The sequence below is a fragment of the Bacillus sp. ok061 genome, assembly GCF_900108285.1.
Lineage (GTDB): Bacteria > Bacillota > Bacilli > Bacillales > Bacillaceae_G > Bacillus_A > Bacillus_A thuringiensis_S.
Genome location: NZ_FNUW01000009.1, coordinates 1 through 115,343, shown reverse-complemented (window position 1 = coordinate 115,343; position 115,343 = coordinate 1). Strand labels below are relative to the sequence as shown.

Here is a 115,343-nt window from a genome sequence, read left to right as displayed (position 1 = left end):
GTTATTTTCATCATTAACACAAGGATTACTTGTGTTAAATGAAAAAGCACTTGAAGAGGTATTATTTTGGCTTGCTGGATCTGTGCAAGGGAGAAAGTTAGAAATTTTACAATCTGTATTCCCATATTTATTAATAGGATGGATTGCATCTCTTATGATGGCAGGGAAAGTAAATACATTGATGATGGGAGAAGACGTCGCGAAAGGACTTGGACAACGAACAATTTTAATGAAATCATTCGTGTTACTTATTATTGTACTGTTGTCTGGTGGTTCAGTTGCGGTTGCTGGTCCAATTGGATTTATTGGAATTATTACTCCGCATTTTGCTAGATTTCTTGTTGGAGTTGACCACAGATGGAGAGTACCTTATAGCGGATTGTTAGGGGCAATACTACTAATATTGGCTGATATAGCAGCAAGATATGTCATTATGCCACAAGAAGTACCAGTAGGAGTTATGACAGCATTTATTGGAGCACCGTTCTTTATTTATATTGCACGTAAGAGAGGGCTTAGCAAATGAAGAAATATATTCCGTTTCGTATAGGAAAAGGCGAGCTCTCGTTTTTAATGTATAAACGAGCTTGTCTCGTCTTGTTAAGTTTACTAGTTGTTTTAATAGGATTATTCTTTGCGAGCGCAGGTATGGGAGACATGAAAATTGCTCCTTATGACGTATGGCAAGCAATTACCGGAAATGGCGATGCAATGTCAAATATGGTTGTAAATAAGTTTCGTATGCCACGTATTTTAATTGCTATCCTCGTAGGAATTGCGCTTGCGGTAGCGGGCTGTATTTTACAAGGGCTCGTTCGAAATCCACTTGCTTCTCCTGATATCATCGGGATTACGGGCGGGGCAAGTGTCGCAGTTGTATTATTTTTAGCGCTATTTAGTGATAAAAATAATGCACTAACGGTAAGTATTCATTATATGCCGCTCGCAGCTTTTGCAGGAGCAACGATTGTAGCGGTTTTTGTATACTTATTTGCATGGCAAAATGATGGATTATCACCAATTAGTCTCGTTTTAATTGGTGTTGGATTTTGGGCATTAACGAAGGCTGCGACAACATTATTTATGTTGCTAGCACCAATTTATCAAGCGAGCCAAGCAAATGTATGGATTACGGGTACCGTTTACGGCTCTTCTTGGCAAAACGTTATGGTACTTGCGCCTTGGGTTCTCATTTTAACAGTAATATCATTTATCGCAGCTAGGCATTTAAATGCACAAGAGCTAGGGGATGATATTGCGGTAGGACTTGGTGTTCCTTTAACGAAGTCACGCGTATTCATGTTATTACTTAGTACGGCTTTAATTGGGGGAGCAGTTGCCTTCGCCGGAGGAATTGGATTTGTCGGTTTAATGGCGCCTCATATTTCACGAAGGCTAGTTGGTTCTTTATACGGTGCATTACTCCCAGTTGCAGCTATTGTTGGTGTAATTCTAGTACTTGCTGCAGATTTAATTGGGCGTACAGTTTTCACACCACTTGAAATTCCAGCAGGGGTATTTACATCAGCAATTGGTGCACCTTATTTTATTTATTTACTTTATAAAAGTCGGAATTCATAAAGGGAGATGAATATGCAAAAAGCATTGGAGACGAAACGCTTGACGTTGTCTTATGGTGAAACAAGTATTATTGATGAGTTGAATTTAGAAATTCCAAAAGGCGAAATTACAATCTTTATCGGCTCTAACGGTTGCGGGAAATCAACTTTATTACGTTCACTAGCTAGATTATTAAAACCAACAACTGGTGATATTTTGTTAGATAATCAAGCCATTCAAAGTATGCAAACGAAGCAAATTGCTCGTCAAATGGCGATTTTACCGCAAGGACCACAAGCACCAGAAGGACTTACAGTATTACAACTTGTAAAGCAAGGGCGTTATCCATACCAAACATGGCTGAAGCAATGGTCAGAAAAAGACGAGGAAATGGTACAGAAAGCACTTGCAGCAACAGGTATGACAGAATTTGCTGAGCGTGATGTGCATGCTCTTTCAGGTGGACAACGACAACGTGCTTGGATTGCAATGACGCTTGCACAAGATACAGATATTATTTTACTGGATGAGCCTACTACATATTTAGATATGACTCACCAAATTGAGGTGCTAGATTTATTATTCGAATTAAATGAAACAGAACAAAGAACAATTGTCATGGTATTACACGATTTAAATTTAGCATGTCGCTATGCAGATAACATTGTAGCCATTCAAGATAAACAAATATATGCACAAGGTAAACCTGAAGAAGTGGTAGATGAGAAACTAGTACGTGATGTATTCCGAATGGAGTGTCAAATTAGTACGGATCCGTTGTTTGGAACACCGCTTTGTATACCTCACGGAAGAGGAAGACGTGTAGTTAAAGAAGTTGCTCAGGTAATGAGATAAAAAAACGATGAGTGATTCATCGTTTTTTTTATTTGGTACAAGAAAATAAGAGGAAGAGAGGAATACGTAAGCGACGTTTATACTCTTCTTCCTCTTGAAAATAGGTTGGATTTGGTGTAGCTTCTTTTAATGATGTAATGGTAAATCCGGCTTGCTGTAATAATGTGAAATACTCTTCCGTTGTACGATGATATTTAATAACTTCTTGGTCAATCCATGGTTCAACCCGTTTGCCTAGTTTAAAGTAATCATCGACGAGCCAACTCGTTCTTTTACCACTTGTTTGTAAGCTTTCAAATGAAGAAGTAATAACGGGATGTTGAACGCTAAAGGTAAAGGTGCCATTTGTTTTTAAAGTTTGAAACACATTTTGAAAAATGGTATCAAGATGTTCAATATAATGTAAGGCGAGTCTAGATGTTACTAAATCAAAAGTGGAAGAGGGGTAGGTATAATCTTTGAGGTTTAAAAAATGAACAGATCCATTTTTATTTTCTAGTTGTTTTTTAGCTTTTTCATACATAAGTTCGGAGCCTTCAATGCCGGTGTAAGAGTAGCATCCCTTTTCTAATAATTCCGCGCCAAACTTAGCATCACCACAGCCTAAATCGAGAATTTGTTTTCCTCGTACATGACCAATGAGCTGAAAGAATACTGGTTTTTCAATGGATTCATTTGGGCTATTTTCTCGGTATCTTCGTTTCATATATTGTTCGAAAAATGCTGTGTTATTGTATACATCAGATTCTGTAAATGCCATGTTTGAAGCCTCCCAAAATATTTTTTTATTCTATCAAATATGAAAAGTAAATGATAGATTTATTGTAATGAATCATATATAATCTAAAAATGTAAGCGGTTACTTTAAACTATTTTTCTATAATAAATTCTGAAAACATGTTAAGCTAGTAGAGGGATTATTAGAACTATTAAGATAATAATCCGCTTACATGAACGATGGGAGGCTTCACGATGTCTAGTAAAACACTTGCGAAATTTTTAGAAGAAAATTTAGAGGATTTAAAATCAAAGGGGCTTTATAACGTAATTGATCCGCTTGAGAGTTCAAATGGACCGATTATTACAATTGGCGGAAAAGAATATATTAACTTATCTTCAAACAACTATCTTGGATTAGCAACAGATAGTCGTTTGCAAGAAGCAGCAATTGGTGCTATTCATAAGTACGGTGTTGGAGCAGGGGCTGTTCGTACAATTAACGGTACTTTAGATTTGCATATTAAGTTAGAAGAAACAATTGCAAAGTTTAAACATACAGAAGCAGCAATTGCTTATCAATCAGGATTTAACTGTAATATGGCAGCGATTTCAGCCGTTATGGATAAAAATGATGCAATTCTTTCAGACGAATTAAACCATGCTTCTATTATTGATGGTAGTCGTCTATCAAAAGCAAAAATTATTGTTTATAAACATTCGGATATGGAAGATTTACGCCAAAAAGCAATTGCGGCGAAAGAATCAGGTCTTTACAATAAATTAATGGTAATTACAGACGGTGTCTTTTCAATGGATGGAGATGTTGCAAAACTACCAGAAATTGTTGAGATTGCAGAAGAGTTAGATTTAATGACATACGTAGATGATGCACACGGTTCAGGTGTACTTGGAAAAGGTGCAGGAACTGTAAAGCACTTCGGTCTTTCTAATAAAGTTGATTTCCAAATTGGTACATTATCAAAAGCAATTGGGGTAATTGGTGGATATGTAGCAGGGAAACAAAATTTAATTGACTGGTTAAAAGTTCGTTCACGTCCATTCTTATTCTCTACAGCATTAACACCAGCTGATGCAGCAGCTTGCATGAGATCAATTGAAATCTTAATGGAAAGCACAGAGTTACACGATCGCTTATGGGAAAATGGTCGCTACTTAAAACAAGGATTAAAAGAACTTGGCTTTAACATTGGAGAAAGTGAAACGCCAATTACACCTTGTATCATTGGGGACGAAGTATTAACACAAGAATTTAGTAAACGTCTAAATGAAGAAGGTGTATACGCAAAATCTATCGTGTTCCCAACTGTAGCAAAAGGAACAGGGCGCGTTCGTAATATGCCTACAGCAGCTCATACGAAAGAAATGTTAGATGAAGCAATTCTTAAGTATGAAAAAGTAGGAAAAGAAATGGGCATCATTTAAGTAACGACATCTTTTGAATAGCTTGCAAATGAGGAGTGGGGAAAATGAAAAAAATTCTAGTAACCGGTTCTTTAGGGCAAATTGGTTCTGAACTAGTAATGAAACTTCGTGATGTATACGGCGCATCAAATGTTATTGCAACAGATATTCGTGAAACAGATAGTGAAGTAGTAACGTCTGGTCCATTTGAAACGTTAGATGTAACAGATGGACAAAAACTACATGATATCGCAAAGCGTAATGAAGTAGATACAATTATTCATTTAGCAGCTTTACTTTCAGCAACAGCAGAAAAAAATCCGTTATTCGCATGGAACTTAAATATGGGCGGACTTGTAAATGCATTAGAAGCAGCTCGTGAATTAAACTGTAAGTTCTTCACGCCAAGTTCTATCGGTGCATTCGGTCCATCGACGCCAAAAGATAATACACCGCAAGATACAATTCAGCGTCCTACTACGATGTATGGGGTAAACAAAGTAGCAGGAGAATTACTATGTGATTATTATCATCAAAAGTTTGGCGTAGATACGCGCGGTGTCCGTTTCCCAGGTTTAATTTCTTACGTAGCTCCTCCAGGAGGCGGAACGACTGATTATGCAGTTGAAATTTATTATGAGGCGATTAAAAAAGGTGTATACACCTCATACATTGCTGAAGGAACGTACATGGACATGATGTATATGCCTGATGCTTTACAAGCGATCATTTCATTAATGGAAGCTGATCCAAGTAAGCTAGTGCATAGAAATGCATTTAACATTACGGCAATGAGTTTCGAGCCAGAGCAAATTGCAGCATCAATTCGTAAACACATTCCGACGTTTACAATGGATTATGCAGTAGATTCAGCTCGTCAAACAATCGCTGATAGCTGGCCAAACTCTATTGACGCAACTGCAGCAATGAAAGAGTGGGGCTTTAAAGCAGAATACGATTTAGACAAAATGACAACGGACATGTTGGCTAAGTTAAAAAAAAAGCACACAGCTGAGTTAGTGATGAATTAATAGGAAGAGCTGATTCTTAGGAATTGGCTCTTCCTTATTTTTGAGGGAGAGAAGTCTTATGCAAAGAGTTGACGTCGTATACGCACTAATACATAACGAAGAAACAGATAAAATATTAATGGTACATAATGTAGAACAAAACGTTTGGTCATTGCCAGGCGGGGCTGTGGAAAAAGGTGAAATATTAGAGGAAGCACTAATAAGAGAAGTGAAAGAAGAGACAGGTTTAATTGCTACGTTAGGTGGGCTTGTTGCGATCAATGAAAAATTCTTTGAAGAATCAGGGAATCATGCACTATTTTTTACATTCCGAGCGAATGTAGTAAAAGGTGAACTTATTGCGGAAGATGAAGGTGAAATTTCTGCAATAGAGTGGATAGATCGAACAATTGCGAATGAGCGCTTCCCATACTATGACGAAGGATTTGAATCGTTATTAGAAGTAGGCATTCCATACAAGTTTCAACCAGAAACAAAGTAATTGAACGGAAAAAGAGGAGCCACAAGGCTCCTCTTTTCTATTCAATCGTCTTCAGTAATAATTTTTTCAGTAATGGTTTAATCTTCAATCGTAAATCTTCAGCATGATTTGCAACTAAGAAGTGATGGTTATAAATGTTCTTCATTAATTGATAAGTTGCTTCTTTCGCTTCACCTTCTTCGATGAAGATTCCGATTACTTCCATACCACTTTTACGAGCAAGTTTGACAGCTTCATGCGTATCTAAAATACCGTCTTGTTGATAATCTAGCGCAGAAGGCTCACCATCTGTGAAGACTAGTAAGAATTTATGTTTCTCAGGTCTTTTTGCAAGCTTTTCAGAAACGATACGAATAATATATCCGTCGCGGTTATCTTCTTCTTCACGAAGTTGCATAATTTCCGGACCAATGTTTGGTAACGTTGAGTTTTTATAATTTACAACTTCATGGATAACGTTCGGCTTATCTTCAGGTTTAGCGCTAGAGGCATCTTCCCAAAATCCGCTAATAGCGTGCGGGATTTTTAAAGATTTTAAAGCTTCATGGAATAGTACAACACTCTTCTTCGTTTCTTCCATTTTGTTATACATAGAACCAGAACAGTCAACTAACAGTTGGAATGCAACATCGAGTTCTTGTGACTCTTGTCCTTTTTTATAAAACATACGCGGCTGTTTTTCGGTATAAATACGAAGGAATTTTTTGCGAAGTCTTCCATAATATTTATCACTATTCGCATTCGTTTTATTTTCAATCGTTTTTTCGATAATTTTCTTTAATTCTTTTACATCTTTATTGACGACTGATTTGATAGCTTGGTAATCTTTTTTCTCATCGATATTTGCTTTGCGAGCTTCTTTAAATGTATGAGAAGCACCTACATTATACTTACCGTATGCACCGTCGTGCTGGCTAGAAGCGTGTGAAGCCCTTGCTTCTTCTGTATCAGCGCCATCAAAGTTGGATTGTGTACTTTTTTGAGAGGTACCTTGTACAGAACCAAGTGCTTGGTCGCCATCTTCTGATTCACGAGCAGTATCGCCCATCATGTTTGTTTTTGTTCCGCTTTCTAATTCAAAGCGTAAAAAGTTCTCGTTTTCGTTATTTTTATTTTCACGATGCCATGTGGAGAAACTTTCATCCATTTTGTTTTTATTTTCATCGTCATCTATAAGCTGCGTATCATCATTTGCTAAATCTTCGACGCGACAGTTCTTTTCATCTGCAAGGACAGATAAGTAAAGTGGAGCATGCCCGAAATAGTTGTTAAGCATATCACTTTCAAGAAGCGCCTCTAAGCGATAGCGAATTTTCTCAACGATATACATAATATCTTCTGTATTACGTGCTTGGAATGTTTCATGTAAAATTGCTTCAATTTTCTCGAAATATTCATTATTGAACATTTCATATTTATCGCTCGTTAATGAAAGATAGCATAGGCAAAATAGACGATCACCGTGATAATTACGAACGCGGTTTATTTCATTTTGAGAGCCGAAATAATTGCGGTACATTTCTTTTCGGCGTTTAAAAATATGCTTCGTGCCAGGACGTAAGTTCTTTACGATTTCCTCAACGCGTAAATCTTCTAATAGAACAAATAATTGTGTTAAAAACTTTTTTAGGGGCGATTCTTGCAATTCAATCGCATAAGAACGAATTAAAGTCATGTCCGAGTAATGTTTATTACCAAGTGCTTTTAAGAACACTTCGCTTTTTAATCCGATTACTGTATCTTCTTCTTTTCGATCATCCCAAAAGTGACTAATGACAACTTTCTTTTCAATTTCGTCGTAGTATGCTTTATAGCCATATTCAAGATAGGCATCGTCTTCTTTTAGAAGGGCATACATTAAGTTTTCCATTTGTAGAAACAGCGACGCATCAATTTTTTTGTCACTAAAAATTTGTCTCATAAATTATCCCTCAAAGAAATAACTTTCTGCTAATTCACGGACAGTCATTTGTTCTGTTTCATCATTAAGTTTTGCAATTATGCTTCGTTCAATAGCTCGCATAACAGGAATATATACACCTAAATCACATGCGTCGATAATACCACGAATACTTGCTGCTTCTTCACTTACACGTCCATCGCGAGCTAAAGGCATAAGGTCGCTTGCAAATGCAACAAACTTTTCAATTGTTGCAACATCATTTAATTTTGATTCTGCTAATAATAGTTCTTTTAATGTGTCACCTTGAATATAAGGAACTTCAATAATAACGAAACGGTTTTTTAATGCTTCATTTAGTTCACTTGTTCCAACGTAACCTTCGTTAATCGCAGCAATTACACGGTATTCGTCATCACCGTATACAACCTCTTGTGTAAATGGGTTTGTGATCATTTTACGGTAATCTAATGCACCGTGAAGTAGCGGTAAAGTTTCAGGTTTTGCCATATTGATTTCGTCAATATATAGGAAGTGACCGTTCTCCATTGCTTTCATAAGAGGACCGTTCACGAATGAAACTTCAGATGCACCATCTTTCGTTTGTAGTGTGTTGTATCCTAAAATACCTTCTACATCTAAGTCGACAGAGCAGTTAATGCTATGCATTGGTTTTTGAAATAAAGAAGAAAGAGTTTCCGCGAGTACTGTTTTACCACTACCAGTCGGTCCTTTTAATAGAATGTTCTTGCCAAGAAGAAGTGCTGTAATCGCATCTTCGATAATGCTGTTATCAGATGCTTTATATATTTTAGTACCGATTAAATGAGCATTTTCACCAGCTTCTTGTTTATTCTTTTCATGAATCGTAGAAAGCTGCTGTTTTAAATCAGAATGTATATGAAATTGTTCTAACATGTATTTCCCACCTAACATTATTTTCATAAAGTAATACATCTTATGATAACTTGTTTTAATATGGTATGCAAAGAAAAGGAAGGAGGATAAAGGGAAAAGAAAAAGCAATCAAGATGAAGTTGATTGCTTACAGTAAAGGAGAAATGAGCCTCATGAAAGACTCCAATATGCGTTTTTTTATACTTCTTTTTTGGAAAGAGTTCCATTTAATTTCAGTTGAATGTTTAAAATCTTCTTCAAAATCACGTTTAATATCTTGAACTGTTTTTGATTCATAAAGTACGCTAATAATTTCGTAATTCAATTCAAAGCTACGTACATCCATGTTCGCTGTACCGATAGTTGCAATTGTATCATCAACGAGTACAATTTTTGCATGCATAAAACCATCTTTATAACTGTAAATAGAAGCACCAGCTTTTAAAAGCGGAGTGAAATAGGATTGAGATGCTTGATCACTAATGATGCTATCACTTTTACCTGGATATAAAATCCGTACATCTATTCCGGCAATTGCACTTAAGCGTAATAATGTTAAAGTTTCTTGATCTGGAATAAAGTAAGGTGTAGCGATCCAAATAGATTTTTTTGCAGAGCCCATAACAGCTAATAATGTATTACGAATACTTTTATCATCGGAGCTTGGTCCGCTTGCTACGATTTGAACAGCACCTTCTGCATTTGAAATCTCTTTACCTGGGAAGTATTGTCTATTCATGAATTGATCCCAGGAATAAGTATTTAAACCACTAGAGGCATAGAGCCAGTCTTCTAGAAAGATTGCTTGTAATTTATATAATGCTTTTCCCTCTATTTTTAAATGACTATCACGCCAAACGGGGAATTTCTTTGAACGGCCAAGATATTCATCACCGACATTGAGTCCTCCGGTAAAACCAATTTCTCCATCTACAATAACGATTTTTCGATGGTTACGATAATTGACAGTTTCAAGTAACCAAGCTGAAAAAATAGGGTCAAATTCTACAATTTCAATCCCAGCTTCTTTCATAGGTTGCAAAAATCTTCTTCTTAACGTATTACTTCCAAGGCCATCATAAAGGAAGCGTACAATAACACCATCTTTTGCTTTTTGTATTAAAGCATCTCGAACTTTTGTACCAATTTCATCAGATTTATAAATGTAGTATTGAATATGTATATGATGTTTTGCCTGTTCTATAGCTTGCAAAATCTCTGAAAATGTTTGATCTCCGTTTGTTAAAAGTTTTGTAGTTGTTCTATCTGCGGCAGGACCGCCTCCAAATTTTTGTATGACTTCTGTTAAATGCATGGAACGTTCATTTAGTGGGACTGTGAGTAATAACTCTAGTCTTCTTCCTTCTAATATTTCACGGAATAATTTTCTTTGTTCTTCTGAACGATGGAGATGTTTTTTTCTTCTCCAGCGGCTGCGCCCGAAAATAGCGTATAAAAGCACACCTATAATAGGAAGAAGTGCTAATACTAAAAACCACGCTAATGTACTTTGTGGAGATCTATTTTCTATAAAAATAACGAATGAAATTCCTACGATTGTAATGGACCATAGAGCACCGACAAATGTATATAACGAAATATACGATGTATTTAATAGGAACAGAACGATAGATACAATTGTAAATATTAATAGTAATTGAACGATAGGCTTCTTCATTTCTATATAATTCCCCTAATCTTTTTTCAATATAGACTTCTTAAATAGAAGATGTAATATGACATCTTTATTATAAGGTGTTTTGCTTTTTTTACAAAATATAGACATATCACCTATACTTTCCGCATTTGTCCTACATACAGTGTACTATCCCATTTTTTATCTCACTCTTAACGCATATGAAAATGAAAAAATCGAAAAGGAGCGGAGAAACATGCATTATATAGAAAACAATGGATTGTACTATCGGAATCATCATCATGGAGGACACAATCATGGTGGGCACAATCATAACGGCGGACATCATCACCATGGAGGACACAATTACCATGATCACCATCATCATCACGGAGGCGGATGGGGCTGGGGTGGTGGTAGTTCATGGGGAGGCGGATTTTTCCCTGGAAGCTTTGCGGGAGGAGTGTTAGGTGGACTGACAGCTGGCGCATTAACGGGTACAGCAAGTGGAGGGTATTATCCAGCTCCATATCCAGTAACTTATCCATCACCATACCCTGTAACGTATCCAATGCCATACCCAGGTTATCAGCAAATACCATATTCGTATTAAACTAAAAAAGAGGCTACCCTCTTTTTTAGTTTAATACGGTATTTATTTATAAAATACTTCCAAAATTAAGGTGAAAATATGTTAATATTTTGTTATTGTAATTCAAAAACATATACATTAATGTAGATTTTCATATTATTATTCGTGAATAATTATGTAGTATGGTCTAATTTCTATTTTGTTATTAAAGAGTAAAGAGATCTGATGTGAATGGTATTAGTTAGAAACAGGGCTTGGATAGAGCCACTTAAAAGGATTGCAGTATAATAAGGTGCGAAATAATTAGGGAGATGAGAAGCTACTAGTTATAATTGAAACGGTATAATATTGCTTTTTATTACAAATAATATTATGTTATTTTAATCGGTCTATTTAAAAAGATAATTTATGTAATGGGCTAGTATTAGAAAATGAAATATCTCTATTTCTATGAAGAGAAACAGGTTGTGTTTTAGTCAGATAGGAAGCAAGGAGAGATGCGCATGCTAGAACAGAGAGGTCATGCATTATATGACTCTTCATTGCGAGATTTAAAGTTAGCATTAGATGAGTCTTCAATTGTTGCAATTACAGATCGAAAAGGTCTTATTACATATGTAAATGATAAATTTTGTGAAATCTCTAAATACAAAAGAGAAGAATTAATTGGAAAAGATCACCGTATTTTAAATTCAGGACATCATCCGAAAACCTTTTTTCAAAACTTATGGAAACGTATTTTGAATGGGAAAGTATGGACAGGTGAGATTCGGAATCGAGCAAAAGATGGTACATATTATTGGGTCAAAACAACAATTGTTCCATTTTTAAATGAAAAAGGAGAGCCATACCAGTTTATCGCAATTCGAAATGATATTAGTAGTAGAAAAGAAGCGGAACATAGATTGCGGCTAAGTGAAAGTCGTTATAGGGAACTTGCCTATCATGATGCTTTAACGAGTTTGCCGAACCGTTTGCAATTAATAACGACCGTTAATAAATTGATTGCAGATAAAAAAGAATTTGGTATGATTTACTTTGATTTGGACCGTTTTAAATTAGTAAATGATACGTTAGGTCATATGATAGGGGACTTACTTTTAAGCGAAGTCGCTTCACGGTTGCATTATGTACTAGGAGAGAAAGATGTTCTGGCTAGGCTAGGTGGCGACGAATTTGTGCTGTTAACAAAAAATCATAGGCAAGATGATATGAGTCAGTTAGCGACATCTGTGTTGTCATGTTTTCAGGCACCATTTATATTGGAAGGCCATGAAGTATACATTTCAGCTAGTCTAGGACTTTGTTCTTATCCACAAGACGGACAAGACGTGGAAACGTTATTGAAAAACTCTGACTTAGCTATGTATAGTGCAAAAGAACAAGGTAGAAACGCTGCATGTTTCTTTACAGATGAGCTACGCGCGAAAATAAATCGTAGAATGAAAGTTGAGTTTGCTTTGCAAAAGGCAATTCGTGATGAAGAGTTAGATGTAGCATTGCAGCCTATTATTGATTTGAAAACGAAGAGATATTCTGGTATAGAAGCTTTAGTACGCTGTATGACAGAAGACGGACCCATTGCACCAAGCGAATTTATCCCGGTAGCTGAAGAGTCTGGACTTATTATAAAGCTAGGAGACTGGGTATTAGAAAAATCGTGCCGATTGTTTAAAACATTGCCAAATTATCAAGAAGGGCTAAAGTTATCTGTGAATTTATCTATACAACAATTAATGCAGAAACGTTTTATTTTGTCTGTACGTAGCATTTTAAAGAGAACTGGTTTTCCTCCGAACCGTTTAATATTAGAAATAACGGAAAGCATTGCAGTCCGCCATTTTGATTATATTATTGCTACATTACAAGAATTAAGAAATATGGGTGTTTTAATTGCTTTGGATGATTTCGGAACTGGCTATTCTTCCTTATATTATTTAAAACAACTACCACTGGATATTGTAAAAATTGATCGTAATTTTATTCGTGAATTTCATTATGATCACGCGCAACCAGAACGAACAATTGTAAAATCTGTTATTGAAATTGCTCATAGTTTAAATTTAGCAGTAGTTGCTGAAGGGGTAGAAACAGTAGAGCAAGAGAGTTTGTTACAATCAATGAGCTGTGATTATGTACAGGGATTTTATTATGCGAAACCTTTATCTGTAGGAGAGTTAAAAGAAAAGTTAATTACAGATTTTTAATAAAAAAGAGAAGCCAGCAGCTTCTCTTTATTTAATCCGTTTTTTGTGAGTCTTTCATTAGTACTGGATAAAGAATAAGACCTAATACGAACAATCCAATTCCTAAGAAGAACGTTTTTAAATCAGCAGTTCCCGTTTTGATAACCCAAATTGAGTATACAAATGCTAATGTAGTGATGATCCCGTCCTTTATTCGAGAACCAGGCATTATATCATACGTTTCTCCTGTAATAACCAGTTTGAATTGGTACAGAGTAGAAACTAGGTATGGAATTAAATAGGCTAATGTTGCTACGACAATAGCGAAACTATAAGCTTCTGAAACAGTACCAGAAATCGTTGAAAATAAGAAAATTTGCGTCATTACATTTGTAATCAATAATGATTTTGAAGGACTACCTTTTTTATTTGTTTTCCCGAAAAACTTAGGGAAAAGTCCATTCTTTGCTGCCTGGTAAGGTACTTCTGAACTAACAACAATCCAGCCAACTGTAGATCCAAATAAAGATATAAGAGCGAGTAAAGCCATTATATATGCGCCTTTATTTCCAATTGCTAAATTTAATGCGTCTACTAATGGTTTTTGAGACTCTTTTAAAGCATCTTGCGGAAGAGCTCCCATTGTAAGTAAAGTAATTGACATGTAAATAAGAAGAGCGATAATTAATCCGAAAATCGTAGCTTTTTTTACATCGCGCTGTGATTTTGCACGATTAGAAAGCATAACTGCTGATTCAATACCGATAAATGCCCAGAGTGTTGCAATAGCAGCTGAATTGATTTGTCCGCCTAACGAGATGGATTGTCCTGCTTCATTCATAAAGGTTTGACCGTCTCCGAAATTAGAGGCATTGAAAATGAATAATGTAATTACAATAAACATTGTAAATCCGATAATTTTTGCAATGGTAGCAAGTAGATTCATATTTCCAGCTCGATCAATATTTTGAGAAAGAATATATTGAATTCCCCACAGCATAAGGCTACATACGAGGAAAGTTAATCCTTTTCCGAGTTCTAGTGAAAATCCGTTTATTGAAAAAAGAATTTGCTTACTTTGTAAAACTGGAAAGAATGTTGATAAATATCCAGCAAAGGAAATAATAACAGATGCTGTTGCAGCCCAGTTAGCAGCCCAATATCCCCATGCCATACTATATCCTGCAACTTTACCAGCTTTTTTTGAAGGAAACATCGCTTGAGCGTAGCTTTGTGGTCCAGCTTTTAATTCTGGTTTCCGAATCGCTAAATTTCCAAATACAAGTGCAATCATAAATACGCCAAGGCCTGTAATACTCCATGCGAGTGTAGAACCCATTGGACCTGATACTTGTGCTAAATTTGCTGGAAGCATAAATACGCCACCGCCAACCATATTCCCGATAACAAATGCTGTTAAAACCCATAATCCCCATTTTTTCGTTTCCATTTTTGTTAACTCCTTTGTAGTAAGTTTTGCTTAAACATCATTTTTTACTAGCTTTTTGACAATAAAAAAAGAGCCATGTAGATAAAAAAATACCTACATGGCTCTTTCGCCAAAGCGTAGGTACAACGGGAATAACCCTTGTACCTACGCGTAATTTTTCCGCTAGGTTTCAAGGGTTACGTATGATGATGATGTTTTTGTGCAAATGTAACTACATTTGTTGTATAAGTAAGCATAGTTCTTTGCTCCCTTTCTCCTCTGATTTTGAAGTTAGTATACTACATGTTTTTTTGAATGAAAAGAAAAATATAAAAATTTTTATAAAAATACGTTTTAAAGATTAAATATTTACCTATATTTTTCTTGTACTGGAAAATAAGTGAGAGATTGGCAGAAGAGTGAAGCATGTTATAATACATATAGAATTAGAAGGTGACAAGGGGCTATTGTAGATGATGAGTAAGTATGAACAAATTTATACAGAAATCAGTAAATCTATTGATAATAAACAATTAAAAGAGGGATGCAAAATCCCATCAGAAACAGAATTAATGAAGCAGTATGAGGCAAGCCGAGGGACGGTAAGAAAAGCTGTAGATTTACTGCAAGAGCGTGGATATGTGCAAAAAATTCATGGAAAAGGTGTTTTTGTTTTAAAGCGAAAAAATATTGAATTTAATTTTGGCGGTATTGTAAGTTTCCAAGAAGAAAATGAACGTTTAGGACGTCATTGTATTACGGAAGTTGTGGAAATGGACAAAGAAAAAGCCACAAAAGAAATTGCGAAATTATTAAATGTAAAAGAAAAAACAGAGATTGACCATATTAAACGTGTACGAAATATTGATGGAGAAAAAGTAATTTTAGATATAAATCATTTTGTATCTGAGTTTATTCCAGGGTTAACGAAAGAAATTGCAACGGCGTCAATTTATAAATACATCGAGAAAGAATTAGGGCTACATATTAGCTATTCACAGAGGGTAATCGAAGTACAGTCATGTACAGAGGATGACAGAAAGTATTTAGATTTAAATGGAACAGACTATGTTGTCGTTGTGAAAAATTTTACACATTTGTATGATGGAAGTCAGTTTGAATATACAGAATCACGCCACCGTTTAGATATTTTTCACTTTTCGGATGTGGCACGCAGGAAGTAAAGAGGTGGAACAAAATATTGTTTCATCTCTTTTTTTTTATAAAAAAAACACAAACTCGTATATACGAGTGTTGACTAACTTATATATACGAGTTAATATGTAATTGTAAACGGTATCAAAAAAAGAAAAGAGGGACGGGAATATGGGGAAAGACTATCGTAAAACAGCAGAGGAAGTGTTGCAGTATATTGGAGGGAAAGACAATATTGAACAAGCTGCACATTGTGTGACGAGGCTCCGTATCGCTTTAAAAGATGAAAGTAAAATAGATAATGATAAATTACAGTCTGTTTCATTAGTGAAAGGGGCGTTTCATAACGCTGGGATATTTCAAATTGTAATTGGTCCAGGGGATGTAGATCGTGTTTATGCGGAATTGATAACGCTTGCAGGTATGAAAGAATCGACTGTAGCTGACGTAAAAGATTCCGGGAATCAGAAGTTAAATCCAGCTCAAAAGTTTGTAAAAATATTTTCGGATGTATTTATGCCAATATTACCAGCGATCGTAACAGCTGGTTTGCTAATGGGTATTAACAACCTATTAGGCGCAAAGGACTTATTTTTTGATGGGAAAAATTTATTAGATGTTTATCCGAACTTAGGCGGGCTTTGGGATTTAATTAATATGATGGCGAATACAGCATTCGTATTCTTACCAGCACTTGTCGGTTGGTCAGCAACGAAGCGTTTTGGTGGTAGTCCGATACTAGGGATTGTTATGGGATTAATGCTTGTGCATCCAGCCTTATTAAACGCGTGGGACTATGGAAAAGCAGCGACTGGTTTAGACGGACAAAAGATTGAGTACTTCGATATTTTAGGACTGTTCCAAATTGAGAAGGTAGGATATCAAGGTCAAATTTTACCTATTTTAGTAGCTGCATTTGTGTTAAGTAAAGTAGAAGTTTTCTTAAAGAAACATGTACCAAATGCAATTCAATTATTAGTTGTACCAATTACAACAATCGTTGTGACAGGTGTGTTAGCATTAGGAATTATCGGTCCGGTTACACGTCATATTGGAGATTTATTAACAGTAGGATTAGTAGGTGTATATGAAACAGTACCAGTAGTTGGAGCAGTATTGTTTGGAGCATTATATGCACCGCTTGTAATTACAGGTATGCATCATATGTTTATTGCAATTGATTTACAATTGATTGCACAGCACGGTGGCACATTTATTTGGCCGATGATCGCTCTTTCTAACATTGCGCAAGGTAGTGCGGCACTTGCGATGTTCTGGATTTCTAAAAATCAAAATGATAAAAGTATGGCATCTACATCAGCAATCTCGGCATATTTCGGTATTACAGAGCCAGCTATGTTTGGTGTAAACTTACGAAATAAATTCCCGTTCTATGCAGCGATTATTGGCTCGGCTATTGCAGCTATATTTATTACGTTAAATGGTGTATTAGCACCTGCTATCGGAATTGGCGGATTACCAGCATTTATTTCTATCATTCCGAAATCGATTCCAATGTTTATTGTCGGAATGATTATCGCAGTTGTAATTCCATTTACGTTAACGTGGTTATTTGCAAAACGAGTAAAACAGAAGTAGGAGGAAGTTAAACATGAAGGATTGGCATAAAAGTGTAGTCTATCAAATTTATCCGAAGAGCTTTAATAGTTATTACAATAGAGAAACCGGGGATATAAAAGGTGTTACAGAGAAACTAGATTATTTAAAAGAACTCGGAGTGGATTATATATGGTTAACACCGATATACCAATCACCACAAAATGATAATGGATATGATGTAAGTGATTACTACAGCATTGATCCATCTTACGGAACGATGGAAGAGTTTGAAGAACTTTTAGCAGAAGCGAAAGTACGTAACATTGAGATTATGTTTGATATTGTTGTAAATCATAGTTCGACTGAACATAAGTGGTTTAAAGAATCGAAGGAAGATAAAAATAGTCCATATCGTAATTACTATATTTGGCGTGATGAAAAAAATAATTGGCAGTCTAAGTTTGGTGGATCTGCTTGGAAATATGATGAGAAGACGGAGCAATATTATTTACATTTATTTGATGAAACACAAGCTGATTTAAATTGGGAAAATGAAAAACTTCGTGAAGAAGTATATGATATGATGCGTTTTTGGCTGGATAAAGGGGTAACGGGATTCCGATTAGATGTCATTAACTTAATTTCAAAAGACCAATACTTCTTAAACGATGAAGGTAATACTGCGACAAGTGATGGACGCAAGTATTATACAGATGGTCCGCGTGTTCATGAATATTTACAAGAGATGAACCGAAATGTTTTTGCAGGAACAGATGTAATTACAGTTGGAGAAATGTCATCTACGACAATTGATAATTGTATTAAATATTCTAACCCTGAGCGCAATGAATTAAGCATGACGTTTAGTTTCCATCATTTAAAAGTAGATTATCCGAATGGTGATAAGTGGACGAAAGCAGAGTTTGATTTTATTAAATTAAAAGAGATTATGTCTAACTGGCAAATTGAAATGCAAAAGGGCGGAGGATGGAATGCGTTATTTTGGTGTAACCATGACCAGCCTCGCATCGTGTCACGCTTTGGTGATGATGGAAAGTACCGAAACGAATCTGCAAAAATGTTAGCGACAGCCATGCACATGCTGCAAGGAACGCCTTATATTTATCAAGGGGAAGAAATCGGTATGACGAATCCTAAATTTGAGTCCATCGAGCAATATCGTGATGTGGAATCGTTAAATATATATGATATAAAGCTAAAAGAAGGGCTATCAAAAGAAGAGATTATAGGGATTTTAAAGCAGAAATCTCGTGACAACTCTCGCACTCCGATGCAGTGGAATGAAGAAATAAATAGCGGGTTTACAACAAGCACACCTTGGATTTCGGTCGCTGAAAACTTTAAAGAAATAAACGTAGAGAAGGCATTAGAAGATAATGAGTCTGTATTTTATCATTATAAAAAACTAATTGAACTAAGAAAAACATATGATGTTATTACAGATGGAGAGTATGCTATTTTAGATGTAAATCATCCTAAGATTTGGGCATATACACGTGCTGTAGAGAATGAAGTATTACTTGTTGTAAATAACTTTTATGGAGAAGACATCACATATTCCGTACCAGTGAATATTCAATTGGATGGAATGGAACAAGAGATAGTATTATCAAATTATAAAGATTCAAGTGTGGATGTTAATAATCTTAACTTAAGGCCATATGAATCAATTGTATATAGATATACGAAATAAAAGGTTGTATGCCGAGGAGGCATACAACCTTTTATTTTAAGACACCACTATACAAAATGCTTACTTCTACTTCAGGTTTAAACTTTACTTTTGCATAATCTTTATCCCAATTTTTTTTCTTCCATAAATCAGGGTGATAAGCGATAAGGTGTCTGCCGATACCGAAAGCATCACAGTTTGCTTTTTGTAGCTTTTTTGTTATTTGTTTCGCTTCTTTCGTAAGTTGCTTTGATAATTCTTTATTTAGTTTTTTTCGTTCCCACATTTTATAAAAATCATCTCTTGGAGCCTCAAGCGCTATAACTTTTAGTTGAAGCTTAATGTGAGCATAAACATTTCCTTTTTTATCTGTTGTTATTTTTAAGTCTCGTTTTAATTTCCGATTGCTAATTTCCATCGTTAAATAATCAGATGTCGTCTCTGATTCATCGCTAGTAAGTTTTTGGGTGATACGGGCACTTGTTCCCATTTTTCCAGTTAATAACACGAATAAAACAGATTGTTTCAAAGGTAAATGTCCAGTTAATTTATCTTTATTAAATAAAGATAACCCGTTTGTGATAACTTCTTTTCCTTTTATTTTTATAGAAGGGAGGGTGAAATCTTTACCCGGATCTAACATTTTTGTAGCAGCTGTTTCTAAAGTTTCCTTTGGGAACACACTCATATCTTCTAAACTTTTCACTTTTTTCTTTAGGAAATCTCCAATTAGTAAATTTCCTACTTTCTTTTTTTTTAGTATTTCAGCTGTTTCACCATCTACTGAAATAAGTTTTACCAGAGCAGTAGGGTTTGTGGGGTCTCGAAAACTAATATCTAAAAAAGGAAATATTCCTTTTTTTTGAATTTTTGTTCCCAAAAGTTGCAAACCGTATTTGAAATATCGAATGTTTCCAGTCACATTTTCTTTCAAAGTATCGCTAGTGTCTCGTATGTTATGGCCAGTTGCTGAATGTATTTCATTTTCAAATGAAGATTGTTCGCTTCCTGAACTTCTTACAAGTTCAACCGTTTGCTGAAGTTGATTTTCTTCTGTAATATCAAATCCAATACTATAAGCTAATCTAGCCTCCCTTAAAGGCTCTTGATCCCAGCAACCAGAAAGAAGTGAGCTAGCACATAAGATACTACATAATTTAACTGTTTTTTTGTGCATATGGAGCTCCTTTCTTATTTCTTAATAAGGAATAAAGAAGAAATAAAAAAGGAAGAAAGACAATGAAAATATAAGTGAATTTATCAGTGAAATTTGCAATCGACTTTAATTCTTCAGGTGTATCTATAAATAAGGCGATACTAAAAGAGATAAGTCCAACAATTGGAACAGATTTTTTATGATTAGTAAGGTTGAATATATGCCCAATGCCTATAGAAGCAACGTAGTAACAACTAGCGATAGAAGCTACGACAGTTATCATCCAAATTGGTATGAATATTAAATCAGTACGGTCTATAATCCCAATATGTAAGGATCGCAATAAGTAGGCGACTGGATCTGGAATAAGCTCAATTTGCTTTGGGCTAAATACGATAAAGCAAATCCAAACGGTAAAAGTGTAAAAAAGAGTTACAAATCCATTAGCGATAGAAATGGCCTTTAGCCGTGCAATCGGATTCCCATTTACTTTTGGAAAAGCAATAAGAATAATTTCAAAACCATACATGGCTGTAATTGTTTCCTTAGATGCTTGAATAATATTCAACCATCCAGCCTCTGTAATGGGGAAAATATAAGAAAAATCAGCTCGCGTGAGCCCAAGGGCAATTAAAAGGGCCATTGGTAAAATGAGAATAGAGGCCATAACATAAAATCGTACAATGACTTTAAACGTATTATAAGCTACATAACAACAAGCTATTGTAAATAATATGAGAATTGCGTACCAAGGAGTTGCTTGCAAAACCCATACTTTAATGACATTACAAGCATTTAACATAACGGTCATACCTATAAGGGTAAAATAAAAAACATAAGAGAATCCTAATAGTTTTCCAAGTTTATTACCAAACATCATACAAACAATTTCATATATATTTGTATTAGGAAACCTTCTTAATAAGAACCACATAAGGAAAATGATAAGTTGAATCGCGAGCCCAGCGATGAGAACAGAAATCCATCCGCCACCTTTCGCTATCGGGTGAAGACGGTTTGGTAAAGAAAGTATACCAACTCCGATTTGACATTGAATAACGAAAAAGGTAAATTGCACTAGCGAAATTTTACTTTGCGTGTTTGTCACTGTTCTCATCCTCCCTCGTTACAAGTTGTCTTTGCATTTTTTTCGGCTTTGAATCATGTGGTCGTTCCCCAAATGACCAAATTGGAAGTCTGACAAAAGCATCTTTCATATCTTTTATATTCATTGGTGCAAGAGGAGAAAGATATGGTGTATGAAAAGAATGAAGCTGACATAAGTGAACGAAAATTATAATTAAGCCAAATGAAATTCCAACATATCCGAATATAGCAGCAAGGATCATTAGTGGAAAACGAAGAATACGAACTGCTGAACTCATGTCGTTGGATGGAACGAGAAAAGACGCAATTGCAGTTAAAGCTACAACAATAATCATTGTGTAAGAAACGAGTCCGGCTTTTACAATCGCATCACCAATTACTAAACCGCCTACAATACCGATTGTTTGTCCAACTCGGCTTGGCAAGCGAATACCAGCTTCCCGTAATAATTCAAAGATTAATTCCATTAAGAGAGCTTCAAAAATAGGAGGAAGCGGCACTTTTTCTAAAGAAGCTTTAATTGTATAAACGAGTTCAAGTGGCAGCACATCAGGATGAAAAGCGACGGTTGCGATATATATAGCTGGTAAGAGAAAGGCAATCAAGAAGCTCACTAGGCGAATCATTCGGACGAAAGAACCAACAATCCAGCGGTTATTATAGTCGTCTGGTGATTGATAGAAAGCAAATAACGTAACAGGAACGATAAGTGCTGTTGGATCTCCATCAGATAATATAGCAACTCGACCTTCCATTAAATTAGCGACAGTTCTATCTGGTCGCTCTGTATTTAATTGTTGTGGAAATGGCGAGAAAGAATTATCTTCTATAAATTCTTGTATATAACCTGGTGCCATAAGGGAATCGGTTTTTATAGTTTCTAACCTTCTTTTTACTTCTGTAACTAAATCGTCATTAGCTATGTTTTGCATATAAGCAATAGCTACTTTCGTGTGCATTTCTTCACCGAGTGTAAAATATTTAACAACTACATTTGGACTCTTAATGAGTTTACGAATAGAGGCTAAATTCGTTGCTAAATCTTCTACAAAACCAGTATGTGGTCCGCGTACAATCCCTTCATTATCAGGCTCTGTTATAGCTCTCTTTAAAGATAAAGCTGTTTCGAAAATGCAAAAACTGTCGACATGTTCATGAAAATATAATGATTTACCTTGTAATAAGAGCTGTACCCCATAATTTAAATTCGTTTCTTTTTTCATATTTAATGTGGAAAAGGCTTTATCTAAGGACAAATCAGAACGCGTTAATAATGGTTCAAGAGCAAATTGATGAATTAGATTTGGATCTGCTAAAGATTCGATATATAAGATTGTTCCTTTTCCATTTTGAAAAGGGAGATCTAATTTTTTTATATCATCAGAATGGGAAAGTTTATTTTCAATGTAATTAATGTTCTCCGGAAGTGATGGAAACATATGCTTTTGGTTTTTACTCTCTTGTTGTTCTTTTTTCTCGGTCATAATTTCCACCTCTTTTAAAGTGCAATTGTTTCTGTTAATTTTTGTCTTTTGTGAGAAATTTATGCTTGAATTATTTTTTTAAAAAAGAGGATTGAAAGTTACGTTACATTGTCTTTTGTGCATTATTCAATTTCATAGCAGTACTTCTAACATTTGTGTCGAATTAAGAAGATATATAGGAGGGATACATATGGAAATAGCTGTAGAACGTGTTTTTACAAAGGAAATTTTAGCAAGAGCGGCAAGAGAATTTCATGTAACAGTAGAAGAAAAGCCACTTGGAGATTTTGAGAATTATATTTTTAAGGCGAAGGGTGATAATGATGAAGATTACGTATTACGTTTAACACATTCTTCTCATCGCTCTAAACAAGAGGTAGAGGCTGAACTAGACTTTTTACGATATGTTGCGGAGAACGGAGCAAAGGTAGCGGGACCTCTTTATTCAAAGTCTCAAAATCTCGTAGAAGAAATCGTAGCAGAGGATGGGACGCTCTTTTTCGCTTCCTTATTTACATATGCAAAAGGCGAGCAAGTAAAAGGAGAGGAATCACCTTATTGGGGAGAGGCTTACTTTGAAGCGTGGGGAAAAGCAATTGGACAACTACATCGCCTTACAATGGATTATCCTGAAACAGACTACCGTGATACGTGGGAAGAAGACGAAAGTGGAATTGTTAATGAATTAGAAGATGATCAAGTGAAAAAGATTGCAGCGGTATTAATGGATGAAATTAAGGCCCTTCCAGTTGAAAGAGAAACGTTTGGTCTTATGCACGGTGATATCCATCAAGGTAATTTTCATTATGATGGTAAAGAGCTAACAATCTTTGATTTTGATGATGCGGCTTATAATTACTTTATACATGATTTAGCGATGGTTCTATACTACTCTGTTCTATTTACACCGTGGACAGTGGAAGAGAAGACAGATTTTGCTCGTAAACAGCTACAAGTGTTAAGAAAAGGATACGAATATGAACATAAGCTTGCGAATAGTTGGTATGAATCGTTACCACTATTTTTACGTTTACGTGATATAGGTTTATATGGAACGCTTCAAAAGAAGTTTAAGGGGAAAGATATGCCAGATAACTTCTTGAAATTATCAGAAGAGCTATACGAAAGAATTATTAAAAGAGAAGCAATTGTGAATATATAATACATTTAGTTCAAAACAAAGTATATAAAACAAATATATACTTTGTTTTTTTATACAAAAATATGTTTATTTTATTAAAATAATATTGTCCTAGATTCGGTATACACTTATAATTTTATATATATTCTGAATATTCTTTATAAAGAAGGAGGGGGAATGTTGGAAGCTTTCGTAAATTGGTTAAATAATATTGTTTGGAGTCCAGCACTTGTTTATTTATGTTTAGGAGTAGGTTTATATTTTTCCATTCGAACGAAGTTTTTACAAGTAAGGCACGTAGGAGAAATGGTGAAGCTGACATTTCAAGGAGAAAAATCAGAGGCTGGTGTTTCTTCATTTCAGGCGTTAGCACTTTCATTATCAGGACGCGTTGGAACAGGAAATATCGCTGGGGTAGCAACAGCGGTTGCATTTGGTGGACCAGGAGCTGTATTTTGGATGTGGGCAGTAGCCTTTTTAGGGGCAGGTTCTGCTTATGTAGAATCGACATTAGCACAAATATATAAGACGAAACATCAAGGGCAGTTCCGAGGTGGTCCTGCTTATTACATCGAAAAAGGTCTAGGAGTTAAATGGTATGCTTTAGTATTCGTTGCAGCGACAATTCTTGCAACAGGGCTGTTATTACCAGGTGTGCAAGCAAATAGTATTGCTGTAAGTTTAGAAACTGCTTTTGGTATTAATACTACCGTATCAGGGGCTATATTAGTTGTCGTATTAGCTCTTATCATTTTCGGTGGAGTAAAGCGAATTGTTAACGTAGCGCAAGTTGTCGTACCCTTTATGGCAATAGGCTATATTTTAGTAGCCTGCGTCATTGTTGCTATGAATATTGAAAAATTGCCAGAAGCATTTATGTTAATTATAAGAAGTGCATTTGCATTAGAAGCTGCTTTCGGTGGTATTATCGGTTTAGCAATCTCTTGGGGAGTAAAACGTGGTATTTATTCCAATGAAGCAGGACAAGGGACTGGACCACACGCAGCAGCTGCAGCCGAAGTATCACATCCAGCTAAGCAAGGTTTAGTACAAGCATTTTCCGTTTACATTGATACATTATTTGTTTGTTCAGCAACAGCATTTATGATGATTATTACAGGCATGTATAACGTATTTGATGCAAGCGGAAAAAACTTTATCGTTAATAAATTAAATGGTGCTCAGCCAGGACCAGGATATACACAGGCGGCGGTAGAATCTGTTTTCCCTGGATTTGGAAATGGTTTCGTTGCAATCTCGTTATTATTCTTCGCGTTTACAACAATTATGGCGTATTACTACATTGCAGAAACGAATATCGCGTACTTAAATCGAGATAAAGACCGTCCTTGGTTGTCTATGGTACTAAAATTTGTTTTTTTAGGAGCTGTATTCTACGGCTGTATTAAAACAGCAGCAACGGCGTGGGCTTTAGGTGATATCGGTGTAGGAATTATGGCATGGGTAAATATCATTGCGATTTTACTATTACAAAAACCTGCATTAGTCGCATTAAAGGATTATGAAGAGCAGAAAAAAGAAGGAAAAGATCCAGTATTTGACCCAGGACCATTAGGTATTAAAAATGCTGATTTCTGGGAGCATGAATACGGAAAAGATAAGAAAGAGGAAGTATCTTAATAGAATAGGAACGAAGGAGCAAAGGGAAGATCCCTTTGCTTTTTTTATGGACAAAATGAAGCTGGAAGTTATTTTTTTGCCTATTTTTGAATATAAAAAGAATGTACATGCTTTGTTAGTGGAAGGGGGGAGTATGTTGATAGAGTTTCGTAATGTAAATAAATATTATGGTAACTTTCAAGTTTTGAAAAATATTAATGTGCAAGTGAAAAAAGGAGAAGTGGTAGTAGTTGTCGGGCCTTCAGGATCAGGAAAAAGTACATTGCTTCGATGTATAAATCAATTAGAGGCAATTACAGATGGAGAATTAATTGTACAAAATACAGAGGTACACAATAAAAAAACGGACATGAATGAATTGCGGCGAAATATTGGGATGGTCTTTCAACATTTTTATTTATACCCACATAAAACAGTTCTGCAAAATATTACATTAGCACCGATTAAAGTAAATAAAGTTTCCAAAGAAGAAGCAGAGAAAACAGCAATGTTTTATTTAGAGAAAGTAGGAATCCCGGAGAAGGCTAATGTATATCCGCATCAATTATCCGGAGGACAACAGCAAAGGGTAGCAATTGCTAGAGGACTTGCGATGCAGCCGGAAATTATGCTGTTCGATGAGCCTACGTCTGCTCTTGATCCAGAGATGATTGGAGAGGTACTTGATGTTAAGCGCTGGCTAAAGAAGGGATGACAATGGTCGTTGTCACTCATGAAATGGGATTTGCGCGAGAAGTAGCAGATCGGATTTTATTTATGGATGATGGTCAAATTATTGAAGATACAACACCGGCGCAATTTTTTGTACATCCTGAACAAGAAAGAGCTCGTTTATTTTTAAGTCGGGTGCTAAATCATTAGAGGAGGAATTTCATGCTTAAAATGAAAAAATTATTTACTTTAATCGTATTTTCATGTTTATTCGTGCTTGTTGTTGCTGGATGCGGAAGTAAGAAAGATGAGGCAAAGGAAACAAATACGAAGCAAGGCGGGGCTGTTGAGCAAATTAAGAAACGAGGGAAATTAGTAGTTGGGGTGAAGAATGATACGAATTTATTTGGATTAAAAAATCCTTCAACAGGGCAGGTAGAAGGATTCGATGTTGATGTCGCGAAGGCACTTGCGAAAAAGATTCTTGGAGATGAAAAGAAGCTAGAGCTGAAAGAAGTAACGTCTAAAACACGTATTCCAATGCTGAAAAATGGTGATATTGATGCAATTATTGCAACAATGACAATTACGGAAGAACGCAAAAAAGAAGTGGATTTTTCAGATGTATATTTTAAAGCAGGACAATCGTTACTTGTGAAAAAAGGAAGCAATATTAAGAGTGTCGATGATATAAAACAAGGCGTTAAAGTATTAGCTGTAAAAGGATCAACATCTACAAATAACATTCGTCAAAAGTCACCAGAAGCGACTGTATTAGAATTTGAAAATTATAGTGAAGCATTTACAGCGTTAAAGGCAGGTAAAGGTGATGTGTTAACGACAGATAATGCGATCCTTTACGGAATGGCAAAACAAGATTCTAATTATGAAGTAGTAGGAAAAATTTTCACAGATGAACCGTACGGAATTGCAGTGCAAAAAGGGGCAGATGATTTAACGAAAGAGATTAATACTTTAATTAAAGACATGAAAGCAAGCGGGGAGTATGACAAATTATATGAGAAATGGATTGGACAAAAACCAGAAAAATAGATAGTAAAAGTGGGAGGATGAGAGTACTCATCCTCTTCTTGTAAAGAAAGAGGGGAGAATATGTGCCTGATTTTTCTATATTAACGAATAACATTGATATGTATTTAGAAGGATTTAAATATACAGTTATGTCTAGTGTAATTGCATTGATAGGCAGTTTTATTTTAGGAGTAATTTTGGCAGTAATGCGTATTGCACCTATTCGTATTTTAAATTGGATAGGATCTGCTTTTGTGGAGTTTGTAAGAAATATTCCACTCGTATTAATTGCATTTATATTCTATTTTGCTTTACCTGTAATAGGAATTACTTTAAATGGTTTTGTAGCAGGAACAGTTACGCTTACGGTATATACGGCAGCTTTTATTGCAGAAGTAATTCGTGCTGGTATTTTATCAGTTGCGAAAGGGCAAATGGAAGCAGCTCGCTCTTCAGGGCTAACGTATGTGCAGGCGATGTATTATGTTGTCTTACCCCAAGCTGTGAAAATTGTAATTCCCCCTTTAGGAAACCAATTTCTCAATTTAGTTAAAAACTCCTCAATACTTGGAATTATTGCTGGTGCTGATTTAATGTATCAAGGCGATTTAATTTCAACGAAGACGTTTGTTACGTTTGATGTTTATATATTTGTCGGGATGTTTTATTTAATATTAACAATTCCGCTCAGTATGCTAGTGCGTTATTTAGAAAAACGCTTGGCAAAGGGGGCGGTGTAAATGGATTTCAAGGGAGCAATTACAGGAGATCATATTCTATTTTTATTAAAAGGATTACTTATAACATTAGAGGTAGCGCTTGTAGCAATTGTACTTAGCTTTATTATTGGTAGTGTAATAGGGATATTGCGCTACATGAAAATACCTGTCGTCTCACAAGTATTAGGAATTATCGTTGAAGTAATTCGAAATTTACCACTACTTTTAATTATATTTTTCACGTATTTTGCACTTCCAGAAGCAGGCTTGAAATTAGAAATTATAACAGCAACAATTGTTGCTTTAACAATATTTGAAGCAGCAATGATATCTGAAATTGTTAGAAGTGGTCTATTGTCTATTGAAAAAGGGCAGGTTGAAGCCGCAAGATCTTCGGGATTAACGTATGTTCAAGCGCTTTGGCATATTATTTTGCCACAAGCATTAAGGAGAATGGTTCCGCCGCTTGTCAGTCAATTTATTTCATTGCTGAAGGATACGTCGCTAGCGGTTGTTATATCACTCCCTGAGCTTATGCATAATGCTCAAATTATTAGCGGGCAAAATGTGAATTACATGATTCCAACATTTATATTAGTAGCTTGTATGTACTTTATCGTAAATTATAGTTTATCAATTTTATCCAGAAGATTAGAACTCAGTTAACCCTTACAATATATGTGAGGGTTTTTTCCTTGATTATCCTTATTTTCCTCTAAATAGAATCTAAATCTTGCGATAATTAGATTTTTTACATTATTTTATCAGAAAAGTTTTAATTTTATATAGAAATTGTAATCGCTTTCGTGTATATTTTTATTATCAGAAAATTTTAACAAGATATAGGGGTATGGTAGGGGGAGGATTTAGATGCAGCAACCAACGAATGAGAAATTACATCGCACGATGAAGAGTAGACATTTATTTATGATCGCACTTGGTGGTGTAATCGGAACTGGTTTTTTCTTAGGTTCAGGTTACACTATTAATCAGGCTGGACCAGGGGGAGCCATCCTTTCATATTTAGTAGGCGGATTTATTATGTATTTAACAATGCTTTGTCTTGGAGAGTTAACGGTAGCGATGCCGGTTTCAGGATCTTTCCAAAAGTATGCAACGAAGTTTATTGGACCAGGAACGGGCTTTATGATTGGCTGGTTATACTGGCTCGGCTGGGCAGTAACAGTGGGTCTAGAATTAACGTCAATCGGTTTAATGATGAAAAGATGGTTTCCAAATGTTGATGTTTGGGTATGGTGTCTCGTATTCGGCGTTATTTTATATGCTTCAAACGCAATTTCGGCGAAAAGTTATGCTGAATTAGAATTTTGGTTCTCTAGTATTAAAGTAGTGACAATTCTTGCGTTTGTTGTTCTTGGTGGTGGTGCATTATTAGGGTTTATATCATATGACGGAAAAGAAGCAGCACCTCTTTTCTCTAACTTTGTAAGCGATGGTGGACTTTTCCCGAATGGACTAGCTGCCGTATTACTTACAATGATTACAGTTAACTTCTCGTTCCAAGGAACAGAGTTAATCGGAATTGCAGCGGGAGAAAGTGAAAATCCAGAAAAAACAATTCCACGTGCAATTCGTAATACAGTATGGCGCATTATGTTATTCTTCATTTTAACAATGACAATTTTAGTAGGGTTAATTTCTTGGAAAGAAGCAGGGGTAATTGAAAGTCCATTCGTAGTCGTATTTGATAAAATCGGTATTCCATACGCAGCTGATATTATGAACTTCGTTATTATTACAGCGTTACTATCTGTAGCGAATTCAGGATTATATGCGGCAACTCGTATATTATGGTCACTTGCAAATGAAGGAATGGCACCAACTTCTTTCAAGAAAGTAAATAAACGTGGTATTCCAATTACAGCGTTAGTTGTAACGATTGCGGTAGCTGGATTATCCCTATTCACAAGTTTCCTTGCTGAAGATACAGTATACATGTACTTATTATCGATAGCTGGTTTATCGGCTGTTTCAAGTTGGATCATTATTGCTCTATCGCAACTTCGCTTTAGAAGTCAGTATATAAAAGGCGGAGGAAAGTTAGAGGACTTAAAGTATAGAACACCACTATACCCGATTGTTCCAATTTTAGCTTTAATTACAAATAGCATCGTTGTTATTAGTTTAGCGTTTATTCCTGAACAAAGAATGGCATTATACTGCGGTATTCCATTTATCACTTTCTGCTATATATATTATTATTATATTAGTAAGAAACGGCAGAAACCGATGAAAGTGGAGATGGACAAAACAAATGAAACTAACAATCAAACACGATGATATAGAAGCAGATTTATCGTATGGTCAATTAGCGATTGGAAAAGAAAATGGATATTCACCGTTACAATTACTCATTTCTTCTATCGCAGGATGTAGTGCAATTGTCTTTCGAACAATTTTAGAAAAGAAACGTATTACATACGATACGTTTACGATTGAAACTGAAATTGGTAGAAGTGAAGCTTTATCAAAACCAGTTGAAAGTGTTCATTTGCACTATAAAATTAAAGCACAAAACATTACAGAAGAGCAGTTGGACAAGGCGCTGCAACTTGCAGTGAAAAATTGTACGATTGTTCAATCGGTAAAAGATAGTATAAAAGTTACGGAAACAATTGAACTAATAAAGTGAAACATAAAAACGTGAGATCCGTATTCTCACGTTTTTATGTTTTAGAAAGAGGGGAAAGTGTAATGGACTGTTTGGGTTGTAAATTAGCAAACGAAGAGGAAAAAATATATAAAGTATATGAAGATGACTATGTAACGTGCTTTTTAGATCATGCACCTTTCTATCCGGGGCATACTTTAATTGTGCCGAAGCAGCATGTGTTAGAAGTAGACGAATTAGATGATGTTGTAGCAAAATCAATTATGGATGCTTCTAAGATTATTACAAAAGCGATTAAGTCAGTATATGAACCGGACGGAATTACAATTTGTCAGAATGGTGGAATATTTAACGAACTCACGCACTATCATATGCATGTTGTCCCGAGATATAAAGAGCGCTCATTTGCTGAGTTTTATACGGTACAACCGGGAGAAAAGAAGAGTTATAACTTTGAAGAGACAAAGAATTTGTTAAAAGAAGCGATAGAACAAATACTGCTTACTGAAAAGGTGTAAGTGTGATGTTCTTAATGGAATAGGCAGGAAAATTCTAATAAACAAAAGCTCAATTTCTCAGTTAAAATAGAGAAATTGAGCTTTTGTTTATTCTATTATTAAATTTTATCTATAAAAAGATTTTTCAGTGTCACAAAGTATATTGCTCATTCGTTATATAGAATGAGAGGAGGAATTATATGAAAGGTACAAACAATGATTACGAAAAGATGGAAGAGCTATACGAGTTGTATGAACAAAAAATTTATTATGTAGCTTATTCTATTTTAAATAATATTCAGCAGGCAGAAGATGCAGTTCAAGAGACGTTTATTACTCTTTATAAGAACTTGGAAAAGCTCCATATCTTGAACACGCAAGAGCTTAAATGCTACATTTTGAGGGTTGCGAAAAACAAGGCGATTGATAGTTACCGGAAAAACAAACGACATGAAACATTTTTAGAAGAATATGAAAGAGAATCTGTAGAAGCAGTAGATGAAAATATTGAAGAGTGGGAAAAACGTAAAATGTCTGAGGTTCAAATTGATGCATTGCTAAAAGAGTTAAACGAATCTAATAGACAGGTGTTTAAGTACAAAGTCTTCTATAACTTAACGTATCAAGAAATTTCAAGTGTCATGGGGATTACGGAGGCTAATGTCCGCAAGCAGTTTGAACGCGCTCGAAAACGAGTCCAAAATATGATAGGAGGTATACAACATGACGAATTCAAAGAACTCCAAAGAAATATATGAACTTGCTGAAAAAATTGCTTTAGATGATTTTGATAAATCCGAAGAACAACATGAATTTTCACATACATATACGCGCAAAAAGAAACTGTTTATGGAGGAAATGAAGCTGAAGGGCGAGCGACCACAGAAAAAGAGTAAAAGACATCGTATGTTAATCGCTGCTGCCTGCTTATTGATTGGTATGCCGACAACCGTTTTTGGTGCAGTAAAAGTCTATAATATGATTGTTCAAAAACAAAATTATGAAGTAAATGTGTCGGTAACAAATAAGGACACGAAAAAGGCTGATAAGTGGTATAAGCTGAAAATTGATAAATTACCAGAAAATATGGAAGCAATTGATGACTCTGCTATGAAATATTCATTTAAAGATAACGACGCAAATGGAGGCTTTTCATTTAGTCTTTGGAGAGTAGGGGAAAATGCGGACTTTCAAACTTTATATTCAAAAAGCTACGAAGAAAAAGAGATAGGTGGCAAGAAAGCAGTAATTGTTCATAAAGAAACTGGAAACAACAATGTAATGTTTGATAGGAAGGTCTTTCTCTTTTTTGAGAAAGAAGGGATTATGTTAGAAAGTTTTATTGGATCAGTTATAAATGAAGAACAAATGATAGATGTCTTAGGGAATATTTCACTTGAGCCCACGTCAAAAGAAAAGGCATCACATATATCAAATTATGATAAAAAGTATTTTAGCCAAGCGGATGAACCTAAAAAATCTAAAGTGATTCCTTTGAAAAAAGATAGCAAACGACTATTTCATATAGGGCAAAAGGTTCCAGTAACGATATCTATGGATAACAGCCAAATTGAATATGTGATAGAAAAAGTTGAAGTTTTTGATTCGATTAAAGATTTTAAAAAAGAGAACTTTAATGAACTTGGCCTAGGGATATTAAGCAAGAAGAAGGCTTTAGATCAGACGGGAAAACTGCTATCGTACAGACGGGATGTATATAAATTAGGGAATGGTAAAGATTCAATTGATACATTAGTAGATTCGCAATTAGTTAATGTTAAATTTGTCTACTTGACAACAACAGTGAGAAATATTGGTAAACAGGAGACAGAAGAAATCTATATGCATCCATCCATAAAGCAGCTTAAATTTGAAGGGAATGCATGGAAATACGCTAAAGAAGAGGGAATGGATGCAACGCGTATTATGACGGGAGAAGTTGATTATTTAGAGCCTCACGGAGATGGGAAAAGCTTCTACAATATTGGCAGTATCCGACCAGGAGAAACGGTAAAAGTTAACTTAGGTTACTTTGTAGATGAAGATAAACTAGATTCAATCTTTTTGGATGCTTTCCATTACAGAGGGAATGGAAGTACTGAAAATATGAATGCGTCATATCGTTGGTGGATTGATATTCGTCAACAGTCAAAACAATAGGAACAAATACACAAAAAGCTGCTTATATTTAGCAGCTTTTTTCGTCTTCATACATATGTAAAATTTCTTTCGCACGTATACGTAAACCATCTATCAATTCTTTCGGTTCTAAAACTTTTGCATCTTTTCCAAGTCTATAAAATAAAGGAGTAATAAAGTTAATCTCACCTTTATCAATTGTTGAATTTATATATCCTGTCCCATCCTCGTTTACTATAACGAATTCCTCAAGATAAGGAACGCTTTTACATTGGCGTACGCCTTCTGTTGTCAGTAAAACATGTAACTGAGTAGGACTGTGTACTACGTTAGAGTTAGAGGCAAACCACTCTTCTAAATTCATGAATGTATCCTCATTTTCTTCCGTTGATAATATAGAAAGAATACGATCGATACGATACAGTAATACTTTTTTCCTATCATAGTCATAGGACGGTAAGTACCATAGCCCGTCATGAGCATATACACCGATAGGATGAACATGTTTTGTTTTTACCCCGGATTTAGATTCGTATTGAAAGTGTAAATTTTTATTTTCAATCGCCGCTGTTAACACTTCGTTTAAAAGTGGTGTATCAATTGTTCTCTTCGGATTCCAAAAGGCGATATAAGAACGTATTTTATCAACTTTCGCTTTCGCATCATGTTGTAGGGAGCTATATAGTTTATGTGTAACGGAATTTATTTCTGTGTTAAAAGGTAAGTCTCTGTAGTAGCTTAAAGATTGAAAGGCAAAAAAGATGGAGACTGCTTCTTCTTCGGTAAATAAAATAGGCGGAATTACTCTATTCGTTAATACTTTATATCCTCCGTTGCGACCTTGTTCAGCGTAAATGGGTAATCCCATATCACTTAAATCTAAAATATATCTATGGACAGTACGAACGGAAATATTAAATTCATCGGCTATTTCTTGAGCTGTAAATGCTTTTTTTGCAGAAGCAAATATAAGAATATCTAATAAGCGTTTAGCTTTTGACAAATGTATCACCTTTTTTCTTTTTAAACATGACATAAATTGTCGTGTTTTATTGTTAGTATATTGTTTACAGCATAATGTTATCAAGATGAGATGTAAGGAGGAAAAAATATGTCACGTGAAATAGTTTTATTTATAGCCGCTAGCTTGGATGGATATATTGCGAAAGAAGATGATGATTTACAGTGGTTAATGGAAACCGAAGGAGAGGGAGATAACGGTTATACAGAAATGTATGAAACAATTGATACAATAATAATGGGAAAGAGAACGTATGATTATGTAGTAGAGCATACAGAGACATTCCCGTATTTAGATAAAAAATGTTATGTGTTTTCTAATTCAGAAAAAGGCACGAACGGACATGTAGAGTTTGTAAATGAAGATGTAGTGGAGTTTACAAAAAGGTTAAAAGCACAAGATGGATCTAAAATATGGATGGTTGGTGGAGGAGAGCTACTGAGAGAATTCTTTAAAAATAATCTAATTGATGAATATATTGTTACGATTACACCGCATATATTAGGCTCAGGTGTCCCATTATTTAAAGAAAAGAATCCAGAAATTAATTTAACTTTAACGGATACGAAACGTTTTGGGCAATTTGTAAATTTATATTATAAAGTAAAATGATAAAGAAACACGACTACTGATGATAGTCGTGTTTCTTTATAGATGGTAATGAAATTATAAAGCAAGACCCGTGATTGACTTCACTCGTTACTGTAATATTCCCGCCGTGTAGCTCTACAATTTCCTTCACGATAGATAGTCCTAAACCAGTTCCACCTGTAGCTCGTGATCTAGCTTTATCAACACGATAAAAGCGGTCGAAAATGTGAGGGAGGTCTTCAGGAGGAATGCCTTCGCCTTCATCTTCAATTGTAATGGAGATACGTTTATGTTCTTCTGTAATAGAAATGTTTATATGAGAATGTTCTTTTGAATGTCTATAAGCGTTATTTAAAATGTTTACTATAACTTGTTCAAATCGCTGTTCATCTAAGTTTACTAGCAGTGTAGGAGAACAAGAGAAAGAAACTTTAATGTATCTTTCTTTATACATGGCGTTTACTTTTTCAGCTATGCGAGTAAGGAAGGTGTGTAAATGCACTTCCTTTACTTGAATAGAAAAGTTATGTTGCTCCATTTGTGCAAGTGAAAATAAATCTTGAACTAAGTTTGTAATGTAATCAGACTCATCTTTTATAATTGATAAATATCGCAAACGTTGCTCAGGAGAGGTGCTTTCTTTTAAAGCAATGTCAGCATAGCCTCGTACGTATGTTAAAGGTGTTCGTAATTCGTGAGCAACACTTGCTAGAAATTCACTTCGCTCTGTTTTCATATAATGTAAATCATTTGCGAGCGTTTGAATAGATGATGCTAGTTCACCAATTTCATCATTTCGAGTAGTCGTTAACGAAACGGACAAATCGCCTTTACTCATTTTTTCAGTGGCATGTTTCATGTGTAACAATGGTTTTGTTAATAAACGTGATAATAGGAAAATTGTGATGACTGTGAGTAGAAACGTGATGATACCAGCAATAATGAATTGTTTCGTTAATCCATTAACCAACTTTTCAATTGATTCTGTTCCAAGAAACATGTACACATAGCCTTTATGTTTTCCATCTACCACAATGGGGCTAACTGTACATATATAATTAGATGTTTTCCAATGATTTTCTATAATCGCTCCATTATGGTCTGTTCGAGTTTGCATTTTACTAATATGATCGTTTATAGTCGTGTTTATTTCGTTAGATTTAGCTAGTATTTTTTTATTTGTATTTGTAATAACGACAGTTGTTTCAGCTTCAGATTCCATTAATGCTACGTGAGAGATGGTTTGTTCATCATAATATTTTTCAAGTACATCCCGGTGACTATTTCCTCGCTTCAATAAAGCCGTCATTTCTTCATTTACTCTAGTGTTTACGAGGCTATAATAAAGCAAAATAAAGAGAACACTTTCAATTAAAATTGTAACAATTAAAAAATAAAATCCGAATTGAATAGAAATTCGCTTCATTGTTTCGCTCCTAAATATTCGGTATCAACCCACCTATAACCTACCCCATACACAGTTTTTAAATGATGATCAATAGGGAAATTTGCTTTTCGCAATTTATCACGCAAATTACGAATATGTGAATCGATTGTGCGATCTTCTGTATTTGTGTTTAATCCCCAAATTCGTTCAATGAGCTGATCACGGCTTAATACATAATTCACATGGCGTAAAAATAACCCGAGTAAAGAGAATTCGATCGGTGTGAGAAGAAGTTCTTCATTATGTACAGAAGCGAAGTGTTTTGTTTCATCCCATACAATACCGTGATATTGGATTTGTTTATGTTCATTTGTACGTCTTAAAACGGCTTCAATTCTTGCGAAAAGTTCTTCTTCATGGAAAGGTTTCGTTACGTAATCATCCGCTCCGAGTTTTAATCCTTGGATGACATCTACTGTTTGATCACGAGCGGTAACCATAATAATAGGAACGTTACTAAATGAACGGATTCTTTTGCACGTTTCCCATCCGTCCATCTTTGGCATCATAATATCGAGTAAAACAAATTTAAAGTTTCGATTTTCTATATGTAAAATAGCTTCTTCTCCGGAAGTCGCACATACGCAGTTATATCCAATTGGAGTAAGATAAAGCGTTAATAATTCAAGCATTCTCGGTTCATCGTCTACGAGCAGTATATCAATCATAGAGAGCCCTCCATATTTATAATCGTTACTTAAAGTGTAATGCAAAATCATGAAGAAATGGTGCAGATTATGATGTGTCTGCATAATTTCTTCAGAATTGCTTGTTATTGTGGAGTTGAAATGACATTTTGGGTAATCATATTGGCTCAAAAATGATTAATACGGAGGCGGTATAGTGAAAAAAATGACCCGAATTTTTGGGATAACAATAATTACAGCAGTTGGTCTTGCTGCATGTGGGCAAACGAATACAGACCATAAAAATCATGAATCTACAAAAGAGAAGAAAACAGAGCAAAAGGAAATGAAAATGAATCAGGAAGTAACCGCGCCAAAAGAAATGAACCAAGGGGCATCGAATGATTTATTAACGACAAGTCTAAAAAATGTAACGAGGTTAAATACAAATGACCCCCTAAAAATGGCAGTGTTAACTTCGCAAACGATATGGCCAGCAACCCATAAAGAGAACCAGCCAGGTGCTGTTATTTTAGTACCAGTGAGCGAGTGGCAATTAGGTATTGCGAGTGCAGACCTTATTCATCATCCGAATAACGGACCGATTTTATTTATAGAAAAAGAAAAGATACCAGAAATGACGTTAAAAGAAATAAAACGATTAAATCCAATCGGAACGAGAGATGGAACACAAATTATGGTGATGGGGGATGTAGGTACTAGCGCGCTTGAACAATTAAAAGGTTATAAAGTAAAACAAATAAAAGAAACGAACCCAGCTATATTTGCGAAAGATGTTGATAAGGAGTATGCCGATATAACAGGAAGCTACCCAAATAGTGTTATTATCGGTTCGTCTGAAGAAGAAGGACGTTTATATACAACCCCCGCTGTAAACTGGATTTCTCATATGCCGGAACCACTACTCTATACAGAAAAGAATAAAGTGCCAGAAGCGACAATAGAGGCATTAAAGATGAGAAAAGATAAAGCAAATATATATTTACTAGGACCAGAAAAAATTGTTTCAAAAGAAGTAGAAAAAGAGTTAAGCAAATACGGGAAAGTAACGCGTATTTGCGGTGAGAATCCAACAGAAAATTCTATCGCATTTGCGAAGTTTAAAGATGAAAAAACAAAATTTGGCTGGGGATTCACAAAACCTGGTCACGGTTTATCATTTGTTTCAAGCAAAACACCAGATTTAGCAGTTGCTGGGGCACCTTTTTCACATATGGGTAAACACGCACCTGTTGTCTTGTTAGAAGAAGGGAAAGCTTCACAACCAGTGTATGACTTCCTTGCTACTATTCAGCCGAAGTTTAAAGATGATCCAACACTTGGACCATATAATCATGGCTTCTTATTAGGAAGTACGAGTGATATTTCATTTGAAACACAAGGAATACTAGATGAGAGGTTAGAAATTGTTCAGGAAAGTGGTCAAGGACACGGTGGACATTAATGAAATGAGAAAAGACGCTACTGATAGCGTCTTTTTTTATTTTCCTCGACAAAATATGACAAAAAAGTTGTAACTGTTTCTGTTATGATAGTTTCGGAAATCTTACATTTTACATAATCGGAGGAAAAGAAATGTATAAAAAATTGGGTACTATTGCTTTAACAGGTGCACTTGCTTTTAGTTTAGCTGCTTGTGGTGAAACTGAAGTTAAAGAAGTGAGTAAAAACGATGCTCTTAAACAGGCTGAAAAGAAAGATAAAAAGGAAAAAGCTGAAAGCAAGATTTATAAAATTGGAGATACGGTAGAAGTTAATGGCCTACAACTTACTTTCAGTTCAGCTAAATTCGTTGAGCCTAACGAATACGTAAAAGCTGAAAAAGGGAAAGTACTAGAAATCGCTTTTAATGCTAAAAATAATGGCAAAAAAGATATATATTTTGGAACTTCTGAATTAAAAATTGCTGATACTAACGGCAACCAATTCAAAGAGTACTTTGGTGGGGAAAATACGTTTATAAACGAAAATATTGCGCCAGGTAACCAAATTACAAACAAAATGTTATTTGATGTACCAGAAGGCGATAAGTTTGTTGGTACATTTAAACCTACATTTACATTTGACGAGAAATCAGTGAAATTTGAATTTGAAGTTGCTAAATAAGGAGAGATTAAGATGAAAAGAACAGCTGAATTTGTATTAGGTCTTATTGGAGGTATTTTTGGTATTATTTGTGCATTTGTTGCTTTATTAATCGGCGGTATGGGAGCTGCTTTTGAAGCTGATGGAGCAAATACTGTTATTGGCTTAGGTTGGGGGGCTGTGGCTCTATCAATCTTAGGAATTGTTGGATCTGTTATGGTAAGAAGTAAAGCGAAGGTTGGCGGTATTATGATGACTGTGGCTGCTATCGGTGGATTTATTTGTATTTCTATAATTTACTTATTACCAGGCGTATTATTATTAATCGGTGGATTAATGGGCATATTCCGTAAGGATAAAGCAACTGTATCTGCATAAAATGAGCACTCGAAAGAGTGCTTTTACTAATTTCATTAAATTAGCATAAACTCCTCTAATCCTAAACCCTCCAAACTAAACCTCATATATGAAGTGGAAATATCCATAGAAATGTAAATGAATTCCTTGAGTAGCTAATATCTTGATCCTTGGACTACTCAATTAAATGAGCTGAATTACATGTGCATTTTTCATCCATCCAAACAAAGTTCTCTTCATTTGACATACGGTAGAATCCGAAATCGTTGTACGTTAAATCAACAATAGGTGATAGTATATTTAAAGTCTTCCTGATATTCTAGGAAAAGAAGCTACGAAGGTAACATCTTTTTTAGGAAACTTTTACATAGCAAAAAATCTTCTACTCGTTATATAATAGCTTTCGTGCAGTCGGCTAGATTTTCTTATGGAGAAAATCAAATTATAAAGGAGTAGAGGAGTGGTATTTTGTTTCAAACGATAAAAAATGACTGGTTTTCTAATGTGAGAGGGGACGTGTTATCAGGAATTGTCGTTGCTTTAGCATTAATCCCTGAAGCGATAGCCTTCTCTGTTATTGCAGGCGTGGATCCGACAGTTGGACTATACGCAGCCTTTTGTATTGCGGTTACTATTTCATTTGTTGGCGGAAGAACTGGAATGATTTCAGCTGCAACAGGTGCAATGGCATTATTAATGGTAACGCTTGTTAAAGATCATGGTTTGCAATATTTATTTGCTACAACAATATTAACAGGTATCGTCCAAATTATTTTTGGCGTGTTCAAACTGAGCTCATTTATGAAGTTTGTTCCGAAATCTGTTATGAGTGGTTTTTTAAATTCACTTGGAATTTTAGTTTTTACAGCGCAATTACCGCATTTTAAAAATGCAACTTGGCAAATGTATGCACTCGTTGTATTAGGACTTGCAATTATATATTTATTTCCACGTATTACAACGGCTGTACCTTCTACGCTTATTTCAATTATTATTGTGACGAGTATTGCACTTATGAGCGGATTACAGTTGAAAACAGTAGGGGATATGGGAAGCCTACCGAAAGAATTACCGTTCTTTAGTATTCCTGATGTGCCATTTACATTAGAAACATTAGGGATTATTTTACCTTATGCAGTTATGCTTGCAATCATTGGTTTACTAGAGTCTTTATTAACAGCTTCAGTTTTAGATGATATGACGCATACAGAAAGTAATAAGCATAAAGAGGCACGCGGACAAGGGATCGCAAACATCGTTGCTGGATTTTTCGGAGGAATGGCAGGATGTGCAATGATCGGTCAATCTGTTATTAATATTAAATCAGGTGGACGAGGTCGCCTATCAACATTTGTAGCGGGCGGATTTTTAATCGTATTACTATTCGTTTTAGGAGATTATGTCGTTCATATTCCGATGGCAGCTTTAGTTGCGGTTATGATTATGGTTTCAATCGGAACGTTTGATTGGAACTCTGTAACAACGATTCATAAAGTACCAAAAGGAAACGCATTTGTTATGATTGTAACAGTTGTGATTGTCTTAATTACACATAATTTAGCATTAGGTGTAATTATCGGAACAGTAATTAGTGCGGTGTTATTTGCATTCAATATGGCAAAGATTCACGTGAAACATTTATATATTGAAAATAAGAAAATATACGAAATTCACGGTCAACTTTTCTTTGCATCTACAGCCGATTTCATAAATAATTTTTCATTTAATGAAGATGTAAAAGAAATTGAAATGAATTTTACTCATGCGCACGTATGGGATGATTCAGCAGTGGCATCAATTGATAAAGTTATCATGAAGTATGAACAAAGTGGTGTGAAAGTAAGTATAACAGGATTAAATGAACGTAGCTCAAAACTTGTTGCAAATTTAGCTACTTATAATAAAAGAATTGCTAGTTAAAAGCCTCCTTTTTAGGGGGCTTTATTATATAATACGAGTAGGATAACGAAAAGGGGATTCAGCATATGTACAAACAAATTATATTAGCATGTGACGGTTCTGAACATGCACTTCGAGCAGCGGAACATGCAACATATATTGCGAAATATAGCAAAGAAACAAATGTTGAAGTTGTGTACGTAGTAGATAATAGAACGGCAAAATCAGATATTATACAAGGTCAAACAGATTTAGAAACAATATCGGCTAGTCGAAAAGATAAATTAAAAGAGATTGAAGTTTTATTAAAGAAAGAGAACATTTCTTATAAAATTACGATATTACATGGTGATCCTGGAGATACAATTGTTCAATATGTAAATACAGGAGATATAGATCTTGTTATTGCTGGAAGCAGAGGGCTAAATACATTGCAAGAGATGGTGCTTGGTAGTGTAAGTCATAAAATAGCAAAACGAGTGAAATGTCCGGTGATGATTATAAAATGAAATAGAATGTAACGAAGACCTTAGGATAACTGAGGTCTTTTTTATGTATAAATGACTCTTATTTGTGGAAATAATAGATATATAAGTTGAAAAGATGTTAACTTACAAATTTGTAAGTTAGTTGTTAGAGAAATCGATGTTATGAAATTTTTCCCATTGGTAAAATAAAAGTATCACAGGGGAGATAGGGAGGATGGAAGCAATGAAATCATTTCAAAATTTGTCATATAGTCAAGGGGTAAGCTTAATTTGTCTAGGGGGATTTGCTGCATCTGTTACGTTAGCTGTTTTAATAAAGGTGTTTCATCAAATTTTTTAATATTAGAGTAGGGAAGGAATTGGTTGTTATCATTAGTAGGAACAGCAATGAAAATAAAAAATAGCTCTTAGCATGTATGTAGATGCTAAGAGCTATTTTTATGATTATTTTTCTACTTCTGGCTTCTCACTTGTTACAGTAACGTCTTTCCAATGTGAAGTTATTTGATTCACTTCAGTGTTGACATCATAATTTTTTACGCGCTTATTAACACCTGTTAAATCAAATGTGTAATGAATTGGAATCATCGGTGCTTCGTCATGAATTAATTTTTGCCATTTATCGTATACTTCTTTACGATATTTTTCATCAGTAGCTTTTTCTGATAATCCTGCGTCTAATAACTTCGTATTTTCATCATTTACCCAGCGCTGGTAGTTGAATCCGGCATTTTTTCCCCATAGGCCAGAAAGGTCAGGGTCAGAGCCAGTGTTCCAAGCACCGGCAAAAATATCAACCTTCGGATCATCTTTTTTAATCATGTCACGCATAGCATTAAATTCGTGTAAGCGTCCATCAACAAGTTCTACTTTTAAGCCGATATCTTTCCAAGATTGAATGTAGAATTTAGCCAGCGGTTCACTTGTTTCACTACCACTACTAGTTAAGAAGTTAATCTTCAATTCATTACCTTTTGGATCTTCACGGAATCCATCACCATTTTTATCTTTATACCCAGCTTCATCTAATAGTTTTTTCGCTTTATTTACATCGAAATTATACGCACCAACATCATTATTATGGTACTTTGGCATAGATGGTGGAATTGGAGAGTTAGCTGGAACGCGAAGTCCGTGATATACTTTCTCTCCTAATTTTTCTCTATCAATTGCATGTGCCATCGCTTGACGTAAACGAACGTCTTTGAACTTATCGTTATCCATTACAGCTTCATTCTTTGCTTTGTCCATATGTCCGAACTTAAATCCGATATAAGTGTAAGCAAGGTCAGTTTTACCAATTAGTTGTGTGTTTTTTAATTTACTTACGTTCGGATATTGATCAGCAGTAATTGCTGCAATATCAATATCACCTTTTTTCAGAGATGCACTAACAATAGATGGATTTACAACTTTTAATGTTACATTTTTCAGCTTAGGTTTGCCGCCCCAGTAATCATCAAAACGCTCATACTCAACTGATTCACCAGGAACGATTTTCTTCACTTTAAATGGACCGAATCCAATTGGATTTTGACGGATTTTATCTGATTCAGCTAGTTTTTCAATTGGTACATCCCCTAAATATTTTTTAGGTGTAGGATATGTCCAAATACCAGTTTTTAGTGAAGGGTTTACTTCTTTATAAGTAATGGAAATTGTTTTTGGATCGACTACTTTAATACCAGAAATTTTGTCAGCTTTTCCAGTGTGATATTCTTCCATACCTTCAATCATTTGCATTTGTGTATCGTAACGGATACCTGTATATTTACTATTACCAATAATTAAGTAAGAATATTCTAAATCCTCAGCTGTTACAGGGTTACCATCGTGCCATTTTACATTATCTTTAATCTTAATTGTAATTGTTTTTTTATCTTCAGAGATTGTATAAGTTGCAGCACCGTCATTTGTAATTTCCCAGTTTTTATCTGTAGCTAATAATTGTTCATCAAAGAAATCCATAATCTCTGAATCTGGAGCAACTTCATACAATACTCTACTTAAAACACCAGCGAAAGGTGAATTTGAAACGAGTCCATAAGTTAATGATCCGTCTTTAATTTCTTTACCGTCATTTTTTACAGCAGCACTAAATTTATTTGTTTCTACTTTTTTTGTGTTTGCCTTTTTACTACCGCTATCAGCACCACCACATGCAGATAGTAATAATGTTGAAGCAGCAAGTGTACTTAATACTTTGTACAGTTTCGGTTTGTTCATAACTTCTCCACCCTTATCCTTTTCTTTGTCTCGCATCAGCCGCACGCTTTAACGCTTGACCAATAAAATTTATACACAGCATCAACACTAAAATCATGATTGATGCGGGTAACCAAATCCACCATTTTTCTTGCAATACATCTGGGTTTGTTGCGTAACTTACAAGTGTACCAAGACTCGGTGTACTTTCTGGTAGACCAAATCCTAAGTAAGTCAAACTAGATTCAATCCCGATGTTACCAGCAAGATTTAATGTAATATTTACGATAATAATAGAACTTAAATTAGGTAATATTTGCTGGAAGATAATCTTCCAATTTGGTGTTCCTAACGTTTTGGATGCAGATACGTAATCAAGTTCTTTCTCAGTTAATACTTTAGAGCGTATAAGCCTTGCTTTTCCGACCCATAAGAAAGCCGTCATTATGAGAATAAATGTAGTAATATTGAAAGTTGGAACAAGTGAAATAAATACGATAACAATCATTAAGAATGGTAAAATCATCATAAAGTCGATAAAACGCATGATGATGTTATCGACAACTCCTCCAAAATAGCCAGCAATTAGTCCCATCGTAAGACCGATAAGGGTTGATAAAAGAGTGATAGCTAAACCAACTGTAAAGGAGTTACGTGTACCAATAATTAGTTGTCCGAAAATATCGCGACCTCCATAATCAGTTCCTAACCAATGTTCAGCGGTAGGAGGATCATAAATGGCGAACAGATCGACTCGGACGATATCTTCTTGCTTCATAATAAATGAAGTTGTGTAAACGGCTATTAATATTAAAGCTAAAAAGAATAGAGAAAACATTGCTAGTTTATCTTTACGAAATTCTCGCCACATAATGGAGAAACCAGAAGGGCTCTTTTCGTAATGAATGACTTCAGTTTGTTTTTCAGGATTTGCTAACATAACGTTTCTTCACCTCCATTAATCAATACGAATACGTGGATCAACGATGCTTAGAATAATATCGGAAAGAAGAGTCCCGAGTAGCGTTGCGAATCCAGTAAATAATACAAGAGCAGTTACGACACTGAAATCACGTTGAGTGATAGATTGGAAAAAGAGTTGTCCAATTCCTGGATAGCCGAAAATATTTTCTAGAATAATAGAGCCCCCGACTAAACCTGTAATTTCATATCCTAAAAATGCTGCGATTGGTAAAAATGAATTTCGTAAAATATGTCTGGAATATACTTTAGATTCTGGTACACCTTTTGCTTTTACCGTGCGTACAAAATCTTTATGTTTCGTATCGATAATTTCACTTCGTAAATATTGTACGGTTCCTACTGTGCCAATTAATGCCCCAGATAAAGCTGGTAAAATCATATGATTTAATTTACTTAAATAATAATCAAATGATCCGGCCGCCACTTGTGGATCAACGCTACCACTTGTAGGGAAGATTGGGTATAAAAAGCCGAATAAGAATAACATTACTAATCCAAAAATAAATAGGGGTGTACCAAATCCTAAAAAGTTATAGAGTGTAATGAGTCGATCAGCCCACGTATCATTCCAACGTCCACTTATAACGCCAAGTGGAATGGCGATTAAATAAGTAAGAATAAGAATTAGAAGAGCTAACAGCACTGTATTACCAAGGCGTTCCCCAATAATATCTGTTACTTGTATTTTATGTGCGTAAGAAATACCGAAATCTCCTTGTACGGCATTTGAAATCCACCTTACATATTGTGTGGGAATAGGATCATTTAACCCAAGTTTCTCACGTTGTTCTTCAATTACTTTTGGATCGGCTTTTGGGTTTGCTAGTTCAGCGCCACTTAATGCATCACCTGGCATTGCTTTAGCAAGTGTAAAGACGAGTACGCTTAATATGAATAATTGTGGTATCATAACTAAAATCCGGCGTAATATAAATTTCCACATGTTTTATCACTCCCTTATGGTAATGCCACCCGGTGAGTTGGCGAGATTGGTTTTAAATCGTAAGCACGTCCATTTTCATTGAAATAATTTTCATATGATTTTTCGTACTCAGCGCTTACTTCACGACGCAATTTACGTTGTTGCTCGCGGTTTTCTGGACGAATATCAGGAATAGCTGATATTAGACGCTTCGTATAGATGTGCTGTGGATTATTATAAATTTCAGCACTAGTTGCTTCTTCCACAATGCGCCCGCGATACATAACACCGATACGGTCACACATATGGCGAATTACGCCTAAATCATGACTAATAAATAAGTATGTTAGTCCGAGTTCAGATTGTAAATCTTGTAAGAAGTTTAAAACTTGAGCTTGTACCGACACGTCAAGTGCAGATACAGGTTCATCTGCGATAATAAGCTTCGGTTTTAGTGTAAGTGCGCGTGCAATACCAATCCGCTGTCTTTGTCCACCGGAAAATTCATGTGGATATTTATAAATAGACTCCGGATTTAAGCCAACTTTATCAAGGTAATCTTGAACAGCTCTACGCTCTTCATCAGGTGAGAGTTTCTCAAAATTCCGAAGTGGTTCAGCGATAATATCCATAACACGTTTCTTCGGGTTTAAGGATGAATAAGGATCTTGAAAAATCATCTGAATATCTTTTCTTTGTTCTCTTAGTTCTGAGCGACTTAATTTTGTTAAATCTTTATTATTAAAATGAATGCTACCGCCAGTTGCTTTTGTTAAGTGCATAATTGCTTTTCCAGTTGTTGATTTGCCACTCCCAGATTCCCCAACGATTCCGTACGTTTCGCCAGGTTGTAGTTCGAAGCTTACGCCATCAACAGCGCGAACGTAATCTAATGTACGACCGAAAACACCACCTTTAATTGGAAAGTGTACTTTTAAATCTTCTACTTTAAGCAGTGCCATGAGTTACGTCATCTCCTTTCTTATGTTGGAAGTTGAAATGTTTGTAGCAAGTGCAACGTACCCAATGGTCTGGATTTACTTCATGTAAAACGGGATTTTCTTCATGTTGATCAGGTCTAATCCATGGAATCCGTGCTTGGAATCGACAACCTGTGCGAGGTAACTTAGCTAATGTCGGTACAACGCCTTGAATAACATGTAATTTTTCTTTTTCAGCAGATGTAGACGGGATTGAATTTAATAAGGAACGAGTATATGGATGAAGAGGGTTATTAAAGATCTCTTCGACTGTTCCTGTTTCTACAACTTGTCCTGCATACATAACGACAATACGATCAGCGGTTTCGGCAACGACGCTTAAATCGTGTGTAATTAAGATGATGCCCATTTTCGTTTGTTCTTGAATGGAACGTAATAAATCTAAAATTTGCGCTTGAATTGTTACATCTAGAGCGGTTGTAGGCTCATCTGCAATAATGAGTCCGGGCTTACAAGCAATTGCAATTGCGATAACAATTCTTTGTCTCATTCCGCCAGATAATTCGTGTGGGTATTGTTTATATGTAAGTTCTGGTTTTGGAATACCAACTTGATGGAGTAGTTCTAAGGTGCGTTCTTTTTTTTCTACTTTTGAAAGACTTGTATGGTAGTCTAAGTTTTCTTCGATTTGTTTTCCAACTGTCATAAGAGGATCGAGTGCTGTAAGGGGTTCTTGGAAAATCATACCGATATTTGAACCGCGTATTTTATTTATTTCGGCGGTTGACATGCTTAGTAAGTCCTTATCTCTATAGTGAATCTGCCCTTGTAATTTTGTATTTGCCTCATTATGCAGTCGCATAATAGAAAGGGCAAGTGCACTTTTTCCGCATCCTGACTCACCAACGATAGCAACAATTTCATTTTCATGAACAGTTAAGGATACATTATCAACTGCTGCATGATACTGATCTTGTATACGAAAGGAAGTTTGCAAGTTTTCAATACGAAGAAGTGGATTCTTCATGGCTATCCCTCCATCTTTTCTGAAAAGACTAAATATTTTGTATGTTGTTATTTTAATATAAAATGACAATGTTTGACAAGTGTGAGTTGAGAAAATATTCAAAAATCTTTTTATATAAAAGTAGAATGCAGTTTTATTAGGTGTTGAAGTGCTTTGGAAGCGCTAACACATATGTAAGAGAGAAATGAATCTTTTGTAAGAAAAAAGTATTATATGTAGAAAAAAGAGAGACATTCTGGAAAGAATGGCCTCTCTTTTTTGATAAGTATAATATTTGTACCTAAGCTTGCTTTTGTTTTGTTGACCCTGTATTTAAAGTAAGGGCAAGGAAGAACATTGCAAGTATGCAAGATGCAAGTAATAAGATGAATCCGCCATCCCATCCGAATGCATCTACGATAAAGCCCATAGCGGCACTAGCGAAAGCAGCTCCGCCTAAGTAACCGAAGAATCCAGTTAAGCCTGCTGCAGTTCCAGCAGCTTTCTTTGGTGCTAAATCTAGAGCGTGTAGACCAATTAACATAACCGGTCCGTAAATTAAAAATCCAATTGCGACAAGTGCGATACTATCAACCATTGGATTACCAGGAGGATTTAACCAGTAAACAAGAACTGCGATAAATACACCAACCATAAATAAAATACCAGCAGGTGCACGACGTCCTTTAAATAGTTTATCACTCATCCATCCGCAAAGAAGTGTACCTGGAATACCAGCCCATTCATATAGAGCGTAAGCAGTACGTGAGCTACTATGAGTAAAGCTTTTTTCTTCTACTAAATAAGTAGGGGCCCAGTCTACAACGCCGTAACGTACGAAATACACGAAAACGTTCGCAATAGCGATGTACCATAAAAATTTATTGTTTAGTACGTATTTAAATAAAATTTCTTTTGCCGAAAGTTCGCGTTCGCGATCTTTTATTTTCTCATCTGGTGGATATTCTCCAGTATGCTCTTCAATAGAAGGTAGTCCACAAGATTGAGGCGTATCTTTCATCGTAATTAATACATAAATACCAACTAAAATTGAAAGAATACCTGGGAAGTAAAAAATACTTTTCCAGTCATTTGCAAAGAAGTATAAGCCTAATGTTACAAGAGAAGGCATAAGCGCGCCGCCGACATTATGAGCGACGTTCCAAATAGACATTTTTGTACCACGTTCGCTAATAGAGAACCAGTGAACCATCGTACGACCACAAGGAGGCCAGCCCATACCTTGTACCCATCCATTTAAAAACTGAAGTACAAACATAAGTATAATGCTCGTTGTAATGAAAGAAAATGAGCCGAAAATAATATTAATGATACCTGATAAAAATAGCCCAGCTGCTAAAAAGTAGCGAGGATTACAACGATCGGATACGATACCCATCAAGAATTTACTTAATCCGTAAGCGATAGATACTGCCGAAAGGATAACCCCAAGTTCCCCTTTACTAAAGCCTTGTTCGATTAAGTATGGCATTGCTAGTGAAAAGTTTTTTCGAACAAAGTAGTAACCTGCATAACCGATGAAGATACCTAAGAATACTTGTAAACGTAATTTACGGTATTCGCTATCAACGCGATCAGCTGGTAAGCGTTCCGCGTGGGGCGCAGGTTTAAATAATTGTGTGAAAAACATAAAATGAAAATCCTCCCCTAATTAATTCGAAGCGTTTTAAGACAGAGAATACAAAAAGGCCATGAAATATAAAAAAGTTTCCTTTTTTATGATTCATAGCCGTGTACTCCGTTTCTCCGTGACTGTCAATATTAACTTCGTCGAAAATTATACAACTTTGTGACAAAAATGTAAACGTTTTTATGAATAAAAGTATTGACGAATTTTGTTCGTGGGATTAATATTTAAATACGTTAAATATTTTATTGTTTAAATAAGAGGTGGATAACATGCCAAATGATATGACGCATATCGATAAAATTCAAGCTCTTGCCTTTTCGATTGGAAAGAAAATGCAGACGGAGTTATTAGAACAAATGCAAGCAACAGGACTTACACCACCGCAGTTTTATATTTTAAAGATTTTAGATCATTATGGGGCTTCAAGAGCGACAACATTAGCAAAAAAGATGTATGTGAAGCCTAGCGCGATTACAGTGATGATTGATCGTCTAATCGATCAAGAACTTGTAGAACGCTATCACGACAAAGATGACCGTCGTGTTGTCATCATCGAGTTAACGAAAAAGGGGAAAGCTAGAGTAGAAGAGGCAATGACAGCTCGCAACGAGCATATTGCAAAATACTTTTCACATTTAGAGTTGCAAGAAAGAGAAGATTTATTACGTCTCTTTGAGAAGTTAGAAACCATTATTTGCGGGACACAAGAGAAAAAAGAGAATAACTAAGAGGAATTGAGGAGATTACATGGAGCAACAAGAAAATCAAAATAGAAAGTTGTTGTTAATCGGTTTAGTAATCGCGATGCTATTTGCTGCATTAGATGGAACAATTGTTGGTACAGCAATGCCACGTATCGTCGGTGACCTAGGCGGATTAAGTTTAATGACATGGTTAACGACAGCTTATATGTTAACATCAACGACAGTTGTACCAATTGCAGGTAAATTAGCGGATTTACTTGGTCGTCGTAACGTATATATAACAGGGCTAGTTATTTTCATGATTGGTTCGGCGTTATGTGGTATGGCGAATGGTATGACGGAATTAATTATTTTCCGTGGTATTCAAGGTCTTGGTGGCGGTATTATGATGCCAATGGCTATGATTATTATTGGAGATATGTTCACGGGAAAAGAACGTGCGAAATGGCAAGGTATTTTTGGTGCGTTATACGGTCTTGCTTCTGTAATTGGACCGCAAGTTGGTGGTTGGATTGTAGATGCAGTGAACTGGAGATGGGTATTCTACATTAACTTACCGGTTGGTATTTTAGCAACAATCTTTATTGCAATGGGATTAAAATCACATAAACAAACAGGACCAATTAAAATTGATATCGCTGGAATCTTTACGATGATTCTAGGTGTTGTAAGTTTATTACTTGCGCTAACGTTTGGCGGAAAAGATTATGCATGGGATTCTTGGCAAATTATCGGTTTATTCGCACTAGCTGTAATTGGTATCGTTAGCTTTGTTATTGTTGAAACGAAAGCTGAAGAGCCGATTTTACCAATGCATTTCTTTAAAAATCGCACATTTACAATACTGAATGCGATTGGATTCTTTATGAGTATTGGAATGTTCGGCGCGATTATGTTCGTACCATTCTTCATGCAAGGTATTGTAGGAGTAAGTGCTGCTGAATCAGGAACAATTATGACTCCAATGATGATTACAATGATTGTAATGAGTATTATCGGTGGGCAACTTGTATTAAAAGTTGGTGTAAAACCACAAATTATCGCAGGTATGCTTATTATGGCCGGTGGTTTCTGGTTATTAACAACGATGGATATGCACACAACGAAGCTTACAGCTACTTCTTATATGATGGTTATCGGTTTAGGAATGGGTCTTGTAATGCCGACATTAACATTAGCGTTACAAGAAAGCTTCCCGAAAAAAGACCTTGGTGTCGTAACGTCATCAAGTCAGTTCTTCCGTCAAATTGGTGGAACATTTGGTATTACAATTTTAGGATCAATTATGAATAACACTTCAGGTACAACGTTAACAAATAAATTAGTACCTGTATTAGATACATTCCCGAAAGAAGCGGGACAAATGGTAACGAAATTTAAAGATATGATTCACACAGATCCACAAGGTTTATATTCGATGCTATTTAGCCCAGAGGCATTAAAACAAATGCCAGAAGCATTCGCTAACAGCATTGTACCTATTTTGAAAAACTCTTTAGTAGACTCGCTTCATACTGTATTCTTAACAGGATTAGTATTTATCGTAGTAGGTGCCATCTTTACGATTTTCTTACAAAAAATTAAACTATCAGATCGTAAAAAAGATGCTGAAGAGCCTGCTGTAGAAGAAAAAGAAAAAACTGTATCATACTCGTAATGAAGAAGCATCGCCTTATGGCGGTGCTTTTTTGAGTATAACCTTAAAAGCTTTTTAGTGAGAAATGATTGACGTATTTTTAGAAATACGTTATATTATTTTCTGTAAACGGTTACATGAAATGAGGAGAAAAGAGAATGAGTACGATTAAAGACGTTGCGAAATTAGCGGGAGTATCTGTTGCGACCGTTTCCAGAGTTCTAAATAAAAATGGATATGTTCACGAAGATACATTAAAAAGGGTAGAGCGTGCAATTGAGATGTTAGATTATAAGCCTAGTACAGTAGCGCGTTCACTGTATAATAAAAAGTCTCGTTTAATTGGCTTAGTTGTTCCAAATATCGTGAATCCGTTCTTTCCAGAAGTTGCACGTGCCGTAGAAGATGTAGCACATAAACAAGGTTACACAGTTGTCCTTTGTAACTCTGATGAAAGTTTAGAAAAAGAGAAACAATACATTGATGTACTTAGACAAAATAATGTAGATGGATTTATTGTAGCAACGAATCCACAAAATAGTGTTAATTACATGAATTTATCTGTTCCGGTTGTTGCGATTGACCGTATGTTTAATGAGCGTATTCCTACTGTATATGCAGATAACTATGCAGGAAGTCAGGCTGCGACAAAGTTGTTACTAGATAAAGGATGTAAACATATTGCACATATTCGCGGTCCACGTGATGTGAGTACTGCAAATGAACGTTTTGAAGGTTTTGTAGACGTTATTACGCAAAATAATCTTTCGTATATGATTGCGGAGAGTACGTTTGATCCAGCAAATAGTGAGCGTGTAGCGATGGAATTATTAGAAGGATACCCGCATATTGATGGTATTGTTGCTGGGAATGATTTAATTGCCATTGGTATTGTAAAGGCTGCACTTCAAAAGGGGATTGCCATTCCAGATGATTTACAAATTATCGGATTTGATGGAATTTCTTTAACAGAAATGATGTATCCATCTATTACAACAGTTGCACAACCGATATATGAAATGGGGAAAATTGCAACAGAGTTGTTGTTAGAGCAAATGGAAGGAAATACATTAGAAGAGAAACACTATCGTTTGCCGATTGAAATTATAGAACGAAATACAACGAAGTAAGGAGATGAAACAGATGCCAAATATTGCAGTAGTAGGAAGCATTTCAATGGACTTAGTGGCTGTTTCAAAAAAACGGCCGAAAGCAGGAGAAACAGTAATTGGTGAAGCGTTTCATACAATCCCAGGAGGGAAAGGGGCAAACCAAGCAGTTGCTGCAGCTAGGTTAGGAGCAAATGTAGCAATGGTTGGAGCTGTAGGAAATGATGATTATGGAACAGTAGTTAGAAAAAATTTAGAGAACGAACGCATTTTTATCGATTATGTGGTACCGGTTACAGATAGAACGACAGGAATTGCTCATATCGTTTTAGCAGAAGAAGATAACAGTATTGTTGTCGTACAAGGGGCAAATGCTCTTGTAAATAAATCAGTTGTAGATCGCTCCAAAGACCTTCTTGTAAAAGCGGATATGGTTGTTCTTCAACTAGAAATTCCACTTGAAACAGTAAAATATGTATTGGCTATTTGTGAGGAACATAATATTCCTGTTATGTTGAATCCAGCGCCAGCACAAGTTTTATCAGAAGAAATTTTAGAAAAAGCAACTTATATTACGCCAAATGAACATGAGTGCCGCATCGTATTAGATGATTTTACATCACCAATTGAAGATTTATTGGCGAAGTATCCAAATAAATTATTGATGACAGAAGGTTCTAACGGTGTCCGCTTCCATAATGGAACGGAGATTGTACATGTTCCTAGCATTGCTGTTGATGTAGTGGATACAACTGGAGCTGGTGATACATTTAATGGTGCGTTAGCAGTTGCACTTTCTGAAGGAGAGACACTTCAAAAAGCAATTCGTTTTGCGAATATTGCTGGTGGTCTTTCTGTAACGAAACTTGGAGCACAGGGCGGTATGCCAACGAGAGATCGAGTACGTGAAGTGCAGGTGATTGTTGGATGAAAAAGCACGGTGTATTAAACAGTGAAATAGCGGCAGTCCTTGCTTCACTTGGGCATACAGATACGGTTGTAATTGCTGATTGCGGGTTACCGATTCCGGATGGAGTAAAACGAATTGATTTAGCTGTTGAGATTGGAAAACCGAGTTTTTTAGAGGTGTTACAAGTTGTAGCTGATGATATGGCAATCGAAAAAGTGACGTTAGCAGAAGAAGTCATTATAAATAATGCGGCAGTAAATAAAGAGATCGAGCAGAAATTAATAGAGCCAGCATTTGAGTATGTATCTCATGAGCAATTTAAAGAGCATACAAAGAAAGCGAAGGCAATTATTCGTACAGGCGAGGCTACGCCTTATGCAAATATAATTTTACATGCAGGCGTGATTTTTTAATAAAGGGAAGTGATGAGAATGCATATTGAAATGAAAAACATTTCAAAGGCGTTCAATGGCAATCCTGTTTTAAAGAATGCACAGTTTATGATTGAAACAGGGGAAGTCCACGCATTGATGGGGGAAAATGGAGCGGGTAAATCAACGCTCATGAAGATTTTAACAGGTGTATACAAAAAAGATGGTGGGACAATCACGATTGATGGGCAAGAGCGCACCTTTAAAAATGCGAAAGAAGCTGAAGAGTACGGCATCGCATTTATACATCAAGAACTAAACATATTGCCGAATTTAACAGTAGCTGAAAATATGTTTCTCGGTAAAGAGTTAATGTATGGGAAAACAGGTATTTTACGCACTCGACAAATGAACGCGATTGCGCAGCAGCAACTAGCAGAGCTAGGATTGCATGTAAGAGGCGCTATGTTAGCAGAGGAATTATCGGTTGGACAACAGCAAATTATCGAAATTGCGAAAGCGTTAATGACACACGCGAGCGTTATTATTATGGATGAACCTACGGCGGCACTGACGGATCGTGAAATCGAAACGCTCTTTACAGTAATCAATAAGTTACGTAAAGAAGGTGTTTCATTCGTGTACATTTCGCATCGTATGGAAGAGATTTTCTCGATATGTGATGCCATTACGATTTTGCGTGATGGAGAATACGTCGGAAAGAGATTAATTCCAGAAACATCATTTGATGAAGTAGTGAGTATGATGGTGGGGCGCAGCATTGGTGAACGCTACCCAGAGCGAAATAGTCAAATTGGTGATGTCATTTTTGAAATGCGTAACGGAACGAAGAAAGGGAAATTTGAAAATGTTTCGTTTCAAGTAAGAAAAGGTGAAATCCTTGGTGTTGCTGGTTTGATGGGAGCTGGACGCACTGATATTATGAAAGCGATATTTGGTTATGAACCTTTAGATTCTGGACAAATTTTTATAAATGGACAAGAAGTAAAGATTGATAGTCCGATAGATGCAATTAGACAGAGAATTGCTTTCATTACAGAAGATAGAAAATCTGAGGGATTAGTGTTAGATTTCTCTATTCGTGAAAACTTATCGCTACCGAATTTAGAAAGTCTTTCAAAAGGAAGTGTTCTGAGCAACGAGCTAGAACAACAGTTTACAGAAGATATGATGAAGCTTCTTAATGTGAAAGCATCTAGCGGAGAGCAGGCAGTGAAGTCTCTTTCTGGTGGAAATCAGCAAAAGATTGTAATCGCAAAATGGCTAGGCATTCATCCGCAATTACTCATTTTAGATGAGCCAACAAGAGGTGTCGATGTTGGAGCAAAAAAAGAAATTTACTCTATAATGAATAAGCTTACAGAGCAAGGCGATGCCGTTATTATGGTATCATCTGAGCTTCCAGAAATTTTAGGGATGAGTGATCGAGTTCTTGTTATTCATGAAGGAAAAGTCGGCGGCATTTTAGGGAAAGATGAGGCATCACAAGAGTCTATTATGGCACTAGCTACAGGGGGAGAGTAAGGATGGCTAAGAAGGGGAATGTATTACAACAACTCGGTTCTTTAATCGGTTTAGTATTAATTATCGTCGTAATTACAGTTTTAAATCCAGCGTTCATTGAAATTCCAAATTTATTCAATATACTGCGTCAAGTATCGATTAATGCGCTTATTGCATTCGGAATGACCTTCGTAATTTTAACAGGGGGTATTGACTTATCGGTAGGTTCTATTTTAGCATTATCAAGTGCACTTGTTGCTGGAATGATGGCAAGTGGCATGGATCCGTTCCTTGCAATGGCAGTTGGACTATTAGCAGGTCTTGTAATGGGAATTATAAACGGTATCATCATTGCGAAAGGAAAAGTAGCTCCATTTATTGCAACTTTAGCAACAATGACTATTTTTCGTGGGTTGACGCTTGTTTATATGGACGGACGTCCGATCACTGGCCTTGGTGATCATTTAATGTTCCAAATGTTTGGCCGCGGTTATTTTCTTGGTATTCCGGTACCAGCTGTTACAATGATGATCGCTTTCGCAGTACTGTACTTCATTTTGAAGAAAACGACATTTGGTCGCCGTACATTTGCAATTGGTGGAAATGAAGAAGCAGCAGCACTATCAGGTATTAATGTTACAAGAATTAAAGTAATGATTTACGGTCTTTCCGGAATTTTGGCAGCGCTTGCAGGTATTGTCTTAACATCACGACTAGATTCTGCACAGCCGACTGCAGGTACTTCTTACGAATTAGATGCAATTGCAGCAGTTGTATTAGGTGGAACAAGTCTTTCTGGGGGAAGAGGATGGATTGTTGGTACGTTCATCGGTGTACTTATTATCGGTGTACTAAATAACGGTTTAAATTTATTAGGTGTATCTTCTTTCTTCCAACAAGTTGTAAAAGGACTTGTAATCTTACTAGCTGTATTAATTGATCGCCGAAAAGAAGCGTAATGGAGGGACAGTTCATGAAGAAATGGTTACTTATACTCGTTGCATGTATTATGGTCATTACTGCCGGTTGTTCAATGGAACCACCAGAATGGGCAAAGGATTCTAGCGATAAAGGTCGAAATAAAACTATTAAAGTTGGATTCTCTGTTTCAACTTTAAATAATCCCTTCTTTGTAACTTTGAAAAAGGGTGCAGAAAAGAAAGCGAAAGATAGCGGCATCGAATTGATTGCTGTTGATGCACAAAATGATGCAGCAAAGCAAACGAACGATGTTGAAGATTTAATTCAAAAGGGTGTCGATGTAGTTGTTATTAATCCGACCGATTCAGATGCTGTTGCTTCAGCAGTAAGTGCGGCAAATGCAGCAAATGTTCCTGTTATTACAGTAGACCGCGTTGCGAATTCAGGTAAGGTTGTTTCTCACATTGCATCTAATAATATCGAAGGTGGTCAAATGGCTAGTGATTACATTCGTGAATTAGTCGGCGAAGGAGCAAACGTTGCTGAGTTAGAAGGAATCCCTGGATCGTCTGCTGCTCGTGAACGTGGGAAAGGATTCCATAACGTAGCCGATAAGTCTTTAAAAGTAGTTGCCAAACAAGCGGCTGATTTTGATAGAGCGAAAGGATTATCTGTTATGGAAAACATTTTGCAAGCAAATGGTGATATTAAAGCCGTGTTTGCGCATAACGACGAGATGGCATTAGGTGCACTTGAAGCATTGAAGTCTGCTGGAAAAACAGATGTAGTAGTTGTTGGATTTGATGCAACAGAAGATGCTGTGAAAGCGGTTAACGATGGGCGTATGGCTGCAACAGTCGCTCAAAAACCGGAATTAATCGGAGAGAAGGCGATGCAAACAGCAAAAGAGATAACACAAGGTAAAAAAGTGGACAAATCTATTCCGATTGAATTAGAGCTTATTAAGAAAAATAAATAAATATAAAATGAAAATTAGGAAGGAAGAATAACAAATGAAATTTTTTATTGATACAGCAAACATTAACGAAATTAAAGAGGCAAATGCATTAGGCGTAGTAGCTGGAGTAACGACAAACCCATCACTTGTAGCAAAAGAAGGCGTAGATTTCCATGAGCGTATTCGTGAAATTTGCAGCTTTATAGAAGGACCTGTAAGTGCAGAAGTAATTAGCTTAGAAGCTGATAAAATGATTGAAGAAGGAAAAGAATTAGCGAAGATTGCTCCAAACGTTGTTGTAAAAGTTCCAATGACAACAGAAGGTTTAAAAGCAGTAAAAGCATTCTCAGATTTAGGAATTCGTACAAACGTTACATTAGTATTCTCAGCAGTTCAAGCATTACTTGCAGCTCGCGCTGGTGCAACATATGTTTCACCATTCTTAGGTCGTTTAGATGATATCGGTCATAACGGTATGGATTTAATTCGTCAAATCGCAGAAATCTTTGCAATTCATGGCATCGAAACAGAAATCATTGCAGCATCTGTACGTCACAGCGTTCACGTAACTGACGCAGCGTTAAACGGTGCACATATTGCAACAATCCCAGCAAACGTAATTGCTTCATTAGTGAAGCACCCATTAACAGATCAAGGAATTGAGAAATTTTTAGCTGATTGGGAAAAAACACAAGAGAAATAATAGAAAATCAAGAATCCTAGTTTAATTGACTAGGATTCTTTTTTATTTAAAAGAATTTTCATGCAATTTTGCATATTGTCTTTTAAATTTGTTATATAAGCTATTTAATATATATCAAATCACTTTTTATTTTTCATATTTCGACATAAAAAGGTAGAGGTTCTGACCAGAAAACTGGAGGGGCATGATTCTATAACAGAAAGCTTAACGTTTATAGAATTATGCCTTTTTATATAGGGAGGGCAGAAAGTAGGGATTTCGATTTAAATACACTGATTTATCTGAATTTTAAGTTTTATAAAAGGAGAGAAATAGAATGAGAAGAAAAGCGCCATTTAAAGTGTTATCATCTTTAGCAATTGCGGCAATTATCGGATGCACATCTGTAATGAGTGCCCCGTTAGCATATGCAGAAACGCCAGCAAAAGAGAAAGAGAATGTGTCTACAACGCCAATTGATTACAATTTAATTCAAGAAGATCGTTTAGCGGAAGCTTTGAAAGAAAGAGGAACAATTAATCCAGCATCTTCTAAAGAAGAGACGAAAAAGGCTGTCGAGCAATATATTGAAAAGAAACAAGGAGATCAGGCGAACAAAGAAATTCTTCCAGATGTTCACTCACAAGAAACGTCTGATTTCACAAAAAAAGTAAAAGAGAAAAAGATGGAAGAAAAGGAAAATGTAAAAAAGACTGAAAAAAATATTAATCTTGAGCAAAAGCCAGAACCAAATAAAAAGCAATTGAATGGGCAAGTTCCAACTTCAAAAGCAAAGCAAGCTCCATATAAAGGAGCTGTTCGATCGGATAAAGTATTAGTGCTACTCGTTGAATTTAGTGATTATAAACATAATAATATTGATCAAACACCAGGTTATATGTATTCGAAAGACTTTAGTAGAGAACATTATCAAAAGATGTTGTTCGGTAAGGAGCCGTATACATTATTTGATGGTTCAAAAGTAAAAACGTTTAAACAATACTATGAAGAGCAGTCTGGTGGTAGTTATACGACAGACGGATATGTAACGGAGTGGCTAACAGTTCCAGGAAAAGCATCTGATTATGGAGCTGATGGTAGCAGTGGTCACGATAATAAAGGTCCGAAAGGTGCACGTGATTTAGTGAAAGAAGCTTTGCATGCAGCTGCTGAGAAAGGACTAGATTTATCTCAGTTTGATCAGTTTGATAGATATGATACAAACGGGGATGGGAATCAAAACGAACCTGACGGTGTAATTGATCATTTAATGGTAATCCATGCTGGTGTTGGTCAAGAAGCAGGTGGTGGTAAATTAGGTGATGATGCGATCTGGTCACATCGTTCAAAATTAGCAGTAGATCCAGTAGCGATTGAAGGTACAAAATCAAAGGTAGATTACTTTGGTGGTAAAGTAGCAGCACATGATTACACAATTGAACCAGAAGATGGAGCTGTAGGTGTGTTTGCACATGAATTTGGACATGATCTTGGATTACCAGATGAATATGACACGAAATATACTGGAAATGGTTCACCAGTCGAAGCTTGGTCATTAATGAGTGGAGGTAGTTGGACAGGGAAAATCGCAGGAACAGAACCGACTAGTTTTTCACCACAAAATAAAGACTTCTTACAAAAGAATATGGGTGGCAACTGGGCAAAAATATTAGAAGTAGATTACGATAAAATTAAGAGTGGTGTGGGAGTTCCTACCTATATTGATCAAAGTGTTACGAAATCAAATCGTCCAGGCGTTGTACGTGTTAACTTACCAGGTAAAAGTGTTGAAACGATTAAACCGGAGTTTGGAAAGCATGCATATTATAGTACAAGAGGCGATGATATGCATACAACGTTAGAGACACCATTCTTTGATTTAACAAAAGGAACAAATGCAAAATTCGATTATAAAGCAAATTATGAGTTAGAAGCAGAGTGCGATTTCGTCGAAGTACATGCAGTAACAGAAGATGGAACGAAAACATTAATTGATAGACTTGGAGAAAAAGTAGTCCAAGGAGATAAAGATACAACAGATGGGAAATGGATTGATAAATCATATGATTTAAGTCAATTTAAAGGCAAAAAAGTGAAACTACAATTAGACTATATTACAGATCCGGCTGTAACATATAAAGGTTTTGCGATGGACAATGTAAATGTAACTGTTGATGGACAAGTTGTATTTTCTGATGATGCAGAAGGACAGTCTAAAATGAATTTAAATGGTTTTGTTGTTTCTGATGGGACAGAGAAGAAAGCTCATTATTACTACTTAGAGTGGAGAAACTATGCGGGATCAGATAATGGTTTAAAAGCAGGAAAAGGTCCAGTGTATAATACAGGTCTTGTCGTTTGGTATGCAGATGATAGTTTCAAAGATAACTGGGTTGGGGTGCATCCAGGTGAAGGATTCCTTGGTGTTGTAGATTCTCATCCAGAAGCGCTAGTTGGTAATTTAAACGGAAAACCAGCATACGGTAATACGGGCATGCAAATTGCAGATGCTGCATTTTCATTTGATAAAACACCAGCATGGAGTGTAAATTCATTAACACGTGGTCAGTTTAACTATTCTGGATTACAAGGTGTTACAACTTTTGATGATTCAAAAGTATATAGTAACAAGCAAATTGCAGATGCAGGAAGAAAAGTTCCAAACCTTGGACTTAAATTCCAAGTTGTTGGACAGGCAGAAGATAAATCGGCAGGCGCTGTTTGGATTAAACGTTAATAACATAAAAGCACATTCTTCATATGAAGAGTGTGCTTTTTAATTTGTACAGTAAGTTATTATTTTAGTTTATGTAATACAAGTGTTTATTCATGTGTAGTGTATCAAATTATGTGAGGAAAGGAAATATTTCCGAGGAAATTGTCGAAGTATCGTCAGTATTTATAAACTTTTTGTTTAAAAGAAGAGATGTATTATTGCCTTTACGGCTCAATTTATTTACATTGTTATTTGGTTATACACAAAAGTAATATATTGGGCAAAAAGAGTTCTATTCGATAGGGCTCTTTTTATAGATAGAAAGGAGTAAGCGATAAATGAAAGAAGTAATTGGATGTCCACAGTGTGAAGGGGATATTACTGTACAGCATATTATTGATCTCCCGCATCCTTTTTCATTAAGGTGTCCACATTGTAAGGTGAAGTTGAAAGAAATAAGGGTAACGCCATGTTTAATATTAGCGATGATTTGTATAATTCCATTGTTTATTATTATTGGAGAGAGTATTAAGGAATTACTAGTAAAATATTTTTCTATTGTAGACAATGTACCAACTGTACTTATTTTCTTTTTATTTTGTTATCCATTGTATTATTTCTATGAAAAATATAATGCTATATTGTTTATTAAATATGGTTTGCTGAAAGTTAAAAGTTGAATTGAATAGGAGATTATCATTATGCTTTGGAAAATATATTTAGTTATTGTAGCAATGTTAGCTATTATTTCGTTAGTAAGGGGTATGTTTCAAACACCAATTCAAAAGTTTGACTTTGTAGTATCTATTATTACGTGGATAGGGCTCTTTGGTTTTGTATTTGATATACAAATATTAACCTCGATTGTTTGGAAATGTATCTTCTTGTTTAGCGTCATTTGGACTTTAACTGCAGTTTTTGTTTTTCGTTTATATGAAGAGCGAGATGAGCCATTACCTTTTATATTTAAATTAATTGGCATTATTCCAACGCTTCCATTATATTACGGATTATATCAATATGCATTTTAAAAAAGACAACGATGGATTATCCCATCATTGTCTTTTTTACTTTGCTTCTTACATAAATCATCCCAGCAAATGTTAATAAAAATGCTGTCCCGATAATGAAGCTGATGCTAGGTGATGCTCCGATTGCGCCGACTGTAAAGGAGCCAGCAACAACTCCTAATGAGAAGAAGGCATAAAATAATCCGAATGCCTTTCCGCGATTATCGTCTGTAGTATTTTCAACGAGTAAAGCGTTAATAGACGGAAAGAGGATTGCGAATCCAATTCCATAAATCATCATTACGATAAAGAGCATACCTTTTGTAGCAAATAATCCGAGTAAAGATAGTGCGAATGCCATAACTGCAATTCCGATTAGCATTAGTTTCGAACGATTAAATCGATCGTAAATACGATTTGTTGGAAGCAAGAAGAAGAGGATAGCAGTAATACCAAATACACTTAACATCATGCCTGTTGTAGATGCTTTAAGCACTAATGCCTCAACTTTTACTGGTAACATATAAGTGACAATTCCTTGTGAAAACATTAATGTGAAAGCACCAATATATGCTTGTAATAACGGTTCTGATTTTAACAGTTCAACCATATCTTCTTTGTTCATCATTTGCGTTCTTGATGTATCTTTTCTTGATACGTTATTTGGTAAGAAGAATAGAGATACGATTGTACCAAGAGCCATTAAAATAGAAATAGTAATGAAGACCCATTCTACGCCAGCTGTTGCTTTCATAATACCACTGAAAGCAGGTCCTACGATTGCCGCTGTTCCAACAGCAGCACCAGATAGAGCCATTGCTTTTCCTTGTCTTTTTGCATTTGTTTGTTTTGATAAAAATGTAAAGGCAGCAGGAATTAAAAAGCCATCACTAAATCCATGCATAAAGCGCACAACTAATAGTTGTTCACCACTTTGAACAACGGTGTATAACAAGACTATGAAACTCGTAATTCCCATGCTTATATAAAGGATTTTTTTTGCACCAAATTTATCGACAGCGGCTCCAGCAATAATATTACCAATCATATTAGCGAATGAGTACATACCGACAACTAGCCCGATAATAAGAGGAGTTCCTCCAAGGCTTTGAGCGAAAGTACTCATAATAGGTAATTGTGAAAATGTATCTAAAAATGCCACGATAACGATAAAGTAAATAAAATATTTCAAGCGATATTCACCTCTCCTATGCTATTATGGCACAATGCTAATTTCACCTGCAATGAAATTGAATTAACAGATGTGGAAAAAAGTACAAAGTGACAAAATATTGAACGTTATTTGTAAAAAATTAGTGGGAATGTGATTGTTTTTTTGAAATATATGGATAGAAGTATTATAATAGAATTGTAAACTTCACCAGGTTAAGTATATACATAGAGAGGGATGTATAAAATGAAAGCACTACTTTGGCATAATCAACGTGATGTACGAGTAGAAGAAGTACCAGAACCAACAGTAAAACCAGGAACAGTGAAAATCAAAGTTAAATGGTGTGGTATTTGTGGGACAGACTTGCATGAATATTTAGCAGGGCCTATTTTTATTCCAACAGAAGAACATCCATTAACACATGTGAAAGCACCTGTTATTTTAGGTCATGAGTTTAGTGGTGAGGTAATAGAGATTGGTGAAGGAGTTACATCTCATAAAGTGGGAGACCGCGTTGTTGTAGAGCCAATTTATTCTTGTGGTAAATGTGAAGCTTGTAAACATGGACATTACAATGTTTGTGAACAACTTGTTTTCCACGGTCTTGGCGGAGAAGGCGGTGGTTTCTCTGAATATACAGTAGTACCAGAAGATATGGTTCATCACATTCCAGATGAAATGACGTATGAACAAGGTGCGCTTGTAGAACCAGCAGCAGTAGCAGTTCATGCAGTACGTCAAAGTAAATTAAAAGAAGGGGAAGCTGTAGCGGTATTTGGTTGCGGTCCAATTGGACTTCTTGTTATCCAAGCAGCTAAAGCAGCAGGAGCAACTCCTGTTATTGCAGTTGAACTTTCTAAAGAACGTCAAGAGTTAGCGAAATTAGCAGGTGCGGATTATGTATTAAATCCAGCAACTCAAGATGTGTTAGCTGAAATTCGTAACTTAACAAATGGTTTAGGTGTAAATGTTAGCTTTGAAGTAACAGGTGTTGAAGTTGTACTACGCCAAGCGATTGAAAGTACAAGCTTCGAAGGACAAACTGTAATTGTTAGTGTATGGGAAAAAGACGCAACAATTACTCCAAATAACTTAGTATTAAAAGAAAAAGAAGTTATTGGTATTTTAGGATACCGTCACATCTTCCCAGCTGTTATTAAATTAATTAGCTCTGGTCAAATTCAAGCAGAGAAATTAATTACGAAAAAAATTACAGTCGATCAAGTTGTTGAAGAAGGATTTGAAGCACTTGTAAAAGATAAAACACAAGTGAAAATTCTTGTTTCACCTAAATAAGATAGAATCGAATAGAGTAGCCCTTTTCTAGAAATAGAAGAGGGCTACTTTTTTTCTATACTGAAAGGTGATAGACTTTCCTTTGACTAAATGTATTTTTGTTTGGAAGGGAGAATCTAATGCTTTCATTTTTGTTAACTTTAAAGCGAATGTTAAGAGCTTGTTTACGAGCGTGGAAAGATAAAGAATTTCAAGTATTATTCATATTAACAATTTTGACTTTAATATCGGGTACGATTTTTTATAGTACAGTTGAAGGATTACGTCCTATTGACGCTTTATATTTTAGTGTGGTCACGTTGACGACTGTCGGTGATGGGAATTTTAGTCCGCAAACTGATTTCGGAAAGATATTTACAATCTTATACATTTTTATTGGCATTGGATTAGTGTTTGGATTTATTCATAAGTTAGCAGTTAATGTACAATTGCCAAGTATATTATCGAATAGAAAAAAAGAGTAAAGCATGTGGGTGCTTTACTCTTTTTTTACATTAGTTTAGACAAGCCTTAATAATAGTTTATTAAAATGAAAGTGTATTCATTCATTATATTCACTGTGTATAAAGTTATAATGATATGAACATTTGCATATTTTAATTTATTGATAGAAATTTCGTGAAAGGTGGGATATTCTAGTCATAGGTTAACCGGACGACATCATAGGATCCTAACAAAATGTTTACAATAATTCAATTATAAAATGGAGGATTTTATATGAAAAAGAAAGTACTTGCTTTAGCAGCGGCTATTACATTAGTTGCTCCATTACAAAGTGTTGCATTTGCTCATGAAAATGATGGGGGACAGAGATTTGGAGTTATTCCGCGCTGGTCTGCTGAAGATAAACATAAAGAAGGCGTGAATTCTCATTTATGGATTGTAAATCGTGCAATTGATATTATGTCTCGTAATACAACACTTGTAAAACAAGATCGAGTTGCACTATTAAATGAATGGCGTACTGAGTTAGAGAACGGTATTTATGCTGCTGACTATGAAAATCCTTATTATGATAATAGCACATTTGCTTCACATTTCTATGACCCTGACAATGGGAAAACTTATATTCCGTATGCAAAGCAGGCAAAGGAAACTGGAGCTAAATATTTTAAATTAGCTGGTGAGTCTTACAAAAATAAAGATATGAAACAAGCATTCTTCTATTTAGGATTATCTCTTCATTATTTAGGTGATGTAAACCAACCAATGCATGCGGCAAACTTTACGAATCTTTCGTATCCACAGGGATTCCATTCTAAATATGAAAACTTTGTAGATACGATAAAAGATAATTATAAAGTAACGGATGGAAATGGATATTGGAACTGGAAAGGTACGAATCCAGAAGATTGGATTCATGGAGCGGCAGTAGTTGCGAAACAAGATTACGCTGGCATTGTAAATGATAATACGAAAGATTGGTTCGTGAGAGCTGCTGTATCACAAGAATATGCAGATAAATGGCGCGCTGAAGTTACACCAATGACAGGTAAGCGTTTAATGGATGCACAACGTGTTACTGCTGGATATATTCAGCTTTGGTTTGATACGTACGGAAATCGTTAAGTATTTAAAAAAGGTCAAATCTCAGAATAGAGTATTTGGCCTTTTTATCACTATACAATACATGGAGGTATGAAACGTGAAAGGTAAATTGCTAAAAGGTGTACTTAGCTTAGGTGTTGGTTTAGGAGCTTTATATAGCGGAACGGCAGCTCAAGCAGAAGCATCTACAAATCAAAATGATACATTAAAAGTGATGACGCATAATGTATATATGCTATCAACAAACTTATATCCGAACTGGGGACAAACTGAGCGTGCTGATTTAATCGGGGCGGCAGATTATATAAAGAATCAAGATGTAGTTATATTAAATGAAGTGTTTGATAATAGCGCTTCAGATCGTTTATTAGGGAATTTAAAGAAAGAATATCCAAATCAAACAGCAGTATTAGGTCGTAGTAGTGGAAGTGAATGGGATAAAACGTTAGGAAACTATTCATCTTCAACTCCTGAAGATGGTGGCGTTGCCATTGTGAGCAAATGGCCAATCGCTGAAAAGATTCAATATGTATTTGCAAAAGGATGCGGGCCAGATAATTTATCGAATAAAGGATTTGTATACACGAAAATTAAGAAAAATGATCGCTTTGTTCATGTAATTGGTACGCATTTGCAAGCGGAAGATAGTATGTGCGGAAAAACTTCACCTGCATCTGTACGTACAGACCAATTAAAAGAAATTCAAGATTTTATTAAAAATAAAAATATACCAAATAATGAGTATGTGTTAATTGGTGGTGATATGAACGTAAATAAGATAAATGCAGAGAACAATAATGATTCAGAGTATGCATCTATGTTTAAAACATTGAACGCTTCTGTACCATCTTATACTGGACATACAGCGACTTGGGATGCAACGACAAACAGTATTGCAAAATATAATTTCCCTGATAGTCCTGCCGAATATTTAGATTATATTATTGCAAGCAAAGACCATGCGAACCCATCGTATATAGAGAATAAGGTGTTACAGCCGAAATCTCCACAATGGACTGTTACATCGTGGTTCCAAAAATATACGTATAATGATTACTCTGATCATTATCCAGTAGAGGCGACTATTTCTATGAAGTAGTTTCAAAAAGTTTCTTCGTAAAGAAGAAACTTTTTTTATTTGCAAACAGGAAAATCATACTTTCTTTCCAATATGTATAAGACATATTGAGAAGAGGAGAGAAAAATGTGGATCGAGGAATTTTTAAAGAAGTTCCATTACCGTGTGCATTTTTGGATGAAGTGGCTTTAGATAGAAATATTCAATCGATTATAGAGTTAAGTGGAAATAAGAAGATTCGTATAGCGAGTAAATCGTTACGTTCTGTTCCGATTATGCAAAAGATTTTAGCTGCAAATGATCGATTTCAAGGTATTATGTGCTTTTCACCTAGAGAGATTTTATTTTTAATAGAACAAGGATTTAATGATTTATTGCTCGGATATCCTGCTTATGATGAAAGAGCTTTGTATGAAATTAGTTTGCTAACAAAGAAAGGTTTCATTATAACTTGTATGGTGGATTGTGAAGAGCATATTGTGTATTTAGAAAAAATTGCTGAGAAATCTAAAGGATGTTTTCGTGTTTGTTTGGATATTGATATGAGTAGTCGTTTTTTAAAATTTCATTTTGGTGTACAAAGATCCCCAGTAAAAAATGTGCAGGATGCGTTGAAAGTAGTAGAAAAGGTGAGAAGGTCATCATATTTAATGTTAGATGGTGTGATGGGTTATGAAGCTCAAATTGCTGGGGTGGGCGATCATATACCGAATCAATGGCTGAAAAGTAAAGTGATTTCGTATTTAAAGAAGAAATCAGTGTTAGAAGTTAAAGAAAGAAGAGAACATATTGTAAAAGCAATACAAAACCTTGGTATTGAGCTAAGGTTTGTAAATGGAGGGGGAACAGGAAGCATAAAAACAACAGAGAAAGATAATTCAGTTTCAGAGATTACAATAGGTTCTGCTTTTTATTCTCCGAAGCTGTTTGATTATTATAAAGAGGTGAAATTTCATCCAGCGGTCGGATTTGCCTTACCAGTTGTGCGTAAACCAGTCCCGTTTATTTACACTTGCCTAGGTGGTGGATATATTGCTTCAGGAGCAGTTGGAAAAGATAAAGAGCCTGAAGTTTGGAGACCGAAGGGTGCAAAACTATTAGCTTTAGAAGGTGCTGGCGAGGTACAAACGCCAATTTTTTATAGCGGCGAGGAACGAGTGGATATAGGAGAGTCCATTTTGTTTCGTCATAGTAAGGCTGGTGAATTATGTGAGCGCTTTCCTTTTTTGTATCGTGTTAAAAAAGGAGAGATTGTTGGGGAGTATTCAACATATCGGGGGGATGGCCAATGTTTTCTATAAAGGGGCAAAAGTGGAGGAATTGGACAGGGAATGTAGAAGGAACGCCGCATTATACGATGTATCCAGAAAGTATACAAGATGTAGTAGAAGTAGTGGGGCTTGCACGAAAAAAGGGGCGGAAAATTCGTGTTGTTGGTTCAGGACACTCGTTTACACCCCTTGTGCAAACCGAAGAAGTTTTAGTTTCTTTAGATGAATTGAAGGGCATTGTGAATATTGATGAAGAGAAGATGGTCGCTGAAGTGTGGGCAGGAACAAAGTTATATGATTTAGGAAAGTTACTTGAGGAAAAAGGTTATGCGCAAGAAAATTTAGGGGATATTGATTCACAATCTATTGCAGGAGCGATTAGTACGGGAACTCATGGGACGGGTGTTACCTTTGGGAGTTTATCAACACAAGTTATAGAGATTACCGCAGTTTTATCTACAGGTGAGAGTATAGTTTGTTCGGAAACTGTGAATGTGGAATATTGGAGAGCGTTTCAGTTGTCACTTGGAATGTTAGGTATCATTGTAAAGATAAAATTGAAGGTTATTCCAGCGTATTCACTCGTTTATGAAAGTGAAAAACAGTCATTATCTACTGTAATGAACAAACTAGAAGAATATAAGAAGCATCGTCACTTTGAATTTTTCGTTTTTCCTTATTCTGATGAAGTACAAGTAAAACTTACGAACGAAACAACGAATCAAGGCAGTGATTTGAAATGGCATAAACTAAAGGTGGAGTTACTTGAAAATAGGATGTTCTCTTTGATATCTAAAGGGTGTAAATGGTTTCCGTCTATAAGTAAAGGAGTGAGTCGATTATCAGCTAAGGCTGTACCAAACACAAAAATAATTGGCCCGAGCTATGAAGTATTTGCTACATCACGTACGGTACCATTTTATGAAATGGAGTATAGCATTCCTTCAAAGTATATGAGGACGGTTGTAGAAGAAATCTCAAATCTTATTGAAAAGAAAAAGTATAAGGTGCACTTCCCGATCGAATGCCGCTATGTGAAAGGTGATGATATCTGGCTTAGTCCAGCCTATGGAAGAGATTCAGCGTATATCGCTGTTCATATGTATAAAGGTATGAAATATGCTGCTTACTTTGGCGAAGTGGAAAAAATTTTTCTGAAGTATGAAGGGCGTCCGCATTGGGGGAAAATGCATACATTATCGTATGAGCAATTACAAGATATATATCCAGAGTTTCATTCGTTTTTACAGGCGAGGAAGTCTCTAGATGAACTTGGAATGTTTTTTAATCCTTATGCAGAAAAGTTATTTATCCCGCTATTTGCCGGGCAGTAAGACCCCCACCTCAAAATTCAGTGGAAGCAAAGAAGTTAGGTGGGGGTCGGGCTGCCCGTAAAAGCCCGATTGGTTCAACTAATAATCAGTGGGGGATGAAGAAAACCCCCACTGATTAAAGTTTCACTTTATCCCGCTATTTGTCGGGCAGTAACACTCACGTCTCAAAATTCGCTGGGAGATAACCGCCCGTTTGGGAAGGGCTGATTAAAGTTTCACATTATGTATATGAAAAAGCTGACAAATAATTATTTGTCAGCTTTTTTTAGTGTAATTGCATTTCTTGTATGACTAATATGTTCATAAAATAGTAGTTTATCACGGCTAAATACATGCAGTAAAACATGAATAATGAATAGGCCGTTAATGATAAATAGGAATAACAATGTAACGAGTAATACTAAAGGTTCTGTATGATTTAACATAGAGCTACTAGAAAGAATATAATTGATTCCGCCTAACGCAAAATAAAATATACCGTAGCGAATAAATAGTTCTTTTAATGTAATACGATCTGATTTTCCTTTCAAATGAATGCGAAGCAATGCTTTCCCAATTGTTTTTCCATTCGTAAAGTATGGAAAAACAATAAAATAAATAAGGATTGAACACGTAATGAAAATGAGTTCATACATATTGGTGTAAGATTGCATATTAGAAACGAAGAAAGAATTTCCTTTGTTTTTAACGACAGGTACAACGATAGATAAGAAGATCCAATCAATTTGCATCGCGATAAGGCGACGAATAAATCCGACTGGTTTCGTTTCTAAATCAATATGACTATCTAACTCGTTTGTCTTCGGAAGGAAGTACGTAAATATTGGTGCAATGATAAAACCAATTACGCCACCTAATGTATTTAAAAACAAATCATCGATATCGAATAATCGGTATGCACAATTGTATATACCGTATAATCCAGTCACTTGTGTTAGCTCGAAAAATAGTGAAAAGAAAAAGGAAATGCAAATTGTTTGTAAGAAACTACGTCGGAAATAATAACGTAAGTAAATACCGAATGGAACAGTTAATAGGACATTAAATGCAACTTGTAAAAAAGCAGACTCTTTTAATAAGTAGAAATAAGTAGCCGGTTTCGTTAAAACTGCCGATGTATGACTACTAATCTCTTGTATGAAATAAAATGGTGAGAGTTGCATGTGTTGTGTATTAGCCGATTGTAGGCTACAAGTATCAAACGTTTGTGGCAACGGCAAAATAACAAGAAAATAGGCATTTAATAAGTAAAGTAATAATGAGTATAAAATAAATGAGCGCCATTTATTTAAATAACCGTATTTTCGATAATTAAATATTAGAAAAGGGATTAAAAGAAACATTGCTAAAAAGGGAAATAAAATAAATGCTGTTTTTACTGGAAATAAATATGCAGTCAAAGTGAAACTCCTTTCAATAAAAATTCGTTTATCATTATAGCGCTAAAAATATTTAAATACAAAGTTAAAATCTTTCGAAATAGAAATAATTACTAATTTTATAGGAATTAAGTTATAATAAATTTAATATAAGGATATTATGATTATGTAAGTTGAGAGAGGGTACAAGAGATGCGATATGAACTTTTTTCTGTAAGTGGGGATCATATTACGACTTTTGAAAGTGCATGGCGTTTTCAGGAGGGAGAACAGATTTTTGTTCATGATGATCAAACAAAAAGAAACTTTATTATTATTCGTCTGACGCATGATGTATTTCAACAAAATAAACATGTTATTCGTTTGTATTGTCAAGAAAAGAAAGTGTATGCATAAGAGAAGCCCTCTTACAGTATGAAAAGTAAGAGGGTCCTTATCTTGTTATTTGTGAACAGCCCGATTGACGAGGGCTGATTAAAGTTTCACTTTATCATTTTCCCCCTCGTAAGGAATAAAAAAAGAAGGGTTAATGCACATAGGTAGCATTTGATTTGGAAGAAAGGATATAGCCTTGTATTTTTTGCTTCAAAGTTTCATTGTTTTCTCTTTGAGAAAGCCATGTATGGTAATCTTGTTGTGTTTTCCATAACATACGAATCATATATTCTGCCTTATCATTTGTATGATGAACAGGTGAAAACTCTATGTTAATACAACCGTTCGTTCCGGGGGAAGGATAATATTGTTTAAGCCCATAAAGTAGCTCATTTTTATATTCGTACTTCATGTGAATGAGTTTAGTAACTATAAACATATAAACACCTCTTTTACGATAATAGTAGGAAAGATAGAATTACTATAATAGTGAACTTAAATGATATCATACTATTCAGAAAATTCAAAGTAAATGATAGATTTTAACTTAATAAAGGTATAAAAAAGCGAGTCATCTAGTGTAATAGAATGACTCGCTTTCAATTTGTAAGTTTCATTTTATAAGAAAATAAGAGTAAGTACACCTACGATAATACAATAGAAAGAGAAATATTTTAAATTTCCTTTTGCCATAATGTTCATAAACCATTTTAGTGAAATATACGTCATGATAAATGTTGCGATGAATGCAACGACATATGGTACGAATAATGTGTCTAGATTTGGATCATTTGCAATGTCTGTAATGCTTAACAATAAGCCACCTAAGCTAACAGGAATGTATAGTAAGAATGAGAAGCGAAGAGCTGTTTCTTGCTTCATCCCAAGTAACATTGCTGCTACGATTGTGGCACCAGATCGGCTTATTCCGGGAATCAGTGCGCAAGCTTGTGCTAATCCGACGATGATTGCATCTTTCATAGAAAGGTCGCCATCATTTTTACGACCGCGTAAATTTCTAATAATCCAAAGGCCGACAGCAGTAATAAGAAGAGAAATCCCAACCATCTTCACACCTTTTAAGTACTGATCGATGTAATCTTTAAATAAAACACCAATAACACCTGCTGGAATGGTTGCAATAACAAGATAAATAATAAAGAAGAAATCTGATTTTGCGTCTTCTGCTCTTGTAAATATATAAGAGAGACCATTCTTCGTTAGACGAATTAAATCATTTCTATAAATAAGTAATACAGCTAATAATGAAGCTGAATTAACAAGTAGTTCGAAGCTAAATCCTTCTATTTTTAGTCCTAGCAAATGTTGTGCTAAAACGAGGTGACCACTTGAAGAAATCGGAATTGGTTCTGTTAGTCCTTGGAACAGACCGAGAATTAAATATTTTAAAACGTAGTAAAATTGTTCCATAATAACCTCCTTGTTTATTAGTTGAAAGAAACAACTTTTCCATTATAACAAAGATATGGATGAATATTGAAAAGAAATAAATATTCGAAATAAAATAAAAATCCCTTATAGCAGTATAAGGGATTTTTATTTTTAATTAAGAAGTTACTGTTTCTTGAAGACTTTTAGACAATTGAACATCGACTTTTTCAGCATCATGAATATGATTCATAATAGTAGTATTTAATTTTTGGAACATTTGTTGTGTGTTAGCGAATTCTCGTAATATGTCATCATTACAAGACTTTTGGTTTTCAATAGCCTTAATAACATTTGTAGCGCCATTTTGTAACGTTTGAATCATAACTAAAATATTTTCAATTCTAGCGTTTGTATCGGCGCTCATTTCTACACCTTCATCGACTAAATGTAAATTATCTTTTGTATTATCGTATGCTTTTTCAATTTCTTCTTGAATTTTTTTCGTTAAGTTGCCGATGTTTTTTGTGCTTTCTGCTGTACTTTCCGCTAGTTTTCTTACTTCATTGGCAACGACAGCGAATCCTTTACCGTGCTCTCCAGCACGTGCGGCTTCAATACTCGCATTTAAAGCAAGTAAATTTGTTTGTGCTGCAATGTTTTGAATGACTTCTACAATTTGCTCGATTTCTTTTGAGCGTTCGCTTAGATGATTCATACTATTAGACGTGCGTTGAGATTGTTCACCTAATTTATTAATTACAATAAGTAAGCGGTGAACGGATTCTTTTCCTTCATTAGAGCAGTCAATAATTTCTGAAATAGACTGAATTAAGCTTTGTTCCTTTTGCAACATTTCATTATTTAACTCATTGGAATGTGTCGTACGTGTTGAAACATTTTCGAAACATGAACTTAATTGTTGAACTAAATTTTGGAGTGTATTGTGTTGGTTATTTACAAGTTGATGCTCTTGTACAACGCTTTGTACACGATCGTGGATAGTAGAAATAGTCTCTTGTTTTTCAATATCTTTTTGTTTCAATTCTGCTTCTAATTCTTGTATACGCTCTTCTAATTGAGCAATTGTATGTTGGAGTGATTTCTTTTGAGTAAACATATATTTATTTCAACCGCCTTCAAAAGTTATATTTTCTCTATATTTGGATTTTAGCATCTTTTGTATTTTTTAAATATAGGAATTGTTAAATATTTAAGAATCTATTACATTTTATTCATAATTCTCGTTTTTTCGTCACGAAAAATAAACTGTATTTAATCGTTTTGTAAACAAACTGTAAAATAAATCATGTATAACTGTATAAGAAGGGAGTCGGATTATGAACTATTTTAAGCGAATCAGTAGTCTAGTATTAGCAGGAATTATCGTTCTTTCTAGTACAGTCGCTGTAAAAGCAGAGTCAAACGACGAGAAACTTAACAACATGCAACAGCAATTGCAACAAAACGATGCAGAAATGCAAAAGAAAGAGCAAGAGAAGCAAGCTGTTAGTAAAGAAATTAAAGGTATCGAAAACGAACTACATAATTTAAATAATACAATTGCAAAAAATAAAGAGGATCAAGCTGCTATTCAACGTAAAATCGATGAAACACATAAGCAGATTGAGCAAAAAAAGCAAGAAATTGTCGTTTTAGAGGATAAAGTCCTTGCTCGTAAAGATATTATGAGAAAACGTATGGTTTCTGTTCAAAACAGTTCAAATACAAGTTTAGTAGTAGAAGTTGTGGTAGAGTCAAAAAACTTTGCAGACTTCTTACAACGTATGAATGCAGTTTCTACTATTCTAGAAGCTGATAAAGAAATTTTACGTCTACAAGAACAAGATCTTCGTCAAATTGAAGAAGATAAGAAAACAATTGACGAAAAAGAAGCATCTTTAGTAGTAGACAAACAAAAATTAGCAAAAGCACAAGCTGAACTGCAAGATAACTTGAAAAAACGTCAAGATAACTTACAAGTAGTTCAAGCTAAATATAATCAGGTTGCAAGTCAACTTAATTTAGCTGCGGAAGAGAAAGCTAAAATTGAGTCAAATATGAAGGCAGTACAAGAAACGATTGCTCGTGAGCAAGAAGCAGCAAGAATCGCAGCGGAAGAGCGTGCAAAAGCAGAAGCGGCTGCAAAGGCTGAGCAAGAAGCTTTAGCGAAAGCACAAGCGGAAATTGCTGAAAAGCAAAAGCAAGAAAAAGCTAGTAAACCAGCTGAACCAGTTGTTAATAATAATTCGAAGGTAGAACCTGCACAACCTGAACCACCTTATAAGCCAACTGCTGGTGGGAAAGAAATTTATGTAGAAGCTACAGCTTATACAGCTGATCCAGGGGAAAATGGTTATGCGCCAGGTCAACAAGTATTTTCTGCATGGGGACCAGGTGGTAAAGGTTATAATCTAACTGCAAACCCAGGAATGAAATTAATTGCTGTAGATCCAAATGTTATTCCATTAGGTAAGACTGTAAATGTTGAAGGTTATGGAGTAGCAATTGCAGCCGATACTGGTGGGGCTATTAAAGGGCATAGAATTGATGTTTTAATGCCAGATAAAGGTTCATCAAGTAGCTGGGGCAGAAGAACAGTTAAAGTTACAATTTTAAACTAACAAGTAATCCAACTTTACAATACGTAGAGTTGGATTTTTTTATAATATTAATGTTAAGTTGAGTTTACATTTTGTTAAGGGTAGCATACAATAATGGTGAGAGGTGGTAAATTTGACCATTTTAAACAGAGTAAAAGAATTAAGAGCTCGTTTTAATTTTACGCAAAGTGTATTAGCAGAAAAGGTTGGAGTAACGAGACAAACAATTGCTGCAATTGAAAAAGGGGATTACGTTCCTTCATTGTTATTAGCACTTACGATTTGTGATGTGTTCCAGTTAAAGATGGAAGACGTGTTTGTTTTAAATAAGGAGGGGGAAGAGGATGAATAGACTCGTATTTTCCTATATGCTAAATGTACTTTTAATGGTATTAGCAGGTTGGGCTTTTATTGAGTTATATTATTTTACTATTGAAGTCGCTAATTTTATTCAAACGAAGAGAGTACCATTCGAAGTTTCAATAAGTTTAATACCGTTCGGGTTACTTTTAACATTTGGTATTGTATCGACTGTTATTTATAAAATTCAAAAGAAAAAATATAAAGAGCTCTCGTATTGGATGTTTCCACTATTATTTCCTCAAGAAGATGAGCGTGAAAAGGCAATTACAGAAAAGGCTTGTCGTACTACATTTATGTCATTATGGTATGTGTTGCCTTGTGCAGTTGGTTTTTTAACTCTTTCTCCAATTGTTATTCTATATGTTCCTGCATATCCGATATATATTGCATTTAGTATCTTCTTTATTCAGATGACGATCTTTCACGTATCACTATACAGAAATAAATTAGCTTAAAAAGAAACCTTCTTGCACCGGCAAGAAGGTTTCTTTTCAGCTAATACTTGTACATATAGCGATATTATTTTATCATTTTATATAGAGTAAGATTTTGTAAGGGAAAGGAACTGTGTATGAATAAGCAAAGAATTTATAGTATAGTAGCAATTCTGCTATTTGTTGTAGGTGGCGTATTAATTGGAAAGCCATTTTATGATGGATATCAGGCTGAAAAGAAACAGACTGAAAATGTGCAGGCTGTTCAAAAGATGGATTATGAAAAGCATGAGACGGAATTTGTAGATGCTTCCAAAATTAATCAACCAGACTTGGCGGAAGTAGCGAATGCATCATTAGATAAGAAACAAGTAATTGGTCGTATTTCGATTCCAAGTGTTTCAGTAGAACTGCCTGTTTTAAAAGCTTCTACTGAAAAAAACTTATTATCAGGTGCAGCGACAGTAAAAGAAAATCAAGTTATGGGAAAAGGAAATTACGCATTAGCAGGACATAATATGTCTAAAAAAGGTGTTTTATTTAGTGATATAGCTTCTTTGAAAAAAGGCGATAAAATTTATTTGTATGACAATGAAAATGAATATGAGTATGCGGTTACTGGTGTATCTGAAGTAACTCCTGATAAGTGGGAAGTTGTAGAGGATCATGGGAAAGATGAGATAACGCTTATTACATGTGTATCTGTAAAGGATAATTCTAAGCGTTATGTTGTTGCTGGTGATTTAGTAGGAACGAAGGCGAAGAAGTAAAAAAGAAGGTGAACTCTTTAAAGAGTTCACCTTCTTTTTTACTAATGTTGAGAAATAATAGAATATTTTGGTTTGTATTTAAATATTCTTCTATTTATGTATAATAAAGTTATAATTCTATATTTTGGGAGGAACAAGAGTGAGACAACAGGTGAAGAAGCTTCTTTTAACAACGAGTATAGCGTTATTGGTAGCTCCAATTTCAGCTTATGCGCATCCAGGGCGTACAGATGCTAATGGCGGACATACGTGTCGTACAAATTGTGAGAAATGGGGATTACAGTACGGGGAATATCATTATCACAATAAACCAGCTTCTAGTAGTGGTGCAACGAGCCCAGCTCCTAGCCAGAATAATAATAGTGCTGTAGAAGCTGAGAGACAAGGAGAAGCACAGCGCAATACTGAGGCTGAAAAAAAACGTGCTGCAGAAGCACAGCGCAACGCTGAGGCTGAAAAACAACGTAATGCAGAAGCACAGCGTAAAGCTGAAGAAGAGAGACAACGTGTAGCCGAAGAACAAAGAAAAGCTGAAGAGGCACGTAAGCAAGAGGAAGCGCAGCACCAAGCTGATATGGAAAAAGGTCAACTTGAAGGTCAAAAGAATGGAGAAACTGATTTTAAAGCAGGAAAAAATGATGCAGAAGTGCACGTAGCTGGAAAATCTGATGCATATAAACAAGCGTTTAAAGCGAATTATGCAGCCGCATGGTCTTTAGAAGAGCAGAAGAAAACGCATTTTGAAAAAGGAAAAGAACAAGGTTTAGCACAAGAGACGATGGACGATAGTCAAGTTGCTCCAGAGTTTAAGGTAAACTTTGCAGACGGATTCAAAGTAGGGAATAAAGAAAGAACAGAAAAAATTGAAAAAGAGCAAGCTGAGTTAGGGGAAAAGACAGGGAAAGAACTAGCTGAAAAGAATCCTGGAAATAGAGAGAAAGAAGTATACGTGAAGGCATATGAAACAGCGTATGAAAAAGGCTATAAGTCTACAAAAAAGGCAGTAGAAAAGGCTGGCTATAAGTATGCATTTGAAAACTATGATTTAAAAGTTCCTGCTAAGTATGAAAGAAATGAATTGTTAAAGAAATGGTTTACTGAAGGATTTAAATCGAATAAAAAAGCAGCGGAAATTCGAGAAGAAGGGTATAAAAAGGGAGACAGCTGGTTCTCATTCTTCTATAAGAGTTTCGTACCAAGTGAATATAAAGAACATAAAGAGCTGTACGAACAAGCAATAGAAAAAGGTAAAACGGCATAAAAAAGATGAGGAGAAATTCCTCATCTTTTTTAATCCATCCATTTCACTAATTTCTTAGAAATTAATAATAAAACACAACCTAATACAATTGCCACAGCGCCAATAACAGTGAATACTTCAGCGTATCCAAGTGAGGTTGTGAAGCTTGCAAGTTGTCCGCCTAAAATGTTGGCGATACCTGAACTTGCTAGCCATACACCCATTAGTAAAGATGCTAATTTTACCGGAGCAAGCGCACTGACCATCGATAGTCCGACAGGTGATAAGAATAGCTCACCTAACGTATGGAAAAGATACGTAAAGACGATAAATAGTAAGTTTGCTTTTTCTGTAATGTTATGTTCATCACTACCTGTTTTTAATGTAGCGATAACGAGAATGATATAACCGATACCAAGCAAGATCATACCAAGTCCCATTTTAGTTGGGATTTTTAAATCACCGCGCTTGCGAGTTGCAAGTTTTGCCCATAATGCAGAAATGACTGGAGCAAGTAAAATAATAAATAATGGATTGACCGATTGGAACCAAGATGTTGGAACTTCCCATCCGAACACAGAGCGGTCTACAAATTTGTTTGTATATAATGTTAACGAGCTACCAGCTTGTTCAAAGCCAGCCCAGAAGAAGACAACGAAGCATGTTAAAATGACGATAACTGCGGTACGCTGTTTTTCTTTTTTTGTTAACGGTGTATCTCCTACTGATGGTTGTCCATCTGTTGTTTGTAAATCGCGAGTTGGTTTTTTACCGATATCACCAAGGAAGCGATTTGATAATGTTGTAAATAAAATTTGTCCAATAATCATTCCGATTGAAGCGGCTAAGAAACCGTAACGGAATCCGTAATGTACAACGCCATCAACTGTTGTTTTGAATAAATTTTCTGATAAAAATCCGCAAACGAGTGGAGCTAAAAATGACCCGACGTTAATACCCATATAGAAAATGGTAAATGCACTATCACGTTTTGGATCGTTCTCTTCGTATAATTCTCCAACCAGTGTAGAGATGTTCGGTTTGAAGAATCCGTTACCGATAATAATAAGCGCTAATCCGAGGTATAGGCCTAATTGGTTTTGCAAGGCAAATAGTGTAAGGTTACCGATTGCCATTGTTATACCACCAATTGTGATCGCTTTTCTTCTACCTAGAAAACGGTCTGTTAAGTATCCACCAATCATTGGTGTGAAATAACAGGCTCCAGTATAAAATCCGTAAATAGAGAGTGCCCATGCGGGACTAAACCCAAGACCACCGCTTACTAAAGCTGTCGTTAAATATAATGTTAATAATCCTCGTAATCCATAGTAACTAAATCTTTCCCACATTTCTGTAAAGAAGAGTAAGTATAAACCTGGAGGATGTTTCTTTTTTCTTTGTTGTTCTCTTTCTAGTTGTATCGTTGATTCCATGTTATTTTCCTCCTGACACAAACAAAAACAAAGTTAATAATTTTGTACATTTAATATTTTACCTTATTAACTATTATAAGTCAATAAAGGTTGATTTTTCAGAAGAAATTGGAAAAGAGGGATAGCTATAGAATGGGTGTTTCTTTTATGTTAGACTATGGACTATGTTTTCTTTGTTAGGAAGCGGATTATTGCACTTTTTTATATGTGAAATTGATTTCATAAAAGATGAAATTAAAGAAGGAGAAACAAATGAAATTGTTACAGAAAAAAGAAATTTTACTGATTAGCCTTATGTTATTCTCGATGTTCTTTGGAGCGGGGAATCTTATATTCCCACCTTTCCTTGGGTATGAAGCAGGAGAACATGTGTGGATTTCATTAATAGGATTTATTATATCAGCAACAGGTCTTCCTATATTGGGTGTTATCGCTATTGCGAAAGCGGGAAGCTTTCAAACGTTAGCGGGTAGGGTTCATTCTTCATTCGCCATTATTTTCCCATGTATCGTGTATTTATTTATTGGACCAGGTCTTGGTATACCACGTGCAGGAAGTTTAGCTTTTGAAATGGGACCAGGTCAGTTCTTCACAGAGTCGGGAAGTGTAGTTTTATTATGTTACACGGTTATTTTCTTTAGTATTGTGTACTGGTTAAGTTTATCACCGTCTAAATTAATGGGGTTGTTCGGAAAAGTTTTAACACCGTTATTATTAGGTATGATTGCCCTTATTTTTATAAAGAGTATATTTACATCAGTTGGCAGTGTGAAAGAGGCTGCTGGAAACTATGGACAAGCTCCTATGTTCCAAGGCTTTTTAGATGGATATTTAACGATGGATGCGCTAGCCGCTTTAATTTTTGGGATTGTTATTGCAAATGCTCTTCGTGCAAAAGGTGTTGAAGATGATAAAGGTTTAGCGAAATATATGAGTATTGCTGGAATTGGTGCAGGACTATTATTATCTATTATTTATGTCATCCTTGGATATGTTGGTTCAATTAGCGGTTCGTTAGGTACATTTGATAATGGGGCGAACGTGTTAGCGCAAGTTATGACTACATTATTTGGGCAGGGCGGAGTCGTTTTATTAGGTCTTATTTTTACTATCGCATGTTTATGTGTTTCAATTGGACTTGTTACGTCTTGTAGTCAATTTTTTGCGAGTGCATTTCCGAAAGTATCTTATAAAGTGTGGGCATTTATAGTAAGCGTTGTTAGTATGATCTTAGCTAATTTAGGATTAACGCAAATTTTAAAAGTATCAGTACCAACTCTTGGATTTATTTATCCAATTGCATTAACGCTTATTATTCTAGGGTTATTCCATAATTATATTGGGAAGTATGCATACGTATATGCAGTAACTGTTTGGATTATAGCAATATTTAGTGCAATCGATATTTTCAATAAAAATGTAATGATGAATCAGTGGACGTCGGTATTAAAATACATTCCGTTTTATACAGAAGGTGTTGGATGGATTGTTCCAGCTATTGTAGGCATGTGTCTTGGTTTCATCGTTAGCATTGCTTTAAATAAGAATAAATGAGTAAAAAGGTGTTTTCCTATTTTGGGAAGACACCTTTCTTTTTTTGGAAAAATACTATTGAAAATGAATAGACTAAGAGTATGATAAAGATAATTGGTAATATATAGGTTTAATGAAAGTTACGAATGAGGGGGTAGCATATGAAGAAGGATTTGGATAAGAAAATAGAAGCACTCGAAACGGCAATTGAAACGATTCAAGAAGCACTTGCTGAATTAAAGGTGAAGCAAAGGGAAATAGAAGTAGAAAACGCTCAGCAACATGTTAGTAAGGATAAGAAAGAATATATTGAAACGGTAATGGAGGAAAAGCCAAAAGAAGAAATAGTTAAGAAAAAAGAGTCTTTGCAAGAACGTGAGGTAAAACAAGTAGATATATCTGCTTTTAAATCAGAGCCATTTAATATTATTAAGTTTTGTCAAACGTGGTTACCACGTGTATTTGTCGGTATTATGTTGCTTGGAGTGATCTGGTTATTTAAAGCAGGGGTAGATGCTGGTTTATTAACACCAGCGATACGAATTGTGTTTGGTATCGCATTATCTATCGGGTTGTATTATATAGGAGATATTCAAATTAAAAGAGAGCGGCAAGCGTTAGGATTAGTATTAGCTGGAGGAAGTATTACCGGGATTGTTCTAACAACGTTTGCAGCACATTATTTATATGGATTTATTCCGGCAAGTGTCGCGTTTCTCTGTAATATTGCATGGGTTATTTTAGGTATTTATTTAGCGAAAAGATATCAATCGGAATATCTCACTATTTTCGTAGCGGTCGGAGCGTTCTTCGTACCATTCTTGTTAAATAGTACGACTCCTAATCCTTATATTTTCTTTGGATATGAGACAGTATTAACACTTAGTTTATTATGGTATGCGTTGAAAAATCGTTATAAATACTTATATATGATTTCTTACGCTGTTGCTGCCATTGTCCTTTTCGTTTTCTTTGCTGTTATGTCAATGTTAGTAGAGAACTTGCAAATACAGTTAACGATTGTATATGGTTTGATTCATTTACTATTATTTTGGCATATGTTTACGGAGAGAAGTTTTATACTAGAACCACGTTTGGCGATATTTAGTGCGAATGCAGTGTTCTTTATACTAGCTATTTCAAAAATACCTGATTTTACAACATGGGGATTAATTATTAGTGCACTCGTGCATGCCGCTATGTTCGTATTTGAATATAGGAAAAATAGACATTCTACATTTACAAATCTCTTATTTGGTTTTGCAATGGGAGCATTTAGTTTAGCAATTTTATATGAGTATAGTTTAGTGAATGCAGCGATCGTACTATTGTTACAAGGTTTCCTCGGTATGGTTACTTCTATTAAAGGAAAACAACAGATAAAATTGTATGTTAGTGCGACGGTTTACGCAATTGGAATGATACAGACTATTTTTAGCCCGTTTGATCAATTTATTTCGGCAGGCTTTGTTGCTCATCTTATTTTAATAGGAACATTCTATTATTGCATGAGACAAGCGAAAGAAGTGTTAGCGAGCTTCGGCAAATATATGTATTCTATAGTGCTCTATTGGTTTATGATAATTGTATTTATTACAATTACGAGAATCGGTGAAGTTTTATCTACAGATGGAAGCGTAATTAGTGTATCAGTATCGTTATTATGGATGGTATATGCATTATTTGCGGTTTGGTTTGGAAGAAATAGAAATATGAATGAAATATTATATGCTGGTTTAGTCGTTTTAGTCGTAACTGTAGGGAAGTTATTCTTACTTGACTTACCAGAGGTATCGATGATGATTAGGGCAGTGTTATTCCTAATCGTCGGTAGTATAGGTATCGTTATTTCAAGAATGTTTTTCTCGAAGGAAGAGAAGTGAGAAGAAGGCAATCCATGTATGGATTGCCTTTTTTATTATTTCTTATTAATTGTTACAGTTTCATTATATTTCGTTGTTGTATTTTGGCGTAGACGAAGCGTTGCTTGTCCAGTTGTATTTGAATCAATCTGTACATTTACAACTTTCTCAGCAGAGCCTAAGCTGTTTGTTGTGAAAGAGAATGCACTACTATATCCAAAAGCAGATGGCCAAGTGCCGTTTGCATTTTGTACTTTAGCCACTTGTGTTCCTCCAGTAGTGAAGATACCTAAAGAATAGTTGTTATATGTTGTATTAGGTAGTAAGTTGTTTACTTGAATCTTCATTTGGAAAATTTCATTGTTTGGTAGAATGCTAGGGTGTGTAACGACGTAGTCGCTTGTTGTTACCGCACCGTTATAACCGTATGAACCTGGTTTAAAAGTATTTGTATTAAACCATTGATAACCTGCATTTGGTGCACTCCAAGGTTCAGGTTGTGGTTCTGTTGATAAGCTTGGCTTTTCAAATGTTTGTAGAGCTGTAGGTGAATCAAGTTGTAAACCATTTACTTGATCTAAACTTGTAAATGTCTCTTTATTTGATAACCAATTTACGATGTTTTCTAATAAAATCGCATCGTTTTCTTCTTTATAACCATCGTAAGTTTTCTTTGTTTGGCCAGAATCTTCACGAACGTACTTTGGCGTAGCATCTTCAACAGGAGAAGAGTCACCAATAAAGGCAGCTTTTCCAAGTCCTACTTTTGCAATTGCAGCATATGGGCCTTCTGCAATACCACCGCCATTATAAACGCCACTATCAACAGCGTTATTCCATTTTGATGGATTTTCTGGAAGGTAAACAAGTCCTTTTGCTAGTTTTGGATTTGTAATTGCCAGAGTAGAACCAGCATGCATTGCTACAGACGAAACACCTTTTGTAATTCCGAAAGATTGTTCAGGCGATACAATTGTTTTCGCTGAAACATCACCAAGTGCATTGTAGCGGAAGCGAATACCGAAGTTGTCAGAGAGCCAATCAGAGCTTTCTACTCCTTGCATAGCTTGTGAATTTGCTTCTTCATTAGACATTCCTTTTGCTGGATTATCCCAAGCGCCGCGTCTATATCCATTAAATACTTCAGAAGAGTCCCAGCGATTTTTATTACGATCTGCATTGTAATGATCAGCAATAAAGAAGATACTACCACCATTTTTTACATATTGTAACATAGCGTCCTGCTCAGATTTTTTGTAAGGAATATTAGCTTCTGGAACGATAAATACATTGTAGCCATTTAAGTCTTCGTACGTAATAGGTGTTGATTTGCGAAGTTCTTTTACGTGATATCCGTTTTTTGCAATGCCGTTTCCGAAGTCAGAAAAGCCGCCGTCAATAACCCAGTCAGCTGTCCCAGCAGTTTGACCGTGTGTATTATCAAATAATACTTTCTTCCCATTGTTTTGATTTACAACTTTTGCAGCAATTTCAGGAGCTGGGTCTACAGAGCTTTCGGCATAAGTAGACGGTATGAACGAGGTCCCTATACTTAGTGTAATTGCTGTTGCTAAAGAAAATGTAATCCATTTTTTATTCTTCATAGAAGAATCCCCCTAATAATAAATATATGTGCTTTAATAATGTAATTTATTTTTCTGTAAAAATAAAGACGGAAAACATAAAAAATATTAAAAGATTGTAAAAATACCGTGAATTATGTTGAGAAATATTTATATAGATATAAAAACATCCCTTCCAAGTAATAGGGAAGGGATGTTTTGCTTAACTAATTTTTGAGTTAGGTGTTTCATCAATCTTATGAAACCCTTTCATGTAATATACGATTGCTAAGCCGATAAGCCAAATTGGGCCGACAATCAATGCAATTCGTGTATCTTCTGAATAAGCCATTATACCTAATACTAATACAAGGAAAACGAGTGAGAAATATGAGCTTAATGGGTATAAAGGCATTTTATACGATAACTTTTGTTTATTTTGAGTAGGCAAGCTTTTACGGAATTTAATTTGAGCGACTAATATAATTCCCCAAGTCCAAATGGCGCCGAAAGTTGAAATGCTAGTAAGCCATGTAAATACCTTTGCAGGTACGAGATAGTTTAATATAACACCAATGAGTAAAACGATAGCAGTTGCTACAATTCCTTGGCTTGGAATGCCATTTTTATTTAAACGACCAAATCTTTCAGGAGCTTTTTTCTGCTGAGCTAATGTATATAGCATACGGCCTGTACTAAATAAACCACCGTTACAAGAAGAAAGAGCTGCTGTTAATACGACAAAGTTAATAATACCTGCTGCTTTTGCGATACCAATTTGCTGGAATGTTAATACGAATGGACTGCCTTTCTCACCAAGTTCGTTCCATGGATAAATTGCCATCATAACGAATAATGCCCCAACGTAAAAGAGTAGAATTCTCCAAAATACGTTATCAATTGCCTTTGCGAGTGTTTTCTTCGGATTTTGAGCCTCGCCAGCTGTAACACCGATTAATTCAACGCCTAAATAAGCGAATAGTACCATCTGCATGGAGAGTAGTAATCCAGAAAATCCATTTGGGAACCAGCCACCATGTGACCAAAGGTTTGAAATACCAGTAGCGATACCACCGTTTCCGAATCCGAATAAAATAATACCAGCTCCGACTACTATCATACAGATAATTGTGACAATTTTAATGAGAGCAAACCAAAACTCAAGTTCTCCAAATACTTTTACCGATAAGAAATTAAAAGCGCTCATTAACAATAGAGCAAGTAACGCCCAAGTCCAGCGCGGGATATCTGGGAACCAGTACTGCATGTAAATACCAGCTGCTGTAATTTCAGCCATACAAGTAACAACCCATAAGAACCAGTAATTCCAACCAGTAATATAGCCAGCGAGTGGTCCAATATAATCATATGCATATTTACTAAAAGAACCAGCAACAGGTTGTTCAATTGCCATTTCCCCAAGCGCTCGCATAATGAAAAAAATCACGAGACCGGCAATCATATAGCCTAGTAAAATAGAAGGACCTGCTAGTTTAATGGCGGAAGCGGATCCTAAAAATAGCCCAACGCCAATAGCTGAGCCCAGTGACATTAAAGTAATATGTCGTTCTTTTAAACCACGATTTAAAGTTCCAGATTTGTTTGTGTGCTGCATAAGAAGACTCCCCCTTGTAGAGTGAACGATATTTGAATGCGTTTACTAAATATTTAACTATTTCAAATTATAAAACATTTCTATCTGTTATGCTACAAAAATAATCATAATGAACTGTACTACATCTGTACTTGTCAGACTTAAACTTAAAATTCGAACTATTAGGGAATATATTGACTCTTCTTTTTATTGATTGTTAAGATTAAGTATTATATTTTCTCACATACTAGTAAGAAAAAGAATGTGTGATAATAATTCAGGTGTAGGAAGGGTACATAAGCATGTTTCAATTACAAAAATATAACACTTCTGTGAAGCAAGAGTTTTTAGCTGGCATCACAACTTTTTTTACATTTGCGTATATTCTTGTCATCAATCCAAAGATATTATCTGATGCAGGTGTACCATTTGACCAAGCGTTTACAGCAACAATTATTGCAACCGTTGTTGGAACAGTAGGTATGGCGATTTTTGCGAATTACCCGATTGTTATTGCTCCAGCTATGGGAATGAATGCATATTTTGCTTATTCTGTTGTACAGAAGGCAGAAGGGATTACATATGTAGTTGCCTTTTCAGCTGTATTTGTAACGGGAATTATTTTTCTTTTATTATCTTTTACTTCGTTTAGGCAAAAGTTAATTTTAGCAATTCCTGATAGTTTAAAGCATGCAATTGCAGGTGGAATTGGACTATTTATTGCTTTTATTGGATTGCGTCTTTCTGGAATTATCGTGGATCATCCGTCTAATTTAGTTACGATTGGTGATTTTCATTCTCCAGCTGTTATTTTAACTTTAATTGGTTTAATATTAGCGGCGGTATTAATGGCATTACGTGTGAGTGGTGCATTATTTATTAGTATGATTGTGACAGGAATTATCGCCTTCTTTACAGGGCAATTGAAGTTTGCTGATAAAATTGTGGCGATGCCTCATTTACCAGAGGGGATTATCGTTTCAAATCCAATCAACGCCTTTTCAGATGTCATTGAATATGGATTATATGGTGTTGTATTTTCATTTTTACTTGTACTGTTATTTGATACAACAGGTGCATTACTTGGTTTAATTAAACAAGCAGGTTTAATTACAGACAATACAGAGAAGCGTTTTGGTAAAGCGTTTATTGCAGATGCAATTGGTGGGACTACTGGTTCTATCTTTGGAACAAGCCCAACAGCAGCGACGATTGAATCGTCAGCAGGTATTGCTGCAGGTGGTAAAACTGGATTAACAGGGATTGTAGTTGTTGGTCTAACAATTATAACGGCATTTTTCAGTCCTGTTATTGCTTCTTTATCAAGTGTAGCCGCTATTACAGCTCCTTCATTAATTATAGTAGGTAGTTTAATGGCACAGAGTATTCGAGATATTAATTGGAATGAATTTGAAGATGCGTTACCAGCATTTTTGATTTTTATAGGTATTCCGTTAACATCTAGTATTGCAAATGGAATCGCAATTGGATTTTTAGTATATCCAGTCTTGAAAATTGTGAAGGGTAAAGGGATGGAAGTACATCCATTACTATACTTATTTGCATTCTTATTTGGATGTCATTTATTCTTATAATATAGATATATGAGAGGGCCTTCTTATGGGAGGCTCCCTTTTTGTGTATAATAAAGTGAAACTATAGGCAGTAGGGGGGATCCCCACTGTGTATTAGCCCGCACCAATTGGAATAAGGTGAAAATTTAATTGGTTTTGTAAAATATAAATTACTTAATGGAATATATATATTACAATAAAGGTAGAGGAGGAACATGAATGGCTGTAAGTAAAATAAAAGTCGCGCGTGTTCAGTTAGATTTAACACAGCAACAATTAGCAGAAAAAGTAGGCGTTACACGACAAACGATTAGTTTAATTGAGAAGGGGAAATACAATCCATCTTTAGATTTATGTTTGAAAATTTGTTATGCAGTAGATAAAACGTTGAATGATTTGTTTTGGGAGGAAAAGGAGTGATAGGATGAAAATCGTGAAAGATGAACGTTTAATGATTGAAGGGTTAAAACATATTAGATTAGCTTTCATCTTACAAAATATCGTCATACTAGCTATCGTCTTTTACCGCTATGTCTTGCAAGGGGCAGGATATGAAAGTGTTTCAGATTTATTAATGGTATTTATGGGCGGGATAATAATTATTAACTTTTTAAATCTGAAAAATTCAGTGGAAGTGTATGAGCACACAGGCGGAGTATCACGTAGCTATTTCATGAAATTATTATTAATTCCAGTAGGTATTATTATTGGGATATTAGCTGTTTGTATCATTGTAACACCAGATATCTCGATAAAAGAAATAAGTATAACAGTACTTATTATGGTTGCTTGTTTTTTAGTTCCTAGTTTATTTATCTACATATATATGAAAAAGATAAAAAGTGAAGATTGAAATATAAGAAAAGCTTTCCTGTATTGAGGAAAGCTTTTCTTATATCTTTTTATACAAAACTTTATGAAGGCCAATCGGTTCAATTTCAAAGATTTCACCATGCTCCTGAAAGTCTAATCGCTTGTAATAGTCAGTTACAGTAATACGGCCATTACACCATAGGATGTTTGCTTTCCGTTCTTTTAAAATTTGTTCTGCCTTCTGAATTAAGGAGCTTCCAGCTCTTTTGTTCCGAAAGTTAGGTAATGTTGCCATTCCTCGTAGTCTATAATGGATACCATTTTGTAAATCAGGATATGTTTCTTTTGAGAAGGAAGCGATGCTAATTAACTCATCGTTTATAAAGGCACCTAAGTGGAATGTGTCTTTTTCGTAGTCAGAAGAGTATTTACAGTCTGCTAGGGACTGATTGGGACGCAACACCGCTTGGCGTAATAAGTGTGTCTCGGATGCATCAATATACTGCACAGTAATCATATTATCATCCTTTCTTATAAACCCTTTTCTATAAGTTGTATAAAGAAGTATGCAGGTGCAGCGAGAAGGCCGAGTATACTAGCGGTTCCGAGAAGGAGTGAAAGAAAAAGGCATGAGTATTTAACTCCATTTGATTTTTTCCAACCATAGCTGCAAATTTCAATGCTAACACCGATGAGAATAATGGCGACGAGTACTTCTGCTAATAATAAGAGAGCTAAAGTTACAATAGACATAATGTAATCCATCCTCATAATATGTGATAGTAACATTTTACCATATGAAAATTAAAAAATGCCCCTCAATTATGTGGGGGGCATTTTTTTTACTCTAATATGTTTTTTAGTGTATCGATATGTTCTTTCGAACCTGTTACAAGTAATGTATCACCGTGTTGTAGTCTTGTATCACCATGTGGTATTAATGCTTTATTACCGCGGTAGATTTGAATGACAAGTACATCACCTAAAAACGGGAGGCGGCGAAGTGCAATGCCGTTATATTTATTGCTGCGCAGTTCAACTTCGCGTACTGTTTCGTTTGCTGTTGTAATTAAGCGAACGAGACTCGGTTTATCAATAAGTGCACGTAATAAAATACGTGTAGAGTTAATTGTTGAGAATACAGCGATATGTTCTTGCGTTGCTTTTTCTTGTAGAAGTGGATCTTCTACACTTGCAATAACATGTTCAACACCTAGCTCTTTTGCATGTTCTGCCAATAATAAGTTTTGTTCATCATCGCTTGTTGCAACAACAACGCGGTCTGCGTTAAATGCTGTTTGTTCAGTTAATGATGCAATTGTGATGTCATCTAATTTTACGATAGGGAAGTCATGTGATTTCGCTTCCTCATCATTTATTTTATTTTGACGCATCATATAAAGTGTTACATCATAATCTTCTCGTTTTAAATCTAGTGATAACGGAAGGGTAATTCTGCTCGCGCCAATAATAGCTACTTTTGGTTTTGGTGTTTCTACTTTTGGGAACATTTTTTTAAACAATATAGGTGCAAAAATACAAGTAATAACTGCGCTTAAAATAAGAGAGGCAGATAAACTTGGACTGATAATCCCCAGTTTTTCACCAATTTGTGCAGCCGCAATAACTAAAGAAAGTGTCGATGTTAATAAAATTGCACTTCCAAGTACGATATTATGTGGATACCATTTTCTTAAGACGAGTGATGGTAAGAGTTTTGAAATAAAGAGTCCTACAATTAAGATTGGGATCATTAGCATGCTAGAAGGTTCTTTGAAAATAGACCATACCTCTAGATTTACACCAACCATTACGAAGAAAATAGGGATGAAGAAACCATAGCCGATGGAATCAAGTTTTTCAACCATATCTTCATTTGGTGATAATAACGATACAAGTACACCTGCTAAGAAGGCACCTAAAATATTTTCTGCTCCAACAGATTCGGATAACCCTACTAATATTAAAATGAGTGCAAAAACAGCTCGTGTATCAATTTGTACACTACCAGCCTTTAGGCTATCTAAGTATGGAATGTTTTTAAAGCGTTTTGCAATAAAGTAAATGATAATACCGGCACCGAATAGAAGAAGTAAGAGCCACATACTTTGGCCGCTTTCGGAATTTAATCCGACGAAAACAGCGAGTAAAATCATTGTAACTAAGTCTGCAATAACAGCAACTAATAAAATGATTTGTCCGATTGCAGTTTTTCCTAGGTTGTTCTCTTTTAATGTTGGTACAACAACACCTAAAGAAATAGTTGAAATAATTAAAGTCATGAACATTGCATTATCTACAAATCCTAGCCATACGAATAGTAATGATAGGGCATAAGATAAGATGAAAATAAATAGGAAGATAATGCTTGCTGCTTGAAATGTATTTGGTTCGTTTGTCGTATTTTTTTTCCCTTTTTGTTTAAAGATAGAAAAATCAATTTCTAAACCGCTTAAGAACATGAGGAAGATAAATCCTAATGTTGATAAAACTTGAAGCCACATATCTGGCTCAATAATATTAAACCCACTTTTACCTACAAAGATTCCTGCAATAATTTCTGCAACGACAACAGGAAGTGCTTTTAATTTAAAGCGTTGTAACAAAAGGGGAACGAAAAACGCGATTGCAACGACAACCATAAGTGATAGAACAGAAGTATGATGTTCCATTGCGTTCTCTCCCTTCAAATAAATATAGTACCTATTTAGCCATATAATAGGTAGAAAAGCAACGCATATGGATTCGATTTCATAAAGAAAGACTTTTCTTAACATTTGTCATAATAAGTATATTTTTCATGATTCTGTTGTTAATTCCGTAATGTGGATGTAATAGGGGAGAGAATAAAAAAAGACTGCTGAGGAATCTCAGCAGTCTTTCTCATGTACATTACATTGAGAAGAAGATCCATACAGTTAAACCAACTGTTGCAGTTGCAACGAAGAAACTGTATATCATTGTAAGAATTTGAACTCTTCCTTCCCCTTCTTTTAAATGCATGAACATAATTAATTGTAATAATGCTTGCGCAACAGCCATTATGATAATAGTTGTTAAGACTGTTGAAAGTGGCAATGTTGTGTAAAGTGCCACGTATAACGCTAGAAACGTTAATGCAAGCGATAAAATAAATCCGAAAACGTGTGACCAAGGGAATCCGCTATGCGCATGCCCGTTTGCTTGATTGTTGTTTTGAGCCATTTACGCCACCATCCCGTTCAAGTAAACTAGTGTGTAAATAAAGACCCAAACTAGATCAAGGAAATGCCAGTATAAGCTGATAATGAATACTTTACGAGCTGTAACTGGTGTTAAACCTCGTTTTAAAATTTGGATAATAACACAAGTTGCCCAAATGATACCGCCTGTTACGTGGGCTCCGTGGGTTCCAAGAAGAACGAAGAATGCAGATAGGAAAGCACTTGTTTGAATTGTTGCGCCTTCACCGATGTACATAATGAACTCTTCGATTTCAAAGAATAGGAAACCTGCACCTAAAAGTAATGTAAGGATGAACCATCCAAGCATTGCTTTTTGGTTGTGCTTACGCATTTCGTGAATTACGATACCACATGTGAAACTACTTGTTAAAAGTAGTAATGTTTGAATTAAAAGCGTTTTAAGTTCAAACAGTTGCGCTGGAGTTGGGCCATCTGCCGTACGACCAGCAAGGACTAGATAAGAGGCGAAAAGTGTTGCGAACAGCATAATTTCAGCCCCAAGAAAAATCCAGAATCCTAGGATATTCAATCTGCTTTGTTCGGATTGATATTCCAAAGGTAAGCTTTTATCTAAAGCCGCCATGTCATTTCACCTCTCATGCTATATGTTCTGTTTCTTTAATTTCATCAACACTTACGTAGTAACCATCGTCATAATCGAATGAACGATAGATTAAGCAAGCTAAAATACCAATACCACCGATTGCTGCAAGCCAGAACCAGCTAAATACTAATGCGAAACCTGCAAGACCGAAGAATAAAGACGCAATAATAGGCACACCAGAGTTACTTGGCATGTGAATTGGTTTGATATCTTCTGCTGCTGGTGTAACTGTTTCTCCGCGTTTTTTCATGTACCAGAAAGCATCAGCTTCTTTAATTTCAGGAAGCTTCGCGAAGTTGTAATGTTGTACAGGAGATTGAGTTGCCCATTCAAGTGTACGACCATCCCATGGATCTCCAGTTGTGTCACGTTCACCATGACGTGCACTCCAAATTACGTTGTAGCAAAGAAGTAGGAAGCCAATACCCATCATTACCGCACCAACAGATGCGATTTGGTTTAGCCATCCCCATCCAAGACTTTCAGAGTAAGTGTACATACGACGAGTCATACCGTCTAAACCTAAGAAGTACATTGGGAAGAAACAGATGTTAAATCCGCTCATAAAGATCCAGAATGTCCATTTACCTAGGCGTTCATTTAACATATGACCAGTCATTTTTGGATACCAGAATGTGAATCCAGCAAGCATAGCGAATACTGTACCTGCGATTAATACGTAGTGGAAGTGAGCAATTAGGAAGTAGCTGTTATGGTATTGATAATCAGCTGCTGCCATTCCAAGCATAACCCCTGTAACCCCACCGACTACGAAGTTTGGAATAAATGCCAATGACCAAAGCATTGGAACTGTAAAACGAATACGTCCTTTATACAGTGTAAACAACCAGTTAAAGATCTTAACCCCGGTTGGAATCGAAATCGCCATTGTCGAAATCGAGAAGAATGAGTTAACCGCTGGACCTGCACCCATCGTGAAGAAGTGGTGAAGCCATACGACGAAACTTAGTAAAGAAATTGCAACCATTGAGTATACCATCGCACTGTAACCGAATAGACGCTTACGTGAGAATGTACTAATGATTTCAGAGAAAATACCGAATGCCGGTAAAATAACGATATATACTTCAGGGTGACCCCATACCCAGAACAGGTTAGCCCATAACATCGGCATACCGCCGCTCGCCATCGTAAAGAAGTGAGCATCGAATAGACGGTCAAATGTCATTAATGCAAGAGCAACTGTTAATACTGGGAAAGCGAAAATAATGATAATTGTTGTAATTAAGATTGACCAAGTAAACATTGGCATTCTCATTAAAGTCATACCAGGTGTACGCATTTTTAAGATAGTAACAAGGAAGTTAATACCGGTCATTAGCGTACCGAGACCTGAAATCTGTAATGCAATTGCGTAGTAGTTATTTCCTACGCCCGAAGTAAACTCTGTACCTGCCATTGGGAAGTAAGAAGTCCACCCAGCGTCTGGAGAACCACCGATTACGAAAGCGATGTTGAATAACATTGCTCCGACAAAGAATAACCAGAAACTTAAAGCATTTAAGAACGGATATGCAACGTCACGAGCACCAATTTGTAATGGTACTACAAGGTTCATTAATCCCATAACGAATGGCATTGCCATGAAAAGAATCATTACTGTACCATGCGTTGTAAAGATCCCGTTATAGTGTTCAGCGTTTAAATAAGTTGTTTCTGGGAATGTTAATTGTGCACGGATCATTAAACCATCCATACCACCGCGGAATAACATGATAACCGCAGAAATAATATACATGGCTCCGATTTTTTTATGGTCAACAGTTGTTAACCATTCGTCCCAAAGCCATTTCCATTTTTTATACTTTGTTAGTACGAAAATGATTGCTAATGTCACAAGAACGATAGAAGCGTCTGCACCGTAAATAATCGGGTCACCTGTGACAAAGAATTCATCAAGCTTCACTGTGTTCACTCCAATCTGTTGGAATAATAGCTATTATTTTTTGTTTTTGTAGTAGTTGTAATCACAATATTCAAGTGATTTTGGATCTACATAACTTAAGTGGTGACTAGAGAACGTCATGCGTCCAACTACACCAGGTTTAATAATTTCGTTGTACTTCTCTTCGGTTAACTTATCAGCCTTTTCTTGTACTTCTTTAACCCACTTGTCATATTTCTCTTTAGTTTTTGCTTCAACTTCGAACTCCATGTGTGTGAATCCTTCACCAGAGAAGTTCGCACTACGGCCTAGGTAAGAACCTGGCTTATCAGCTTGTAAATAAAGATCCATAATCATGCCATCCATTGTGTACTTCATACCACCAAGTTCTGGTACCCAGAAAGCATTCATTGGGCCGACAGAAGTCAGTTTGAATTGAATTGGTACACCAGCTGGGATATTTAAATAGTTAACGGTTTCAATTTTTTCCTCTGGGTAACTGAATAACCATTTCCAGTTTGCAGATGTAACATAAATTTCAACTGGTTTAATATGTTTGGACTCTTTCGGAACCTCTTCCGAAGCATAAGTTGCTTTTACTGTTGGAATCGATAATGCGATAACGATAATAACAGGAACAAGCGTCCAAATAATTTCTAGTAATGTGTTACCGTGTTGTTCAGGTGGCTCATAGTCCATATTCTCTGATTTTTCACGATAACGAATCAAGATGACTGTAAACAGAATGAATACAATTGCGATAATTAATGACATAAGCAAGAATGACCAAACAATTAAATCATACTGTGCTTTTGCAACAGGTCCTTGCGGATTTAATACTGCGAGTTTTTTATCACAGCCACCGAGGAACAGAAGTAATGATAACGGAAGAAGCGAAGCCAACTTCCAAAACGCTTTCTTTAGTTGCACGATTGAAAATCTCCTTTCTCCTTGGATTGAAACTATGCCAATAAAACAATATAAACCTATTAATTTATAGAAGGCAATAGTTTTTGATATATTGTTAAAAAATAGACACAAATGCACACTTTTTAAGGTGAATATCATTTGTAACTTGATTACATTGTAAACTATTTTCCAGAGAAAAACGTGATTGTGAAAATTTTAAGATAAATAAAGTTATACCAGGATATCCAAGAAATAGAAAAAAGCTATCTTATTATAAGGAAGATAGCTGAATATTTTGTATATTTAGTTTATTTCTCGTGTGATAGTTCGTGGCTGTTCAAGTGTGACAACTTTTTTATATTTAACTTGGTATAAGATGTAACAAACAATCATAAATGGAATGCCACAATAAAGAGCAATTCTTTGATCTGGAATGAAAGCCAAACTAACAAATGTAATAAAATTGAGTGAGAACGCTACGATTGGAACTAGCGGATAGAGCGGTGTACGATATTTTAAATCATTTATGTCGCCGCCATTTTTCACGAAATTTCTACGAAAGAAAAACTGTGAAGCGGCGATTGACATCCAAACGACAACGGCAGCCATTGCTGCAATAGATGTTAAAACTAGAAAGACAGTATCTGCCGCAAATACACTTGTTAATAAGGAAAGGCTAGCAAAAATTAGACTGAAAATTAATGCATTTAGCGGTACACCTTTTTTAGTTAATTTCGTAAATGCTGGACTTGCCATTCCTTGTTTTGCCATCGCCCACAGCATACGAGAATTTGCGTATAGACCAGAGTTAGCAACGGATAATACAGCTGTAATAATAACAAAGTTCATAATGTCTGCTGCATATGGGACACCGGCTACATCAAATACAAGTACAAAGGGACTTTCGACTAGATTAGCCTCTTGCCATGGGAGTAAACCTACAACAACTGATATCGCTAAGACGAAGAAGAAGAGAGTTCGCCAAATTGTATTTTTGATCGCTTTTGGAATTGTTTTTTCAGGATTTTCACTTTCTTCTGAAGCGATTCCGATTAATTCTGTTCCTTGGAAGGAGTAATTTACTGTAATCATCGTAAGGAGAACAGCTAATGCACCGTTTGGAAATAGCCCGCCATTTTCAGTGAAATTATGAAGCATCGGAGCTGGCTTTCCATTAAAGTCTAGTAGACCGAACATAACAGCGCCACCAAGTACGATGAAAATAACGATTGTTGCGACTTTTACACTTGCGAACCAAAACTCTGCTTCTGCATATGCTTTTGCTGATAAAGCGTTTACGAGGAAGAGCGCTGCTGCAAATGTAACGCACCAAATCCATGAAGAAACGTTTGGAAACCAGCGTTTCATTAAAATACTTACAGTTGTTAACTCTACACCGACTGTAACAGCCCAATTTAACCAATACATCCAACCGACAACAAATCCAAAACCAGGTGAAATGAATTTGCTTGCATAGCTTTGGAATGAACCTGCTTCTGGCATAGCAACAGATAATTCACCAAGACATAACATCGTTAAATACATAACAAATCCACCGACTAAAAATGCAAGAATAGCGCCACCAGGTCCGGCATTATGGACGATTTGACCAGATCCCATAAATAGCCCGGTTCCGATAACACCACCGAGTGCAATCATAAATAGGTGTCTACTTTTCATTGTTCGTTTTAAATTTGTTTGTTCAATTTGTTGATTCATATGCCCCTCACCCCGTATCTTCTTGAATGTGTGAACTTCGTTTTATTCTGAGTTTTTAATCATTAGTGGGGGATGCAACACACACTCGGTTTATTTGCTATGAAATGAATGGAGCATGTAAAAAACGAACTATGACTAAATACTCTAAGAATGTTTGTTAACATGGTGATATCTTCACCATGTTAACAATTTTGATTTTAGCAAAATATTCTGGAAATGTATATTTATTTTTCTTTTTATTAAAAATAATTAGAATTTTTACAATTAATTCTATGAGCGATAATTCACATGATCTTTCTAGCAAACTAGTAAGAAGAAGGGTACAATGATAAGAGTTGTGTCTGTAAAATAATAATTAATGGAGTTTTGTTTATAATGAAAAAGTTAAAATATCTTTTTGTTTTTGGTATTATACTTGCTGCTGCATTTTTTATAGGGAAAGATAAAATCATGCAAAAGGCGCAAGTTCTACGCTTAGAGTTTCTATCTGAAATGAAAGAAGCAGCTATGATTGAAGATGTTCCGTTTATTAAACAATTACCAGAATTACCTCGAGGATGTGAAGTGACAAGTTTAGCTATGTTGCTGCAATATAAAGGTGTACAAGTAGATAAGATGCAACTTGCTAGCGAAATTCATCGTGTTCCATTTGAACAAAATGGTTTGCGTGGAAATCCTTACGAGGGATTTGTAGGAAATATTTATACAAAGGCAGAGCCTGGATATGGTGTATACAATAAACCAATCTTTGATTTAGCAGAAAAATATGTTCCTGAAAAAGTAATTAATTTAACAGGTAGAGACATGCAAGATATATATAAAGTAATTAGTTCTGGCTCTCCGGTATGGGTCATTATTAATACGACGTTTAAGCCGCTAGCTGAAAGTAGTTTTGAAACATGGAATACGAGTTCAGGCGAAGTGAAAATTACATATTATGAGCATAGTGCAGTAGTAATTGGATATGATCAAAACTTTGTATATGTAAATGATCCTCTGAAAAATAATCCACGTTTGGCTGTTCCACGAGCAGAATTTGAGAAAGCTTGGGAGCAAATGGGAAAACAAGCGATTACTATTTTATAATAAAGAAAAAGTCATCTTGTGGATGGCTTTTTCTTTTTGGTTTATCGTAATTGAAAATTCAGAAGATTCTTTTAAATTTTAACAATTCACGTTATAATAACATTTAACTTGGTGAAGAAGGAGTGAAGGGTTATGGATGTTGCAAAGGAACTTGTTTTGTCAAAAAATCAGTTAGTTGAGTGGAGAAGGCATTTTCATAAGTATCCAGAGTTATCTTTTCAAGAAGAAAAAACATCGCAGTTTGTGTTCGATATACTTCGGAAATTTCCATATTTAGAAGTGTCACGGCCGACTAAATATAGTGTGATGGCAAAGTTAGTAGGTAAACAGCCGGGCAAAACAGTTGCGGTTCGAGCCGATATGGATGCTCTTCCTATTCATGAAGAAAATGAGTTTGATTTTATTTCTACATATAAAGGTGTGATGCATGCGTGTGGTCATGATGGACATATAGCGATATTACTTGGGGTTGTACATAAGTTAGTAGAAGCAAGAGAGAAGATTAAAGGGGAGATTCGTTTTCTATTCCAACATGCTGAAGAAAATTTTCCTGGTGGTGCAGAGGAGATGATTGCGGCAGGTGTAATGGAAGGTGTGGATTATATCATTGGTGCTCACCTTTGGGCGTCGTTAGAGGTTGGAAAAATAGGCGTTATTTATGGTCCTGCAATGGCTGCGCCGGATGTTTTTAAAATTAGGATAGAGGGAAAAGGTGGACATGCTGGAATCCCTCATGAAACGGTGGATAGTATCGCAATCGGAACACAAGTCGTTTCGCAACTTCAGCAAATTGTATCTCGCCTCACGAATCCATTAGATTCTCTCGTAATATCCGTTACGCAATTTCATGCGGGGACAACTCATAATGTAATACCAGAGCAAGCGGAGATTGAAGGGACAGTGAGAAGTTTAAGACATGAGTTACGAGGTGAAACAGAGAAGAAAATTGAGCGGATTGTGAAGCATATTACGGAATCTTATGGAGCGAAATATACGTTTTCTTATGAATATGGATATCGACCAGTTGTAAATAATTATGAAGTTACAGAGCTTATTGAACAAACGGCATTACAACTTTATGGAAGAGATAGAGTTATTCGTTTGCAGCCGACGATGGCTGGAGAAGATTTTTCAGCGTTTTTACAAAAGGCACCAGGGACATTCTTTTTTATCGGAGCGGGAAATAAAGAGAAAGGTATTATATATCCTCATCATCATCCTCGTTTTACAATTGATGAAGATGCATTACCGATTGGAGTGGAAGTCTTTGTATCAGCCATTATGAATTTTATAAGTAAAGGAGAATGAGATGAAGAAAATACACATCCTAGCGCTAATTCCAGTTCTTTGTTTAGTAGTCGGGCCAATATTTGCGAATTCAGTTACTCCTTACGTATTAGGGATGCCATTTTTATTATTTTGGGTATTATTATCAGTGTTTATTACATCTCTTTGTATGGGGCTCGTGTACGCGTTTGATCCTGCTAATAAGGAGGATGTAAAATGACTGCATTACTTATCATTATTTTATTTTTGTTTCTCGCACTATTTTTAGGGATTCGGGCACAACATGGAAAAGATATGAATTTAGAGCAATGGTCAGTTGGGGGGAGAGGATTTGGCACTATTTTTGTTTTTCTCCTGATGGCAGGTGAAATTTATACGACGTTTACATTTTTAGGGGGAAGCGGCTGGGCGTATAGTAAAGGAGCACCTACCTTTTATATTTTGGGATATGGTGCTTTAGCTTATCTTTTATCGTATTTTTTATTACCACCAATTTGGAAGTATGCGAAAGAGCATAACCTTGTTTCGCAGTCGGATTTTTTTGCGAAGAAATATAGAAGTAAAGCGCTTGGACTTATTGTTTCAGTTGTTGGTGTTGTTTCCATCATCCCATATCTTGTTTTACAGTTAAAGGGACTGGGAATTATCGTTTCAGAAGCTTCTTACGGAAGGGTGTCACCTGTTGTTGCAGTATGGATCGGTGCTATTGTTATAACTATATATGTAATGGTTTCAGGTATACACGGTTCGGCTTGGACGGCTGCTTTGAAGGATATTATGATACTGTTTATCGTTATGTTTTTAGGTATATATTTACCGTATCATTATTATGGAGGATTTCAGCCGATGTTTGAGGCTGTAGAAGCAGCGAAGCCGGGATTTTTATCTTTACCTGAAGAAGGAATGAGTATTTCTTGGTTTGTTTCTACTATTATATTAACGGCCCTAGGTTTTTATATGTGGCCTCATACATTTGCTTCTGCTTTTTCTGCAAAAAATGAAAAAGTATTTCGTAAAAATGCAGCAATTATGCCATTGTATTCTTTAGTGTTACTTTTCGTATTTTTTGCAGGGTTTGCTGCTATATTGCAAGTTCCTGGGTTAAAGGGAGCGGATGTGGATCTTTCGTTATTCCGTCTTGCTTTACAAACTTTTGATCCTTGGTTTATTGGAATTATTGGTAGTGCGGGAGTATTAACGGCGTTAGTTCCAGGCTCTATGCTTGTTATGGCGGCTTCTACACTGTTAGCGAAAAATATTTATCGAACGATGGTTCCATCTGCTTCAGATAGACAAGTTGCTAAAGCTGCAAAGTTATTTGTACCTGTAGTAACGCTCGTAGCAGTTTTATTTACATTTAAAGGAGGAGAAACAATAGGAGCCCTTCTGTTAATGGGATACAGTATCGTTACACAACTTTTCCCTGCACTTGTTTGTAGTTTGTTTCCACGCCAGGTTATTACGAAGCAAGGAGCGATTGCAGGAATGGGAATGGGGTTATTAGTTGTTGCATATATCACTTTATCGGGCTCTAATATAGCTACGATGTTTCCGAGTTTTCCGCAGTCTATAAAAGATTTAAATGTAGGTATAGTCGCATTGTTAATTAATATGATTGTGATGTTTGTAGTTAGTGGATTTACAAAAAGTGTATCTATAAAGAAAAACAGCATAATAGTAGAAAAGTAATTCGTTTATTAGAGCTATCTTTGAAAAGAGATAGCTCTTTTTTGTATATATTTTCTTCTATTAGCGGAATCTAACTAAAAACTTGTTGAAAAGGAAGTTAGGTGGGGAAATTGTTAGAGCTTGAAGGTAACTTATTTGAAGTCATGAAAGAAATTAGGGATGAGTTAGGTTCACCTAATGATTTAACAATTAGAGAAGTTGCTCTTGCTGGGAGGTTTACACGTTGTGCGGTTGTGTTTTTATGTGGATTAACAGACAAGGATAATGTTTATAAATATGTCGTTCGTACGCTGCAATACGAAGAAATTCCAAGTGAGGAAGCCGTTGTTCAAACGTTATTGGATCGCTTTATTTCTATCGCAGAAGTGGGTGTAAAGACGAAGTTTCCAGACATTATGAATGCGATTTTAGCGGGAGATACAGTTATATTAATTGATAATATTCAAACTGCTATCGTTATTAATAGTAGGGCTTGGGAGAAGAGAAGTTTAGAACCACCAGTGACAGAAGATTTAATACGCGGACCGAGAGTTGGATTAAATGAAGATATTAATGTGAATAAAATGTTAATCCGACGTAGTTTACGTGATCCAAAGTTGAGGTTCCAATCTTATATTATGGGGAAGCGATCGCAGAAAGAAGTAACCCTAGTATATATAGAAGATATTATTAATCCTCACATTGTAAAAGAGTTAGATCGCCGTCTTCAATCAATAGTGACAGATGTCGTTTTGGAAACAGGTACGATTGAACAATTAATTCAGGATAATAATTTATCCCCATTTCCACAGTTTTTGAATACAGAGAGGCCTGATAATATTATAGCCTCATTAGCGAAAGGAAAGGCAGCCATTTTGGTAGACGGATCCCCATTTGCTCTTATTGCGCCACTCGTATTTGTTGATATTTTTCAATCTGTAGAAGATCATTACGAGCGCTGGGTGATTGGAACGTTATTACGATTTTTACGTATGGGTTCAGGTATAATTGCGGTTTTGTTACCAGCTATGTATGTAGCACTTGTATCTTACCATCAAGGGCTTATTCCTTCTAAACTGGCTTATTCAATTGCAGGTGCTAGGGAAGGTGTTCCGTTTCCAGCGTATATTGAAACGTTAATGATGGCCTTGACTATGGAATTAATACGAGAAGCTGGAATCCGATTGCCGAAACCGATGGGACAAACGATAGGGATTGTAGGAGGTCTTGTAATTGGAGAAGCTGCGGTAAATGCAGGGATTGTAAATCCATTTTTAGTTATTATTATTGCAGTTACTGCGATTGCTACGTTTTCGCTTCCTGTATATAGCATTACAATTACGTTCCGAATTTTACTTTTCGTCTTTGTATTAGCTGCAACGGCTTTTGGTTTGTATGGGATTATTCTAGCTCTGATCGCACTTGCTATTCATATTACAAATTTAACAAGCGTTGGTATACCGTATACAACTCCAATTGCTCCTGCATTTTATAAAGATTGGAAAGAAGAATTTATTCGCATGCCAAAATCGATGTTGAAAGATAGACCAGAGTACTTACAAACAAAAGATTCTACAATACGTCCAAAGGAGCGAAAATAATTGAAACCATTTGAGTATGGCGATGAAGAGATTGGATCTCGGGAAATTGGGTTTGCGGTATCATCGACCATTATTGGTATAGGAGCATTGTCTATGCCAAGAGATATTGCTAACCAAACTTTATTTTCGGACGGTTGGATTATTTTGCTTTTGGGTGGATTGATCTGTACAGTTTTAGGTTGGTTTGTGACGAGGGTGGCAATCTTATTTCCGAAACAAAATTTTGTTCAATATACGAGTGCGCATTTGACGAAGCCTGTTGCATACACAATTAGTAGTATTTTAGTATTAACGTTTGCTGCTTTGACAGCATATGAATCGCGAATGATTTCAATTATTTCTCAAACGTATTTATTTAGTGATACACCAATACAACTACTGTCTTTCTTCTTCTTACTAGTTGTTATTTATGGAATAGCAGGATCAAGAGCAGCCTTATTAAGGTTAAATGTTTTATTCTTACCTATTGTTTTAATTGCGATAGTACTTCTTTCTTTATTGAATATAAATTTAATGGAAATAAATAATTTACTACCAGCTTTTCAAACGAAAGTAAGTCAATATGCTGTTGGAGTTAAAAATTCTATTTTTACGTTTATTGGATTTGAAGTAGCTTTATTTTATGCGGTGTTGCTGAATGATAAGTCAGCGAAAAAAGCGCCAATGGCAGTCGCGAAAGCGGTGATGGTAAACGTGTTGTCATACATTTTAATTTATGTAACTTGTATTAGTGTTTTTACGTATATGACCACACGTGGATTGACATATCCAACAATTGAATTAGGGAAAGAAATTGAAATTGGCGGAGGGTTTTTAGAAAGGTTTGATGCGATTTTTTTTACGACTTGGATTATTACTATTTATAACACTACAGCAATGTATTATGACGTCGCATCTTTATTGTTTTGTGCTATGTTTCCGAAAGTGAAGAAACATATTTTTATTTTCGTAAGTGCCCCTATTATTTTTATGGCGAATATGATACCTAGTAGTTTGAATGCTTTATCGAGTTATGGGACTTATTTAGCTTGGATAGATATGGGGTTTGTTGTGTTAGCGCCTTTGCTCGTTTTAATTGTATATAAAATAAAAAGAAGGAATGGTGGAAATGAAACACCTTCTTAAAATTATAATGGTTATGACTTTAACTGGATTTATGAGTGGGTGTTCTGAGTTAGAAGAGATAGAAGAAAGAGGATTTGTAGTAGGAGCGGCTTATGATATCGTGAAGGAGAAGAAAGCGAATCCAATTATGAAAGGGACGTATCAAATGGTACTTCCTAGTAAGTTAGCGCAGCAAGGTGGACAAGGTGATGGAGATGGCGAAAATTATATTAATGTTAGTGCGAAAGCAGATAGTGTGTTTGAACAAATAAGAATAATCGCTAAAAAAATTAGTCGTACATTATTTTTCCCTCATATACAAGTGATTATTTTCTCTGAAGAATTACTTTCACATCCATACATTTTACAAAATACGTTAGATGTGTATATTCGCGATCATGAGATGAGAAGAAATATCCGTTTGTTCGTTTCTAAGAAAAATGCAGAAGCTATTTTAAAACAAAGTGCCAAGCCTGAAAATTTACCGGCGCAGTATATTGATATGTTAGCTGAACACCCTCCGAAAAATGCCCAAATGATTGAGGCTGCAAGAATTGGTGAGGTACAGGAAAAGATGATCTCTAACCGAAGTTTTGTATTACCTATTCTTGAACTAACAAAACAAGGGGTACAAATGAACGGTGCAGCATTGTTTCGCGGGAAAGATAATAAGTGCGTGGGGCGTTTGAGTGGAGAACAAACGTTAGGAATGAATTATATAATAGGTAAAAAAATTGGAGGTTTTTTTACCATCCGTAAAAAGAATCAACTTATTACATATGAAATTCATAAGTTACGTCGAAAAATTAAAGTATCCACAACGAATGCTACAAAACCGAAATTTAATATTCATTTATTTCTGGAGGGTACAATAGCTGAGTTGCACTTTAGTGATCATAAAAAGGTTTTGAATGAAAAACGTTTAGAGAAGGATATATCGGAAGAAATGGAGGAGCGTATTCAAAAGTCGATTAAGCTTGTTCAAAAAAAATATAAGGTAGATGTATTAGAGTTAGGGGAAGTGTATAAGAGACATAATTATAAAGAATGGACAAAAATAAGTAAGAATTGGGATCAAGGCGAAAATTACTTTAGTAATGCTGAAATTACTGTTCACGTTCATCCAACAATTGAACATTCAGGTTCAGCTTTACCGAAAAGAGTGAAATAAGGTGATGAAAGTTGTTTACTGGATTAGGAATTAGTTGCACGATATTAATGGCGGTGCTGCCGGGGGCTATATATTTCATTCATAAAAAACTCACAACGTATGGAGCGCAGCCGTGGAATACTGATGTACAAAAAAAGAAACCTGAATGATTTTCAGGTTTCTTTCGGGCAAAGCATATGTGAAGGGGGATGCCTTCTATGTATGCTTTGTTTTATACAAGCCCTAACCAATGTACCAATTGTGTAGAGAGGAATGTAACAACAATGGCGATAACGGTAGGGATTGCAAACGATAAGAATGTCCATTTTGCACTTTTTGTTTCTTTATATATGTTAACCAGTGTCGTTCCGCATGGGAAATGAAGAAGTGAGAACAACATTGTGTTTAACGCCGTTAACCAAGTCCAACCATTTTCTAAGAATAGATTTTTAATTTGATTAAAATCATCTATTTCAGTTAAAGCTCCGGTTGATAAGTAAGACATTAATAAAATCGGGATAACAATTTCATTCGCTGGTAGTCCAAGAATGAACGCAGCTAGAATAAAGCCGTCAAGTCCTAACATTTTAGCAAATGGATCTAGGAAGTTTACAAAATACATAAGTAGACTTGTGTCACCGATAAAAATGTTAGCAAGTAACCAAGTTAATGCAGCCGCAGGGGCAGCAACAACTACAGCTCGTTTTAAAACATAAACTGATTTATCGAGTGTTGCACGTACAATTGTATTCCAAACCTTTGGCTTACGGTACGGAGGTAACTCAAGTGTGTAGTGAGTTGGGACGCCTTTTAAAGCTGTTTTTGATAGCACCCAAGAAACAGTTAATGTCATAATAACACCAATTACAACCATTCCAACTACAACGCCAGCAGTAACCAATGTTTGCATACTGCCTGTATAACCAGCAGCCATAAATAGTGAAGCCATTAAAATTAACATAGGCCAGCGACCGTTACAAGGAACGAAGTTGTTCGTTAAAATTGCTAGCATGCGTTCACGTGGTGATTCAATGATACGTGTTGACATAATGGCTGCTGCATTACAACCAAATCCCATTGCCATTGTTAAAGATTGTTTCCCGTGTGCGCCGGATCGTTTGAATAAGCGGTCCATATTAAACGCGACACGTGGTAAGTATCCATAGTTTTCTAATAGCGCGAACATAGGGAAAAAGATTGCCATAGGTGGTAACATAACGCTAATAACAGCACCGATACCACGGAATAAACCAAGTATTAAAATGCCATGTAACCATTCAGGTGCATGCACTGCTTGGAACCAAGATGTTAAATATCCTTCGGCCCATCCGAAGAATTCGGCAATCATATCAGATGGTACGTTAGCGCCTGCGATTGTAAGATAAAAAATAATAGATAAAATACCGAGCATAATTGGGAATCCCCAGATTGGAGATGTGAAAATTTTATCTAGTTTTTCGGAACGATATAATTTATCAGTATTTGTATATTGAACGGATTCTTTACATATGCTTGCAGATGTTCGATAAATATCTCCGACTATATCATCTCGTATATCTTCTTTTGAAAGTGTTTGTGCATGTTGAATAATATAGTCTAATGGAAGAGCTTTACTGGCTGAGTGAGATTCCATTAATTACGACCTCCCTTACAAGTGGTTCATTATGGTGTTTTTGAAGTGTAGTTAAGAAATTTTTATCTCCATCCAATATACGTAACGCAATCCAACGTGCTGGATACGTATCACCGAACACTTTATAAATTTGTGGTTCTAATTCCTGAATCATATTTTCGATTTTTTCGCTGTAAGTAATTTTAATTGGTGTTGGAATTAGTTTTTTATTTGCTACTTTTGCAATAACATTTAGTAAATGACCAATGCCTACTCGGTTACGTGCTGAAATTTTAACTACAGGTACACCAAGTGATTTTGCTAATTTTTTTTCATCAATAACAATACCTTTTTTCTCGGCTTCATCAATTAAGTTAATGCAAATGACTACATTGTTTGTCATTTCCATCACTTGGAGTGCTAAATTTAAATTTCTTTCCATAGCAGTTGCGTCTATGACAACTACAGTTACTTCTGGTTTTTCAAATATAATATAATCCCTCGCCACTTCTTCGTCCGCGGAATTTGAGTATAGTGAGTAAGTTCCAGGTAAATCTATTAATGTATAAGTACTTCCGTTATGTTCATATTCTCCTTCAGCTTTTAAAACAGTTTTTCCCGTCCAATTTCCAGTATGTTGTTTTAAACCTGTCAAAGTATTAAATAATGTACTTTTCCCGGTATTCGGGTTGCCAGCTAAAGCAATACGATGTTTGCTCATCTGAAATCATCTCCTATTAATACCCCGAAAATAAGGGAACTTTCTTCTTTTCGCAGTGCAATAGTTGTGTTGCTCACTTGATAGGCGACCGGATCTCCAAGTGGACTGCGTTGCAATACTTTAATCGTTGCCCCAGGGATAAATCCTAAATCTAATAAACGTCGTTTCATAGTTCCTTCTAATTGTATCTTCTCAATTTGTACAAATTCCCCTGTTTTAAAATCGGAAAGGGGTTTAGTATTAGCCGATACCATAAAAGTTACCTCTTCTCTATATTGTTAGTTTTAGTTTAAAAAGTTTCCTTAGGTAAACTTTTTGTTAGTAATATAGTAGACTACATTGGATGATGCTGTCAATTAGTACTTTAAAAATATTCATTTAATTTTAGAATTGTTCCAATTTATTTAGTTGTACTAAAAAATATTACTGAAATTCTTTTTTATGTGCATAAATTAGGCGTGTAAAAGTTACAAAATACAGCGGAATTGTAAATATAACTTTAACTAAAAAGGAAAAAGAGAGAAAAACATTTACATTGAATTTACATTGTTAAGAATAAATTTACATTACAGCATAGTTAGTGTGGTTTTTGTTGGATTCTTTAACTGCAAATGTTGGGATTCATAGATTTTAAGGGTTATTATCGTCATTTACTTAAAATTAAAAATTGCTTAACACTCACATAATATTGTTGTCCTACAATGAATTTGTGTTCGAAAGAAAATGAATTCGAAAAGTGATAATCCAAATGGGGGTACAAGACATGGTTATGAAAAAAGGTATTAAATTCTCTTTAGCAGCTTTAGTGGTAGCAGGAGCATTAGTTGGGTGTGGAAAAGCAGAAGATACAACTAGTAAAGAAACTGCTAAAGGAAGCGATAATACAAAACAAGAATTATCGGGTACGATTGCAGCAGCTGGTTCTACAGCTCTTCTACCTCTTGCGGAGGAAGCTGGAAAGAAATTCATGGAGAAAAATTCAAAAGTTTCTATTCAAGTTCAAGGTGGCGGTAGTGGAACTGGGATTAACCAAGTAGCATCTGGTGCAGTACAAATTGGTAATTCAGATGTTCCGTCCGGAGATAAAATAAAAGATGCTGAAAAGGCGAAAGAATTAGTAGATAACAAGGTAGCGGGTATTGCATTCGCTCTTGTTGTAAATAAAGATGTAAAAGTTGATAACTTAACAGTGCAACAAGTACAAGATATCTTCACTGGAAAAGTAACAAACTGGAAAGAAGTAGGCGGAAAAGATGAAAAAATCAACGTAATTAATCGTCCAGCTTCATCTGGTACACGTGCTACATTCGAAAAAACAATTATGAAAGACGCGAAAATCAATGATGGAACTGGAACAACACAAGATTCTAACGGTGCAGTAGAGCAAGCTATCAATTCTACTCCAGGTTCAGTAAGCTATTTAGCAATGTCTTACATGGTGGGCGATAAAAAAGGTGCACTGCAAACAGTGAAAATTGATGGTGCTGATCCAAAAGTTGAAAACATTGCGTCTGGTAAATATCCATTCTGGTCTTACGAGTATATGGTAACAAAAGGTGAAGCGAAAGAAGCAACAAAAGCTTACATCGATTATGTAAAAGGTAAAGACTTTGAAAAGCAAGTAGAAGATATGGGCTACATTCCAATGTCTAAATTAAATAAGTAATCAAATTTATGGGGCTGGCTGCAAGGCCAGTCCTGTTCATTTCAATCTGTGAAGTGGGGTCTGTCCTGTGATGAAGGGGAAAAAACAAATTAATTACGTGAAAAGTGAATATATAGGAAGATCACTTGTTACGTTTTGTGGTATTTTTATTGTTTTAATTACATTAGCTATTATTGCGTTTATTTGTGGTAAAGGAATTCAATCTTTTACACAAAGTGGCATCTCGTTTACTGAGATGTTAACATCGACAAAATGGAATCCAAATGCTGATCAAGGATCTTTTGGGGCTTTAATTTTTATTGTAGGTTCAACAGTGGTTTCGTTAGGTGCGGTTATTATTAGTGCGCCAATTGCTATAGCTCTGGCTATATTCATGAATTTAATTTCGCCGAAGTTTGGAAATAAAGTATTGAAGCCTGTTTTAGAATTATTAGTCGGTATTCCGTCAGTAGTATACGGATTATTAGGGGTTACGATTTTAGTTCCGCTATTACGTGATTCGTTCGGGGGAGTGGGCTTTAGTTTAATTGCGGGTATCGTTGTATTAAGTATTATGATTTTACCTACTATTGCTAGTATCGCTTCTGATGCAATACGCTCTGTTCCATTTGATTATTTAGAAGCTTCTTATGGCCTAGGATCAACGAAATGGCAAGCAATTAGCCGAGTGATTGTTCCTGCTGCGAAAAAAGGAATTTTAACAGGTGTTGTTTTAGGTTTAGCACGAGCTTTTGGTGAAGCGCTAGCCGTTCAAATGGTAATCGGGAATACGATTAAATTACCAGAAGGAATATATAGTCCGACAGCAACGTTAACTGGTATTTTGACAATGGACATGACAAATACATTGAACGGAACTGCTTGGAATAATGCGCTATGGACTTTAGCGATGATTTTACTTGTTATTTCATTCCTGTTTATTTTAGTAATTCGAGCGATTGGGCAAAGAGGTGAGCGATAATAATGAATGCAAGAACGGTAAATAAAGTTTGGACGGGTATCTTTTATGCGGTTGCTGCTTTGGTCGTAGCTATGCTAGTGTTCTTAGTGTTTGAAATTTTACAAAAGGGATGGGGTTTTTGGGATCCTAATTTCTTGTTTGGAGAACCAAGTAATACAAGAGCTGGTGGTGGGATTGGTCCGCAGTTATTCAATTCCTTCTACATGCTTGTTATAACGCTTATTATATCTATTCCTCTTGGACTAGGTGCTGGAATATATTTAGCAGAGTATGCAAAACAGGGGCGCTTTTTAAATTTTGTTCGTTTATGCATTGAGACAATGGCGTCTTTACCATCTATTGTTGTTGGTTTATTTGGTTTGTTAGTGTTCGTTACAATGACAGGCTGGGGATACACAGTAATGGGGGGTGCTCTTGCTTTAACTATTTTAAACTTACCAGGTTTAACACGTGTTTGTGAAAATGCTATTTCAGAAGTGCCTCATAATATAAAAGAGGCAAGTCTTGGATTAGGTGCAACAAAGTGGCAAACGATCGTTCGTATTATTATCCCATCGTCATTACCGCAAATTATTACAGGGATTATTTTAGCGGCGGGTCGTATATTTGGGGAAGCGGCAGCATTAATTTACACAGCGGGTTTAACATCCCCGATTTTAAATTCAGCAGCGGACTTCTCGAGTCCTGCGCATCCTTTAAATCCGTTTAGACCAGCTGAAACGTTAGCAGTTCATATTTGGAAGTTAAATTCTGAAGGGTTTATTCCAGATGCGAAGTTGATTGCGACAAAATCTGCAGCTGTATTAATTATTATGGTATTACTATTCAATGTCATTTCACGCTTGATAGCATCTGTATTGCATAAGCGCTTTACAGGAACGAAAAGAAAAAGTAAAACGACGAAGAAGATAAAAGCGGCATAAGTTACAAAGGAGAACTCTCTATTTATAAGTAGAGGGTTCTTTTTGCGTTTTAATATAGAAGGAAAAGGCGTAGCGATTGTTGAATTTGTAATTCGTTATATAGATAAAGAGGTGAAAATGAGGGAGTGGATTTAATTTGTTTTTTCTGCAAATGTCAGGTTTTCCAGGGGCGGGAAAATCCACAGTTTCTAAGTATATAGCGAAGTTAACAGGTGCTATAATTGTAGATCATGACGTTTTGAAATCAGCATTGTTAAAATCACTAGAAGTGAAAGGTATTGAATCAACGATTGTTGGTGGACTTGCATATGATGCCGAATGGGCATTGATTGATTCTTATTTAGAACAAGGGCATAGTGTTATATTGGATAGTCCATGTTTATATGAGGGAATGGTTGAAAAAGGGATTAAATTATCAAATAAACATGGTGTGAAATATAAATATATTGAGTGTTATCTTAATGATATGGAAGAGATTAATGTGAGACTGCAAACACGTAAGCGTATGATCAGTCAAATTGAAAAAGTGGAATCGGAAGTAGGTTTTAAAAAGTGGTTAAATGGTAGTAAGAAACCTTTAAATAGTGAATATCTTATTGTAGATTCTAGTGAACCTCTAGAGCGGTATGCGGAAAACATGATAGATTATATGAGTAGATAGAGAAAAGGCGTTATCTTCATTCGTGAAGATAACGCCTTTTGGTTTTAAATATCGGGTGTTTCTGTAGAAGTGCTTATTTTTCTACGGGAGCGCCTTTTTCTCCCGATTTTATCTAATAGTTCATACATAACTGGAACGGCTACTAATGTAAGAACAGTTGAGACTGCTAAACCACCGATGACAACTACGGCTAAACTTTTTGATACCATACTTCCTGCTTGCGATTGACCGAATAAGAGTGGTAGCATAGCGACGATTGTTGTTATAGCCGTCATAATAATTGGACGTAGTCTAGTAGAACCTGCTTCAAGTAAGGCTTCTCTCGTTTCCAGTCCGTGTTCCCGATTTTGTTGAACTCTTTCTATTAATACAATAGCGTTTGTAACGACAATCCCGATTAACATTAATGCACCGATTAAGGAATTTACATCAACAGGTGTTCGTGAAATGATTAATCCTAAAATACCACCGACAGCAGCTAATGGCAGGGAGAATAAGATTGCAAAAGGAGCGCGTGCTTGCCCGAAGGTGATAACCATAATTAAATATACAATCCCGATTGCAATCCCCATAATTTTGAATAGATCTGTAAAATTCTCTTGCATAGATTCAGTAGCTCCTGCGATATTTACTTTTGCACCGCTAGGTAAATCTAAGTCATTTATCGCTTTATTTACTTCTATGTTTACTTTACTTAAATCTTCATTTGAAGCTTCGGCGGTAATTTGAATTGTTTCTTTTCCGTCTTTATGGAAAATTTCTGTTTGTGTTTGTTTTTCTGAAATAGTTGCGATGTCTTTTAAAGGAATTGGTCCATTAATAGGTGATAGTATGTTTGTGTTTAAAATATCGTCTTGTTTATTCATGTTTTCCTTTTTGTGTTCTATCATAATAGTAGTTTTTTCATTATTAATTGTAATTTCGCCAATAGGCGATCTCTTCATAAGGAATGCTACTTGTTGCGCAGCTATTTCTGGTGTTAAGCCTAGTTGTTCAGCCTTTGTTTGATCAATATGAATTTGCCATTCTTTCTTAGAGTCTTCTAAATTCGTTTTTACTTTAGAAAGATTATCCATGCTTTTTAGTTTTGTTTCGACGATAGTAGCCGTCTCTTTTAAATTCGCTTCGTTAGTAGCTGTTATGTTAAATTGCAAATTGTTTTCGCCGCCAGAGCTTGAATAACTTGTTTTTATATAATCCAGTTCAGCAGGCTCGAAAGTTTTATTTTCTTTTTTTAACTCTTTAATATATTGATCGATATCAGAACCTTTTTTAAAGACTACAAATATACTGGCAAGGTTATTTTTAGTTGTTTGCCCCCATTGTGCATCTTCTGCGCTAGATCCCATTCGTAAAATAACGTCTGTTACATCTGAATTAGAAAGTAGTTTCTTTTCGAAATCAAATGCTTTTTGTTTTTGAGCTTCAGTATTATAATCGGCTGGAAATGTCATGTTAATAGATAACATTGTGTCGTCTTCCGATTTTATGTTTGCTTTCGGTAGTAATATATAGGCTGCGATTGATCCTACAAATAATAAAAAGGCAGTAAGTAGAATAATGAATTTATGAGAAAGAGCCCACTTTAACGTAGCGACATATCTTGGTGAAGAACTTGGTTTTCGATGCTTTGTTTTTTTGAGTAGTAAAAAAGCCATAAGTGGAACAACTGTTAGTGCAACGATTAAGGACGATAGAATAGAATATACAACTGCTAATACCATAGGTAACATTAATTTTCCGATTGCTCCTGATACGAGGCCGATAGGTAAAAAAACAGCGACCGTTGTTAAAGTAGAAGAAGTAATTGCGACGGCGACTTCTTTCGTTGCATCGAGAATAATATCTTTAGAGAAAGAATCTTTTTGTAAACGGCGGAAAATATTCTCGATGACAACGATACTATCATCGACGAGACGTCCAACCGCAACAGCTAAACCACCAAGGGTTAAAATGTTAAGTGTGATGTTAGATTGATGTAGTAAAAAGAGTGTTAAGAAAATAGATAATGGAATACTGACAACAGCGATGAGTGTTGTTCGGAAGTTACGTAAAAAGATTAAGATAATTAGAGTTGCAGCGATTGCTCCAAGTATTACTTCTTTTCCCATGCTAGTAACAGCATTTTCAACTTGTTCATGGGTTGAGGCTAAAAGTTTAATAGAAAATTGATCTTTATATTGCTTATTTATCTCTTTAACTTTGTTATCAATCTCTTTTCCGATTGCAACTGCATTTTTACTTGGTTCTTTCATGATGATTAATCCTGTGCCTTCTTCTCCGTTTATATGTGAAATTGTATCGTAGTGTTGTTTGAGTTCAATTTGAGCAATGTCTTGTAATTTCACTTGAGGTGCTACAGTGATATTCTTAATGTCATTTGTATTTTTTATGTCCCCAATGACGCGAAGGTTGTATTCTTCCTGATTAACAGTAATTGCTCCAGCTGGAGTAGAAGTTTCTTTTCCTTGTAAAACAGTGAGTACCTGCTGTGATGTTACGTTTTTGTTTTTTAATAGATTCGGGTCAAGTACGATAGATAATTCAGAGGTTGATTTTCCGAAAAACATAACATTGGCAACACCATCAATACTTTCAAGTTGTGGTACGATTTCTTTTTCGATTTGTTTTTCATCGGCTTTTGAAAAACCGTTTTGTTTCTGGATAGTAATTTGGGCGAGTGGAATCATAGAAGTGTTTAATTGACTAACTACGGGCTTGGTTACATCTTTAGGTAATTTAATTGCATTGATGGCTTTTTCGACTTCGCGTGCTGCATCTTTCATATTTGCTTTGGACGTATACGCAATGTCGATGCGTGATAATCCTTCGTGCGTAGAAGAAGTGATGGTATCGATATGTTCCAAATTACGAAATTGTTTTTCGAGAGGGTCAGTTACGTCCTTTGTCATCGTTTCGGCGTCAAGTCCCTGAGATAAGGTTGTGACGGTGATTGCTGGATTATCGATACTTGGCAAAAATTCCATAGGTAATTTAGAGCCGGAATAAACACCGAGTATGGAAATGAGAAAAACCATGATGATAATGGCGGAGCGGTTTTTTAATGAAAACTTTGTTAACCTGTCCATAAAATAATTCCTCCATTGCTTTATTTATAGTTGAATACGTCCTTTCTTACTATATAACAAAAAATGGATATTTTTCATTAATTAAATGTAAAAAAATTCTAACAATATTCTTAAGTTTATATTTGCGTTGGAATGTTGTTATTTGTAGAGAATTAAATTTTTGAATGGGAAGGGGTTAATGCGTGTGGTTGGCTGTTTAATGGGGATGTAATTTTTTCTTACGGCTAATTTATCTCGTTATTCTATAGAAGGATAATTATTATAAATTTTAATATAGAAGAGAATGAAAATCTGGGAAGGTATTGTGAAATGCAATTTGGTTGAATGAAGTGTAGTAGTATACAATCAGAATAACTATTTTTAGTAGAAAGGATAACAGTTTTTTTTATAGAAAAAGTAGGATAGATATTTTTTTGTTTTTTATAAAAAACACTTGTTATTTAAAAAACGTGATGGTATATTAATAAACGTCGCTGATGCGGAAACGCAGAAAACGACAAAAAAGAAATTAAAAAACATAGTTGACATCGAAAAATGAAGATGTTAATATGATGAAGTCGCTTCTGAAGCGGCGGACAAGTTCTTTGAAAACTGAACGAAACAAACAACGTGAAACGTCAATTTTTATTTTTAGATGCTAGACAAACTAACTTTATTGGAGAGTTTGATCCTGGCTCAGGATGAACGCTGGCGGCGTGCCTAATACATGCAAGTCGAGCGAAT

At 35.6% G+C, this 115,343-nt stretch carries 106 protein-coding genes, 1 rRNA gene and 1 pseudogene (1 of these 108 running past the window's edge); 71 read left to right on the top strand and 37 right to left on the bottom strand.

The window, feature by feature from the left end; translation table 11 throughout:
- The 3 genes in view from C4S65_RS14435 to C4S65_RS14425 are tightly spaced (at most 12 nt apart) and all read left to right on the top strand, a layout consistent with a single transcriptional unit that may run on beyond the window.
- Positions 1–526 carry the 3' portion of an iron ABC transporter permease gene (locus C4S65_RS14435; protein WP_000925232.1) on the top strand. Its footprint begins 479 nt before the window's first position, so 526 of the gene's 1,005 nt are visible here — the last part of the coding sequence; its start codon lies off the left edge, out of view; the stop codon is at positions 524–526.
- The gene (locus tag C4S65_RS14430; protein WP_103945271.1) at positions 523–1,581 is read left to right on the top strand and encodes an iron ABC transporter permease; all 1,059 of its coding nucleotides are present in this window, start codon (positions 523–525) and stop codon (positions 1,579–1,581) included. The genes C4S65_RS14435 and C4S65_RS14430 overlap by 4 nt, the downstream gene beginning before the upstream one ends.
- Before the next feature lie 12 nt (positions 1,582–1,593).
- On the top strand, positions 1,594–2,415 hold the full coding sequence (locus C4S65_RS14425) for an ABC transporter ATP-binding protein (protein ID WP_097820777.1): 822 nt from the start codon (positions 1,594–1,596) through the stop codon (positions 2,413–2,415).
- Positions 2,416–2,443: 28 nt separating this feature from the next.
- On the opposite strand, the gene C4S65_RS14420 is transcribed toward C4S65_RS14425, so the two are convergent.
- Positions 2,444–3,175 (bottom strand): class I SAM-dependent methyltransferase, encoded by a 732-nt coding sequence (locus tag C4S65_RS14420; protein ID WP_097960556.1) that lies wholly within the window; start codon positions 3,173–3,175, stop codon positions 2,444–2,446.
- Positions 3,176–3,387: 212 nt separating this feature from the next.
- Here C4S65_RS14420 and C4S65_RS14415 point away from each other — a divergent pair, with 212 nt between their 5' ends.
- Genes C4S65_RS14415 through C4S65_RS14405 form a run of 3 tightly spaced genes read left to right on the top strand, consistent with a single transcriptional unit; the run spans position 3,388 to position 6,069 of the window.
- Positions 3,388–4,578 (top strand): glycine C-acetyltransferase, encoded by a 1,191-nt coding sequence (locus C4S65_RS14415; RefSeq protein WP_097820778.1) that lies wholly within the window; start codon positions 3,388–3,390, stop codon positions 4,576–4,578.
- 44 nt (positions 4,579–4,622) lie between these two features.
- Positions 4,623–5,588: an L-threonine 3-dehydrogenase gene (locus C4S65_RS14410; protein WP_061668105.1), complete on the top strand. Its 966-nt coding sequence runs from the start codon at positions 4,623–4,625 to the stop codon at positions 5,586–5,588.
- A gap of 58 nt (positions 5,589–5,646) precedes the next feature.
- Positions 5,647–6,069 carry an NUDIX hydrolase gene (locus C4S65_RS14405; protein ID WP_061668106.1) on the top strand — a complete coding sequence of 141 codons (423 nt, stop codon included), beginning with the start codon at positions 5,647–5,649 and terminating at the stop codon, positions 6,067–6,069.
- 37 nt (positions 6,070–6,106) lie between these two features.
- Here the strand turns inward: C4S65_RS14405 and C4S65_RS14400 are convergent, their stop codons facing one another.
- The 3 genes from C4S65_RS14400 to C4S65_RS14390 form a co-directional block, all read right to left on the bottom strand.
- Positions 6,107–7,990 (bottom strand): VWA domain-containing protein, encoded by a 1,884-nt coding sequence (locus C4S65_RS14400; protein WP_103945270.1) that lies wholly within the window; start codon positions 7,988–7,990, stop codon positions 6,107–6,109.
- 3 nt (positions 7,991–7,993) lie between these two features.
- A complete protein-coding gene (locus C4S65_RS14395; RefSeq protein WP_097820779.1) occupies positions 7,994–8,887 on the bottom strand; it encodes a MoxR family ATPase in 894 nt (297 codons plus the stop codon).
- A 127-nt stretch (positions 8,888–9,014) separates the two neighbouring features.
- On the bottom strand, positions 9,015–10,544 hold the full coding sequence (locus tag C4S65_RS14390; protein ID WP_061668108.1) for a cardiolipin synthase: 1,530 nt from the start codon (positions 10,542–10,544) through the stop codon (positions 9,015–9,017).
- Between the two features lie 214 nt (positions 10,545–10,758).
- On the opposite strand from C4S65_RS14390, the gene C4S65_RS14385 reads away from it, so the two are divergent.
- Together C4S65_RS14385 and C4S65_RS14380 are read left to right on the top strand one after the other, a co-directional pair.
- Entirely contained in the window at positions 10,759–11,115 is a 357-nt protein-coding gene (locus C4S65_RS14385; protein ID WP_000558974.1) for a hypothetical protein, read from the top strand.
- Between the two features lie 482 nt (positions 11,116–11,597).
- Positions 11,598–13,301: an EAL domain-containing protein gene (locus C4S65_RS14380; protein WP_000893347.1), complete on the top strand. Its 1,704-nt coding sequence runs from the start codon at positions 11,598–11,600 to the stop codon at positions 13,299–13,301.
- A gap of 31 nt (positions 13,302–13,332) precedes the next feature.
- On the opposite strand, the gene C4S65_RS14375 is transcribed toward C4S65_RS14380, so the two are convergent.
- Complete coding sequence (locus C4S65_RS14375; protein WP_000448446.1) at positions 13,333–14,730, bottom strand: amino acid permease; 1,398 nt, start codon at positions 14,728–14,730, stop codon at positions 13,333–13,335.
- A gap of 452 nt (positions 14,731–15,182) precedes the next feature.
- On the opposite strand from C4S65_RS14375, the gene treR reads away from it, so the two are divergent.
- The 3 genes from treR to treC all read left to right on the top strand — a co-directional run bounded on the left by treR (position 15,183) and on the right by treC (position 19,138).
- Positions 15,183–15,893, top strand: a complete 711-nt coding sequence (gene treR, locus C4S65_RS14370) for a trehalose operon repressor (RefSeq protein ID WP_000987243.1) — start codon at positions 15,183–15,185, stop codon at positions 15,891–15,893.
- A 142-nt stretch (positions 15,894–16,035) separates the two neighbouring features.
- Positions 16,036–17,463, top strand: a complete 1,428-nt coding sequence (treP, locus tag C4S65_RS14365) for a PTS system trehalose-specific EIIBC component (RefSeq protein ID WP_000513932.1) — start codon at positions 16,036–16,038, stop codon at positions 17,461–17,463.
- Positions 17,464–17,476: 13 nt separating this feature from the next.
- Complete coding sequence (gene treC / locus C4S65_RS14360) at positions 17,477–19,138, top strand: alpha,alpha-phosphotrehalase (protein ID WP_103945269.1); 1,662 nt, start codon at positions 17,477–17,479, stop codon at positions 19,136–19,138.
- A gap of 31 nt (positions 19,139–19,169) precedes the next feature.
- Here treC and C4S65_RS14355 read toward each other — a convergent pair whose 3' ends face one another.
- The 3 genes from C4S65_RS14355 to gerKA are packed head-to-tail and all read right to left on the bottom strand — an operon-like array spanning position 19,170 to position 22,864.
- Complete coding sequence (locus C4S65_RS14355) at positions 19,170–20,294, bottom strand: Ger(x)C family spore germination protein (RefSeq protein WP_097960554.1); 1,125 nt, start codon at positions 20,292–20,294, stop codon at positions 19,170–19,172.
- Complete coding sequence (locus tag C4S65_RS14350) at positions 20,275–21,381, bottom strand: endospore germination permease (RefSeq protein ID WP_000185803.1); 1,107 nt, start codon at positions 21,379–21,381, stop codon at positions 20,275–20,277. The genes C4S65_RS14355 and C4S65_RS14350 overlap by 20 nt, the downstream gene beginning before the upstream one ends.
- Positions 21,362–22,864: a spore germination protein GerKA gene (gene gerKA, locus C4S65_RS14345; RefSeq protein ID WP_061668112.1), complete on the bottom strand. Its 1,503-nt coding sequence runs from the start codon at positions 22,862–22,864 to the stop codon at positions 21,362–21,364. Before gerKA ends, C4S65_RS14350 begins: the two co-directional genes overlap by 20 nt.
- A gap of 190 nt (positions 22,865–23,054) precedes the next feature.
- On the opposite strand from gerKA, the gene C4S65_RS14340 reads away from it, so the two are divergent.
- From C4S65_RS14340 to C4S65_RS14290, 11 genes and pseudogenes are all read left to right on the top strand, one after another.
- A complete protein-coding gene (locus tag C4S65_RS14340; RefSeq protein WP_086407032.1) occupies positions 23,055–24,026 on the top strand; it encodes a phosphotransferase in 972 nt (323 codons plus the stop codon).
- A gap of 159 nt (positions 24,027–24,185) precedes the next feature.
- The gene (locus tag C4S65_RS14335) at positions 24,186–25,646 is read left to right on the top strand and encodes an alanine/glycine:cation symporter family protein (protein WP_103945268.1); all 1,461 of its coding nucleotides are present in this window, start codon (positions 24,186–24,188) and stop codon (positions 25,644–25,646) included.
- A gap of 133 nt (positions 25,647–25,779) precedes the next feature.
- Positions 25,780–26,507 (top strand): annotated as a pseudogene (locus tag C4S65_RS14330) (amino acid ABC transporter ATP-binding protein).
- Positions 26,508–26,519: 12 nt separating this feature from the next.
- Positions 26,520–27,350, top strand: coding sequence for a glutamine ABC transporter substrate-binding protein GlnH (gene glnH / locus C4S65_RS14325; RefSeq protein WP_000916491.1), 831 nt, complete (start codon positions 26,520–26,522; stop codon positions 27,348–27,350).
- A 62-nt stretch (positions 27,351–27,412) separates the two neighbouring features.
- Positions 27,413–28,069: an amino acid ABC transporter permease gene (locus C4S65_RS14320; protein WP_001112668.1), complete on the top strand. Its 657-nt coding sequence runs from the start codon at positions 27,413–27,415 to the stop codon at positions 28,067–28,069.
- Positions 28,070–28,714: an amino acid ABC transporter permease gene (locus tag C4S65_RS14315; RefSeq protein ID WP_000345973.1), complete on the top strand. Its 645-nt coding sequence runs from the start codon at positions 28,070–28,072 to the stop codon at positions 28,712–28,714. It abuts the gene before it with no gap.
- Positions 28,715–28,918: 204 nt separating this feature from the next.
- Positions 28,919–30,349, top strand: coding sequence for an amino acid permease (locus tag C4S65_RS14310; RefSeq protein ID WP_098838589.1), 1,431 nt, complete (start codon positions 28,919–28,921; stop codon positions 30,347–30,349).
- Complete coding sequence (locus C4S65_RS14305) at positions 30,324–30,701, top strand: OsmC family protein (protein ID WP_006918002.1); 378 nt, start codon at positions 30,324–30,326, stop codon at positions 30,699–30,701. The genes C4S65_RS14310 and C4S65_RS14305 overlap by 26 nt, the downstream gene beginning before the upstream one ends.
- 62 nt (positions 30,702–30,763) lie before the next feature.
- Positions 30,764–31,198: an HIT family protein gene (locus C4S65_RS14300; protein WP_000340514.1), complete on the top strand. Its 435-nt coding sequence runs from the start codon at positions 30,764–30,766 to the stop codon at positions 31,196–31,198.
- A 179-nt stretch (positions 31,199–31,377) separates the two neighbouring features.
- Positions 31,378–31,935, top strand: coding sequence for an RNA polymerase sigma factor (locus tag C4S65_RS14295; protein ID WP_000679165.1), 558 nt, complete (start codon positions 31,378–31,380; stop codon positions 31,933–31,935).
- A complete protein-coding gene (locus tag C4S65_RS14290; protein WP_061668115.1) occupies positions 31,901–33,337 on the top strand; it encodes a DUF4367 domain-containing protein in 1,437 nt (478 codons plus the stop codon). Before C4S65_RS14295 ends, C4S65_RS14290 begins: the two co-directional genes overlap by 35 nt.
- Positions 33,338–33,365: 28 nt before the next feature.
- Here the strand turns inward: C4S65_RS14290 and C4S65_RS14285 are convergent, their stop codons facing one another.
- Complete coding sequence (locus C4S65_RS14285) at positions 33,366–34,352, bottom strand: YafY family protein (protein WP_061668116.1); 987 nt, start codon at positions 34,350–34,352, stop codon at positions 33,366–33,368.
- A gap of 75 nt (positions 34,353–34,427) precedes the next feature.
- Here C4S65_RS14285 and C4S65_RS14280 point away from each other — a divergent pair, with 75 nt between their 5' ends.
- Positions 34,428–34,949 carry a dihydrofolate reductase family protein gene (locus tag C4S65_RS14280; RefSeq protein ID WP_061668117.1) on the top strand — a complete coding sequence of 174 codons (522 nt, stop codon included), beginning with the start codon at positions 34,428–34,430 and terminating at the stop codon, positions 34,947–34,949.
- A gap of 13 nt (positions 34,950–34,962) precedes the next feature.
- On the opposite strand, the gene C4S65_RS14275 is transcribed toward C4S65_RS14280, so the two are convergent.
- A complete protein-coding gene (locus tag C4S65_RS14275) occupies positions 34,963–36,354 on the bottom strand; it encodes a HAMP domain-containing sensor histidine kinase (RefSeq protein WP_061668118.1) in 1,392 nt (463 codons plus the stop codon).
- Complete coding sequence (locus C4S65_RS14270) at positions 36,351–37,043, bottom strand: response regulator transcription factor (RefSeq protein WP_000565486.1); 693 nt, start codon at positions 37,041–37,043, stop codon at positions 36,351–36,353. The genes C4S65_RS14275 and C4S65_RS14270 overlap by 4 nt, the downstream gene beginning before the upstream one ends.
- Positions 37,044–37,218: 175 nt before the next feature.
- On the opposite strand from C4S65_RS14270, the gene C4S65_RS14265 reads away from it, so the two are divergent.
- The 6 genes from C4S65_RS14265 to C4S65_RS14240 all read left to right on the top strand — a co-directional run bounded on the left by C4S65_RS14265 (position 37,219) and on the right by C4S65_RS14240 (position 42,191).
- The gene (locus C4S65_RS14265; RefSeq protein ID WP_098286030.1) at positions 37,219–38,466 is read left to right on the top strand and encodes an ArsR family transcriptional regulator; all 1,248 of its coding nucleotides are present in this window, start codon (positions 37,219–37,221) and stop codon (positions 38,464–38,466) included.
- A 131-nt stretch (positions 38,467–38,597) separates the two neighbouring features.
- Positions 38,598–39,128, top strand: coding sequence for a DUF4352 domain-containing protein (locus C4S65_RS14260; RefSeq protein WP_103945267.1), 531 nt, complete (start codon positions 38,598–38,600; stop codon positions 39,126–39,128).
- Positions 39,129–39,140: 12 nt separating this feature from the next.
- The gene (locus C4S65_RS14255) at positions 39,141–39,485 is read left to right on the top strand and encodes a DUF4064 domain-containing protein (protein ID WP_000831286.1); all 345 of its coding nucleotides are present in this window, start codon (positions 39,141–39,143) and stop codon (positions 39,483–39,485) included.
- A 447-nt stretch (positions 39,486–39,932) separates the two neighbouring features.
- Positions 39,933–41,384, top strand: coding sequence for a SulP family inorganic anion transporter (locus C4S65_RS14250; protein WP_061668121.1), 1,452 nt, complete (start codon positions 39,933–39,935; stop codon positions 41,382–41,384).
- A gap of 65 nt (positions 41,385–41,449) precedes the next feature.
- Positions 41,450–41,872 (top strand): universal stress protein, encoded by a 423-nt coding sequence (locus tag C4S65_RS14245; protein ID WP_061668122.1) that lies wholly within the window; start codon positions 41,450–41,452, stop codon positions 41,870–41,872.
- Between the two features lie 202 nt (positions 41,873–42,074).
- A complete protein-coding gene (locus C4S65_RS14240) occupies positions 42,075–42,191 on the top strand; it encodes a DUF4027 family protein (protein WP_000834733.1) in 117 nt (38 codons plus the stop codon).
- 104 nt (positions 42,192–42,295) lie between these two features.
- On the opposite strand, the gene opp4A is transcribed toward C4S65_RS14240, so the two are convergent.
- From opp4A to glpT, 6 genes are all read right to left on the bottom strand, one after another.
- Positions 42,296–44,077, bottom strand: coding sequence for an oligopeptide ABC transporter substrate-binding protein (gene opp4A / locus C4S65_RS14235; RefSeq protein WP_061668123.1), 1,782 nt, complete (start codon positions 44,075–44,077; stop codon positions 42,296–42,298).
- Positions 44,078–44,090: 13 nt separating this feature from the next.
- A complete protein-coding gene (locus tag C4S65_RS14230; protein ID WP_061668124.1) occupies positions 44,091–44,996 on the bottom strand; it encodes an ABC transporter permease in 906 nt (301 codons plus the stop codon).
- 18 nt (positions 44,997–45,014) lie between these two features.
- A complete protein-coding gene (gene opp4B / locus C4S65_RS14225; RefSeq protein WP_000265441.1) occupies positions 45,015–45,983 on the bottom strand; it encodes an oligopeptide ABC transporter permease in 969 nt (322 codons plus the stop codon).
- A gap of 14 nt (positions 45,984–45,997) precedes the next feature.
- Positions 45,998–46,924: an ATP-binding cassette domain-containing protein gene (locus tag C4S65_RS14220; RefSeq protein ID WP_061668125.1), complete on the bottom strand. Its 927-nt coding sequence runs from the start codon at positions 46,922–46,924 to the stop codon at positions 45,998–46,000.
- Positions 46,911–47,930: an ABC transporter ATP-binding protein gene (locus C4S65_RS14215; protein WP_098838588.1), complete on the bottom strand. Its 1,020-nt coding sequence runs from the start codon at positions 47,928–47,930 to the stop codon at positions 46,911–46,913. The genes C4S65_RS14220 and C4S65_RS14215 overlap by 14 nt, the downstream gene beginning before the upstream one ends.
- Before the next feature lie 280 nt (positions 47,931–48,210).
- Positions 48,211–49,560, bottom strand: a complete 1,350-nt coding sequence (gene glpT / locus C4S65_RS14210) for a glycerol-3-phosphate transporter (RefSeq protein WP_000466388.1) — start codon at positions 49,558–49,560, stop codon at positions 48,211–48,213.
- A 269-nt stretch (positions 49,561–49,829) separates the two neighbouring features.
- Here glpT and C4S65_RS14205 point away from each other — a divergent pair, with 269 nt between their 5' ends.
- The 12 genes from C4S65_RS14205 (at position 49,830) to C4S65_RS14150 (ending at position 62,122) form a co-directional block, all read left to right on the top strand.
- Positions 49,830–50,288, top strand: coding sequence for a MarR family transcriptional regulator (locus tag C4S65_RS14205; RefSeq protein WP_001132365.1), 459 nt, complete (start codon positions 49,830–49,832; stop codon positions 50,286–50,288).
- 19 nt (positions 50,289–50,307) lie between these two features.
- Positions 50,308–51,921: an MDR family MFS transporter gene (locus tag C4S65_RS14200; RefSeq protein ID WP_000437647.1), complete on the top strand. Its 1,614-nt coding sequence runs from the start codon at positions 50,308–50,310 to the stop codon at positions 51,919–51,921.
- Between the two features lie 137 nt (positions 51,922–52,058).
- Complete coding sequence (gene rbsR / locus C4S65_RS14195; RefSeq protein WP_103945266.1) at positions 52,059–53,030, top strand: ribose operon transcriptional repressor RbsR; 972 nt, start codon at positions 52,059–52,061, stop codon at positions 53,028–53,030.
- A gap of 13 nt (positions 53,031–53,043) precedes the next feature.
- Positions 53,044–53,940, top strand: coding sequence for a ribokinase (gene rbsK, locus C4S65_RS14190; protein WP_001132865.1), 897 nt, complete (start codon positions 53,044–53,046; stop codon positions 53,938–53,940).
- Positions 53,937–54,332, top strand: a complete 396-nt coding sequence (gene rbsD / locus C4S65_RS14185) for a D-ribose pyranase (RefSeq protein WP_000716149.1) — start codon at positions 53,937–53,939, stop codon at positions 54,330–54,332. Before rbsK ends, rbsD begins: the two co-directional genes overlap by 4 nt.
- A gap of 18 nt (positions 54,333–54,350) precedes the next feature.
- Positions 54,351–55,835 carry a ribose ABC transporter ATP-binding protein RbsA gene (gene rbsA, locus C4S65_RS14180; protein WP_098013721.1) on the top strand — a complete coding sequence of 495 codons (1,485 nt, stop codon included), beginning with the start codon at positions 54,351–54,353 and terminating at the stop codon, positions 55,833–55,835.
- A gap of 2 nt (positions 55,836–55,837) precedes the next feature.
- Positions 55,838–56,773, top strand: a complete 936-nt coding sequence (gene rbsC, locus C4S65_RS14175) for a ribose ABC transporter permease (protein WP_001074648.1) — start codon at positions 55,838–55,840, stop codon at positions 56,771–56,773.
- A 14-nt stretch (positions 56,774–56,787) separates the two neighbouring features.
- The gene (gene rbsB, locus C4S65_RS14170; protein ID WP_000758975.1) at positions 56,788–57,714 is read left to right on the top strand and encodes a ribose ABC transporter substrate-binding protein RbsB; all 927 of its coding nucleotides are present in this window, start codon (positions 56,788–56,790) and stop codon (positions 57,712–57,714) included.
- A gap of 34 nt (positions 57,715–57,748) precedes the next feature.
- A complete protein-coding gene (fsa, locus tag C4S65_RS14165; protein ID WP_000667666.1) occupies positions 57,749–58,396 on the top strand; it encodes a fructose-6-phosphate aldolase in 648 nt (215 codons plus the stop codon).
- A gap of 316 nt (positions 58,397–58,712) precedes the next feature.
- Entirely contained in the window at positions 58,713–61,112 is a 2,400-nt protein-coding gene (inhA2, locus tag C4S65_RS14160; RefSeq protein ID WP_001252980.1) for a M6 family metalloprotease immune inhibitor InhA2, read from the top strand.
- 317 nt (positions 61,113–61,429) lie between these two features.
- A complete protein-coding gene (locus C4S65_RS14155) occupies positions 61,430–61,771 on the top strand; it encodes a hypothetical protein (RefSeq protein WP_000665760.1) in 342 nt (113 codons plus the stop codon).
- A gap of 21 nt (positions 61,772–61,792) precedes the next feature.
- Positions 61,793–62,122: a hypothetical protein gene (locus C4S65_RS14150; protein ID WP_000964465.1), complete on the top strand. Its 330-nt coding sequence runs from the start codon at positions 61,793–61,795 to the stop codon at positions 62,120–62,122.
- Positions 62,123–62,138: 16 nt separating this feature from the next.
- Here the strand turns inward: C4S65_RS14150 and C4S65_RS14145 are convergent, their stop codons facing one another.
- A complete protein-coding gene (locus C4S65_RS14145) occupies positions 62,139–63,293 on the bottom strand; it encodes an MFS transporter (protein ID WP_097960547.1) in 1,155 nt (384 codons plus the stop codon).
- A gap of 225 nt (positions 63,294–63,518) precedes the next feature.
- Between C4S65_RS14145 and bdhA the strand changes: the two genes are divergently transcribed.
- From bdhA to C4S65_RS14115, 6 genes are all read left to right on the top strand, one after another.
- The gene (gene bdhA, locus C4S65_RS14140; RefSeq protein ID WP_000645827.1) at positions 63,519–64,571 is read left to right on the top strand and encodes a (R,R)-butanediol dehydrogenase; all 1,053 of its coding nucleotides are present in this window, start codon (positions 63,519–63,521) and stop codon (positions 64,569–64,571) included.
- 119 nt (positions 64,572–64,690) lie between these two features.
- Entirely contained in the window at positions 64,691–65,035 is a 345-nt protein-coding gene (locus C4S65_RS14135; RefSeq protein WP_000948207.1) for a potassium channel family protein, read from the top strand.
- A gap of 253 nt (positions 65,036–65,288) precedes the next feature.
- Positions 65,289–66,140 carry a phospholipase CerA gene (cerA, locus tag C4S65_RS14130; RefSeq protein WP_000730997.1) on the top strand — a complete coding sequence of 284 codons (852 nt, stop codon included), beginning with the start codon at positions 65,289–65,291 and terminating at the stop codon, positions 66,138–66,140.
- Positions 66,141–66,216: 76 nt separating this feature from the next.
- A complete protein-coding gene (sph, locus tag C4S65_RS14125) occupies positions 66,217–67,218 on the top strand; it encodes a sphingomyelinase C (protein ID WP_000676784.1) in 1,002 nt (333 codons plus the stop codon).
- A gap of 107 nt (positions 67,219–67,325) precedes the next feature.
- Complete coding sequence (locus tag C4S65_RS14120; RefSeq protein WP_000373744.1) at positions 67,326–68,498, top strand: amino acid deaminase/aldolase; 1,173 nt, start codon at positions 67,326–67,328, stop codon at positions 68,496–68,498.
- Positions 68,486–69,802, top strand: coding sequence for a D-arabinono-1,4-lactone oxidase (locus C4S65_RS14115; RefSeq protein WP_098838587.1), 1,317 nt, complete (start codon positions 68,486–68,488; stop codon positions 69,800–69,802). Before C4S65_RS14120 ends, C4S65_RS14115 begins: the two co-directional genes overlap by 13 nt.
- 248 nt (positions 69,803–70,050) lie before the next feature.
- Here C4S65_RS14115 and C4S65_RS14105 read toward each other — a convergent pair whose 3' ends face one another.
- Positions 70,051–71,202 carry a VanZ family protein gene (locus C4S65_RS14105; protein ID WP_000128029.1) on the bottom strand — a complete coding sequence of 384 codons (1,152 nt, stop codon included), beginning with the start codon at positions 71,200–71,202 and terminating at the stop codon, positions 70,051–70,053.
- A 171-nt stretch (positions 71,203–71,373) separates the two neighbouring features.
- Between C4S65_RS14105 and C4S65_RS14100 the strand changes: the two genes are divergently transcribed.
- Positions 71,374–71,577 carry a hypothetical protein gene (locus C4S65_RS14100; RefSeq protein ID WP_001268332.1) on the top strand — a complete coding sequence of 68 codons (204 nt, stop codon included), beginning with the start codon at positions 71,374–71,376 and terminating at the stop codon, positions 71,575–71,577.
- Between the two features lie 130 nt (positions 71,578–71,707).
- On the opposite strand, the gene C4S65_RS14095 is transcribed toward C4S65_RS14100, so the two are convergent.
- From C4S65_RS14095 to C4S65_RS14085, 3 genes are all read right to left on the bottom strand, one after another.
- Positions 71,708–71,995, bottom strand: coding sequence for a hypothetical protein (locus tag C4S65_RS14095; RefSeq protein WP_098013707.1), 288 nt, complete (start codon positions 71,993–71,995; stop codon positions 71,708–71,710).
- A gap of 179 nt (positions 71,996–72,174) precedes the next feature.
- On the bottom strand, positions 72,175–72,987 hold the full coding sequence (locus C4S65_RS14090) for an undecaprenyl-diphosphate phosphatase (protein WP_000434794.1): 813 nt from the start codon (positions 72,985–72,987) through the stop codon (positions 72,175–72,177).
- A 136-nt stretch (positions 72,988–73,123) separates the two neighbouring features.
- Complete coding sequence (locus tag C4S65_RS14085; RefSeq protein WP_000495034.1) at positions 73,124–74,065, bottom strand: methyl-accepting chemotaxis protein; 942 nt, start codon at positions 74,063–74,065, stop codon at positions 73,124–73,126.
- Between the two features lie 220 nt (positions 74,066–74,285).
- Between C4S65_RS14085 and C4S65_RS14080 the strand changes: the two genes are divergently transcribed.
- The 5 genes from C4S65_RS14080 to C4S65_RS14060 all read left to right on the top strand — a co-directional run bounded on the left by C4S65_RS14080 (position 74,286) and on the right by C4S65_RS14060 (position 78,376).
- Positions 74,286–75,569, top strand: a complete 1,284-nt coding sequence (locus C4S65_RS14080; protein ID WP_098838586.1) for a 3D domain-containing protein — start codon at positions 74,286–74,288, stop codon at positions 75,567–75,569.
- Between the two features lie 112 nt (positions 75,570–75,681).
- A complete protein-coding gene (locus tag C4S65_RS14075; protein ID WP_000154019.1) occupies positions 75,682–75,900 on the top strand; it encodes a helix-turn-helix transcriptional regulator in 219 nt (72 codons plus the stop codon).
- A complete protein-coding gene (locus C4S65_RS14070; RefSeq protein WP_001081106.1) occupies positions 75,893–76,366 on the top strand; it encodes a hypothetical protein in 474 nt (157 codons plus the stop codon). The genes C4S65_RS14075 and C4S65_RS14070 overlap by 8 nt, the downstream gene beginning before the upstream one ends.
- Positions 76,367–76,482: 116 nt before the next feature.
- Entirely contained in the window at positions 76,483–77,115 is a 633-nt protein-coding gene (locus C4S65_RS14065; protein WP_001041724.1) for a class A sortase, read from the top strand.
- Between the two features lie 139 nt (positions 77,116–77,254).
- Entirely contained in the window at positions 77,255–78,376 is a 1,122-nt protein-coding gene (locus C4S65_RS14060) for a YHYH domain-containing protein (RefSeq protein WP_001249821.1), read from the top strand.
- Between the two features lie 29 nt (positions 78,377–78,405).
- Here C4S65_RS14060 and C4S65_RS14055 read toward each other — a convergent pair whose 3' ends face one another.
- The gene (locus C4S65_RS14055) at positions 78,406–79,791 is read right to left on the bottom strand and encodes a peptide MFS transporter (RefSeq protein ID WP_000446272.1); all 1,386 of its coding nucleotides are present in this window, start codon (positions 79,789–79,791) and stop codon (positions 78,406–78,408) included.
- 252 nt (positions 79,792–80,043) lie between these two features.
- On the opposite strand from C4S65_RS14055, the gene brnQ reads away from it, so the two are divergent.
- Together brnQ and C4S65_RS14045 are read left to right on the top strand one after the other, a co-directional pair.
- A complete protein-coding gene (brnQ, locus tag C4S65_RS14050; protein WP_098838585.1) occupies positions 80,044–81,345 on the top strand; it encodes a branched-chain amino acid transport system II carrier protein in 1,302 nt (433 codons plus the stop codon).
- A gap of 140 nt (positions 81,346–81,485) precedes the next feature.
- Positions 81,486–83,207 (top strand): DUF2339 domain-containing protein, encoded by a 1,722-nt coding sequence (locus C4S65_RS14045; protein ID WP_098838584.1) that lies wholly within the window; start codon positions 81,486–81,488, stop codon positions 83,205–83,207.
- Positions 83,208–83,242: 35 nt separating this feature from the next.
- Here C4S65_RS14045 and C4S65_RS14040 read toward each other — a convergent pair whose 3' ends face one another.
- Positions 83,243–84,790: a DNA-binding protein gene (locus tag C4S65_RS14040; RefSeq protein WP_000791517.1), complete on the bottom strand. Its 1,548-nt coding sequence runs from the start codon at positions 84,788–84,790 to the stop codon at positions 83,243–83,245.
- Positions 84,791–84,971: 181 nt separating this feature from the next.
- Positions 84,972–86,363: an amino acid permease gene (locus C4S65_RS14035; RefSeq protein ID WP_001164897.1), complete on the bottom strand. Its 1,392-nt coding sequence runs from the start codon at positions 86,361–86,363 to the stop codon at positions 84,972–84,974.
- A gap of 281 nt (positions 86,364–86,644) precedes the next feature.
- Between C4S65_RS14035 and C4S65_RS14030 the strand changes: the two genes are divergently transcribed.
- The 3 genes from C4S65_RS14030 (at position 86,645) to C4S65_RS14020 (ending at position 88,769) form a co-directional block, all read left to right on the top strand.
- Positions 86,645–87,937: an NCS2 family permease gene (locus C4S65_RS14030; protein ID WP_061668135.1), complete on the top strand. Its 1,293-nt coding sequence runs from the start codon at positions 86,645–86,647 to the stop codon at positions 87,935–87,937.
- Between the two features lie 198 nt (positions 87,938–88,135).
- A complete protein-coding gene (locus C4S65_RS14025) occupies positions 88,136–88,336 on the top strand; it encodes a helix-turn-helix transcriptional regulator (RefSeq protein ID WP_000301182.1) in 201 nt (66 codons plus the stop codon).
- 4 nt (positions 88,337–88,340) lie between these two features.
- Complete coding sequence (locus tag C4S65_RS14020; RefSeq protein ID WP_000706631.1) at positions 88,341–88,769, top strand: hypothetical protein; 429 nt, start codon at positions 88,341–88,343, stop codon at positions 88,767–88,769.
- Positions 88,770–88,808: 39 nt separating this feature from the next.
- On the opposite strand, the gene C4S65_RS14015 is transcribed toward C4S65_RS14020, so the two are convergent.
- From C4S65_RS14015 to C4S65_RS13980, 8 genes are all read right to left on the bottom strand, one after another.
- Positions 88,809–89,246, bottom strand: coding sequence for a GNAT family N-acetyltransferase (locus C4S65_RS14015; RefSeq protein WP_000633850.1), 438 nt, complete (start codon positions 89,244–89,246; stop codon positions 88,809–88,811).
- A 14-nt stretch (positions 89,247–89,260) separates the two neighbouring features.
- Complete coding sequence (locus C4S65_RS14010) at positions 89,261–89,518, bottom strand: DUF4022 family protein (protein ID WP_003260542.1); 258 nt, start codon at positions 89,516–89,518, stop codon at positions 89,261–89,263.
- Between the two features lie 53 nt (positions 89,519–89,571).
- Positions 89,572–91,401 (bottom strand): monovalent cation:proton antiporter family protein, encoded by a 1,830-nt coding sequence (locus tag C4S65_RS14005; RefSeq protein WP_000399978.1) that lies wholly within the window; start codon positions 91,399–91,401, stop codon positions 89,572–89,574.
- A 220-nt stretch (positions 91,402–91,621) separates the two neighbouring features.
- Entirely contained in the window at positions 91,622–91,933 is a 312-nt protein-coding gene (qoxD, locus tag C4S65_RS14000) for a cytochrome aa3 quinol oxidase subunit IV (protein WP_000068425.1), read from the bottom strand.
- Complete coding sequence (qoxC, locus tag C4S65_RS13995; protein ID WP_000729314.1) at positions 91,934–92,536, bottom strand: cytochrome aa3 quinol oxidase subunit III; 603 nt, start codon at positions 92,534–92,536, stop codon at positions 91,934–91,936.
- Positions 92,537–92,549: 13 nt separating this feature from the next.
- A complete protein-coding gene (gene qoxB, locus C4S65_RS13990; RefSeq protein ID WP_000762373.1) occupies positions 92,550–94,484 on the bottom strand; it encodes a cytochrome aa3 quinol oxidase subunit I in 1,935 nt (644 codons plus the stop codon).
- Positions 94,485–94,517: 33 nt separating this feature from the next.
- A complete protein-coding gene (locus C4S65_RS13985; protein ID WP_103945264.1) occupies positions 94,518–95,393 on the bottom strand; it encodes a cytochrome aa3 quinol oxidase subunit II in 876 nt (291 codons plus the stop codon).
- A 282-nt stretch (positions 95,394–95,675) separates the two neighbouring features.
- Positions 95,676–97,091 carry an amino acid permease gene (locus C4S65_RS13980; RefSeq protein ID WP_103945263.1) on the bottom strand — a complete coding sequence of 472 codons (1,416 nt, stop codon included), beginning with the start codon at positions 97,089–97,091 and terminating at the stop codon, positions 95,676–95,678.
- 375 nt (positions 97,092–97,466) lie between these two features.
- On the opposite strand from C4S65_RS13980, the gene C4S65_RS13975 reads away from it, so the two are divergent.
- The 8 genes from C4S65_RS13975 (at position 97,467) to C4S65_RS34370 (ending at position 105,157) form a co-directional block, all read left to right on the top strand.
- Positions 97,467–98,177, top strand: coding sequence for a C39 family peptidase (locus C4S65_RS13975; protein ID WP_000734488.1), 711 nt, complete (start codon positions 97,467–97,469; stop codon positions 98,175–98,177).
- A 132-nt stretch (positions 98,178–98,309) separates the two neighbouring features.
- On the top strand, positions 98,310–99,485 hold the full coding sequence (locus tag C4S65_RS13970; RefSeq protein ID WP_000382133.1) for an amidohydrolase: 1,176 nt from the start codon (positions 98,310–98,312) through the stop codon (positions 99,483–99,485).
- A gap of 1 nt (position 99,486) precedes the next feature.
- Positions 99,487–99,684, top strand: coding sequence for a DUF3311 domain-containing protein (locus C4S65_RS13965; RefSeq protein WP_000719835.1), 198 nt, complete (start codon positions 99,487–99,489; stop codon positions 99,682–99,684).
- On the top strand, positions 99,681–101,153 hold the full coding sequence (locus tag C4S65_RS13960) for a sodium:solute symporter (protein WP_000125940.1): 1,473 nt from the start codon (positions 99,681–99,683) through the stop codon (positions 101,151–101,153). The genes C4S65_RS13965 and C4S65_RS13960 overlap by 4 nt, the downstream gene beginning before the upstream one ends.
- A gap of 101 nt (positions 101,154–101,254) precedes the next feature.
- Positions 101,255–102,733, top strand: coding sequence for a spore germination protein GerLA (gene gerLA / locus C4S65_RS13955; RefSeq protein ID WP_003306323.1), 1,479 nt, complete (start codon positions 101,255–101,257; stop codon positions 102,731–102,733).
- The gene (gene gerLB, locus C4S65_RS13950) at positions 102,734–103,858 is read left to right on the top strand and encodes a spore germination protein GerLB (protein WP_000802019.1); all 1,125 of its coding nucleotides are present in this window, start codon (positions 102,734–102,736) and stop codon (positions 103,856–103,858) included.
- Positions 103,842–105,008, top strand: a complete 1,167-nt coding sequence (gerLC, locus tag C4S65_RS13945) for a spore germination protein GerLC (RefSeq protein ID WP_000681638.1) — start codon at positions 103,842–103,844, stop codon at positions 105,006–105,008. Before gerLB ends, gerLC begins: the two co-directional genes overlap by 17 nt.
- An 11-nt stretch (positions 105,009–105,019) precedes the next feature.
- Entirely contained in the window at positions 105,020–105,157 is a 138-nt protein-coding gene (locus tag C4S65_RS34370) for a hypothetical protein (RefSeq protein WP_000493991.1), read from the top strand.
- Positions 105,158–105,219: 62 nt separating this feature from the next.
- On the opposite strand, the gene C4S65_RS13935 is transcribed toward C4S65_RS34370, so the two are convergent.
- Genes C4S65_RS13935 through C4S65_RS13925 form a run of 3 tightly spaced genes read right to left on the bottom strand, consistent with a single transcriptional unit; the run spans position 105,220 to position 107,574 of the window.
- A complete protein-coding gene (locus tag C4S65_RS13935; RefSeq protein ID WP_000443607.1) occupies positions 105,220–106,620 on the bottom strand; it encodes a nucleoside recognition domain-containing protein in 1,401 nt (466 codons plus the stop codon).
- Positions 106,598–107,320, bottom strand: a complete 723-nt coding sequence (locus C4S65_RS13930) for a FeoB small GTPase domain-containing protein (protein WP_000033873.1) — start codon at positions 107,318–107,320, stop codon at positions 106,598–106,600. The genes C4S65_RS13935 and C4S65_RS13930 overlap by 23 nt, the downstream gene beginning before the upstream one ends.
- Complete coding sequence (locus C4S65_RS13925) at positions 107,317–107,574, bottom strand: FeoA family protein (RefSeq protein WP_000252988.1); 258 nt, start codon at positions 107,572–107,574, stop codon at positions 107,317–107,319. Before C4S65_RS13925 ends, C4S65_RS13930 begins: the two co-directional genes overlap by 4 nt.
- Before the next feature lie 509 nt (positions 107,575–108,083).
- Between C4S65_RS13925 and C4S65_RS13920 the strand changes: the two genes are divergently transcribed.
- The 4 genes from C4S65_RS13920 (at position 108,084) to C4S65_RS13905 (ending at position 111,531) form a co-directional block, all read left to right on the top strand.
- Positions 108,084–108,986: a phosphate ABC transporter substrate-binding protein PstS family protein gene (locus C4S65_RS13920; RefSeq protein WP_000245111.1), complete on the top strand. Its 903-nt coding sequence runs from the start codon at positions 108,084–108,086 to the stop codon at positions 108,984–108,986.
- 70 nt (positions 108,987–109,056) lie between these two features.
- Positions 109,057–109,947 (top strand): phosphate ABC transporter permease subunit PstC, encoded by an 891-nt coding sequence (gene pstC / locus C4S65_RS13915; protein ID WP_000676676.1) that lies wholly within the window; start codon positions 109,057–109,059, stop codon positions 109,945–109,947.
- A gap of 2 nt (positions 109,948–109,949) precedes the next feature.
- On the top strand, positions 109,950–110,870 hold the full coding sequence (pstA, locus tag C4S65_RS13910; protein WP_097820791.1) for a phosphate ABC transporter permease PstA: 921 nt from the start codon (positions 109,950–109,952) through the stop codon (positions 110,868–110,870).
- 136 nt (positions 110,871–111,006) lie between these two features.
- Positions 111,007–111,531 carry an AAA family ATPase gene (locus C4S65_RS13905; protein ID WP_061668140.1) on the top strand — a complete coding sequence of 175 codons (525 nt, stop codon included), beginning with the start codon at positions 111,007–111,009 and terminating at the stop codon, positions 111,529–111,531.
- A gap of 44 nt (positions 111,532–111,575) precedes the next feature.
- Here C4S65_RS13905 and C4S65_RS13900 read toward each other — a convergent pair whose 3' ends face one another.
- Positions 111,576–114,620 (bottom strand): efflux RND transporter permease subunit, encoded by a 3,045-nt coding sequence (locus C4S65_RS13900; protein WP_098838582.1) that lies wholly within the window; start codon positions 114,618–114,620, stop codon positions 111,576–111,578.
- A 652-nt stretch (positions 114,621–115,272) separates the two neighbouring features.
- Between C4S65_RS13900 and C4S65_RS13895 the strand changes: the two genes are divergently transcribed.
- Positions 115,273–115,343: ribosomal RNA gene (locus C4S65_RS13895) — 16S ribosomal RNA — on the top strand; the annotation flags it as partial.

What these genes read in the sequence shown, in the direction of transcription:
- C4S65_RS13960 (WP_000125940.1), top strand. Translation starts at nt 99,681, where the DNA reads ATGACTGCATTACTTATCATTATTTTATTTTTGTTTCTCGCACTATTT.
- C4S65_RS14270 (WP_000565486.1), bottom strand. Translation starts at nt 37,043, where the DNA reads ATGATTGATATACTGCTCGTAGACGATGAACCGAGAATGCTTGAATTA.
- cerA (WP_000730997.1), top strand. Translation starts at nt 65,289, where the DNA reads ATGAAAAAGAAAGTACTTGCTTTAGCAGCGGCTATTACATTAGTTGCT.
- C4S65_RS14410 (WP_061668105.1), top strand. Translation starts at nt 4,623, where the DNA reads ATGAAAAAAATTCTAGTAACCGGTTCTTTAGGGCAAATTGGTTCTGAA.
- C4S65_RS14090 (WP_000434794.1), bottom strand. Translation starts at nt 72,987, where the DNA reads ATGGAACAATTTTACTACGTTTTAAAATATTTAATTCTCGGTCTGTTC.
- C4S65_RS14290 (WP_061668115.1), top strand. Translation starts at nt 31,901, where the DNA reads ATGACGAATTCAAAGAACTCCAAAGAAATATATGAACTTGCTGAAAAA.
- C4S65_RS13900 (WP_098838582.1), bottom strand. Translation starts at nt 114,620, where the DNA reads ATGGACAGGTTAACAAAGTTTTCATTAAAAAACCGCTCCGCCATTATC.
- C4S65_RS14295 (WP_000679165.1), top strand. Translation starts at nt 31,378, where the DNA reads ATGAAAGGTACAAACAATGATTACGAAAAGATGGAAGAGCTATACGAG.
- C4S65_RS14020 (WP_000706631.1), top strand. Translation starts at nt 88,341, where the DNA reads ATGAAAATCGTGAAAGATGAACGTTTAATGATTGAAGGGTTAAAACAT.
- C4S65_RS14340 (WP_086407032.1), top strand. Translation starts at nt 23,055, where the DNA reads ATGGAAATAGCTGTAGAACGTGTTTTTACAAAGGAAATTTTAGCAAGA.
- treR (WP_000987243.1), top strand. Translation starts at nt 15,183, where the DNA reads ATGATGAGTAAGTATGAACAAATTTATACAGAAATCAGTAAATCTATT.
- C4S65_RS14375 (WP_000448446.1), bottom strand. Translation starts at nt 14,730, where the DNA reads ATGGAAACGAAAAAATGGGGATTATGGGTTTTAACAGCATTTGTTATC.
- C4S65_RS13935 (WP_000443607.1), bottom strand. Translation starts at nt 106,620, where the DNA reads ATGGAATCTCACTCAGCCAGTAAAGCTCTTCCATTAGACTATATTATT.
- C4S65_RS13930 (WP_000033873.1), bottom strand. Translation starts at nt 107,320, where the DNA reads ATGAGCAAACATCGTATTGCTTTAGCTGGCAACCCGAATACCGGGAAA.
- C4S65_RS14390 (WP_061668108.1), bottom strand. Translation starts at nt 10,544, where the DNA reads ATGAAGAAGCCTATCGTTCAATTACTATTAATATTTACAATTGTATCT.
- C4S65_RS14115 (WP_098838587.1), top strand. Translation starts at nt 68,486, where the DNA reads ATGTTTTCTATAAAGGGGCAAAAGTGGAGGAATTGGACAGGGAATGTA.
- C4S65_RS14205 (WP_001132365.1), top strand. Translation starts at nt 49,830, where the DNA reads ATGCCAAATGATATGACGCATATCGATAAAATTCAAGCTCTTGCCTTT.
- C4S65_RS14305 (WP_006918002.1), top strand. Translation starts at nt 30,324, where the DNA reads ATGAAACTAACAATCAAACACGATGATATAGAAGCAGATTTATCGTAT.
- C4S65_RS14035 (WP_001164897.1), bottom strand. Translation starts at nt 86,363, where the DNA reads ATGCAGCACACAAACAAATCTGGAACTTTAAATCGTGGTTTAAAAGAA.
- C4S65_RS14415 (WP_097820778.1), top strand. Translation starts at nt 3,388, where the DNA reads ATGTCTAGTAAAACACTTGCGAAATTTTTAGAAGAAAATTTAGAGGAT.
- C4S65_RS14045 (WP_098838584.1), top strand. Translation starts at nt 81,486, where the DNA reads ATGAAGAAGGATTTGGATAAGAAAATAGAAGCACTCGAAACGGCAATT.
- glpT (WP_000466388.1), bottom strand. Translation starts at nt 49,560, where the DNA reads ATGTTTTTCACACAATTATTTAAACCTGCGCCCCACGCGGAACGCTTA.
- C4S65_RS14220 (WP_061668125.1), bottom strand. Translation starts at nt 46,924, where the DNA reads ATGGCACTGCTTAAAGTAGAAGATTTAAAAGTACACTTTCCAATTAAA.
- fsa (WP_000667666.1), top strand. Translation starts at nt 57,749, where the DNA reads ATGAAATTTTTTATTGATACAGCAAACATTAACGAAATTAAAGAGGCA.
- C4S65_RS14245 (WP_061668122.1), top strand. Translation starts at nt 41,450, where the DNA reads ATGTACAAACAAATTATATTAGCATGTGACGGTTCTGAACATGCACTT.
- C4S65_RS13920 (WP_000245111.1), top strand. Translation starts at nt 108,084, where the DNA reads ATGGTTATGAAAAAAGGTATTAAATTCTCTTTAGCAGCTTTAGTGGTA.
- glnH (WP_000916491.1), top strand. Translation starts at nt 26,520, where the DNA reads ATGCTTAAAATGAAAAAATTATTTACTTTAATCGTATTTTCATGTTTA.
- C4S65_RS14085 (WP_000495034.1), bottom strand. Translation starts at nt 74,065, where the DNA reads ATGTTTACTCAAAAGAAATCACTCCAACATACAATTGCTCAATTAGAA.
- C4S65_RS14135 (WP_000948207.1), top strand. Translation starts at nt 64,691, where the DNA reads ATGCTTTCATTTTTGTTAACTTTAAAGCGAATGTTAAGAGCTTGTTTA.
- C4S65_RS14010 (WP_003260542.1), bottom strand. Translation starts at nt 89,518, where the DNA reads ATGTTACTATCACATATTATGAGGATGGATTACATTATGTCTATTGTA.
- C4S65_RS14200 (WP_000437647.1), top strand. Translation starts at nt 50,308, where the DNA reads ATGGAGCAACAAGAAAATCAAAATAGAAAGTTGTTGTTAATCGGTTTA.
- rbsB (WP_000758975.1), top strand. Translation starts at nt 56,788, where the DNA reads ATGAAGAAATGGTTACTTATACTCGTTGCATGTATTATGGTCATTACT.
- pstA (WP_097820791.1), top strand. Translation starts at nt 109,950, where the DNA reads ATGAATGCAAGAACGGTAAATAAAGTTTGGACGGGTATCTTTTATGCG.
- C4S65_RS13980 (WP_103945263.1), bottom strand. Translation starts at nt 97,091, where the DNA reads ATGAATCAACAAATTGAACAAACAAATTTAAAACGAACAATGAAAAGT.
- C4S65_RS14095 (WP_098013707.1), bottom strand. Translation starts at nt 71,995, where the DNA reads ATGTTTATAGTTACTAAACTCATTCACATGAAGTACGAATATAAAAAT.
- C4S65_RS14040 (WP_000791517.1), bottom strand. Translation starts at nt 84,790, where the DNA reads ATGAAGAATAAAAAATGGATTACATTTTCTTTAGCAACAGCAATTACA.
- C4S65_RS14155 (WP_000665760.1), top strand. Translation starts at nt 61,430, where the DNA reads ATGAAAGAAGTAATTGGATGTCCACAGTGTGAAGGGGATATTACTGTA.
- pstC (WP_000676676.1), top strand. Translation starts at nt 109,057, where the DNA reads ATGAAGGGGAAAAAACAAATTAATTACGTGAAAAGTGAATATATAGGA.
- C4S65_RS14275 (WP_061668118.1), bottom strand. Translation starts at nt 36,354, where the DNA reads ATGAAGCGAATTTCTATTCAATTCGGATTTTATTTTTTAATTGTTACA.
- C4S65_RS14355 (WP_097960554.1), bottom strand. Translation starts at nt 20,294, where the DNA reads ATGCACAAAAAAACAGTTAAATTATGTAGTATCTTATGTGCTAGCTCA.
- treP (WP_000513932.1), top strand. Translation starts at nt 16,036, where the DNA reads ATGGGGAAAGACTATCGTAAAACAGCAGAGGAAGTGTTGCAGTATATT.
- C4S65_RS14255 (WP_000831286.1), top strand. Translation starts at nt 39,141, where the DNA reads ATGAAAAGAACAGCTGAATTTGTATTAGGTCTTATTGGAGGTATTTTT.
- rbsA (WP_098013721.1), top strand. Translation starts at nt 54,351, where the DNA reads ATGCATATTGAAATGAAAAACATTTCAAAGGCGTTCAATGGCAATCCT.
- rbsD (WP_000716149.1), top strand. Translation starts at nt 53,937, where the DNA reads ATGAAAAAGCACGGTGTATTAAACAGTGAAATAGCGGCAGTCCTTGCT.
- C4S65_RS14215 (WP_098838588.1), bottom strand. Translation starts at nt 47,930, where the DNA reads ATGAAGAATCCACTTCTTCGTATTGAAAACTTGCAAACTTCCTTTCGT.
- brnQ (WP_098838585.1), top strand. Translation starts at nt 80,044, where the DNA reads ATGAAATTGTTACAGAAAAAAGAAATTTTACTGATTAGCCTTATGTTA.
- C4S65_RS14005 (WP_000399978.1), bottom strand. Translation starts at nt 91,401, where the DNA reads ATGGAACATCATACTTCTGTTCTATCACTTATGGTTGTCGTTGCAATC.
- opp4B (WP_000265441.1), bottom strand. Translation starts at nt 45,983, where the DNA reads ATGTGGAAATTTATATTACGCCGGATTTTAGTTATGATACCACAATTA.
- C4S65_RS14070 (WP_001081106.1), top strand. Translation starts at nt 75,893, where the DNA reads ATGAATAGACTCGTATTTTCCTATATGCTAAATGTACTTTTAATGGTA.
- C4S65_RS14420 (WP_097960556.1), bottom strand. Translation starts at nt 3,175, where the DNA reads ATGGCATTTACAGAATCTGATGTATACAATAACACAGCATTTTTCGAA.
- C4S65_RS14055 (WP_000446272.1), bottom strand. Translation starts at nt 79,791, where the DNA reads ATGGAATCAACGATACAACTAGAAAGAGAACAACAAAGAAAAAAGAAA.
- C4S65_RS14065 (WP_001041724.1), top strand. Translation starts at nt 76,483, where the DNA reads ATGAATAAGCAAAGAATTTATAGTATAGTAGCAATTCTGCTATTTGTT.
- C4S65_RS14100 (WP_001268332.1), top strand. Translation starts at nt 71,374, where the DNA reads ATGCGATATGAACTTTTTTCTGTAAGTGGGGATCATATTACGACTTTT.
- C4S65_RS14400 (WP_103945270.1), bottom strand. Translation starts at nt 7,990, where the DNA reads ATGAGACAAATTTTTAGTGACAAAAAAATTGATGCGTCGCTGTTTCTA.
- C4S65_RS14280 (WP_061668117.1), top strand. Translation starts at nt 34,428, where the DNA reads ATGTCACGTGAAATAGTTTTATTTATAGCCGCTAGCTTGGATGGATAT.
- treC (WP_103945269.1), top strand. Translation starts at nt 17,477, where the DNA reads ATGAAGGATTGGCATAAAAGTGTAGTCTATCAAATTTATCCGAAGAGC.
- inhA2 (WP_001252980.1), top strand. Translation starts at nt 58,713, where the DNA reads ATGAGAAGAAAAGCGCCATTTAAAGTGTTATCATCTTTAGCAATTGCG.
- C4S65_RS14300 (WP_000340514.1), top strand. Translation starts at nt 30,764, where the DNA reads ATGGACTGTTTGGGTTGTAAATTAGCAAACGAAGAGGAAAAAATATAT.
- rbsR (WP_103945266.1), top strand. Translation starts at nt 52,059, where the DNA reads ATGAGTACGATTAAAGACGTTGCGAAATTAGCGGGAGTATCTGTTGCG.
- C4S65_RS14395 (WP_097820779.1), bottom strand. Translation starts at nt 8,887, where the DNA reads ATGTTAGAACAATTTCATATACATTCTGATTTAAAACAGCAGCTTTCT.
- qoxC (WP_000729314.1), bottom strand. Translation starts at nt 92,536, where the DNA reads ATGGCGGCTTTAGATAAAAGCTTACCTTTGGAATATCAATCCGAACAA.
- C4S65_RS14430 (WP_103945271.1), top strand. Translation starts at nt 523, where the DNA reads ATGAAGAAATATATTCCGTTTCGTATAGGAAAAGGCGAGCTCTCGTTT.
- opp4A (WP_061668123.1), bottom strand. Translation starts at nt 44,077, where the DNA reads ATGAACAAACCGAAACTGTACAAAGTATTAAGTACACTTGCTGCTTCA.
- gerKA (WP_061668112.1), bottom strand. Translation starts at nt 22,864, where the DNA reads ATGACCGAGAAAAAAGAACAACAAGAGAGTAAAAACCAAAAGCATATG.
- C4S65_RS14150 (WP_000964465.1), top strand. Translation starts at nt 61,793, where the DNA reads ATGCTTTGGAAAATATATTTAGTTATTGTAGCAATGTTAGCTATTATT.
- qoxD (WP_000068425.1), bottom strand. Translation starts at nt 91,933, where the DNA reads ATGGCTCAAAACAACAATCAAGCAAACGGGCATGCGCATAGCGGATTC.
- C4S65_RS14310 (WP_098838589.1), top strand. Translation starts at nt 28,919, where the DNA reads ATGCAGCAACCAACGAATGAGAAATTACATCGCACGATGAAGAGTAGA.
- C4S65_RS14380 (WP_000893347.1), top strand. Translation starts at nt 11,598, where the DNA reads ATGCTAGAACAGAGAGGTCATGCATTATATGACTCTTCATTGCGAGAT.
- C4S65_RS13925 (WP_000252988.1), bottom strand. Translation starts at nt 107,574, where the DNA reads ATGGTATCGGCTAATACTAAACCCCTTTCCGATTTTAAAACAGGGGAA.
- C4S65_RS14285 (WP_061668116.1), bottom strand. Translation starts at nt 34,352, where the DNA reads ATGTCATGTTTAAAAAGAAAAAAGGTGATACATTTGTCAAAAGCTAAA.
- gerLC (WP_000681638.1), top strand. Translation starts at nt 103,842, where the DNA reads ATGAAACACCTTCTTAAAATTATAATGGTTATGACTTTAACTGGATTT.
- C4S65_RS13965 (WP_000719835.1), top strand. Translation starts at nt 99,487, where the DNA reads ATGAAGAAAATACACATCCTAGCGCTAATTCCAGTTCTTTGTTTAGTA.
- C4S65_RS14015 (WP_000633850.1), bottom strand. Translation starts at nt 89,246, where the DNA reads ATGATTACTGTGCAGTATATTGATGCATCCGAGACACACTTATTACGC.
- C4S65_RS14080 (WP_098838586.1), top strand. Translation starts at nt 74,286, where the DNA reads ATGAACTATTTTAAGCGAATCAGTAGTCTAGTATTAGCAGGAATTATC.
- C4S65_RS14030 (WP_061668135.1), top strand. Translation starts at nt 86,645, where the DNA reads ATGTTTCAATTACAAAAATATAACACTTCTGTGAAGCAAGAGTTTTTA.
- C4S65_RS14230 (WP_061668124.1), bottom strand. Translation starts at nt 44,996, where the DNA reads ATGTTAGCAAATCCTGAAAAACAAACTGAAGTCATTCATTACGAAAAG.
- C4S65_RS14315 (WP_000345973.1), top strand. Translation starts at nt 28,070, where the DNA reads ATGGATTTCAAGGGAGCAATTACAGGAGATCATATTCTATTTTTATTA.
- bdhA (WP_000645827.1), top strand. Translation starts at nt 63,519, where the DNA reads ATGAAAGCACTACTTTGGCATAATCAACGTGATGTACGAGTAGAAGAA.
- C4S65_RS14425 (WP_097820777.1), top strand. Translation starts at nt 1,594, where the DNA reads ATGCAAAAAGCATTGGAGACGAAACGCTTGACGTTGTCTTATGGTGAA.
- rbsK (WP_001132865.1), top strand. Translation starts at nt 53,044, where the DNA reads ATGCCAAATATTGCAGTAGTAGGAAGCATTTCAATGGACTTAGTGGCT.
- C4S65_RS14385 (WP_000558974.1), top strand. Translation starts at nt 10,759, where the DNA reads ATGCATTATATAGAAAACAATGGATTGTACTATCGGAATCATCATCAT.
- C4S65_RS14240 (WP_000834733.1), top strand. Translation starts at nt 42,075, where the DNA reads ATGAAATCATTTCAAAATTTGTCATATAGTCAAGGGGTAAGCTTAATT.
- C4S65_RS14025 (WP_000301182.1), top strand. Translation starts at nt 88,136, where the DNA reads ATGGCTGTAAGTAAAATAAAAGTCGCGCGTGTTCAGTTAGATTTAACA.
- C4S65_RS14405 (WP_061668106.1), top strand. Translation starts at nt 5,647, where the DNA reads ATGCAAAGAGTTGACGTCGTATACGCACTAATACATAACGAAGAAACA.
- C4S65_RS13975 (WP_000734488.1), top strand. Translation starts at nt 97,467, where the DNA reads ATGAAAAAGTTAAAATATCTTTTTGTTTTTGGTATTATACTTGCTGCT.
- rbsC (WP_001074648.1), top strand. Translation starts at nt 55,838, where the DNA reads ATGGCTAAGAAGGGGAATGTATTACAACAACTCGGTTCTTTAATCGGT.
- C4S65_RS14260 (WP_103945267.1), top strand. Translation starts at nt 38,598, where the DNA reads ATGTATAAAAAATTGGGTACTATTGCTTTAACAGGTGCACTTGCTTTT.
- C4S65_RS13970 (WP_000382133.1), top strand. Translation starts at nt 98,310, where the DNA reads ATGGATGTTGCAAAGGAACTTGTTTTGTCAAAAAATCAGTTAGTTGAG.